At 68.4% G+C, this 108,346-nt stretch carries 110 protein-coding genes and 1 tRNA gene (2 of these 111 cut by a window edge); 72 read left to right on the plus strand and 39 right to left on the minus strand.

The genetic code is table 11. The features are described 5' to 3' along the window. Window positions 1-917: the 3' portion of a LysR family transcriptional regulator gene (locus ACZYRS_RS00320; RefSeq protein ID WP_093435373.1), read on the plus strand. It extends 64 nt beyond the left edge of the window; 917 of the gene's 981 nt are visible here — the last part of the coding sequence; its start codon lies off the left edge, out of view; its stop codon occupies window positions 915-917. Between the two features lie 15 nt (window positions 918-932). Here ACZYRS_RS00320 and ACZYRS_RS00325 read toward each other — a convergent pair whose 3' ends face one another. Continuing rightward, a complete protein-coding gene (locus tag ACZYRS_RS00325; RefSeq protein WP_463417687.1) occupies window positions 933-1,106 on the minus strand; it encodes a hypothetical protein in 174 nt (57 codons plus the stop codon). A gap of 126 nt (window positions 1,107-1,232) precedes the next feature. On the opposite strand from ACZYRS_RS00325, the gene ACZYRS_RS00330 reads away from it, so the two are divergent. Both ACZYRS_RS00330 and ACZYRS_RS00335 read left to right on the plus strand, forming a co-directional pair. Then, window positions 1,233-2,039 (plus strand): metallophosphoesterase, encoded by an 807-nt coding sequence (locus tag ACZYRS_RS00330; RefSeq protein WP_463417688.1) that lies wholly within the window; start codon window positions 1,233-1,235, stop codon window positions 2,037-2,039. Between the two features lie 103 nt (window positions 2,040-2,142). Further along, window positions 2,143-3,636 carry an amidase gene (locus tag ACZYRS_RS00335; protein WP_463417689.1) on the plus strand — a complete coding sequence of 498 codons (1,494 nt, stop codon included), beginning with the start codon at window positions 2,143-2,145 and terminating at the stop codon, window positions 3,634-3,636. A gap of 25 nt (window positions 3,637-3,661) precedes the next feature. On the opposite strand, the gene ACZYRS_RS00340 is transcribed toward ACZYRS_RS00335, so the two are convergent. Then, window positions 3,662-4,282: a TetR/AcrR family transcriptional regulator gene (locus ACZYRS_RS00340; protein ID WP_463417690.1), complete on the minus strand. Its 621-nt coding sequence runs from the start codon at window positions 4,280-4,282 to the stop codon at window positions 3,662-3,664. Window positions 4,283-4,370: 88 nt separating this feature from the next. Next, on the minus strand, window positions 4,371-5,105 hold the full coding sequence (locus ACZYRS_RS00345) for a GntR family transcriptional regulator (RefSeq protein WP_198785613.1): 735 nt from the start codon (window positions 5,103-5,105) through the stop codon (window positions 4,371-4,373). 283 nt (window positions 5,106-5,388) lie between these two features. Between ACZYRS_RS00345 and ACZYRS_RS00350 the strand changes: the two genes are divergently transcribed. From ACZYRS_RS00350 to ACZYRS_RS00385, 8 genes are read left to right on the plus strand one after another with little or no spacing between them, the layout of a single operon-like run. After that, window positions 5,389-6,720 (plus strand): aromatic ring-hydroxylating dioxygenase subunit alpha, encoded by a 1,332-nt coding sequence (locus ACZYRS_RS00350; RefSeq protein ID WP_463417691.1) that lies wholly within the window; start codon window positions 5,389-5,391, stop codon window positions 6,718-6,720. Window positions 6,721-6,731: 11 nt separating this feature from the next. Then, window positions 6,732-8,177: a glutamine synthetase family protein gene (locus ACZYRS_RS00355; RefSeq protein ID WP_463417692.1), complete on the plus strand. Its 1,446-nt coding sequence runs from the start codon at window positions 6,732-6,734 to the stop codon at window positions 8,175-8,177. A 14-nt stretch (window positions 8,178-8,191) separates the two neighbouring features. Then, the gene (locus ACZYRS_RS00360; protein ID WP_463417693.1) at window positions 8,192-8,515 is read left to right on the plus strand and encodes a 2Fe-2S iron-sulfur cluster-binding protein; all 324 of its coding nucleotides are present in this window, start codon (window positions 8,192-8,194) and stop codon (window positions 8,513-8,515) included. A gap of 48 nt (window positions 8,516-8,563) precedes the next feature. After that, window positions 8,564-9,763 carry an ABC transporter substrate-binding protein gene (locus tag ACZYRS_RS00365; RefSeq protein WP_198785609.1) on the plus strand — a complete coding sequence of 400 codons (1,200 nt, stop codon included), beginning with the start codon at window positions 8,564-8,566 and terminating at the stop codon, window positions 9,761-9,763. Window positions 9,764-9,803: 40 nt separating this feature from the next. Next, the gene (locus tag ACZYRS_RS00370) at window positions 9,804-10,664 is read left to right on the plus strand and encodes a branched-chain amino acid ABC transporter permease (RefSeq protein ID WP_198785608.1); all 861 of its coding nucleotides are present in this window, start codon (window positions 9,804-9,806) and stop codon (window positions 10,662-10,664) included. Continuing rightward, window positions 10,661-11,623, plus strand: coding sequence for a branched-chain amino acid ABC transporter permease (locus ACZYRS_RS00375; RefSeq protein ID WP_463417694.1), 963 nt, complete (start codon window positions 10,661-10,663; stop codon window positions 11,621-11,623). The genes ACZYRS_RS00370 and ACZYRS_RS00375 overlap by 4 nt, the downstream gene beginning before the upstream one ends. Next, window positions 11,620-12,381, plus strand: coding sequence for an ABC transporter ATP-binding protein (locus tag ACZYRS_RS00380; protein WP_463417695.1), 762 nt, complete (start codon window positions 11,620-11,622; stop codon window positions 12,379-12,381). Before ACZYRS_RS00375 ends, ACZYRS_RS00380 begins: the two co-directional genes overlap by 4 nt. Then, window positions 12,374-13,096, plus strand: coding sequence for an ABC transporter ATP-binding protein (locus ACZYRS_RS00385; RefSeq protein ID WP_463417696.1), 723 nt, complete (start codon window positions 12,374-12,376; stop codon window positions 13,094-13,096). Before ACZYRS_RS00380 ends, ACZYRS_RS00385 begins: the two co-directional genes overlap by 8 nt. Before the next feature lie 15 nt (window positions 13,097-13,111). Here ACZYRS_RS00385 and ACZYRS_RS00390 read toward each other — a convergent pair whose 3' ends face one another. The 3 genes from ACZYRS_RS00390 to ACZYRS_RS00400 all read right to left on the minus strand — a co-directional run bounded on the left by ACZYRS_RS00390 (window position 13,112) and on the right by ACZYRS_RS00400 (window position 16,407). After that, complete coding sequence (locus ACZYRS_RS00390) at window positions 13,112-13,477, minus strand: hypothetical protein (protein WP_463417697.1); 366 nt, start codon at window positions 13,475-13,477, stop codon at window positions 13,112-13,114. Between the two features lie 98 nt (window positions 13,478-13,575). Further along, the gene (locus ACZYRS_RS00395; protein ID WP_463417698.1) at window positions 13,576-14,733 is read right to left on the minus strand and encodes an ABC transporter substrate-binding protein; all 1,158 of its coding nucleotides are present in this window, start codon (window positions 14,731-14,733) and stop codon (window positions 13,576-13,578) included. Window positions 14,734-14,829: 96 nt separating this feature from the next. Then, window positions 14,830-16,407 (minus strand): phospholipase D family protein, encoded by a 1,578-nt coding sequence (locus ACZYRS_RS00400; RefSeq protein WP_463417699.1) that lies wholly within the window; start codon window positions 16,405-16,407, stop codon window positions 14,830-14,832. Window positions 16,408-16,487: 80 nt separating this feature from the next. Between ACZYRS_RS00400 and ACZYRS_RS00405 the strand changes: the two genes are divergently transcribed. Beyond that, window positions 16,488-17,717, plus strand: coding sequence for a nucleoside recognition domain-containing protein (locus tag ACZYRS_RS00405; protein WP_463417700.1), 1,230 nt, complete (start codon window positions 16,488-16,490; stop codon window positions 17,715-17,717). Between the two features lie 7 nt (window positions 17,718-17,724). Here the strand turns inward: ACZYRS_RS00405 and ACZYRS_RS00410 are convergent, their stop codons facing one another. Beyond that, window positions 17,725-19,707, minus strand: a complete 1,983-nt coding sequence (locus tag ACZYRS_RS00410) for an alkyl/aryl-sulfatase (RefSeq protein ID WP_463417701.1) — start codon at window positions 19,705-19,707, stop codon at window positions 17,725-17,727. Window positions 19,708-19,819: 112 nt separating this feature from the next. Between ACZYRS_RS00410 and ACZYRS_RS00415 the strand changes: the two genes are divergently transcribed. The 5 genes from ACZYRS_RS00415 to ACZYRS_RS00435 are packed head-to-tail and all read left to right on the plus strand — an operon-like array spanning window position 19,820 to window position 23,678. Further along, window positions 19,820-20,731, plus strand: a complete 912-nt coding sequence (locus tag ACZYRS_RS00415; RefSeq protein WP_463417702.1) for a LysR family transcriptional regulator — start codon at window positions 19,820-19,822, stop codon at window positions 20,729-20,731. A gap of 41 nt (window positions 20,732-20,772) precedes the next feature. Further along, the gene (locus ACZYRS_RS00420) at window positions 20,773-21,282 is read left to right on the plus strand and encodes a flavin reductase family protein (protein WP_198785600.1); all 510 of its coding nucleotides are present in this window, start codon (window positions 20,773-20,775) and stop codon (window positions 21,280-21,282) included. Continuing rightward, window positions 21,282-21,788 carry a BON domain-containing protein gene (locus tag ACZYRS_RS00425; RefSeq protein ID WP_198785599.1) on the plus strand — a complete coding sequence of 169 codons (507 nt, stop codon included), beginning with the start codon at window positions 21,282-21,284 and terminating at the stop codon, window positions 21,786-21,788. The genes ACZYRS_RS00420 and ACZYRS_RS00425 overlap by 1 nt, the downstream gene beginning before the upstream one ends. A gap of 35 nt (window positions 21,789-21,823) precedes the next feature. Continuing rightward, complete coding sequence (locus tag ACZYRS_RS00430; protein WP_463417703.1) at window positions 21,824-22,732, plus strand: DMT family transporter; 909 nt, start codon at window positions 21,824-21,826, stop codon at window positions 22,730-22,732. Between the two features lies 1 nt (window position 22,733). Then, window positions 22,734-23,678, plus strand: coding sequence for a glutaminase (locus ACZYRS_RS00435; protein WP_463417704.1), 945 nt, complete (start codon window positions 22,734-22,736; stop codon window positions 23,676-23,678). 3 nt (window positions 23,679-23,681) lie between these two features. On the opposite strand, the gene ACZYRS_RS00440 is transcribed toward ACZYRS_RS00435, so the two are convergent. Then, a complete protein-coding gene (locus ACZYRS_RS00440) occupies window positions 23,682-24,680 on the minus strand; it encodes an NAD-dependent epimerase/dehydratase family protein (RefSeq protein ID WP_463417705.1) in 999 nt (332 codons plus the stop codon). Window positions 24,681-24,775: 95 nt separating this feature from the next. On the opposite strand from ACZYRS_RS00440, the gene ACZYRS_RS00445 reads away from it, so the two are divergent. From ACZYRS_RS00445 to ACZYRS_RS00500, 12 genes are all read left to right on the plus strand, one after another. Continuing rightward, window positions 24,776-25,720, plus strand: coding sequence for a LysR family transcriptional regulator (locus tag ACZYRS_RS00445; RefSeq protein ID WP_463417706.1), 945 nt, complete (start codon window positions 24,776-24,778; stop codon window positions 25,718-25,720). Continuing rightward, window positions 25,717-26,208, plus strand: coding sequence for a hypothetical protein (locus ACZYRS_RS00450; protein WP_463417707.1), 492 nt, complete (start codon window positions 25,717-25,719; stop codon window positions 26,206-26,208). Before ACZYRS_RS00445 ends, ACZYRS_RS00450 begins: the two co-directional genes overlap by 4 nt. Before the next feature lie 411 nt (window positions 26,209-26,619). After that, window positions 26,620-27,816 (plus strand): urea ABC transporter substrate-binding protein, encoded by a 1,197-nt coding sequence (urtA, locus tag ACZYRS_RS00455; protein ID WP_463417708.1) that lies wholly within the window; start codon window positions 26,620-26,622, stop codon window positions 27,814-27,816. Window positions 27,817-27,820: 4 nt separating this feature from the next. Then, complete coding sequence (gene urtB, locus ACZYRS_RS00460) at window positions 27,821-28,723, plus strand: urea ABC transporter permease subunit UrtB (RefSeq protein ID WP_463417709.1); 903 nt, start codon at window positions 27,821-27,823, stop codon at window positions 28,721-28,723. A 4-nt stretch (window positions 28,724-28,727) separates the two neighbouring features. Continuing rightward, window positions 28,728-29,780: an urea ABC transporter permease subunit UrtC gene (gene urtC / locus ACZYRS_RS00465; protein ID WP_463417710.1), complete on the plus strand. Its 1,053-nt coding sequence runs from the start codon at window positions 28,728-28,730 to the stop codon at window positions 29,778-29,780. 14 nt (window positions 29,781-29,794) lie between these two features. After that, complete coding sequence (gene urtD / locus ACZYRS_RS00470; protein WP_463422432.1) at window positions 29,795-30,577, plus strand: urea ABC transporter ATP-binding protein UrtD; 783 nt, start codon at window positions 29,795-29,797, stop codon at window positions 30,575-30,577. A 17-nt stretch (window positions 30,578-30,594) separates the two neighbouring features. After that, entirely contained in the window at window positions 30,595-31,284 is a 690-nt protein-coding gene (gene urtE / locus ACZYRS_RS00475) for an urea ABC transporter ATP-binding subunit UrtE (protein ID WP_463417711.1), read from the plus strand. A gap of 44 nt (window positions 31,285-31,328) precedes the next feature. Beyond that, entirely contained in the window at window positions 31,329-32,366 is a 1,038-nt protein-coding gene (locus ACZYRS_RS00480; protein WP_463417712.1) for an aliphatic amidase, read from the plus strand. A 20-nt stretch (window positions 32,367-32,386) separates the two neighbouring features. Next, the gene (locus tag ACZYRS_RS00485; RefSeq protein WP_463417713.1) at window positions 32,387-33,205 is read left to right on the plus strand and encodes an AAA family ATPase; all 819 of its coding nucleotides are present in this window, start codon (window positions 32,387-32,389) and stop codon (window positions 33,203-33,205) included. Then, a complete protein-coding gene (locus tag ACZYRS_RS00490) occupies window positions 33,202-34,824 on the plus strand; it encodes a nitric oxide reductase activation protein NorD (RefSeq protein WP_463417714.1) in 1,623 nt (540 codons plus the stop codon). Before ACZYRS_RS00485 ends, ACZYRS_RS00490 begins: the two co-directional genes overlap by 4 nt. 36 nt (window positions 34,825-34,860) lie before the next feature. Further along, window positions 34,861-36,015 carry a transporter substrate-binding domain-containing protein gene (locus ACZYRS_RS00495; protein ID WP_463417715.1) on the plus strand — a complete coding sequence of 385 codons (1,155 nt, stop codon included), beginning with the start codon at window positions 34,861-34,863 and terminating at the stop codon, window positions 36,013-36,015. 1 nt (window position 36,016) lies between these two features. Continuing rightward, window positions 36,017-36,664, plus strand: coding sequence for an ANTAR domain-containing response regulator (locus ACZYRS_RS00500; RefSeq protein ID WP_463417716.1), 648 nt, complete (start codon window positions 36,017-36,019; stop codon window positions 36,662-36,664). A gap of 68 nt (window positions 36,665-36,732) precedes the next feature. On the opposite strand, the gene ACZYRS_RS00505 is transcribed toward ACZYRS_RS00500, so the two are convergent. Continuing rightward, entirely contained in the window at window positions 36,733-37,623 is an 891-nt protein-coding gene (locus ACZYRS_RS00505) for a LysR family transcriptional regulator (RefSeq protein ID WP_198785585.1), read from the minus strand. A gap of 62 nt (window positions 37,624-37,685) precedes the next feature. Here ACZYRS_RS00505 and ACZYRS_RS00510 point away from each other — a divergent pair, with 62 nt between their 5' ends. Both ACZYRS_RS00510 and ACZYRS_RS00515 read left to right on the plus strand, forming a co-directional pair. After that, window positions 37,686-37,907: a YjiS-like domain-containing protein gene (locus tag ACZYRS_RS00510; RefSeq protein ID WP_233101676.1), complete on the plus strand. Its 222-nt coding sequence runs from the start codon at window positions 37,686-37,688 to the stop codon at window positions 37,905-37,907. 64 nt (window positions 37,908-37,971) lie between these two features. Further along, on the plus strand, window positions 37,972-39,669 hold the full coding sequence (locus tag ACZYRS_RS00515; RefSeq protein WP_463417717.1) for a hypothetical protein: 1,698 nt from the start codon (window positions 37,972-37,974) through the stop codon (window positions 39,667-39,669). On the opposite strand, the gene ACZYRS_RS00520 is transcribed toward ACZYRS_RS00515, so the two are convergent. From ACZYRS_RS00520 to ACZYRS_RS00530, 3 genes are all read right to left on the minus strand, one after another. Continuing rightward, complete coding sequence (locus ACZYRS_RS00520) at window positions 39,670-40,062, minus strand: RidA family protein (RefSeq protein ID WP_463417718.1); 393 nt, start codon at window positions 40,060-40,062, stop codon at window positions 39,670-39,672. It lies immediately after the preceding gene. Window positions 40,063-40,124: 62 nt separating this feature from the next. Next, a complete protein-coding gene (locus ACZYRS_RS00525) occupies window positions 40,125-40,712 on the minus strand; it encodes a uracil-DNA glycosylase family protein (RefSeq protein WP_463417719.1) in 588 nt (195 codons plus the stop codon). 16 nt (window positions 40,713-40,728) lie between these two features. Then, complete coding sequence (locus tag ACZYRS_RS00530) at window positions 40,729-41,559, minus strand: isocitrate lyase/PEP mutase family protein (RefSeq protein WP_463417720.1); 831 nt, start codon at window positions 41,557-41,559, stop codon at window positions 40,729-40,731. A 97-nt stretch (window positions 41,560-41,656) separates the two neighbouring features. Between ACZYRS_RS00530 and ACZYRS_RS00535 the strand changes: the two genes are divergently transcribed. Further along, window positions 41,657-42,115: a CopD family protein gene (locus ACZYRS_RS00535; RefSeq protein WP_463417721.1), complete on the plus strand. Its 459-nt coding sequence runs from the start codon at window positions 41,657-41,659 to the stop codon at window positions 42,113-42,115. A gap of 6 nt (window positions 42,116-42,121) precedes the next feature. Here ACZYRS_RS00535 and ACZYRS_RS00540 read toward each other — a convergent pair whose 3' ends face one another. The 5 genes from ACZYRS_RS00540 to ACZYRS_RS00560 form a co-directional block, all read right to left on the minus strand. Beyond that, on the minus strand, window positions 42,122-42,763 hold the full coding sequence (locus ACZYRS_RS00540; RefSeq protein WP_463417722.1) for a hypothetical protein: 642 nt from the start codon (window positions 42,761-42,763) through the stop codon (window positions 42,122-42,124). Window positions 42,764-42,840: 77 nt separating this feature from the next. Next, window positions 42,841-43,230, minus strand: coding sequence for a helicase SNF2 (locus tag ACZYRS_RS00545; RefSeq protein ID WP_198785578.1), 390 nt, complete (start codon window positions 43,228-43,230; stop codon window positions 42,841-42,843). A gap of 252 nt (window positions 43,231-43,482) precedes the next feature. Then, entirely contained in the window at window positions 43,483-43,917 is a 435-nt protein-coding gene (locus tag ACZYRS_RS00550; protein ID WP_463417723.1) for a VOC family protein, read from the minus strand. Window positions 43,918-43,942: 25 nt separating this feature from the next. Beyond that, complete coding sequence (locus ACZYRS_RS00555) at window positions 43,943-45,187, minus strand: CaiB/BaiF CoA transferase family protein (protein ID WP_198785576.1); 1,245 nt, start codon at window positions 45,185-45,187, stop codon at window positions 43,943-43,945. 115 nt (window positions 45,188-45,302) lie between these two features. Beyond that, the gene (locus ACZYRS_RS00560) at window positions 45,303-46,502 is read right to left on the minus strand and encodes an acyl-CoA dehydrogenase (RefSeq protein WP_463417724.1); all 1,200 of its coding nucleotides are present in this window, start codon (window positions 46,500-46,502) and stop codon (window positions 45,303-45,305) included. A 186-nt stretch (window positions 46,503-46,688) separates the two neighbouring features. Between ACZYRS_RS00560 and ACZYRS_RS00565 the strand changes: the two genes are divergently transcribed. Together ACZYRS_RS00565 and ACZYRS_RS00570 are read left to right on the plus strand one after the other, a co-directional pair. Next, complete coding sequence (locus tag ACZYRS_RS00565; RefSeq protein ID WP_463417725.1) at window positions 46,689-47,591, plus strand: LysR substrate-binding domain-containing protein; 903 nt, start codon at window positions 46,689-46,691, stop codon at window positions 47,589-47,591. 11 nt (window positions 47,592-47,602) lie between these two features. Beyond that, window positions 47,603-48,535 (plus strand): AraC family transcriptional regulator, encoded by a 933-nt coding sequence (locus ACZYRS_RS00570; RefSeq protein ID WP_463417726.1) that lies wholly within the window; start codon window positions 47,603-47,605, stop codon window positions 48,533-48,535. A 16-nt stretch (window positions 48,536-48,551) separates the two neighbouring features. On the opposite strand, the gene ACZYRS_RS00575 is transcribed toward ACZYRS_RS00570, so the two are convergent. From ACZYRS_RS00575 to ACZYRS_RS00585, 3 genes are read right to left on the minus strand one after another with little or no spacing between them, the layout of a single operon-like run. Continuing rightward, a complete protein-coding gene (locus ACZYRS_RS00575; protein WP_463417727.1) occupies window positions 48,552-49,055 on the minus strand; it encodes a GFA family protein in 504 nt (167 codons plus the stop codon). 4 nt (window positions 49,056-49,059) lie between these two features. After that, entirely contained in the window at window positions 49,060-49,893 is an 834-nt protein-coding gene (locus ACZYRS_RS00580) for a zeta toxin family protein (RefSeq protein WP_463417728.1), read from the minus strand. After that, the gene (locus ACZYRS_RS00585; RefSeq protein ID WP_233101674.1) at window positions 49,890-50,237 is read right to left on the minus strand and encodes a hypothetical protein; all 348 of its coding nucleotides are present in this window, start codon (window positions 50,235-50,237) and stop codon (window positions 49,890-49,892) included. Before ACZYRS_RS00585 ends, ACZYRS_RS00580 begins: the two co-directional genes overlap by 4 nt. A 126-nt stretch (window positions 50,238-50,363) precedes the next feature. Between ACZYRS_RS00585 and ACZYRS_RS00590 the strand changes: the two genes are divergently transcribed. Next, window positions 50,364-51,077: a 2OG-Fe(II) oxygenase gene (locus tag ACZYRS_RS00590; RefSeq protein WP_463417729.1), complete on the plus strand. Its 714-nt coding sequence runs from the start codon at window positions 50,364-50,366 to the stop codon at window positions 51,075-51,077. A 28-nt stretch (window positions 51,078-51,105) separates the two neighbouring features. Here ACZYRS_RS00590 and ACZYRS_RS00595 read toward each other — a convergent pair whose 3' ends face one another. Then, the gene (locus tag ACZYRS_RS00595; RefSeq protein WP_463417730.1) at window positions 51,106-51,402 is read right to left on the minus strand and encodes a hypothetical protein; all 297 of its coding nucleotides are present in this window, start codon (window positions 51,400-51,402) and stop codon (window positions 51,106-51,108) included. Between ACZYRS_RS00595 and ACZYRS_RS00600 the strand changes: the two genes are divergently transcribed. Further along, on the plus strand, window positions 51,392-53,218 hold the full coding sequence (locus ACZYRS_RS00600) for an adenylate/guanylate cyclase domain-containing protein (RefSeq protein WP_463417731.1): 1,827 nt from the start codon (window positions 51,392-51,394) through the stop codon (window positions 53,216-53,218). The genes ACZYRS_RS00595 and ACZYRS_RS00600 overlap by 11 nt on opposite strands. A 13-nt stretch (window positions 53,219-53,231) precedes the next feature. On the opposite strand, the gene ACZYRS_RS00605 is transcribed toward ACZYRS_RS00600, so the two are convergent. Together ACZYRS_RS00605 and ACZYRS_RS00610 are read right to left on the minus strand one after the other, a co-directional pair. Then, window positions 53,232-53,702, minus strand: a complete 471-nt coding sequence (locus ACZYRS_RS00605; RefSeq protein ID WP_463417732.1) for a YbaY family lipoprotein — start codon at window positions 53,700-53,702, stop codon at window positions 53,232-53,234. Window positions 53,703-53,709: 7 nt separating this feature from the next. After that, a complete protein-coding gene (locus tag ACZYRS_RS00610) occupies window positions 53,710-55,713 on the minus strand; it encodes an acetoacetate--CoA ligase (protein WP_463417733.1) in 2,004 nt (667 codons plus the stop codon). Window positions 55,714-55,813: 100 nt separating this feature from the next. Here ACZYRS_RS00610 and ACZYRS_RS00615 point away from each other — a divergent pair, with 100 nt between their 5' ends. From ACZYRS_RS00615 to fahA, 7 genes are read left to right on the plus strand one after another with little or no spacing between them, the layout of a single operon-like run. Continuing rightward, the gene (locus ACZYRS_RS00615) at window positions 55,814-56,569 is read left to right on the plus strand and encodes a TetR family transcriptional regulator (RefSeq protein ID WP_463417734.1); all 756 of its coding nucleotides are present in this window, start codon (window positions 55,814-55,816) and stop codon (window positions 56,567-56,569) included. Beyond that, window positions 56,566-57,513: an ABC transporter substrate-binding protein gene (locus ACZYRS_RS00620; protein ID WP_463417735.1), complete on the plus strand. Its 948-nt coding sequence runs from the start codon at window positions 56,566-56,568 to the stop codon at window positions 57,511-57,513. Before ACZYRS_RS00615 ends, ACZYRS_RS00620 begins: the two co-directional genes overlap by 4 nt. Beyond that, a complete protein-coding gene (locus ACZYRS_RS00625; protein ID WP_463417736.1) occupies window positions 57,510-58,367 on the plus strand; it encodes an ABC transporter ATP-binding protein in 858 nt (285 codons plus the stop codon). The genes ACZYRS_RS00620 and ACZYRS_RS00625 overlap by 4 nt, the downstream gene beginning before the upstream one ends. Further along, window positions 58,360-59,130, plus strand: coding sequence for an ABC transporter permease (locus tag ACZYRS_RS00630; protein WP_463417737.1), 771 nt, complete (start codon window positions 58,360-58,362; stop codon window positions 59,128-59,130). The genes ACZYRS_RS00625 and ACZYRS_RS00630 overlap by 8 nt, the downstream gene beginning before the upstream one ends. Next, window positions 59,127-59,927: an ABC transporter permease gene (locus tag ACZYRS_RS00635; protein WP_463417738.1), complete on the plus strand. Its 801-nt coding sequence runs from the start codon at window positions 59,127-59,129 to the stop codon at window positions 59,925-59,927. Before ACZYRS_RS00630 ends, ACZYRS_RS00635 begins: the two co-directional genes overlap by 4 nt. Before the next feature lie 53 nt (window positions 59,928-59,980). Then, complete coding sequence (locus ACZYRS_RS00640) at window positions 59,981-60,787, plus strand: cyclase family protein (protein WP_463417739.1); 807 nt, start codon at window positions 59,981-59,983, stop codon at window positions 60,785-60,787. A 19-nt stretch (window positions 60,788-60,806) separates the two neighbouring features. Continuing rightward, on the plus strand, window positions 60,807-62,129 hold the full coding sequence (gene fahA / locus ACZYRS_RS00645; protein ID WP_463417740.1) for a fumarylacetoacetase: 1,323 nt from the start codon (window positions 60,807-60,809) through the stop codon (window positions 62,127-62,129). Between the two features lie 54 nt (window positions 62,130-62,183). Here the strand turns inward: fahA and ACZYRS_RS00650 are convergent. From ACZYRS_RS00650 to ACZYRS_RS00660, 3 genes are all read right to left on the minus strand, one after another. Further along, a tRNA-Gly gene (locus ACZYRS_RS00650) sits at window positions 62,184-62,259 on the minus strand. 65 nt (window positions 62,260-62,324) lie between these two features. Next, window positions 62,325-63,230 (minus strand): NAD(P)/FAD-dependent oxidoreductase, encoded by a 906-nt coding sequence (locus ACZYRS_RS00655; protein WP_463417741.1) that lies wholly within the window; start codon window positions 63,228-63,230, stop codon window positions 62,325-62,327. Next, complete coding sequence (locus ACZYRS_RS00660; protein WP_463417742.1) at window positions 63,220-63,681, minus strand: Rrf2 family transcriptional regulator; 462 nt, start codon at window positions 63,679-63,681, stop codon at window positions 63,220-63,222. The genes ACZYRS_RS00655 and ACZYRS_RS00660 overlap by 11 nt, the downstream gene beginning before the upstream one ends. 259 nt (window positions 63,682-63,940) lie before the next feature. Here ACZYRS_RS00660 and ACZYRS_RS00665 point away from each other — a divergent pair, with 259 nt between their 5' ends. Then, window positions 63,941-64,393, plus strand: a complete 453-nt coding sequence (locus ACZYRS_RS00665) for an adhesin (RefSeq protein ID WP_463417743.1) — start codon at window positions 63,941-63,943, stop codon at window positions 64,391-64,393. Between the two features lie 71 nt (window positions 64,394-64,464). Here ACZYRS_RS00665 and ACZYRS_RS00670 read toward each other — a convergent pair whose 3' ends face one another. The 5 genes from ACZYRS_RS00670 to ACZYRS_RS00690 all read right to left on the minus strand — a co-directional run bounded on the left by ACZYRS_RS00670 (window position 64,465) and on the right by ACZYRS_RS00690 (window position 70,466). Beyond that, window positions 64,465-64,908 carry a MaoC family dehydratase gene (locus tag ACZYRS_RS00670; protein WP_463417744.1) on the minus strand — a complete coding sequence of 148 codons (444 nt, stop codon included), beginning with the start codon at window positions 64,906-64,908 and terminating at the stop codon, window positions 64,465-64,467. A 10-nt stretch (window positions 64,909-64,918) separates the two neighbouring features. Continuing rightward, the gene (gene boxA / locus ACZYRS_RS00675) at window positions 64,919-66,205 is read right to left on the minus strand and encodes a benzoyl-CoA 2,3-epoxidase subunit BoxA (RefSeq protein ID WP_463417745.1); all 1,287 of its coding nucleotides are present in this window, start codon (window positions 66,203-66,205) and stop codon (window positions 64,919-64,921) included. Between the two features lie 50 nt (window positions 66,206-66,255). After that, a complete protein-coding gene (gene boxB, locus ACZYRS_RS00680) occupies window positions 66,256-67,683 on the minus strand; it encodes a benzoyl-CoA 2,3-epoxidase subunit BoxB (protein ID WP_198785557.1) in 1,428 nt (475 codons plus the stop codon). A gap of 32 nt (window positions 67,684-67,715) precedes the next feature. Further along, complete coding sequence (gene boxC / locus ACZYRS_RS00685) at window positions 67,716-69,401, minus strand: 2,3-epoxybenzoyl-CoA dihydrolase (protein WP_463417746.1); 1,686 nt, start codon at window positions 69,399-69,401, stop codon at window positions 67,716-67,718. 126 nt (window positions 69,402-69,527) lie between these two features. Continuing rightward, complete coding sequence (locus ACZYRS_RS00690; protein WP_463417747.1) at window positions 69,528-70,466, minus strand: helix-turn-helix transcriptional regulator; 939 nt, start codon at window positions 70,464-70,466, stop codon at window positions 69,528-69,530. 163 nt (window positions 70,467-70,629) lie between these two features. Here ACZYRS_RS00690 and ACZYRS_RS00695 point away from each other — a divergent pair, with 163 nt between their 5' ends. The 9 genes from ACZYRS_RS00695 (at window position 70,630) to ACZYRS_RS00735 (ending at window position 79,730) form a co-directional block, all read left to right on the plus strand. Next, on the plus strand, window positions 70,630-71,124 hold the full coding sequence (locus tag ACZYRS_RS00695; protein ID WP_463417748.1) for a DUF4863 family protein: 495 nt from the start codon (window positions 70,630-70,632) through the stop codon (window positions 71,122-71,124). Continuing rightward, window positions 71,121-72,671 carry a 3,4-dehydroadipyl-CoA semialdehyde dehydrogenase gene (locus ACZYRS_RS00700; RefSeq protein WP_463417749.1) on the plus strand — a complete coding sequence of 517 codons (1,551 nt, stop codon included), beginning with the start codon at window positions 71,121-71,123 and terminating at the stop codon, window positions 72,669-72,671. Before ACZYRS_RS00695 ends, ACZYRS_RS00700 begins: the two co-directional genes overlap by 4 nt. A gap of 34 nt (window positions 72,672-72,705) precedes the next feature. After that, on the plus strand, window positions 72,706-74,253 hold the full coding sequence (locus tag ACZYRS_RS00705) for a benzoate-CoA ligase family protein (RefSeq protein ID WP_463417750.1): 1,548 nt from the start codon (window positions 72,706-72,708) through the stop codon (window positions 74,251-74,253). A gap of 8 nt (window positions 74,254-74,261) precedes the next feature. Continuing rightward, complete coding sequence (locus ACZYRS_RS00710; RefSeq protein WP_463422433.1) at window positions 74,262-75,071, plus strand: alpha/beta fold hydrolase; 810 nt, start codon at window positions 74,262-74,264, stop codon at window positions 75,069-75,071. Next, the gene (locus tag ACZYRS_RS00715) at window positions 75,068-76,252 is read left to right on the plus strand and encodes an ABC transporter substrate-binding protein (protein WP_463417751.1); all 1,185 of its coding nucleotides are present in this window, start codon (window positions 75,068-75,070) and stop codon (window positions 76,250-76,252) included. The genes ACZYRS_RS00710 and ACZYRS_RS00715 overlap by 4 nt, the downstream gene beginning before the upstream one ends. Before the next feature lie 182 nt (window positions 76,253-76,434). Beyond that, window positions 76,435-77,307, plus strand: a complete 873-nt coding sequence (locus ACZYRS_RS00720; RefSeq protein ID WP_198785550.1) for a branched-chain amino acid ABC transporter permease — start codon at window positions 76,435-76,437, stop codon at window positions 77,305-77,307. Further along, window positions 77,304-78,263 (plus strand): branched-chain amino acid ABC transporter permease, encoded by a 960-nt coding sequence (locus ACZYRS_RS00725; RefSeq protein ID WP_463417752.1) that lies wholly within the window; start codon window positions 77,304-77,306, stop codon window positions 78,261-78,263. Before ACZYRS_RS00720 ends, ACZYRS_RS00725 begins: the two co-directional genes overlap by 4 nt. Then, window positions 78,260-79,027: an ABC transporter ATP-binding protein gene (locus tag ACZYRS_RS00730; protein WP_463417753.1), complete on the plus strand. Its 768-nt coding sequence runs from the start codon at window positions 78,260-78,262 to the stop codon at window positions 79,025-79,027. Before ACZYRS_RS00725 ends, ACZYRS_RS00730 begins: the two co-directional genes overlap by 4 nt. Window position 79,028: 1 nt before the next feature. Next, window positions 79,029-79,730, plus strand: a complete 702-nt coding sequence (locus tag ACZYRS_RS00735) for an ABC transporter ATP-binding protein (protein WP_013538565.1) — start codon at window positions 79,029-79,031, stop codon at window positions 79,728-79,730. Between the two features lie 104 nt (window positions 79,731-79,834). Here the strand turns inward: ACZYRS_RS00735 and ACZYRS_RS00740 are convergent, their stop codons facing one another. Then, on the minus strand, window positions 79,835-80,746 hold the full coding sequence (locus tag ACZYRS_RS00740) for a LysR family transcriptional regulator (RefSeq protein WP_463417754.1): 912 nt from the start codon (window positions 80,744-80,746) through the stop codon (window positions 79,835-79,837). A 107-nt stretch (window positions 80,747-80,853) separates the two neighbouring features. On the opposite strand from ACZYRS_RS00740, the gene ACZYRS_RS00745 reads away from it, so the two are divergent. Continuing rightward, window positions 80,854-81,597: an SDR family NAD(P)-dependent oxidoreductase gene (locus ACZYRS_RS00745; RefSeq protein WP_463417755.1), complete on the plus strand. Its 744-nt coding sequence runs from the start codon at window positions 80,854-80,856 to the stop codon at window positions 81,595-81,597. A gap of 37 nt (window positions 81,598-81,634) precedes the next feature. Next, window positions 81,635-81,859 carry a tautomerase family protein gene (locus ACZYRS_RS00750; RefSeq protein ID WP_463417756.1) on the plus strand — a complete coding sequence of 75 codons (225 nt, stop codon included), beginning with the start codon at window positions 81,635-81,637 and terminating at the stop codon, window positions 81,857-81,859. 21 nt (window positions 81,860-81,880) lie between these two features. Here ACZYRS_RS00750 and ACZYRS_RS00755 read toward each other — a convergent pair whose 3' ends face one another. Beyond that, a complete protein-coding gene (locus ACZYRS_RS00755) occupies window positions 81,881-82,594 on the minus strand; it encodes a Crp/Fnr family transcriptional regulator (RefSeq protein ID WP_198785544.1) in 714 nt (237 codons plus the stop codon). 124 nt (window positions 82,595-82,718) lie between these two features. Here ACZYRS_RS00755 and ACZYRS_RS00760 point away from each other — a divergent pair, with 124 nt between their 5' ends. From ACZYRS_RS00760 to ACZYRS_RS00775, 4 genes are all read left to right on the plus strand, one after another. Beyond that, entirely contained in the window at window positions 82,719-83,642 is a 924-nt protein-coding gene (locus ACZYRS_RS00760; RefSeq protein ID WP_463417757.1) for a beta-keto acid cleavage family enzyme, read from the plus strand. 47 nt (window positions 83,643-83,689) lie between these two features. Then, a complete protein-coding gene (locus ACZYRS_RS00765) occupies window positions 83,690-84,904 on the plus strand; it encodes an ABC transporter substrate-binding protein (protein WP_463417758.1) in 1,215 nt (404 codons plus the stop codon). Then, the gene (locus tag ACZYRS_RS00770) at window positions 84,901-85,845 is read left to right on the plus strand and encodes a 3-hydroxyacyl-CoA dehydrogenase NAD-binding domain-containing protein (protein ID WP_463417759.1); all 945 of its coding nucleotides are present in this window, start codon (window positions 84,901-84,903) and stop codon (window positions 85,843-85,845) included. Before ACZYRS_RS00765 ends, ACZYRS_RS00770 begins: the two co-directional genes overlap by 4 nt. A 309-nt stretch (window positions 85,846-86,154) precedes the next feature. After that, window positions 86,155-87,963, plus strand: a complete 1,809-nt coding sequence (locus tag ACZYRS_RS00775) for a feruloyl-CoA synthase (protein WP_463417760.1) — start codon at window positions 86,155-86,157, stop codon at window positions 87,961-87,963. Here ACZYRS_RS00775 and ACZYRS_RS00780 read toward each other — a convergent pair whose 3' ends face one another. Then, the gene (locus ACZYRS_RS00780; protein ID WP_463417761.1) at window positions 87,964-88,881 is read right to left on the minus strand and encodes a LysR family transcriptional regulator; all 918 of its coding nucleotides are present in this window, start codon (window positions 88,879-88,881) and stop codon (window positions 87,964-87,966) included. 122 nt (window positions 88,882-89,003) lie between these two features. On the opposite strand from ACZYRS_RS00780, the gene ACZYRS_RS00785 reads away from it, so the two are divergent. Genes ACZYRS_RS00785 through ACZYRS_RS00795 form a run of 3 tightly spaced genes read left to right on the plus strand, consistent with a single transcriptional unit; the run spans window position 89,004 to window position 92,149 of the window. Next, window positions 89,004-90,371 (plus strand): MFS transporter, encoded by a 1,368-nt coding sequence (locus ACZYRS_RS00785; protein ID WP_463417762.1) that lies wholly within the window; start codon window positions 89,004-89,006, stop codon window positions 90,369-90,371. Window positions 90,372-90,386: 15 nt separating this feature from the next. After that, window positions 90,387-90,899: a GAF domain-containing protein gene (locus ACZYRS_RS00790; protein ID WP_198785537.1), complete on the plus strand. Its 513-nt coding sequence runs from the start codon at window positions 90,387-90,389 to the stop codon at window positions 90,897-90,899. Beyond that, window positions 90,896-92,149: a metal-dependent hydrolase family protein gene (locus ACZYRS_RS00795; RefSeq protein WP_463417763.1), complete on the plus strand. Its 1,254-nt coding sequence runs from the start codon at window positions 90,896-90,898 to the stop codon at window positions 92,147-92,149. Before ACZYRS_RS00790 ends, ACZYRS_RS00795 begins: the two co-directional genes overlap by 4 nt. Before the next feature lie 24 nt (window positions 92,150-92,173). Here the strand turns inward: ACZYRS_RS00795 and ACZYRS_RS00800 are convergent, their stop codons facing one another. Continuing rightward, entirely contained in the window at window positions 92,174-92,980 is an 807-nt protein-coding gene (locus ACZYRS_RS00800; RefSeq protein ID WP_463417764.1) for a PaaX family transcriptional regulator, read from the minus strand. Between the two features lie 79 nt (window positions 92,981-93,059). Between ACZYRS_RS00800 and ACZYRS_RS00805 the strand changes: the two genes are divergently transcribed. Beyond that, window positions 93,060-93,842: a crotonase/enoyl-CoA hydratase family protein gene (locus tag ACZYRS_RS00805; protein ID WP_463417765.1), complete on the plus strand. Its 783-nt coding sequence runs from the start codon at window positions 93,060-93,062 to the stop codon at window positions 93,840-93,842. Window position 93,843: 1 nt separating this feature from the next. Here the strand turns inward: ACZYRS_RS00805 and ACZYRS_RS00810 are convergent, their stop codons facing one another. Beyond that, window positions 93,844-95,226, minus strand: coding sequence for an aminotransferase-like domain-containing protein (locus ACZYRS_RS00810; protein WP_198785534.1), 1,383 nt, complete (start codon window positions 95,224-95,226; stop codon window positions 93,844-93,846). A gap of 137 nt (window positions 95,227-95,363) precedes the next feature. Here ACZYRS_RS00810 and ACZYRS_RS00815 point away from each other — a divergent pair, with 137 nt between their 5' ends. The 4 genes from ACZYRS_RS00815 to ACZYRS_RS00830 all read left to right on the plus strand — a co-directional run bounded on the left by ACZYRS_RS00815 (window position 95,364) and on the right by ACZYRS_RS00830 (window position 100,589). Beyond that, entirely contained in the window at window positions 95,364-96,650 is a 1,287-nt protein-coding gene (locus tag ACZYRS_RS00815; RefSeq protein ID WP_463417766.1) for a hydroxymethylglutaryl-CoA reductase, degradative, read from the plus strand. 101 nt (window positions 96,651-96,751) lie between these two features. Next, window positions 96,752-97,204, plus strand: coding sequence for a hypothetical protein (locus ACZYRS_RS00820; protein WP_198785532.1), 453 nt, complete (start codon window positions 96,752-96,754; stop codon window positions 97,202-97,204). Further along, window positions 97,204-98,589 carry a tripartite tricarboxylate transporter permease gene (locus tag ACZYRS_RS00825; RefSeq protein WP_463422434.1) on the plus strand — a complete coding sequence of 462 codons (1,386 nt, stop codon included), beginning with the start codon at window positions 97,204-97,206 and terminating at the stop codon, window positions 98,587-98,589. The genes ACZYRS_RS00820 and ACZYRS_RS00825 overlap by 1 nt, the downstream gene beginning before the upstream one ends. Window positions 98,590-98,780: 191 nt before the next feature. Next, window positions 98,781-100,589: an ABC transporter ATP-binding protein gene (locus ACZYRS_RS00830; RefSeq protein WP_463417767.1), complete on the plus strand. Its 1,809-nt coding sequence runs from the start codon at window positions 98,781-98,783 to the stop codon at window positions 100,587-100,589. 9 nt (window positions 100,590-100,598) lie between these two features. Here the strand turns inward: ACZYRS_RS00830 and ACZYRS_RS00835 are convergent, their stop codons facing one another. Continuing rightward, window positions 100,599-101,939 carry an AsmA family protein gene (locus ACZYRS_RS00835; protein WP_463417768.1) on the minus strand — a complete coding sequence of 447 codons (1,341 nt, stop codon included), beginning with the start codon at window positions 101,937-101,939 and terminating at the stop codon, window positions 100,599-100,601. Window positions 101,940-102,024: 85 nt separating this feature from the next. Here ACZYRS_RS00835 and ACZYRS_RS00840 point away from each other — a divergent pair, with 85 nt between their 5' ends. The 5 genes from ACZYRS_RS00840 (at window position 102,025) to minE (ending at window position 105,899) form a co-directional block, all read left to right on the plus strand. Then, on the plus strand, window positions 102,025-102,447 hold the full coding sequence (locus ACZYRS_RS00840; RefSeq protein WP_463417769.1) for a hotdog fold thioesterase: 423 nt from the start codon (window positions 102,025-102,027) through the stop codon (window positions 102,445-102,447). Window positions 102,448-102,579: 132 nt separating this feature from the next. Further along, the gene (locus tag ACZYRS_RS00845) at window positions 102,580-103,866 is read left to right on the plus strand and encodes a solute carrier family 23 protein (protein ID WP_463417770.1); all 1,287 of its coding nucleotides are present in this window, start codon (window positions 102,580-102,582) and stop codon (window positions 103,864-103,866) included. Window positions 103,867-103,988: 122 nt separating this feature from the next. Further along, complete coding sequence (gene minC, locus ACZYRS_RS00850) at window positions 103,989-104,756, plus strand: septum site-determining protein MinC (protein WP_463417771.1); 768 nt, start codon at window positions 103,989-103,991, stop codon at window positions 104,754-104,756. 52 nt (window positions 104,757-104,808) lie between these two features. Then, the gene (minD, locus tag ACZYRS_RS00855) at window positions 104,809-105,624 is read left to right on the plus strand and encodes a septum site-determining protein MinD (protein WP_198785525.1); all 816 of its coding nucleotides are present in this window, start codon (window positions 104,809-104,811) and stop codon (window positions 105,622-105,624) included. A 2-nt stretch (window positions 105,625-105,626) separates the two neighbouring features. Further along, window positions 105,627-105,899: a cell division topological specificity factor MinE gene (gene minE, locus ACZYRS_RS00860; protein ID WP_013538543.1), complete on the plus strand. Its 273-nt coding sequence runs from the start codon at window positions 105,627-105,629 to the stop codon at window positions 105,897-105,899. Here minE and ACZYRS_RS00865 read toward each other — a convergent pair. Continuing rightward, window positions 105,862-107,535: a rhodanese-like domain-containing protein gene (locus ACZYRS_RS00865; RefSeq protein WP_463417772.1), complete on the minus strand. Its 1,674-nt coding sequence runs from the start codon at window positions 107,533-107,535 to the stop codon at window positions 105,862-105,864. The genes minE and ACZYRS_RS00865 overlap by 38 nt on opposite strands. Window positions 107,536-107,542: 7 nt before the next feature. Beyond that, window positions 107,543-108,346, minus strand: the 3' portion of a protein-coding gene (locus ACZYRS_RS00870; protein WP_463417773.1) for a Bug family tripartite tricarboxylate transporter substrate binding protein. It continues 189 nt past the right edge of the window; 804 of the gene's 993 nt are visible here — the last part of the coding sequence; its start codon lies off the right edge, out of view; it ends in the stop codon at window positions 107,543-107,545.

A 108,346-nucleotide genomic window follows, 5' to 3' on the forward strand; every position in this document is an offset into this window, starting at 1 on the left:
AGCGCAACCTCACGCGCGCGGCCCGCAACCTCTCTATTACCCAGCCCGCCGTGAGCAACGCGCTGCGGCGCCTGCGTGAGGTGCTGGGTGACGAGCTGGTCCGCCGCGCCGGTGCCGGCGTCGAACCGACGCCGCGGGCCTTGGCGCTCTGGCCGACCGTACGCGACGCACTGCGCCAGCTGCAGCACACATTGGCGCCCGGCGAGTTCGATGCGGCGACCGCCGACACCACCTTCCTGCTGGCCATGGCCGACGCCACCGCGGCGGAACTGATCCCCGGCCTGGTGCAGATCGCCGAAAAGGAAGCTCCCGCCATTTCCCTGCGCGTGCTCCCGTTGACCACCCGTGACCCGCGCCGGATGCTGGAGAACGAGGAGGTCGACATGGCGATCGGCTATTTCCCGGCGGTGATCGCCAGCCTGGCGGCGCGCGGGCAATCGGGGGTGGGGGTGCCGTTCGAGACGCAGCGGCTCTACCTGGGCCAGTACGTGTGCGTGATGCGCCGCGGCCATCCGCTTGCGAATGCGCCGCTCACGCTGGACGACTACTGCGCCGCGCGGCACCTGCTGGTGAGTTTTTCGGGGCGGCCCTACGGCTTCATCGACCAGACGCTGGGCGCCATGGGGCGCGAGCGGCGCATTGTGGTGACGGTGAACCAGTTCTTCACGGCAGGCCGGGTGGTCGCGAATTCAGACCTTTTGACCGTGCTGCCACGTCACTTCGTGACCGTGACGGGCATCGACGACCAGTTGGTGCTGCGCGACCTGCCCTTCGACCAGCCGCCGGTGCACGTGGATGCCATCTGGCACCGGCGCGCCCAGCACGGGCATGCGCATGAGTGGCTGCGGACCGCGCTGTTGCGGTCGGCCGCGGCAGCCTTCGCGGGCTCGATCCTCGGACAGAAAGTGCCCGACTGACCAAGCGGGCGTTGCTCAGCGAACGACGCTGAGCCAGGCGGATGCGGCTGCGCGCAGTTCCTGCGCGTGGTGCGCACCGCGGCCGGCGCGAACGTCGGCGCTTTCCATCAGCGCGGCGGCGTGGCTGGCCGGGGCGCTGTTGCTGGAGGAACGGAAGAAACGGGCCACTTGGGCGAGGAGGCTGAACATGGTGTTGCGCGGCTTATGGCCGTGCTCTGAGTGGTTGATGTTCCAAGATTAAGGGTTATCCCTAAGAAAACAAGCTTGACCTTATGCGCTTCATGCATGGGGCGATTCACCTAGACTGGCCCGACGATGAAGTTGCAACTGCTCTCCGACCTGCACCTGGAGTCCCACCCCCGCTTCCATGCCGAGCCGATCCCGGGCGCCGACCTGCTGATCCTGGCGGGCGACATCGGCTCCTACCAGGAAGGCTCCCGCCTCGAGGACACCGATTTCGGCCTCGGCCGTTTCTCGCCCCGCAACGGCTGGCCGGTGCCGGTGGTCTACGTGCCGGGCAACCACGAATACGACAGCGCCGACTTCGACGAGACGCACGAGCGGTTGCGCGCCCAGTGCGCCGAGCTCGACATCCAGTGGCTGGAGCGCGAAACCCTCGTCATCGACGGCATCCGCTTCATCGGCACCACCCTCTGGGCCGATTTCGACGCGCTGGTCGAACCCACCGACGGCCTGGCCGAGGCGCTCAAGAAGCGCGGCAAGGCAATGCGCGCCGCCGATTTCTACCTGGAGAAGATGGCCACCCGGCGCCACGGCGAGCTCTTCCTGTCCGGTTCGCTGCGCGAGCAGGCGCTGGTGTGCCAGGCGTGGCTGCGTGAGGCGCTGGCCGTGCCGTTCGACGGCACGACGGTCGCCATCACGCATTTCGCGCCGACACTGGCGAGCGCCGATCCGCGCTACGGCCTGACGCCGGGCACCGCCGGCTTCTGCAATTCCCTCGACGAACTGCTGCCATCTGCCCAGCTCTGGCTGCACGGCCACCTGCACTGCGCCTTCGACTATGTGAAGGACGGCTGCCGCGTGGTGGCCAACCCGTTGGGCTACAAGCGCAACGGCGAGCAGGAGGGCTACCGCCCCGACCTGCTGATCGACGTGCGCTGACCCCCATCCTCACCCCATCCTCCGCTTCCCCCGCCGTAACGGCCGGCTACGCGCGTGCCGCGGGCGCTGTGTAGACTGGCTCGAGTCCACCCCGGAGAGAGCCATGGCACAGCAACAACAACGTCGCACCTTTCTTCAACACTCGGCCGGTGCCGCGGCGGCGGTCGGCATGCTGTCGGTGCTGCCGAAAGCGCTGGCACAAGCGCCCGAGGCTCCGGGCAAGGCCATGGGCCAGTTCTCGATGGCCGAGATGTCGCGCCGCCTCGCGGCCGGATCGCTCAGCAGCAGCCAGCTGGTCGAAGAAGCGCTGGCCGCCATCCAGAACCCCGCGGGCGAGGGCGCGCGCACCTTCATCCAGGTGCACGCCGCGTCCGCGCGCAGCACCGCGGCGCGCCTGGACGCCGAACGCAAGAGCGGCCGCGAGTCCGCCTCGCCGATTTCCGGCATCCCGATCTCGCTCAAGGACCTGTTCGACGAAACCGGCGTCACCACGCTCGGCGGTTCGGTGGTGCTGCTCGGCCAGCCGCCCGCGCAGCGCGATGCGATCGTGGTCGAGCGGCTGCGGCGCGCCGGCGCGATCGTCATCGGGCGCACCAACACGGTCGAGTTCGCCTACACGGGCCTGGGCATCAACCCGAACTACGGCACGCCGAAGAACGTCTTCGACCGCGCGACCGGCCGCATCCCCGGCGGCTCGACCTCGGGCGGCGCCATCTCGGTGACCGACGGCATGGCGGCCGCCGCCATCGGCACCGACACCGGCGGGTCGCTGCGCATCCCGGCTGCGCTCAACGGGCTGGTGGGCTTCAAGCCCACGCAGCGCCGCATTCCGCTGGATGGCGTGATGCCGCTGTCGACCTCCTTCGACTCGGCCGGGCCGATGGCGTGGACGGTGGAAGACTGCGCCCTGCTCGACGCCGTGCTCGCCGGCGAACTGCCGCGCACGCCCAAGGTGGTCTCGCTGCGCGGCCTGCGCTTCGCGGTGCCCAAGACTTTCTTCCAGGACGACCTCTCGCCGCCCGTCGCCGCGGCCTTTGCGTCGGCGTTGTCCAGGCTCTCGGCCGCGGGCGCCACGGTGACCGAACTGCCCATGACCGAGTTCGCCAAGGCGCCGACCATCAACCCGCGCGGCATGATCACCGCCTCGGAGGCCTACGCCTGGCACCGCGAATTCATCAAGACGGGCGCCGCCAAATACGACCCGCGCGTGCTCGCGCGCATCAAGACCGGCGAGACGATCACCGCGCCCGACTACCTGCAACTGCAGGCGCTGCGCCGCCAGTTCATCCGCTCGATCAACACCGCGGCCGCCGGCTACGACGCGATGCTGATGCCCACCACGCCCGACATCGCCCCGCCGATTGCCGAGGTGCTCAAGGACGACGACACCTACTACCGTATCAACGGCCGCATGCTGCGCAACCCCTCGGTGGTGAACCTGTTCGACGGCTGTGCGCTCTCGGTGCCCTGCCACGACGCGGGCGCCGCGCCAGTCGGGCTGATGGTGGCCGGCATCGGCAACACCGACCACCGGCTGCTGGCGGTCGGCGCGGCAGTGGAAGCGGTGGTGACGCCGCGGCGCAGCCTGAACAGCTGAAGCGCGCCCGGCGCTTTCAGGGCGCTCAGCGCGAAGCCAGGCCGTCGAAACAGGTGCCGAGCACGAGCTCCACGATCTGCGCGTCGCTCTGCAGGCCGCCCGCCTTGAGGAACCCGAGCACCGGATCGCAGGCGCGTGCGAACAGCGTGTAGAGCACGGCAATCGCCGGCAGCTTCGGGTTCAGCGTGCCATCGGCCTGCGCGGCCTGGATCCAGCCGCCGAGCTTGTCGCTGATCGCAACCAACCGGTCGAGATAACCGCGGTTGTTCATCAGCGCGGCGCGCAACGTGGAGTTCTGGTGCGGCAGCGAGGGCATCTCGCCGGCCAACTGCGCCTCCATCGCCCAGCGCACCACCATGCGCAGCTTGTCGATGGGCTTCTCGTCGCCGGGCACCGACATCAGGAAGTCCTGCGTGCGCTGCATCAGGCGCACCATCGCGGCGGCGGCGAGGTCTTCCTTGCTGGGAAAGTGCTTGTAGAGGCTGGCCTTGGCGATGCCGACGGAGGCGGCCACCTCGTCGACCGTCATCGATTCGAAGCCCTTTTCGGCCAGCAGGCGGTTCGCCGTTTGCACGATGGCCTCTTCGCGGGCCTGCAGCATCTGTTCCTTGAACGAGGGCTTGGCGGGGGCGGCGGCGGTGGTCATGCGGAAATTCTAGTCTTGGCCGTCGCCAGCCAGACGGTGCGAGTGCCGAAATACCGGTCAGTCTTCTTTGCAGACCGGCCAGTTCCGCTCAGGCGTTGCGCCCCTTGGAAACCAGCTTGATGCCCGGCATCAATTCGGCCGCGAGTTCGGGCCGCTCCAGCGCGTAGTCCAGGTTCATGCGCGCGATCTCCACATGCTCCTCGCCCAGCGCTTGCGCGCGGGAGCCCTGCCCGCGCTCGATGGCCTGCACCATCGCGTGGTGCGTGCGGTGCGCCTGGCGCATCCACTGCTGGCCCTCTTCCATCGACGACTGCATCGGCAGCATCGCGCTCGGCGCGGCGAAGGGCTGGCCGCCGAGCATGTCCATCACCCGCTTGAGCGCGAGGTTGCCGCAGCCCTCGACGATCAGCTTGTGGAAGCGGTCGTTCATCTCGACGTAGGCCGCGTAGTCGTCGATTTCCATGGTGGGCTTGTTGACCGCCCGGTCGCCGGCGTCCAGGCAGTCCTTCAGGTCGCGCAGCAGCTGGCGCGGGGCTCCGTCTTCGGCCAGCAGGCGCGCGGCAAAGCCTTCGATCACGCCGCGCACGCGGATGGCGTCGGCCACCTCCTGCGAGGTGAAGCGGCGCATCTGGTAGCCGCCGCTGGGCGATTGCTCGATGAGGCCTTCGTGCTCGAGGCTCGCGAGCGCCAGGCGCACCGGGGTGCGCGAGGCTTCGAGCTTTTCGGCGAGCGGGATCTCGGCCAGCCGCTCTCCGGGCACGAATTCGCCCTTGAGGATCATGTCGCGCAGTTGCACGAGCACGCGGGATTGTTGAGAGTCCATCGGGAGGCCGGGAGCGGGAATGAGCGGATTCTAGGAGACGGGGCCGCCATTGCACGCAGCATATTTGCCTTGGCTCGGTTGTTGCATGCACTTCTGCACAACATGTGTCAAAAACACACGCCACGCTCAGAGTTAACCCTGATATTGAGCGCTTCAAGCCCCGAAACAGGGCGAAATCGCAGATGAAAGTTTGACCCGGATCGAGGATCACCAAGACAATGCATACAGTTGCATGCAATGAATTGCAGCCTCTTTCCGAAGCACCCACGATGGAGCCCGCACGATGATCAGCGCCGAGCAAAATGATTTCATCACCCGCGTCGGACGCGACGCCCCCGCCGGCAAGCTGCTGCGCCGCTACTGGCAGCCGGTGGCCCTGGCCGACGAACTGGCGGGCCCGCGCCCGGTCAAGCCCGTGAAGCTCATGGGCCAGGACTTCGTCCTGTTCCGCGACGAGAGCGGCCAGCTGGGCATGCTCGACCGCGACTGCCCGCACCGCGGCGCCGACCTCGCCTTCGGCCGGCTGGAGAACGGCGGTATCCGCTGCGCCTTCCACGGCTGGCTGTTCGACGCCAAGGGCAATTGCCTGGAGACCCCCGCCGAGCCCGCCACCAGCAAGCTGTGCAGCCGCATCAAGCAGTCGGCCTATCCGGTGGTCGAGAAGGCGGGCGTGGTCTTCGCGTACATCGGCGAGGGCGAGCCGCCCGCGTTCCCCGATTTCGACTGCTTCGTCGCGCCCGACACCCACACCTTCGCGTTCAAGGGCCTGTTCGAATGCAACTGGCTGCAGGCGTTGGAGGTGGGTATCGACCCCGCGCACGCCTCGTACCTGCACCGCTTCTTCGAGGACGCGGACACCTCCGAGAGCTACGGCAAGCAGTTCCGCGGCGCCTCCGCCGACTCCGACATGCCGATCACCAAGGTGCTGCGCGAGTACGACCGGCCCGAGATCAGCGTGGAGCCCACCGACTACGGCTTTCGCCTGAAAGCGCTGCGCAAGCTTTCCGAAGAAACGACCCATGTGCGCGTGACCAACGTGGTGTTCCCGCAGGCCTTCGTGATCCCGATGAGCGCGGAGATGACCATCTCGCAGTGGCACGTGCCGGTGGACGACACCCACTGCTACTGGTACGCCATCTTCACCAGCTTCACCGGCCCGGTCGACAAGCAGCAGATGCGCGAGCAGCGCCTGAAGCTCTACGAGCTGCCCGACTACACCTCGCGCAAGAACAAGCGCAACAACTACGGCTACAGCATCGACGAGCAGCTCACCGAAACCTACACCGGCATGGGCGACGACATCAACGTGCACGACCAGTGGGCGGTGGAATCGCAGGGCGCCATCCAGGACCGCACGCGCGAGCACCTGGGCAGCACCGACAAGGGAATCATTGCCTACCGCCGCGTGCTGGTGAAAGCCATCGAGGCCACGCTGGCCGGCGAGACCGCGCCCATGCTGATCGACGCTGCGCAAGCGCGCACGATGACCGGCCCGCCCTCCATCGACGGCATCGGCCACGTCGTCGATGAAGCCGCCACCGAGACCTACTGGCAGGAGGCCGACCGCGCGCGGCGCCTGAAGTCCGACTGGGCCTCCGCACGCCTGGCCGCCTGAGCGCATACGCGATGAACACCAACACATTCGTCGACCGCTTCGGTCTCTGGTCCGACGACCAGCATGCACAGGCGCGCGAACTCGTGCGCCGCATCGACAGCGGCGAGGTCGATCTCGTGCGCTTCGCCTGGCCCGACCAGCACGGCATCCTGCGCGGCAAGACGCTGGTGGCCACCGAGGCGCGCTCGGCGCTGTGGGAGGGCGTGAACCTCACCTCCACGCTGCTGGCCAAGGACACCTCGCACAAGACGGTGTTCCCGGTCTTCACCACCAACGGCGGCTTCGCCATCGAAGGCCTGCAGGGCGGCGCGGACTTCACCATCGTGGCCGACCCGGCCACCTTCAAGGTGCTGCCCTGGGCGCCGCGCACCGGCTGGATCCTGTGCGACGCCTACATGGCCGACGGCAAGCCCTGCCCCTTCGCGACGCGGCAGATCCTGCAGCGCGCGGTGCGGCAGCTGGACGAGCTGGGGCTGGACTTCATCGCGGGCCTCGAGGTGGAGTTCCACGTCTTCAAGCTGGACGACGCGCGCATGGGCCTGGCCGATTCGGGCCAGCCCGGCGAGCCGCCGCGCGTGTCGCTGCTCTCGCACGGCCACCAGTACCTCACCGAGCTGCGCTACGACCGCGTCGACGGGCTGATGGAGTTGCTGCGCTCGAACCTCATCGCGCTGGGCCTGCCGCTGCGTTCGCTGGAAATCGAATTCGGCCCGAGCCAGTTCGAGCTGACCTTCGGCCCCACGGCCGGCACGATGCCCGCCGACACCATGGTGCTGCTGCGCAGCGCCATCAAGCAGATCTGCCAGCGCAACGGGCTGCACGCCACCTTCATGTGCCGGCCGAAGATTCCGAACGTGATGTCCAGCGGCTGGCACCTGCACCAGTCGCTGCGCCGCAAGAGCGACGGCGTGAACGCCTTCATGCCCGAGGCCGAAGGCCAGGACCTGAGCGAGATCGGCATGCACTACCTCGGCGGCCTGAAGGCGCACGCCTCTGGCGCGGCGGCGCTCGCGAGCCCCACGATCAACGGCTACCGGCGCTACCGCCCCTTCTCGCTCGCGCCCGACCGCGCGATCTGGGCGCGCGACAACCGCGGCGCGATGCTGCGCGTGCTCGGCGGCGTGGGCCAGAGCGCCTCGCGCATCGAGAACCGCGTGGGCGAGCCGACGGCCAATCCGTACCTGTACCTCGCGTCGCAGCTGTTCTCGGGGCTCGACGGCATCCGCAATCGCATCGACCCCGGTCCCTCGGCCGATGCGCCTTACGAAACGCCGGCAGAGCACCTCCCGCGCTCGTTGAGCGACGCCCTCGCCTGCCTTCGCAAGGACGAAATGCTCAACACCCAGATGGGCAAGGTCTTCATCGACTACCTCTGCCACATCAAGGAAGCGGAAATCGCCCGCTTCAACCTCGAAGTCTCGGAGTGGGAACACCGCGAGTACTTCGACATGTTCTGAACTGTTCCCCCGACATGCCCACGATCCACTACATCCTCAAGGACGGCACCACGCGCGCGGTCGACGCCAAGGTCGGCGCCAGCGTCATGGAGACCGCCATCCGCGGCAACGTGCGCGGCATCGATGCCGAGTGCGGCGGCTGCTGCTCCTGCGCCACCTGCCACGTCTACGTGGACGACGCCTTCGCCGCCCTGCTGCCGCCGCCCGACGACATGGAGAGCGCGTTGCTCGAAGTCGTCGCGTCCGAGCGCCAGCCCACCTCGCGCCTGAGCTGCCAGCTCAACGTGACAGCAGCCCTCGATGGCCTGAGGGTGCGCATTCCAGAGACACAGGTCTGACGCACACTCGCCCGCTTTGCTTCCATTCCACCTGAAAGGCGTTTTTCCATGACGACGATGACGAAGAGAACCGTTCTCTCGACCCTCCTGCTCGCCGGCTTCGGCATGCTGGGCACCGTGGCCGCGCACGCTGCCGACGAGCCGCTGCGCATCGGCCTCATTGCCACCTACTCCGGCCCCTACGCCGACTACGGCCGCCAGTTCGACGCGGGCATCGCGCTGTACCTGAAGGAGCACGGCGGCAAGGTGGGCGGGCGCACCGTCGAGATCGTCAAGAAAGACACCGCCGGCCCCGCGCCCGATGCCGCCAAGCGCATCGCGCAGGAGCTCATCGTGCGCGACAAGGTGAGCATCCTCACCGGCCTGGACTTCAGCCCCAACGCCTACGCCGTGGGCGCCATCGCCACGCAGGCCAAGATCCCGACCATCGTGATGAACGCGGCCTCCTCGGCCATCACCAACAGCTCGCCCTACGTGGCGCGCCTGTCGTTCACCGTGCAGCAGGTCACCGACCCGATGGCGCGCTTCATGCTGAAAGAAGGCGTGAAGGACGCCTACACCGTGGTCGCCGACTACGCCTCGGGCGTCGATGCCGAAACCGCCTTCAAGAAGACCTTCACCGCCGGCGGCGGCAAGGTCTCGGGCGAGGTTCGCACGCCGATGAACAACCCCGACTTCTCGGCCTACGTGCAGCGCATCAAGGACGCCAAGCCCCAGGCCGTGTTCTTCTTCTTCCCCTCGGGCGTGATGCCGCCGGCGTTCCTGAAGGTGTGGAAGGAGCGCGGCATGGAGCAGGCCGGCATCAAGCTCTACGCCACGGGTGAAGCCACCGACGACAGCTACCTGGACGCCACCGGCGACGTGGCGCTGGGCCTCGTGACCAGCCACCACTACTCGTTCGCGCACAACTCGCCGAAGAACCAGAAGTTCGTGAAAGACTTCGCGGCCGACAACGGCACCAAGCTGCGCCCCAGCTACTTCGCCGTGACCGCCTACGACGCCATGGCCGCCATCGACCTCACGCTGCAAAAGACCAAGGGCGACGCGAGCGGCGACAAGTTCATGGACGCGCTGCGCGGCCTGCGCTTCGAGAGCCCGCGCGGCCCGATCGAGGTCGATCCGCTCACCCGCGACATCGTGCAGACCGTCTACATCCGCAAGACCGAGCGCGTGAACGGCCAGCTGGTGAACGTGGAGTTCGACAAGTTCGACCGCGTGAAGGACCCGGCCAAGGAAAGCTCGAACTAAACCGGCTCGACGCGGCGCAGGCAGCAGCTATAGGAGGCCCATGGGCATCGTGATCTTCGACGGGGTGGCCTACGGCATGCTCCTGTTCCTCATCGGCGTGGGCCTGTCCATCACGATGGGGTTGATGAATTTCGTCAACCTCGCGCACGGCAGTTTCGCGATGGTGGGCGGCTATGCGGCGAGCCTGCTGATGAACCACTGGGGGCTGGGCTTCGGGCTCTCGCTCGCGGCCGCCTTCGTGTCCGCGGCGCTGGTGGGCGCGGTGCTGGAGTTCGTGTTCTACCGGCGGCTGTACCGCGCGCATCCGCTGGACCAGGTGCTGCTGTCGATCGGCGTAGTGTTCGTGTCGATCGCCGCGTTCACCTATTTCTTCGGACCGACGATGCAGCCGTTCACGCTGCCTCCGGCGCTCGATGGGCAGGTCGCCATCGGCGGACTCGAAGTGGGCCGCTACCGGCTCTTCCTGATCGTCTGCGGCGTGGCCGTGCTGGCCGCGCTGCTGCTGGTGCTGGGCAAGACGCGCTACGGGGCGATGGTGCGCGCCGCGGTGGACAACCAGCGCGTCGCGAGCGGCACGGGCATCCATGTGCAGCGCCTTTTCTTTCTCACCTTCTCGCTGGGCTGCGGGCTCGCGGGCCTCGGCGGCGCATTGAGCCTGGGCATGCTGGGGCTGGAGCCATCGTTCCCGCTCAAGTACCTCGTCTACTTCCTGATGGTGGTGTGCGTGGGCGGTGCGGGCACCGTCACCGGGCCTTTCATCGCGGCGCTGCTGGTGGGCATCGTCGACGTGGCGGGCAAGTATTACTGGCCCGAGGCGGGCGCCTTTCTCATCTACGTCTTCATGATCGTCATGCTGCTCGCGCGGCCGAACGGCATCGTCGCGAAGAAGGGGCTCGCATGAAGGCTCTCACGGTTTCTCCGGCGCAGTTGCGCATCGCGGAAGTCGCGTTCTGGCTCGCACTCGCGTCCAGCTTCTTCCTCTTGCCCGACAAGCTCACGCTGATGAGCCAGATCATGATCTTCGGGCTGTTCGCGGTGTCGCTGGACATGGCACTCGGCTACGCGGGCATCCTCACCGTGGGCCATGCCGCCTTCTTCGGCGCGGGCGCGTATGCGGCCGGGCTGCTCGCGAAATACGGCTGGAGCGAGCCCTTCACCGGCCTCGTGTTCGCGCTGGTCGTGAGCGGCCTGCTCGGCTATGTGCTCAGCTACCTCGTGGTGCGCGGCGCCGACCTCACGCGGCTCATGATCACCATCGGCGTGTGCGTGCTGCTGTACGAACTGGCCAACCGGCTCTCGGGCATCACGGGCGGCACCGACGGGCTGCAGGGCGTGGTGATCGCGCCGGTGCTCGGCCTCTTCGACTTCGACCTCTACGGCAAGACCGCGTTCGGCTACGCCTTCGTCGTGGTGCTCGCGATGTTCCTCCTGGTGCGGCTGGTGCTGCGCTCGCCGTTCGGCCTGGCGCTGCGCGGCATCCACGACAGCCGCAAGCGCATGACGGCCATCGGCTCGCCGGTGGAGGCGCGCCTTCGCATGGCCTACGCCTTCTCGGCCGCGGTGGCCGGCTTGGCGGGCGCGCTGCTCGCGCAGACCACGCAGTTCGTGGGCATCGAATCGATCGGCTTCAACCGCTCGGCCGAGGTGCTGATCATCCTGGTGCTCGGCGGCACCGGGCGCCTGTACGGCGGGATGATCGGCGCCATCGTCTACATGCTGGTGCACGACTGGTTCGCGGACATGAACCCGCAGTACTGGATGTTCTGGCTCGGCATCTTTTTGATCGCCGCGGTGATGCTCGGGCGCGGCGGAATCATGGGCGCGCTCTCGCGCTTCGTGCGGACGGGGAAGGCGCGATGACGTCCAGCCACACCCTCCGCACGCAAAACCTCGGCATCCGCTTCGGCGCCTTCCAGGCGGTGAGCGAGGTGAATCTTTCGCTCGAGCCCGGCGCGCGTCAGGCGCTGATCGGCCCCAACGGCGCGGGCAAGACCACGCTCATCAACCTGCTCACCGGCGTGTTCAAGCCCACGAGCGGATCGATCCACATGGGCGGGCGCGACATCACGCGCCTGGCGGGCGACAAGCGCGCCCGCATGGGCCTCGCGCGCACCTTCCAGATCAACACGCTGTTCCCGAGCCTCACGCCGCTCTTGTCGGTGGTGCTCGCGATCAGCGAGCGCGAGGGGCTGGGCGCCACCTGGTGGCGGCCGCTCAAGGGCTGCACGGCAGTGTTCGACGAAGCACATGCGCTGCTCGGCACGCTGAAGCTCGACAGCCTCGCGGACGTGCCTGTCTCGGAGCTCGCCTACGGCAAGCAGCGGCTGCTGGAGATCGCGCTCGCGCTCGCGGCCAAGCCCCGCATCCTCCTGCTCGACGAGCCCGCGGCCGGCGTGCCCGAGGACGAAAGCGGCGAGCTCTTCGCGGCGATCGCGGCGCTGCCCGACGACATCAGCGTGCTCTTCATCGAGCACGACATGAAGCTCGTGTTCCGGTTCTCGCGCCGCATCTCGGTGCTGGTGGGCGGGCGCATCCTCACCGAGGGCACGCCTGCGGAAATCAGCGCCGACCCGCGTGTGCGCGAGGTCTATCTGGGGAGTTCGCATCACCATGCCTGAAATGCTCGCTTTCGACCACGTCACCGCCGGCTACGGCAATGCCGTGGTGCTCGACCGCCTCGGCTTCTCGCTGCAGCAGGGCGAGAGCCTCGCGATCCTCGGGCGCAACGGCGTGGGCAAGACCACGCTGCTCGAAACACTGATGGGCAACACCCGCGTGATGCAGGGCGCGATCCGCTGGCAGGGCGTGAACATCACACGCTGGCCCTCGCACCAGCGCGTGCGCGCGGGCCTGGGCTGGGTGCCGCAGGAACGCGAAGTGTTCCCCTCGCTCACCGTCGAAGAAAACCTCACGGTGATCGCGCGGCTCGGCGGCTGGAACCTCCAGCGCGTCTACGACTTCTTTCCGCGCCTGCGCGAGCGCCGAGGCAACTACGGCAACCAGCTCTCGGGCGGCGAGCAGCAGATGCTGGCCATCGGCCGCGCACTGATGACCAACCCCAAGCTGCTGCTGCTCGACGAGCCGATGGAGGGGCTCGCACCGATCATCGTGGAGGAGCTGTCCGCGGCGATCCGTCGGCTCTGCGAATCGGAAGGGCTGGCATCGATCGTGGTCGAGCAGCACCCGGTGCTCGCGCTGGAGATGACGCACCAGGCCATCGTGCTGGAGCGCGGCACCGTGGTGCACGCCGGCCCAAGCGCGGGGCTCGCGGCCGACAAGGGGCTGCTCGAAGGGCTGCTGGGCGTGGGGATTGCCGAGGACGTTGCGGGCTGACCGGCGGGCCCGGCGTCAGGCCAGGGCTTCCTGCTTCAACCGCTTCGCGCAGACGGTGAACCGCCATGTGGCCAGGCAGGCCGCCACAAAGCTCAAGGCCCACGAGACGCACAGGTACGCGTACATGAGGAAGGCCAGCCCGATCTGCAACACGGACTTCCAGAACGAGGTGCCCTCGCCCACGATGTAGAACTCCGCGAGCGCGTGGACGCCCCACCATACGGCCAGCGGCAGCGCTGCCACGCACAGACCGTAGGCGAGGCTCGCCGCCAGCGGACCTACGCGCCCCTGCGCGACGGCGCGGTGGCCCACCTGATAGAGAACGACGCTCAGCACCACGGGGGCGGCCAGGCCGAAGGAAATGCAGAAGTCGAGGACCATACCGGCACTGTAAGTGCGCGCCTCCCGAAGACGATCCGGCGTCTGCCTGAGTACCGATGGACGCTACCGCGAGCCACGGCTCGCGGTACGAACCCAGGTCAGCTCAGCATCTGCCCGCGGCTGCCGATCACGGCCACGTCCACGAAATGCCCGCCTTCGCGGTTCGTGCGGCCGTAGTTGATCTTCAGCCCGCCCAGGTCGAAGTTCTCGATGCTGGCCAGGCCCGCCATCACCGAGGCGCGCGTGGGCGAGCCGCCCGCGCGGCGCAGGCCCTCGGCGAGCACGGCGGCGTTGATGTAGCCCTCCAGGCTCGTGAGCGAGAAATCCTTGGTGCCGTTGGCCACCATGTCGGCCTGGTAGCGGCGCACGATCTCGAACTTGGTCGAGTACGGCGAAGGCACCACGATCACGAAGCCGAGGCCGCGTGCGAGATCGCCCATGGCGGCCAGCGCGCTGGCCGTGATCGACAGGCCGTAGGCCGAGCTGTTGCCGCCCGCGTCGCGCAGCGCCTTCATGAAGACCGGCGCTGTGCCCGCCAGGCCGATGATCACGACCTGCGGCTTGGCCTTGGCGATGGCTTCGGCCGCGGGGCCCACTTCCATGCTGGTGGTGTTGGGCGTGGTTGCGATGACGGCCGGCTCCAGCTTCGCCTTCGCGAGCGAGGCCTTGAACGCCGCCAGCACCGACTGGCCCAGCGGATCGTTCGAATGCACGAGGCCGATGCGACTCTGGCCCAGCACGGCGGCCGTACTCACGAGCTTGTCGACTTCCTGGTCGTAGTTCACGCGCACCCAAAAGGTGTTGGGCGAGGTCTTCTTGCGCAGCGAGATGGTGCCGGTGATGGGGCCGACCACGGCCATGCCGGGCACCGCGTCCATCACTTCGGAGGTCTGGCGCGTGCCCAGCGGGTGCAGCAGCGCGAGCACCGAGCTGTCCTTCTCGAAGGCCAGCGCGTTGGCCTTGGCCACCTCGGGCTTGAAGGTGTCGTCGGCCATGACCAGCTCGACCTTGGTGCCATTGAGGCCGCCCGCCTTGTTCAGCGCGTTGAAGAACGCGCTAGAGCCCTGGAAGAGCCCCTGCCCGTTGGCCTTCTCGACGCTGCTGTTGTCGAAGGTGGTCCCGATGCGGATCGGCTTGCCCTGCGCGAAGGCCGGCATGCCCAGACCCGCGGCGGCGGTGGCGGCCAGACCGGTCAGCACACGGCGACGGCTGGTGGAGGGCTGCGCGAGGGGCACGCGCGGCTCGGGAACGGTCATGGTCGGGGTCTCCAGAATTCGGTGACAAAAGTACACATTTCAATAAGAAATGTAACGCACGTCACCGTGCCGGAGATGACAGCCGCTGCGGCGCCTCTAGAGCAGTTCCTCGCCCACGATGGGCAGCAGCAGCCAGTTCTTGAAGCGCAGCCAGAGGAATTCGCCGGGCTCGTCTTCGTGGACGATGTCGCCACCCGCGTCGTCGTATTCGAGCCACTGCACGCGCCGGCCGTCGGGGCCCAGGCGCAGCCGATAGCCCAGGTTGATGCGCTGGCCGTTCATGAGCTTGTTGTAGTCGCCCACGAGTTCGGGGCTGTCGATCACCAGGCCCATCTCGGTGTTGACCGCGGCCGAGCGGTGGTCCAGGTTCATCGAGCCGACGAAGAAGCGCTCGTCGTCGACCACCGCCAGCTTGGCGTGCAGCCGGCTGATCGACTTGCCGAAATCCCCGAACTGGCCCGAGCGCCCGGTGAGCATGGGCGCGATCTCGTAGATGGTGACGCCGATCTTGAGCATGTCGGCGCGGTAGCGCTCGTAGCCCGCGTAGGCCAGCGGCTCGTCGGTCGCGCCCAGCGAATTGGTGATCACGGTGATGCGGCCGCCGCTCTCGATGGCCTTCTTCATCATCGCCATGCCGCGCGTGCCCGGAATGAAATACGGCGAGCCGATCTTGACCTCGCGGCGGGCCGAATTGATGACGCTCAGCGCGCCCTCGGTCACGCTGCCCACGTAGGCCTCCTCGGCCGTGCGCGTGATCTTCTCGGGGTCGTCCACGAACAGCGTGCCCGGCGCCCAGTAGCGGTCGATCTTGCCGGTGATCAGCTGCTCGCCGACGGGCGACTTGTTCAGCACGTCGCGCGGGCGGATCGGCACGTCGGGCACGGCCGTGCGCACGATCTCGTCGAAGCGCCGCTGCCCGGCCTCGGGCGTCGTGCGCAGCGGCGCGATGCGCTCGATGGGCCAGGCGTGCGAGCTGTTCCAGTAGCGGTCGAACCCCTCGGACATCTGCCGCACGATCGGCCCGCAGGAGATCACGTCCATGTCGATGAAGTTCGCGGCCGTGCTGCGCATGAAGTACTCGTTGCCGATGTTGCGTCCGCCCGAGACCGCGAAGCTGTTGTCCGCGATCAGCAGCTTGTTGTGCATCCGGTGGTTGATGCGGCCGAAATCGGTCAGGGAAAACAGGAGCCGCGTGGCCAGCGAGTCGGCCCGCGACGGCAGCGGATTGAAGAGCCGCACCTCCACGTTCGGGAAGGCCGAGAACGAACTGAACACCTCGTCCTCGCCGGCCGTGTAGAGGTCGTCCACCAGGAGGCGCACCCGCACGCCGCGCGCGGCAGCTTCCCGCAGCTCCTTCAGGAACAGGAGGCCCACGTCGTCCTTCTGGATCAGGTAGTACTGCACGTCGAGCGATTTCTCGGCGTGGCGCGCGAGCGAAATGCGCGCATCGAAGGCGAAGGCCGCCTCCGGCAGCAGCCGGAAACCCGAGAGCGCGCTGGAATCGCCCGGCACGCCCTTGGCGGCGAGCTGCGCGAGTTCGGTCTGCGCCACGTCGGTGAAGGCCATGACCGGCGCACGCGGCTGCGGTGGCGGCAGGCTGACGCAACCGGTCAGCCAGGCGGCCGCAAGCGCCCCCAGGAGGGCCGTGAAACCGCGGACGATGAAAGCGCGCATGGGCCGAACTGTAGCGCGCGGCGCGCATGCGCGGCGCCCTATGATCGCGCCGACAAAAGGAAAGACAAAGGAAAAAAAGCGTGCTCAACGGCTTGTGGCTGGGTTTCTTCGGGATGGCGGCGGTCGCGGCGCTCGTGCGGTGGCTCGTCGGCGGCGATCCGACGGTGTTCGCGGCGCTGGTCGAAAGCCTGTTCGCGATGGCGCGGCTCGCGGTCGAGGTGATGGTGCTGCTGTTCGGCACGCTCACGCTGTGGCTCGGGTTCCTGCGCATCGCCGAGGCGGCGGGGCTGGTCGGCGGGCTCGCGCGGCTCCTCGGGCCGCTGTTCAGCCGGCTCATGCCCGGCGTGCCCGCGGGGCATCCGGCGCTCGGGCTCATCACGATGAATTTCGCGGCCAACGCGCTGGGCCTGGACAACGCCGCCACGCCCATCGGCCTCAAGGCCATGCGCGAACTGCAGCGCCTGAATCCTGACCCGGTCACCGCCACCAACGCGCAGATTCTTTTCCTTGTACTCAATGCCTCGTCGCTGACGCTGCTGCCCGTCACCATCTTCATGTACCGCGCGCAACAGGGCGCGCCCGATCCGACGATGGTGTTCCTGCCGATCCTCCTGGCCACCAGCGCCTCGACGCTGGTCGGGCTGCTCACGGTGGCCGTCGCGCAGCGCCTGCGGTTGTGGGACCCGGTGGTGCTGGCCTACCTGATCCCGGGCGCGCTGGTGCTGGGCGGCTTCATGGCGCTGCTGGGCACGCTGTCGGCGGCGGCGATCGCCTCGCTCTCGTCGCTGATGGGCAACCTCGCGCTCTTCAGCGTGATCATCGTGTTCCTGGCGGCCGGCGCGATACGGCGGGTGAAGGTCTACGAGTGCTTCATCGAAGGCGCCAAGGAAGGCTTCGACATTGCGAAGAACCTGCTGCCCTACCTGGTTGCCATGCTCTGCGCGGTCGGCGTGCTGCGGGCCTCGGGCGCGCTCGACCTCATCCTGGGCGGCCTGCGCTGGCTGGTGACCGCGGGCGGCTGGGATTCGCGCTTCGTCGACGCCATGCCCACCGCGCTGGTCAAGCCCTTCTCGGGCAGCGCGGCGCGCGCGATGCTGATCGAGACCATGAAGAGCCAGGGCGTGGACAGCTTCCCCGCATTGGTGGCCGCCACCATCCAGGGCAGCACCGAAACCACCTTCTATGTGCTGGCCGTGTACTTCGGCGCGGTCGGCATCCAGCGCGCGCGGCACGCGGTGTCGTGCGCGCTGCTGGCCGAGCTGGCGGGCGTGATCGCGGCGGTCGCGGTCTGCTACTGGTTCTTCGGCTGACTCGGGCTCACTTGCGCGGCTCGACCACCGGGAACATCGGCTCGAAGGTATCGAGCATCGACATCAGCTCCGCCAGCTTGGCGCGATTGCCTTCGATCTTCACCTGGCCCGCGAGCACCGCCGCGGGAAAGCTCGTTGCCTTCAGCGTGACCGCGTCGAGCGTGGCGCGGCTCAGCGTCACCGTGGCGTCGGCGCGGGGGTCCTGGCCGGCGATGTGCGTGAGCGCCGAGTTCTCCAGCGTCAGCGCGAACTGCTGGTTCGAATCGGTGAAGTTCCAGTTGATGACCATGGTCTTGCCTTCAGCCTTCGCCGCGTCCAGCCGCACACCGAGGAAGTCGAAGAAGAGGTCGTTGCTCACCGCCTTGAGCGTGTCGGCGTTCGCGCTGCTGCCGCCCGGGGTCTTCGGCACGCCATTGCGCAACTCCATCGCGCCCACCAGGTAGGCGCTGCGCCAGGTGCCGGCCTCCGACTGGTAGCCGAGCTGTTCGAGCGCATCGGCGCCGAGTTCGCGCGCCGCGCGGTTCGTCGGGTCGGCGTAGACGACCTGGCTCATCGCGCTCGCGACCCAGCGGTACTCGCCCTTCCGAAAATCTTCGCGCGCGCGTGCGACCACCGCATCCGCGCCGCCCATGTACTGCACCGTCTTCTTCGCGTAGTCCACCGGCGGCAACGGGTTCAGGTTGGCGGGGTTCGCGTCGTACCAGCCCAGGTACTTCTGGTAGACCGCCTTGGCGTTGTGCCGAAGCGTGCCGTAGTAGCCGCGCGCGGACCATTCCTGCTCCAGGCTCGCGGGCATGCGCAGCGTCTCGGCGATGTCGGCCGCGGTGTAGCCCTGGTTGAGGAGGCGCAGCGACTGGTCGTTGATGAACTTGTACATGTCGCGCTGCTTCTTGAGCAGGTCGGCGATGCGCCCCTGTCCGGTGGTGGGCCAGTGGTGCTGGGCGATCAGCACGTCGGTCCTGTCGCCGAAAGCCACGCGCGCCTGATCGATGTACTTCGCCCACAGGTTGCCGTCGCGCACCTCGGCGCCGCGGATCGTGTAGAGGTTGTGCATGGTGTGCGTCACGTCCTCGGCCATGTCGAGCACGCGGAACTGCGGCAGGTACATGAGCATTTCCGACGGCGCCTCCGAGCCCGGCACCAGCTGGAACACGAACTGCACGCCGTCGATGGTGCGCTCCTCGGTCGCCTTGTCGATGGCCGAGGTCGGCGCGATCAGCGTGATGGTGCCTCGCGCGAGCGCCTTGCCCAGACCCGTGTCGACCTGCCCGCGCGCGCCCGGCGGCAAGAGCGTGCCGAACTGGTACTGCGAGCGCCGGCTCATCGCGTTGCCCGCCAGGATGTTCTCGGCCACCGCGGTTTCCATGAAGCCCGACGGCGCGATCACCTGGACCTTGCCCGCGGCCACGTCGGCCTCGCTGGCCACGCCCTTCACGCCGCCGAAATGGTCGGCGTGGCCGTGCGTGTAGATCACCGTGCCCACCGGCTTCTTCGGGCGGTGCTGGTAGTAGAGATCGAGCGCCGCGCGCGCGGTCTCGGCGGTGAGCAGCGGATCGATGACGATCAGCGAGGTGTCGCCTTCGACGATGGTCATGTTCGCGATGTCGAAGCCGCGCACCTGGTAGACGCGCTCGGTCACCTGGAAGAGGCCGTGGATCGCATTGAGCTGCGCCTGCCGCCACAGGCTCGGGTTGACGGTGTCGGCCGGCTCGCTCGCCTTCAGGAAGTCGTAGGGCTTCATGTTCCAGGCCGGTCGCTGGCCGGGGGCGGCGCCGGGCACCAGCGCATCGGGCACCGTGCCGATGAAGCCGCGCATCGCGTCCTCGAAGTCCTGCCGGTTGGCGAAGGGCAGCGTCCTGGCCATGTCGGCGTTGGCTTTCAGCGTCGCGGCCTCGGGCGGCTTGGGCGCGATCTGCGCCGGGGCTTGTGCGCTGCCGAACGCGCAGGCCAGCGCGACCAGGGCGGCGGAGAAGGAGGGAGAAGAGGTCATCGGTGTCTCTTTGTCTTCGGTGGAGCAGGAACAGGACAGGGCGCGATTTTCCGAACCACCCGAAGCGTTGGCAAATGCAAAATGTGCCGATCCTTTTTACGGAAAACGCAAAATGCAGCTGCGCCAGCTCCAGCACCTCCTCGCGCTCGCCGAGCAAGGCAGCTTCGGCCGCGCCGCGCAGGCCGTTCACCTGTCGCAGCCCGCGCTCTCGCGCAGCATCGACACGCTCGAAGACAAGCTGCAGGCGCGCCTGGTCGACCGCGCCTACGGCACCGTGCGCTTCACGCAGGCGGGCGAACTGGTGCTCGCGCGCGCCCGCGAGCTCATCGCCGATGCGCAGCAGATCCAGCGCGACGTGCTGCAGCTCCAGGGCCTGGCCATCGGCAGCCTCGCCGTGGGGCTGGGCCCCTTCGCGGCCAGCACGCTCGGGCGCATGGCGCTGTCGCTGATGGCGCAGCGTCACCCGCAACTCCTCATGCGCATGGAGGTGGCCGACACCGTCACGCTCAGCGAGCGGCTGCACCGGCGGCAGCTGGACCTGTTCATTGCCGACACCCGCGACCTGAAGAAGCAGCCCGGCCTGAAGCTCGCGCGCCTGCCCGACCTGCCGGTGTCGTTCTTCGTGCAGCCGAAGCACCCGTTGCGCCGGCTCAAGCAGGTGACGCTGGAAAAAGCCATGGCCCATCCCCTGGCCGGCCCGAACCTGCCGGCCGAGGTGGCCGCGCATTTCGAGCGCCAGCTCCAGCGCGACGACCGCGGCGTGTTCAACGTCACCTGCGACGACGCGGGCACGCTGCGCCACCTGGCCCTGACCGCCAACGCGGTCATCCTCGCGCCGCACGCGCCCACCCTGAACACCGACACCGACGCCCTCGTTCCCCTCCCGATCGCCGGCTTCGCGCGCATGCAGACGCACTACAGCCTGGTGACGCTCGCGGGCCGCACGCCCTCGGCCGCCGCTACCGTCTATACCCGCCTCGTGACAGAGTTGATGGGGCCGATCAAGCGGTCGGCCGAGCGCTGAGCCAAAATGGTCTTCCTGCCGACCACCGCCCAGCCTCCTTCGTGACCACTCCCCGCCGGGCCAAGCCGCCCACCTTTTCGCCCGACGAGTTCCGGGAAGCGCTCGGCATGTTCGCCACGGGCGTGACCATCGTCACCGCGTGCGCGGCCGACGGCACGCTGGTCGGCCTCACGGCCAATTCCTTCAATTCGGTGTCGCTCACGCCGCCGCTGGTGCTCTGGAGCCTGGCCCGCGCAGCGGGCTCGATGCCCGCGCTCAGCACCGGCTCGCACTACGCGGTCAACATCCTGGCCGCGAGCCAGAAGCCGCTGGCCGAGCGCTTCGCCACCAAGAACATCGACCGCTGGGCCGACGTGGAATTCACCCGGGGCATCGGCGGCGCGCCGGTGCTGGTCGGCGCGGCGGCGAGCTTCGAGTGCTTCAACCGCAGCCGCTACGACGAAGGCGACCATGTGATCTTCGTCGGCGAGGTCGAGCGCTGCACCCACAACGCGGGCGCCTCGCCGCTCCTGTTCCACGGCGGGCGTTTCTACACGGAACACCCCTTGTGATGCGCGCCGCCGCGCTCGTGCCCGTGCTGCTGATGGCCGCGCAGACCGCGATGGCGCAGCAGACACATGACGCAGCGGGCGCGCCCAAGCAGAACTGGTTCGACGACCCGTTCTTCCAGGTGTCCTCGGGTCTTCCGGCCTGCGCCGCACCCGAGGGCCCTTTCTACACCGCCGAGGAGCGGCGCACCCAGACCCACTCGCGCCTGGAGCGCGGCACCAGCTGCTGGCTCGCCGGCAAGTGCACCGACAGCAACGCCTACCGCTACGACAAGCCCCTCGCGCCGAAGGTGCGCGCCGCGCTGCTGGCGGTGCCCGGCGTGCGCAGCGGCAGCGTGTGGGTGATGATCCAGCGCCGCTGGGTCTACCTGCAGGGCTGCGTGCCGACGCCCGCATTGGCCCGGCGGCTCGAGCGCGCCGCGCGCGCGGTGCCCGATGTGGAGACCGTGGTGCCCGACCTGATGACCGGCACCCGCGGCAAGCCGCCCTATCCGGTGGCCGGCCGCTGAACAAGACGACAACGACCACGACGACAACAACTCGAATGATCCAGCGCAAGACCCACCTCGACGCCCTCGCCATCGGCCTTCTCATCGCGTGCTGCGCGTTCTGGGGCCTGCAGCAGATCCTCATCAAGACCACCGTGACCGAAGTGCCGCCGATGTGGCAGGCCTCGATCCGCATGGTGGGCGCCACCGTGCTCTTGTGGCTGTGGTGCGCCTCGCGCGGCGTGCCGCTGTTCAACCGCGACGGCACGCTGTGGCCCGGCCTGCTGGCCGGGGCGCTCTTCGCGGGCGAGTTCGCCGGCATCTACCTCGGCCTGCAGCACACCAGCGCCTCGCGGCTCACCGTGTTCCTGTACACCGCGCCGTTCTGGGTCTCGCTGCTGCTGCCGCGATGGGTACCGGCCGAGCGGCTGCGCGGCTTTCAGTGGCTCGGGCTCTTCATCGCGTTCTCGGGCGTGGTGCTCGCGTTCAGCGAAGGCTTCGGCCACATGAGTTCGTCGCAACTCATCGGCGATGCGATGGGCCTGGGGGCCGGCATGCTCTGGGGCCTGACCACGCTGACGCTGCGCACCACCAAGCTCGCCACCGCGAGTGCGGAGAAGACGCTGTTCTATCAAGTGGCAGTGACCGCGGCCGTGTGCCCGGTGCTGTCGCTCGCGCTCGGCGAGAGCTGGCGCTTTTCGTACTCCAGCTGGGCGTGGACCTCGATCGGCCTGCAGACGGTGATCGGCGCCTTCGCCAGCTATCTCACCTGGATGTGGCTGCTGCGGCACTACCCGGCGACGCAGATGTCGTCCTTCACCTTTCTCACGCCGCTCTTCGCGCTGGTGTTCGGCGTGGTGTTGCTGAACGAGCCGCTGACGCTGCAGCTGATGGTGGCGCTCGCAGGCGTCGCGCTGGGCATCGTGCTGGTGAACCGCCGCCCCGCGGTGCAACGCACGGCATGAGATGAGCGCAGCCTCGATGAATTTCCAGCCCGTCCTCGACGACATCGTCGCCACCCTGCGCCCCGAGCTCGGCCAGGCGGGCACCGTGGCCAGCTACATTCCAGCGCTCGCGCGGGTCGATGCGCGGCAGTTCGGCATCGCGCTGCGCACCTGCGATGGCGAAGAAGCCTTCGCGGGCGACGGCGAGGTGCCGTTCTCGATCCAGAGCGTCTCCAAGCTCTTCACGCTGACGCTCGCGATGCAGCGCATGGGCGATGCGCTGTGGGAGCGCATCGGGCGCGAGCCCTCGGGCAATCCGTTCAACTCGCTCGTGCAGCTGGAGAACGAACAGGGCAAGCCGCGCAATCCCTTCATCAATGCGGGCGCCATCGCGGTGGCCGACCGGCTGGTGAGCCAGGCGGCAGTCGACGGCGGCAGCGCGAAGGCGGACATCCTCGCGCTGATGAGCGGTTTGTGCGGGGAGCCGATTGCGTTCGACGAAGAGGTGGCCAAGTCCGAGGCCGACACGGGCTTTCGGAACGTCGCGCTCGCGAACTTCATGAAGAGCTTCGGCAAGATCGACAACGACGTCGGCACGGTGCTCGACACCTACTTTCACCAGTGTTCGCTGCGCATGAGCTGCCGCCAGCTCGCACGCGCCGCGGCGTTCCTGTGCCGCGACGGCGCGCACCCGATCGATGGCGAACCCGCGATCACCGGCGAGCGGCAGACCCGGCGCATCAACGCGCTGATGCTGACCTGCGGCACCTACGACGCCGCGGGCGACGTGGCGTTCTCCATCGGGCTGCCCTGCAAGAGCGGCGTGGGCGGCGGCATCGTGGCGGTCGTGCCCGACAAGCTCACGCTCTGCGTCTGGTCGCCGGCGCTGGATGCGACGGGCAACTCGCTGCTCGGCATGAAGGCGCTGGAGCTGTTCGTCGCGCGCACGGGGCTCTCGGTCTTCTGACCGTCAGGCCGCCACGGCCGTCGGCGCTGAATCCAGGCAGCCCATGCCTTCCAGCGAGGCCTCGACCGCCTCTTCCAGCGGCGTGTGCGGCTCGTGCCCGAGGAAGGCCACCAGCTTCGCGTTGTCCATCAGCACCGGCGTGCGCCACAGGTAGCGCATCTCGCGCATCTCACGCAGGGTCGTGACGAAGGGCGAGGCCAGCGTCATCAGCCACCATGGAAAAGCCGTCACGCGCGGCGCGGTGCCCGTGCGGCGCGCCACCACGTCGCGGATCGCGCCGCTCATCTGCGTGCCGTCGGTGTCGCGATGGCCGGCCATGTGGAAGCGCGCGAAGGGTTCCAGCCCGTCACGCCGCGCCAGCAACGCGACCATCGTGCGCGCCACGTCCGGCAGGTACGACCATTGGTGCGCCGTGTTCGCGCGGCCGGGATAGCTCACGGCCTTGACCGGCTGCCCCGCCTTCACCAGCCCCTGCGAGAACCAGTTGTTGCCGGCCTTCGGACCGAAGAAGTCACCGGCGCGCACGATCAGCACGCGGGCGCCGTTGCGGCTCGCGTCTTCGAGGCGCCGCTCGAGCTCGACGCGGATGGCGCCCTTGCGGGTGACGGGGTGCTGCGGCGCGTTTTCGCCGATGGTCCCGGAAAACGCATCGGGCCCGAAGTTGTAGACCGTGCCGGGCAGCACGATGGTCGCGCCTTCGGCCTTCGCGGCGGCGATGGTGTTGTCCAGCATCGGCAGCACCAGCTGCGCCCAGTTGCGGTAGCCGGGCGGGTTGACCGCATGCACGATGACCGCGCAGCCCTTCGCGGCGTCCATGACGGCCTGCCGGTCCATTGCATCGCCGCGCAGCCAGGTGATGCCGTCCTTTTGCGCCACGGGCTGCGCCATGCCGCGCTTGAGCGCCCGCACCGTCCACCCCGCCTGGCGAAGCTGTTGCGCTACCTCGCCGCCGATGCCACCCGTCGCGCCGAGAACCAGGACCGTGTTGTTGTCGTGTGCCATGAAATGCTCCAGAAGCGTTGTCGATGGCTGAATTCTGGGTCGATGACCGTTCTATTGGAATTGCCGAACATGGGCCAGCGGCTATACATTTGTGTATGACTTCGAACATCGGCTGGGAGCTGTACCGCTCGTTCCTCGGCGTCCTGCGGGAAGGATCTCTCTCCGGCGCGGCGCGCGCGCTGGGCATCACGCAGCCGACGGCCGGGCGCCATGTGGCAGCGCTCGAAGCAGCACTCGGCGTGGTGCTGTTCACGCGCTCGCAGGTGGGGTTGATGCCCACCGAGGTGGCGCTGGCGTTGCAGAGCCATGCCGAGGCCATGGAAAGCACCGCGGCCTCGCTGGAGCGCGCCGCGACCAGCCAGGGCGAGGGCGTGCGCGGCGTCGTGCGCATCTCCGCCAGCGAAGTGATCGGCGTCGAGGTGCTGCCGGCCATCGTCGCGCGGCTGCGCGAGGCGCACCCGGCGTTGAAGGTCGAGCTGGTGCTGACCAACCGCGTGCAGGACCTGCTGCGGCGCGAAGCCGACATCGCGGTGCGCATGGTGCGGCCGAAGCAAGAGCAGTTGATCGCGCGCCGCGTCGGGCAGATCGAGTTGGGCTTTCACGCGCGCAAGGACTACCTGGCCCGCCACGGCACGCCGCGCAAGATGCAGGACCTCGCGGACCATGCCGTCGTCGGCTACGACCAGCCCTCGGCGTTCGTGCGCAACGCGGGCAAGGCGCTACCGGGCTATGGCCGCGACGCGTTCTCGCTGCGCACCGACAGCGACCTTGCGCAACTGGCGCTGATCCGAGCGGGCGCGGGCATCGGCATCTGCCAGGCCGGCCTGGCGCGGCGCGACCCCGCGCTGGTGCGCCTCATGCCGCGCGCCTTCTCGATGAAGCTGGAGACCTGGATCACGATGCACGAGGACCTGCGCGCAAGCCCGCGCTGCCGCGCCACGTTCGACGCACTGGTCGCCGGACTGCAGCAATACATCGGGGCACCCACGCAAGGGACTCGGGGGAAAATAGCCCGCGCACGAACACAAGCCTCCGAATGACCGAACCCACCGACACAGAAAACCTCCCCTTGCAGGAACCCCGCCTCTGGCGCGACGACCTCTGGACCGCCCGCGTGATCAAGAACGAGGAAGACGACGGCTGGGCCGTCGAGATGACCCGCCACGGCGATCCCGAGCCCGCTCTCGTCGGCCCCTGGACCATGGGCCGCGACAAGAAGAACCCCAAGCCGCTCGACGGCCCCGCGTTTTCCACGCTGGTAAAGACGGCCGCCGAAGTGATCCGCCGCCACGAGCAGCAGCTGCACGCCACGCTCAACAAGAGCGTGACGGTGACGGCACGCGACGGACGGCGCATTCGCGTCTCGCTCGCGATCGTGCCCGACGAGGACAACCCCTCGGCCACGCTGAGCGCGCACGACGACGAAGACGACAGCGAGCTGGCGAGCGTGAATGTCTCGCCGGCCTTCAAGCTCACGTCGGGCAGCGCCACCAGCTGGATCGAAGCGGACTTCGCCCGCCCCCGTTAGCCGCCGCACCGGTGTGCGCGCGAATACCACAGGCGATGCGCATCCGCCAATCAGCGAAAGAACGTATGTTCACGCCGGGGTGAGTTGAGAAGAATCCGCCCCAACGAGCAATCGTTACCAGTCCTTCATTCATACGACGCCCGCTGCCAGTGCTGCCAGCGAGGGGTCGGGCAACAAAGCCCGAATCGGTTTCACCACCGGTTCGGGCTTTTTTGTTTTCTCGGTCGCAACGAAGCCTTTTCAAAACGGATGCGCGTCATCCGGTGGCGCAGCTTTGCCCCGAGAAAAAGCACTGGTGAACGAGCGCTCGTTTGCAGGGGCCGCGCCGCGGGAGGAGACACCCAACGCGCGGCCTCGAAGGTCGGATGTTCCTCTGATGACTCGCACAAAACCAAGGCAAAGGAATTTGACATGACGAACGTTTCCCTCAACCGCCGCCAGCTCGTGAAGACCGGCGGCTCGATGATCGTGCTGGGCGCCGCGGGTGGCGTGGCCGGCCTTGCCGCCGCGCAGGAAGGCACGACGGTGAAGCTGGGCCTCCTGCACTCGCTCTCGGGCACCATCGCCATCGCCGAGGCCTCGCTGGTCGATGCCGAGAAGCTCGCCATCGAGGAGATCAACGCCGCCGGCGGCGTGCTCGGCAAGAAGATCGAGGCCGTGGTGGAAGACGGCGCGAGCGAGAACCCGGTCTTTGCCGAGAAAGCGCGCAAGCTGCTCGAACGCGACAAGGTCGCGGCCATCATCGGCTGCTACACCTCGGCCTCGCGCAAGGCGCTGCTGCCGGTGCTCAACCAAGCCAAGGGCCTCTTGTTCTACCCGACCTACTACGAAGGCCAGGAACAGGACAAGCGCGTCTTCTACCCCTCGCAGGAAGCCACGCAATCGGTCATCGCGGCGGTGGAGTGGATGGCGCGCGAGAAGGGCAAGAGCTTCTTCCTGGTGGGCTCGGACTACATCTACCCGCGCACCTGCAACAAGATCGCCAAGCCGGCCATCGCCAAGGCCGGCGGCAAGGTGGTGGGCGAGGAATACGCGCCGCTCGGCCACACCGAGTTCTCCTCGATCATCAACAAGATCAAGGCCGCCAAGCCCGATTGCATCTACAGCACCGTGGTGGGCGGCTCCAACGTGGCGCTCTACAAGCAATTGCGCGCGGCGGGCCTGGACGGCGCCAGGCAGGTGCTGCTCTCCACCGTGGTGTCGGAGAACGAGATCGAGGGCATCGGCAAGGACAACGCCGCGGGCTACTACGCCTGCATGGGCTACTTCCAGAGCATCAAGTCGCCGGCCAACGAGAAGTTCGTGAAGGCCTTCAAGGCCAAGTACGGGCAGGAGCGCGTGATCGGCGACCCGATGGAGGTGGCCTACAACTGCGTCTACCTCTGGAAGCTGGCGGTCGAGAAGGCCAAGTCCTTCGACGTGGACAAGGTCACGGCCGCCGCCGCGGGCGTGGAGCTCGATGCGCCCGAGGGCACGGTGCGCGTGCACGCCACCAACCACCACGTGTGGAAGAAGGTGCGCGTGGGCCGCGCGCGCCCCGACGGGCAGTTCGACATCGTGTGGGAGTCGCCGCAGCCCGTCGAGCCCAACCCCTTCCCGAAGGTCTGACGCGATGAACCTCGACATCGCGGCGATGCAGGTGTTCAACGGCGTGAGCCTGTTCACCATCCTGCTTCTGATGGCCATCGGGCTGGCCATCGTGTTCGGCCTGATGGGCGTCATCAACATGGCGCACGGCGAGCTGATGGCGCTGGGCGCCTACATGACCTACCTGGCGGCGCGCTTCTTCGAGCACTTCGCGCCGGGCTGGATGGACCTGTACCTGTTCGCCGCGATTCCGTTCGCGTTCGCCGTGACCTTCGCGTTCGGCTACCTGCTGGAGCGGGGCTTCATCCGCTTCTTCTACGACCGGCCGCTGGACACGCTGCTGGCCACCTGGGGCCTGAGCCTCATCCTGCAGCAGGCCTACCGCTCGATCTTCGGCGCGCAGGAGGTGAGCGTGCCGCTGGCCTCCTGGCTCGCGGGGGCGTGGGAGCCGACGGCGGGCATCCAGCTGCCGCTCACGCGCATCTTCATCGTGGGGTTGACGGCCATCGTGGCGGTGGGCGTGTACCTGCTGCTCTACCGCACGCCATGGGGGCTGAAGGTGCGCGCGGTGACGCAGAACCGCGCCATCGCCGGCGCGGTGGGCATCGACACGCACCGCGTCGACGCGATGACCTTCGCGCTCGGCTCGGGTCTCGCGGGCATCGCGGGCGCGGTGTTCACGATGATCGGCTCGACCAACCCGGGCACCGGCCAGCTCTACATCGTCGACTCGTTCATCGTGGTGGTGTTCGGCGGCGTGCAGAGCCTCGTAGGCACGGCGCTCTCGGGCTTCGCCATCGCGCAGTCGCAGACCTGGCTGGAGTACCTCATGAGCGGCTCGATGGCCAAGGCCACGATCCTCCTGCTGGTGATCGCGGTGCTGTACTTCCGGCCCAACGGGTTGTTCGCCACGCGTTCGAGGAGCTGAAGGCATGTTCAAGCTCTCTCCCCAACGCAAGAGCGACCTCGCGGGCATGGCGGCCGTGCTGCTGCTCCTGGCCGTGGTGCTGCCGCTCACGCTCGATCCGTTTCGCCTGAACCTCATCAGCAAGTACCTGGCCTTCGCATTCGTCGCGGTGGGCGTGGTGCTCACCTGGGGCTACGGCGGCGTGCTGAGCCTGGGCCAGGGCATGTTCTTCGGCCTGGGCGGCTACATGATGGCGATGTTCCTGAAGCTCGAAGCCTCGGCGCCCGAGCTGCCCGACTTCATGGTGTGGAGCAGCGTCGAGCAGCTGCCCGCGTGGTGGCAGCCGTTCCACTCGCTGGGCTGGACGATTGCGGGCATCCTCGTGATTCCCGCCGTGCTGGCGTACGTGTTCTCGTACGCGATCTTCAAGCGACGCGTGAGCGGCGTGTACTTCGCGATCGTCACGCTCTCGCTGGCGCTCACGCTCACCGTGGTGGTGGTCGGCCAGCAGGGCGACACGGGCGGTGCCAACGGCATCACCGATTTCCGCACGCTGCTGGGCTGGGACATCGCGGGCGACGAGGCCAAGCGCGTCATGTACTTCGTCGAGGTGCTGGCCATCGCGCTGGTGATGGCGGTGTCGCTCGCGATCGTGCGCAGCCGCTTCGGCAAGATCCTCATCGCCATCCGCGACCGCGAGGACCGCGTGCGCTTCAGCGGCTACAACACGGCGCACATGAAGGCCTTCGTCTTCGCGGTGGCCGCGATGCTGTCGGCCATCGGCGGGGCGTTCTACAGCCTGCAGGTCGGGCTGATCGCGCCGGGCGTGATCGGCGTCGTGGCTTCGGTGGAGATGGTGATCTATGCGGCAGTCGGCGGGCGGCTGTCGATTCCGGGCGCGGTGATCGGCGCGCTCCTGATCGGCTTTCTCAAGTCGTACCTGTCGGAGACTTTCCCCGAGGGCTGGCTGTACTTCCTGGGCGCGGTGTTCATCCTCGTGGTGTGGGCCATGCCCAACGGCCTCGCGGGCCTGGGCGAGAAGTTGCTGCGCCGCCGCGGCGCGGAGGCGGCGCCATGAACGCCACGATGACGATGCCCAACGGTGGCCTGCCGCAAGCGGCCGCGGCGTTCTCGCACGCGAACGAGCAGATCCTGCGCGTGGAGGACCTGACCGTGTCCTTCGACGGCTTCAAGGCGGTGGACGGCCTGAGCCTCTCGGTGGAGCGCAACGAACTGCGCGTGATCATCGGACCGAACGGCGCGGGCAAGACCACGCTGCTGGACATGATCTGCGGCAAGACCAAGCCCAGCGCGGGCCGCGTGCTCTTCAACGGCCAGGACCTCGGCCGGCTGAACGAATACGAGATCGTGCGCGCCGGCGTGGGCCGCAAGTTCCAGACGCCCTCGGTCTACGAAGACCTCACGGTGCTGGAGAACTTCGAGATCTCGCTGCCGCGCATGCACGGCCTGCTGCAGTCGCTCACCTTTCGCCGCACGCCCGCGCTGCGCGAGCGCATCGATGCGATGGCCGAGCAGGTCTTTCTCATCGAGCGGCTCGGCCACCGCGCCGGGCAGCTGAGCCACGGGCAAAAGCAATGGCTGGAAATCGGGATGCTGCTGATGCAGGAGCCCGAGCTGCTGCTGCTGGACGAACCCGTGGCCGGCATGAGCCCGCGCGAGCGCGAGCAGACGGGCGACCTCCTGCGGCGCATCTCGGCGGGCAAGTCGGTGGTCGTGATCGAGCACGACATGGATTTCGTCAAGCGCATCGCGCACCGCGTCACGGTGCTGCACCAGGGCAAGTTGCTCAGCGAAGGAACGGCCGCGCAGGTGCAGGCCGACCCGCGCGTGATCGACGTGTACCTGGGCCATTGAGAGAAGGAGAAATGCAGATGCTCGAAGTCTCCGCACTCGATGTCGCCTATGGCGAGTCGCATGTCATCCACCAGGTGTCACTGCGCGTCGCGCCCGATGAGGCAGTTGCCATCATGGGGCGCAACGGCATGGGCAAGACCACGCTGCTGAAGTCGCTGATCGGGCTCCTGCCCGCGCGTGGCGGCAGCATCCGCCTGGGCGGCGCCGACCTCACGAAGCTGCCCAGCTACCAGCGCGTGGCGCAGGGCCTGGCCTTCGTGCCGCAGGGGCGCATGGTGTTCCCGTTCCTCACGGTGGAGCAGAACATCCTCTCGGGCGCCGCGAAGTCGGGCCACCGCACGGTGCCCGAGTACCTCTACACCTTCTTTCCCGTGCTCAAGGACATGAGGCAGCGCCGCGCGGGCAACCTCTCGGGCGGCCAGCAGCAGATGCTGGCGATCGCGCGGGCGCTCATCTCCGAGCCCCGGGTGCTGATCCTGGATGAGCCCACCGAGGGCATCCAGCCTTCGATCATCAAGGAGATCGCGCACACGCTGAACGTGCTGCGCGCCGAGCGCGGCTTCGCCGTCGTGGTGTCGGAGCAGGTGCTGAGCTTCGCGCTCGAGCTGGCCGACCGCTTTCTCGTCATCGACCGCGGCCGCATCGTGCACGACGAAGCGCGCGCCACGCTCGACCAGGACAAGGTCAGGTCCTTCCTGACCGTGTGAGCCCCTTTTCGTTTTTCTTCCCTCAACCCTTCAGGAGCAGCGTCATGAGACATGGTGATATTTCGAGCAGCAACGATTGCGTCGGCGTCGCGGTCGTCAACTACAAGATGCCCCGCCTTCACACCAAGGCCGAGGTGCTGGACAACGCCCGCAAGATCGGCGAGATGCTGGTCGGCATGAAAAAGGGACTGCCGGGCATGGACCTTGTGATCTTTCCCGAGTACTCCACGCACGGGATCATGTACGACTCGAAAGAGATGTACGACACCGCCGCCACGGTGCCCGGCGAGGAGACCGCGATCTTCGCGGACGCCTGCCGCCGCGCCAACGTGTGGGGGGTGTTCTCGCTCACCGGCGAGCGCCACGAGGAGCACCCGAACAAGGCGCCCTACAACACGCTGATCCTCATGAACAACCAGGGCGAGATCGTCCAGAAGTACCGCAAGATCATGCCGTGGGTGCCCATCGAGGGCTGGTACCCGGGCGACTGCACCTACGTGAGCGACGGCCCCAAGGGCATGAAGATGAGCCTGATCATCTGCGACGACGGCAACTACCCCGAGATCTGGCGCGACTGCGCGATGCGCGGCGCCGAGCTCATCATCCGCTGCCAGGGCTACATGTACCCGGCCAAGGAGCAGCAGATCCTGGTGTCCAAGGCCATGGCCTTCATGAACAACACCTACGTGGCGGTCGCCAATGCGGCGGGCTTCGACGGCGTGTACTCGTACTTCGGCCACTCCGCGCTCATCGGCTTCGACGGCCGCACGCTCGGCGAATGCGGCGAGGAGGAGATGGGCATCAACTACGCCGAGCTCTCGATGAGCCTCATCCGCGACGCGCGCAAGAACGGCCAGTCGCAGAACCACCTCTTCAAGCTCGTGCACCGCGGCTACACCGGCACCATCAACTCGGGCGACGGCGACAAGGGCGTCGCAGCCTGCCCCTACAACTTCTACACGAAGTGGATCACCGACCCCGAGGGCACGCGCGAGATGGTGGAGTCGTTCACGCGCAGCACCGTCGGCACGCCCGAATGCCCGATCGAGGGCATTCCGAACGAGCCCGCGAAGCACCGCTGAGGAAAGGGCAACGACGCGCCATGAATGCCTCCGTCCCCGATCCGCTCGCGAGCTACCGCATCGAGACCGAGCCCTTCTACCGGCCCGCGGGCAACGAGGTGGCGCTGTACCGGCAGGCGTACCGCCACCGCATGCCGCTGATCCTCAAGGGGCCCACCGGCTGCGGCAAGACGCGCTTCGTGGAGCACATGGCGTGGTCGCTCGGGCGGCCGCTGGTCACGCTCGCCTGCAACGAGGACATGACGGCCTCCGACCTCGTGGGGCGCTACCTCCTGGATGCGAACGGCACCGCGTGGCACGACGGGCCGCTCACGCTCGCGGTGCGCCACGGCGGCATCTGCTACCTGGACGAGGTGGTAGAGGCGCGGCAGGACACCACCGTGGTCATCCACCCACTGACGGACGCGCGCCGCATCCTGCCGCTGGACAAGAAGGGCGAGCTGGTGCGCGCGCATCCGGACTTCCAGCTCGTGGTGTCGTACAACCCCGGCTACCAGAGCAGCGCGAAGGACATGAAGCCCTCGACGCGCCAGCGCTTCGCGGCGCTGGAGTTCGACTACCCCGACAGCACACTTGAAGCAGAGATCGTCGCGCACGAGGCCGACGTCGCCATCGAACTGGCGGCCAAGCTGGTGGCGATTGCGCATTGCTCGCGGGAACTGAAGCACCGCGGGCTCGACGAAGGGATTTCGACGCGCATGCTCATCTACGCGGGCGTGCTGATCCGCGACGGCGTGTCGCCGCGCGACAGCTGCGACATGACGATGACACGCGCACTCACCGACGATCCCGACATGGCGAGCGCGCTGCAGGGCTTCGTGCAGGCGCAGTTCGGATGAAAGACAGCCACGCGTCGCTGGCCCTGCTTGCCCGTGGGCTGGCGGGCGTGGATGTGGAGGTGCAGCCGCTCGAAGTCGGTGCACGCGCGGTGCTCGTGGGCAAACGGCTGCTGCTGCCCGCGAGCGCGAGCGCGAGCGAACGGATGCACCGCGCCATGGTGGCGCACGCGGTCGCGCACCTGCGCCACTCGGTGCCCGCCCGGCCCGCGCGCACGCTCAAGCCGATCGGCATCGCGGTCGTCTCGGCCATCGAGGATGCGCGCGTGGAGCGGCTGCTGTGCCGCGATTTTCCTGGTCTGCATGGCTGGTTCGCCGGATCGCTCGCACCGCCGCCCGATCCGCTGGACCTGGGCTTCGCGGCGCTTCTCTCGCGCATGGACCGCATGCTGATGCTGCCCGCCTGGCAGGACGACAACCACTGGGTCAACAAGGCGCGCCGCCTGTTCGAGGAGACGGTGACTCGCGCGGGACTCGAAGACTACGACGCCTTCCGCGCGATCGCATCGATCCTGGCCAACGACCTCGGCCAGATGCGCGTGCGCTTCGATCCGCAGCACTACGTGGTGCCCGCGCCTTATCGCGACGACAACAGCTACCTCTGGGATTTCGGCGAGACCGAGACGTCGCCCGACGAAGCGATCGCGCTACAGCAGTCCGGCGCGCGGCCACCGCCAGCCGACGGCGGCGCCTCATCGCTCGATGCCGGCATCGAACTGGAACTGGGCCGCTACAGCTACCCCGAATGGGACCGCAAGCTCGAGCGCCTGCGGCCCGACTGGTGCACCGTGATCGAGAAGCTGCCCGCATGGCAAGGCCTCGCTGCGATGCGCGAGCAGGCATCGGCAAGCAGCGAGCGCTTCGCCCCGCTCGCCCTGCCCCGCGCGCGCCACCTCGACCGCACGCACCGCCTGCGCCGCCAATGGGAGGGCGACGACGTCGACCTGAACGCCGCGATCGAGGTGCTGGTCGACCGGCGCCTGCGCCTGCGCCCCGACCCGCGCCTGTTCATGCGCTCCGGCAAGGCGCCGCGCCCGAGCAGCGTGCTGGTGTTGCTGGACCTCTCGGAATCGGCGAACGACCCCGGCCATGGGGGTGCGCGCTCGCTGCTCGACATCGAGAAGCAAGCGGCCCTGATGCTGGCCGACGCGAACGCGCGCGGCATCGACCGGCTCGCGATCCACGGCTTTTCGTCGAACACGCGCGCCGAGGTGTATTACTACCGCCTGCTTGAATTCGGCACGCTGCTCCAGGCACCGTCACGCGCCATGATCGGTGCGGTGCGCGGGCGCTACTCCACGCGCATGGGCGCCGCATTGCGCCACGCCGTATCGCACCTGCGCACCGAGCCCTCGGGCCAGCGCGCGATATTGCTCGTGACCGACGGCGCGCCGGCCGACATCGACGTGCACGACCCCCAGTACCTCATCGAAGACGCCCGCAGGGCCGTCGCCGAAGCGCGCGAGGCCGGCGTGCGCACCGCTTGCATCGCGGTCGATGGCGCGGCCGATGCGTACGTGCGCCGCATCTTCGGCTGGCGCAACTATTGCATCGTGGGCGACGCACGCAGCCTGCCCGCGCGGCTTGCGCGCATGAGCGCACGACTGGCCGCCGCAAACTGAGGAGAATGATGGTTCACACACCCAGGAGACACCCCCGTGGCTGACAAGGACCCCATTCGCGTCGGCATCCTCTACTCGGAAACCGGCGTCACCTCGACGATCGGGCTGTCGCAGCTGCAGGGCGCGCTGCTGGCCATCGAGGAGATCAACGAGGCCGGCGGCGTGGACGGCCGCGAGATCGTGGCGGTGCGCTACGACCCCCAATCCAACCCCACGCGCTACGCCCAGCTGGCCGAGAAGCTGATCGTGCAGGACCGCGTCAACGTGATCTTCGGCTGCTACATGTCCAGCAGCCGCAAGGCCGTGATCCCGGTGATCGAGAAGTGGAACAAGCTGCTCTTCTACCCGACGCTCTACGAGGGCTTCGAGTACTCGGGCAACGTGATCTACACGGGCGCCGCGCCCAACCAGAACAGCGTGCAGCTGGCCGAGTTCATGACCACGAATTTCGGTTCGCGCGTGTACCTGATCGGCTCGGACTACATCTACCCCTACGAGTCGAACCGCATCATGGGCGAGCTGGTGATGCAGCGCCCGGGCAGCGAGAAATTGGGCGAGCGCTACGTGGCGCTCGATGCCACCGAAAAAGACTACCGCGCGATCATGGACGACATCCGCGACAAGCAGCCCGACTTCATCTTCTCGACCGTCGTCGGCGACTCCACCGCGAGCCTGTACCGCGCGTATGCCGAGGCGGGGTTCGATCCGAAGCGCATGCCGATTTCCAGCCTCACGACGTCGGAGGCCGAGATCTCGCAGATGGGCCGCGGCGTGGCCACGGGGCACTTCACCGCGGCGCCGTACTTCCAGTCGATCGACTCGGCCGCCAACCGCCGGTGCCTGGCGCGCCTGCGCGAGCGCTTCGGCGACGGCTGCGTGCCCAACCTGTGCTGGGAGGCTTCGTACTTCCAGATGCACATCTTCGCCAACGCGTTCCGGCAGTCGGGCAGCGACGGCATCGCGGAGATCCTGCCGCACATCCTGGGCAGCGAGTTCGATGCGCCGCAGGGCCGGGTGAAGATCGACCCGGCGAACCACCACACCTGCCTCTACCCGCGCATCGGCCGGGTCGATGCGCAGGGGCAGTTCACCATCGTGCGGCAGGCCACGCGGGCGGTGGTTCCGGACCCCTACCTGGTCACCCACTCGCTGGGCGACTGGACGGCCAGGCTCGACACGCTGGAGCTCTAGCATGGACGGCGCCGCCCCCAAGCGACACACCCTGCGGGTGACGCCGCCGCAGCTGAAAGAGCTGCGCTTGCTGAAGATCGCGGTGATCCACCCCGACGACGCGGACGGCCGCCAGCTCACGCAGCAGCTGCAGCGCATCGGCTGCCAGGTGCAGGCCTTCTGGCCACCGGTGCAGGTGCTGCCCGAGGGCATCGATGTGGCGTTCATGGCGGTGCAGCCCGACCTCATCCACCTGCGCTTCGAGTGGACGCAGGGCGAAGACGCGCCCGCCATCATCGCGGTGGTGACCTACGAGAACCCGACCATCGTGGAGGCGGTGCTGGAGATCGGCGCCAAGGCCGTGCTGCCTTCGCCCGTGCGCTCCTTCGGGCTGCTCTCGGCGCTGGTGGTGGCGCGCGAGGCGCACAAGGAAAGCCGCTCGCTCGCGCGGCGCCTGCGCAAGGTGGAGGCCAAGCTGCTCGGCGTGCGGCAACTGGCCGAGGCCAAGACCATCCTCATGAAGACGCACTGCGTGTCCGAAGGACAGGCGCACGACCTCATCCGCGAGCAGGCAATGAGCAAGCGCACGACCATGGAAGAGATCGCCGCGGCCATCGTCAACGCCAACGAGATCCTCTCGCTGGGCACGCGCAAGCCCGGCCAGGGCTGAAGCTCCGAGCTGGCAAGCCCGGCCGGGGCTGACGCTCGACGCTGGCAAGCCCGGCCAGGGCTGACGCATCAAAGCTGGCGGAACGTCGTCAGCACCTTCAACACGCTCCGCGTCGCGCCATCGATCACGCCGGGCAGGCGGTGCGCAATGCCCAGGCGGCGCGTGAGCTTTGGGGTGATCGGCAGCACCTGCATGCGCTTGTCGAGTGCATCGTCGGCCGTGTGCTGCAGCGGCAGCAGCGCCGCGCCATAGCCGGCGGCCACGAGGCTCTGGATCGCCGCGTCGTAGTTGAGCTCGATGCGCGCGCGCGGTGCGAAGCCGGCCTCGGCGAACCACGCCATCGTGAGGCGGTACATGTGGGTGGTGGCGTCGTTGAAGATCAACGGCTGCGCCGCGAGCCACGCGGGCGTCACGCGCCGGGGCGCCTTCGTGCGCTGGGGCACGAAAGCCATCATGGCCTGGTCGCGCCACGGCGTGACGACCAGCTCGCGCAGCGGCGGCTGCGGCATCGCGACCAGGCCGATGTCCAGCGTGCCCGCGGCCAGCCGCGCCATCGCTTCGGACGAGCCGAGGATGCTCACCTCCACGTCGATGCCCGCGTGCACCGTGCCCAGCGCTTCGAGCACCTGCGGCAGCAGGTCGACCACCACGCCGGTCGACGTGCCCAGCCGCACGCGGCCCGTGCGGCCTTCGGTCTGGCGCTTGACGGCATCGATGGCCTCGTCGGTGTCGCGCAGCAGCCGGCGCCCACGCTCCACCAGCGCCGCGCCCGCGGCCGTCGGCGTGACGGTGCGGCTGCCGCGCACCACCAGCTGCGCGCCCAGGCGCGATTCGAGTTCGCTGATGTGCAGGCTCACCGTGGGTTGCGCCAGGTGCAGCGCCTTGGCGGCCGCCGAGAAGGTGCCCAGGTCGGCGATGGCGACGAGGGTTCGCAGCTGGTCGAGGTTCAGTTGTCGCATCAGGAATGCTGATTGAAGGGTTCAGGAATCTCAACTTCCACAATAGCATGCAGCGCCGGAAGATGAGCGCTCCCACCAAGGAGCCCACCGTGACAGCGCCCAAGCCCTCGACCTTTCATCAACGCCTGATGCATGCCCTGCACGACTGGCGCCGCCGCGCCGCACAGCGCCGCCGCGGCCGCGCCGACTCGCAGCACCTGGCCGGCATGAGCGACCACGATCTGCGCGACCTGGGCATCGGGCGCAGCGAAGTGCCGCAACTGATCGACCGCGACAGGTACTGAAAGAATCGAAGAAGCGGCATTGGCCTTCAGCCTTCGCCCCGGAATTTGAGGTTCAATCCGGGGCGTGCCCCAACCCAAGACGCCCGCCCCGCTCTCCATCGAACTCACCTCGCCGCAGTCGGTCAACGGCAAGCGCGCGGCCTTCCAGTCGCTCTGGCTGCTGGTGCGCATGCAGCATGCGCACGATGCCGAAGGCGGCCTGGTGCGGCTGGCCGACTTGCGCGGCGAAGTCTCCGATGCGAGCACGCTGCGCATGGTCGTGAGCCGCGCGTTCCGCGATTTCAAGGCCTGGAACATCGAGGTCGGCTGGGGCGAAGACACGCAACGCGAGCCCCGTTTCCTGAACGCCGAGCGGCGCAGCCAGGGCCCGTTCTGGCTGCCGGCCGCCGAGGCGAAGCGCGTGCGCATGCTGGTGGGCGGGCGCGCGGCCACGGCCGCCGAAGTGGCCTCCTTTCTCGGCCTGCGCGCGCGCAAGCGCCGCGCGGCGGAACCCGGCGCGCCGCCGCCCGATGCGGTGCACCTGCAGGACGCTGCTTTCTGGAAGCAGCTGGTCGCCTCGCAACAGGCGGCGCGGCAGGGCCGGCTCATGACACCCGTGGCGTCCGTGGCGTCCGTGACTGGGGGCCACGCGACCGGGCTGCCGACCAGCGCGCTGGAGTCGATCCGCCTGGCCGGCACGCTGGCCGCCACCGATTTCCAGCGCGCGCTGGTCACGCTCAACGAGGCGATGCTGTGGCGCCGCCTCGGCGACAACGAGCAGGCGCGCCGGCGGCTGCAGGCGCTCAAGAAGCAGCGCCTGGCCCACCACGTGGCGGGCAACGACTACCTGGGCGCGATGGAGTGCATCGTCTCGGCGTGGTGCGCCTACACCGCGCGCGACTTGCCGCTCGCGCAGTCGCTCTTGAGCGGCATGGCCGAGGACGCGGCGCGCGGCCTCGTGCTGCGGCATCACCCCGACGTGCGTTTCGAGTGGTGCAACCTCTGGGCGCTGGTGTGCCGCTCGCGCGCGCTCGGCCTTTCGGCGGACGACAAGCCGGCCGCCGCGGCACTCGCCGAAGAGTCGCTGCAGCGCTTCGGCGAGGCGCTGGCGGCGGCCTTCGAATCGCATTCGTTCGACGCCGCGCAGCACGTGGCCGCGAACATGGGCATGGCCGCGTGGCTGTTCGACCGCGTCGGCCTCTCGGACCTGCCGGCGCTCGCGCACGACGGCCACGCCGACACCGCGCGCCGCGCGGTGCAGTGGATCGCCTTCAGCGAATGGCTCTGCGGCCACACCGACGGGCAAGGGCGCTCGGCGTGGAACGCGATCTACCTGATGCGCATCGCGCGCGGCCACTGCCGGCCCGAGACACAACCCACGCTCGCGCAGTTCCGCGCGCAAAAGCCGCTGGACCCGGCCGCGATCTCGAAGCTCGCCGGCCCGTTGGCGGATGCCTTCGACGCCACGCACTGGCCGGTGCGCTGGGTCGACGTGGCGCAGGCGCGCTTGGCCGATCACCAGGCCGGGCGCCGCCGCTACCCCGGCCTTCAGCACTGCAGCCTGCTGTTCGAGCACGCCTGGTATGCCGCGCATGCGGGCGATCTGCAGGCGGCCGAGCAGTCGCTGGGCGTGCTGCGCGAGGCGCTGCCGCAGCTGGTGCCGAGCGACCGCGCGTACTTCACCGAATCGTGGAACGACACGCTGCCCGCCGAACTGGTGCTGGAAGCCAAGCCGCCACGGCGGCCCAGCACACGCAAGAAGACCGCGCGCCCTGCCCGCTGATCAGCAGGCGGCGATGCAATCGATCTCGATGTCGAACGGCCCGAACCACGCCGGCACGCAGACGAAGATGCGCGCGGGCGGGTCTTTCGGAAAGTACCGCGCGTAGATCGCATTGACGGCCGCGAACTGCTCGACCGACGTGCAGTACACGTTGCACTTGAGCACGTTGTCGAGCGACGAGCCGGCGGTTTCCAGACAGAGCTTCAGCTGGTCGAGCACGATTTCCGCCTGCCGCTCGATCGGCGCCTCGGCCACCCGGCCGGTGGCGGGGTCGAACGGCGGCAGGCCCGACACGTAGACCGTGTCGCCATGCCGCGTGACGACCGAGGTCGGCGCCTTCAGTTGCTCCAGATAGGTCGACAGCGGCTCGACACGGATGACTTCTTTCTTCATGAACGCGGCTTTCTGCAACGGGATGCGTTCGATGATGCCGGCCGCGGCACCGGCTCGCTTCGCTATGGAACGAAGGATGGCGCGAGCGCCTGCCGCACGCGCTCGCGCAGCACCGGGAGCACATCGCTTTCGAACCACGGATGGTGCTTGAACCAGCCCGTGTTGCGCGGCGACGGATGCGGCAGCGGAATGAAACGCGGCGCGTATTCCGCGAAGGCCTCGACGGTTTCGGTGACGCCGGCCTTGCGCGCCGCGCCGAGAAAGTGGCGCTGCGCGTACTGGCCGATCAGCAGCGTGAGCTCGACCTCTTTCATCTGCGCGAGCAGGCGCGCCTGCCAGAGTTCGGCGCACTCCCTGCGCGGCGGCAGGTCGCCGCTCGCGCCGCGGCCGGGGTAGCAGAAACCCATCGGCATGAGCGCGACGCGCGTCGCGTCATAGAACACCTCGCGATCGATGCCGAGCCAGCGACGCAGCTGCTCGCCGCTCTTGTCGTTCCATGGCACGCCGGTGGTGTGCACAGTCATGCTCGGCGCCTGGCCGACAAGCAGCAGGCGGGCCGTGGCGCTGGCCTGCAGGACGGGTCGCGGCCCGAGCGGCAGGTGAGCGGCGCAGGCTTGGCAAGCGCGGATTTCCGCGAGGAGCGCGTCCATCAACGGGTCTCGCGCGCTACTCGGCAAACGGGCGGAAGAACCCATTGAGTTCATTGCCCGCCGCGGCGTTGGCGAACCCATCGAAACGCCCCTGCTCCGCCAGCGTGCGCGCCGCGTGGATGAACCCGCCCCATGCCGCGCGCGCGAGTCCGCCGCCCACGCTGACGCGCCGCACGCCCAGCGCGGCGATGTCCTTCATCGTGAGTTCGCTCGCGCCGCCGACCAGCAGGTTGACGGGCTTGGGCGCCACGGCCGCGACCACCGCGGCGATCTGTTCACGCGTCTTGATGCCCGGCGCGTAGAGGCAGTCGGCGCCGGCCGCTGCGTAGGCCTTGAGCCGCGCGATGGTGTCGTCCAGGTCGGGCCGGCCCGCGAAGAAGTTCTCGGCGCGGCCCACGAGCAGGGTGTCGCCGCCCGCCGCATCGATGGCCTTGCGCGCGGCGCGCAGGCGCTCGACCGCAACGTCGATGGGAAAGAGCGGATCGGCCGCGTTGCCCGTCGAGTCCTCGATCGACAGGCCCGCCACGCCGGTCTCGACCGCGAGCCGCACGCTCTCGGCCACGCCCTGCGCATCGGCGGCGAAGCCGTTCTCGAAGTCCGCGTTCACCGGCAGGTCGGTGGCCGCCACGATGTCGCGCAGGTGCGCGAGCACGGTGTCGCGCGACTGCGCACCGTCGGCCAGGCCCTGCGACCACGCGTGGCCCGAACTCGTGGTGGCCAGCGCCTTGAAGCCCAGGCCCTGCAGGTAGCGCGCGCTGCCCGTGTCCCAGGGGTTGGGGATGACGAAGCAGCCTTGTTCGTGGAGCGCGCGGAAGTCGGCGCGTTTCTGGGCGACGGTGCGGGTCATGAAGGCCTCATCTTTCTTGCTTTGTGCGGAGGATGGGTTTTAACGCAACCGCGCGAACGTTGCGCGAGCGCACCGTTCGGTGTTCTGATCGGCACCCATGCCCTACGCCATCCTGCTTTTCATTCATCTCGTCGCCGCCGCCTTCTGGGTCGGCGGCATGGCCACGATGCATTTCGCGGTGCGCCCCGCTGCCGTCGCCACGCTGGAGCCGCCGCTGCGCCTGCGCACCATGACCGCGGCGCTGCGGCGCTTCTTCGTCGGCGTGGACGCGGCCATCACGCTGCTGTTCGTGAGCGGCGTGTCGATGATTCTCTTGACCGGCGGCTTTCGCGGCCTGCACTGGCGCATCGAGGCGATGATGAGCATCGCCATCGTGATGGCCGGCATCTATGTCTACATCCGCGCCTCGGTGTTCAAGGCGCTGCGCCGTGCGGTCGAAGAGAGCGCGTGGCCGGTGGCGGCCGCGCGGCTGAACACGGTGCGCAAGCTCGTGAGCCTGAACCTCGCGCTCGGCGTGGTGGTGTTCGCCGTCGCGACCGTCGGGCGCGCGGGCTAGCGGCTCTCAGCGCTTGCTGGAAGCGCTCGCCAGTTCGCCGAGCACGGCGCCGTCGACCGGCTTTTGCAGCCACTTGGCGATGTCTTCGCCCAGCGCATAGGTCACCACGCCGACCATGCTGCAGGTGCTGCGCGGCATGCCGAAGTAGATGAACATCTGGCGCTGTGCGGTGAAGCGCGCGGGTGCCTCGCCCTTGCGCTCGAGCGTGCCGCGCAACTGCACGATCTTCGGGCCGCCGTAGAGACCGCCCGCGTTCGCGAGCAGGTCGATGATCTCGATCTGAAGGACGGGTGCGCCCTCGGCGTTGAGGGGTGCCGGCGGCGCGAGAAGGTATTCGTAAGGGGTAAGCAACTGGTCCTGCACGGCCTGCTTGAGCGAGGCGGGAACGTCGCACGCATCGTCGGCCTTCTTCAGCTGGACGCCCTTGGCGGTGGTGCCATAGGTGACCGCGGGGACGACCACGCTGTTGCGCGCGGTGGCTTCAGGCGGTGGGGGCTCGGGAGGTGCCGGCTGGCGCGTGCCGCAGGCGGCGAGCAGTGCGGCGGTGCCCACTACAACGGACACAAGGGACACACGGGACGCGCGGGACACGCGGGACGCAAAGGAAAGCCGCGCGGCAATGCGCGCGGCAAGCGGATGGTTTGTCATTGGAGATCTCCCTGAAGAATCGGACACGCGTTCGTCGACGCGCGCCCGATTTTGCATGGAGATGCCGCAACGCCAACTTACAGCCCGAGCGTGTCGATGCCGTGCGCAACCGCCACGGCCTGGGCGCGCACCGTGGCGCGGTCGAGCGTGCTGGACAGGCGCGGCGCGGTGCCGGCCGAAGCGGCTTCGGCGTACAGGTCGCCGGCGCGGGCGGCGGCCACGGCTTGCGTGCGCACCGTGGCGCGGTCGGTGGCGCTCGCGATGGCGACGGGCACGCCGCTCGATGCGCCTTCGGCGTACTGGTCCGCGCTGTGGGCTGCAACGACCGCATCGGCGCGCACGGCGGCGCGGCTGGCGGTCGACTGGAACTGCAGCACGCCCTGGTATTCCTCGGCGCTGGCGCCAACGGCGAAAGCGGAGAGGGCGGCAGCAGCGGCGGCGGCGAGGAGGAGCTTGGTGGTCTTCATGGCAGTGTCTTTCAAAAGAAGTGAGTGAGTCGGTTGGTGATCTGTCGGGACATTCATCGCTACGTCGGGATGCCGTGTGGCGATGAATGAATTACATCGGCAGGCTGTATCTGCGATGTGTCGAGATCCGGGGCGTTTTGCATGCGCGTGTGTGCGCTTCGCCGGCTGGACACACTGGCGTACAAATCGGCCCGCGCGGGCCGCACTGCACTTCGAAAAGAGAGATTGAAGGGGTGGGCGAAGGGCCGGCGCTCAGCCGGCCGCGCCCTTGAGCTCGACGCCGTTGCCGTCGGGGTCGGTGAGATAGATCGAAGGCCCGTTGCCCTCGGCACCGAAGTTGTTCTGCACCTCGCCGTTCACCGGCACGCCGTGGCGCGCCATCAGCGCGCGAATGGCCGCTTCATCGAAAGGCTCGATGCGCAGGCACAGGTGGTCGACATTGCGCCCCTCCTTGCCGGCGAGCGCGCCGCCCTGCCGGCCGAGCGGACCGTCGTGCGTGACGAGGTCGATGAGGCTCGTGCCGGCACGCAGGTGGATGAGCCCCAGGTCGTCGCGGCGCTTCTCGATCGCGCAGCCGAGCACGTCGCGGTAGAACGCGATCGCGCGTTCGGCATCTTTCACGCGCAGCACGACATGGTCGACGCGCAGGACCGTGAACGGAGGGCTGTGCGTCGTGCTGTCGGTCATCGCGTGGGTCCTTTCTACATGGCGTTCAGACCACGCCCGCCGAGCGCAGCGCGTCGAAGCGCGCGGCGTCGATGCCGAACTCGGCGAGCACCTCGCGCGTGTGCTGCCCGAGCGCCGGCGGCGCGTGGCGCAGCACGGGCGGCGTGGCCGACAGGCGCAGCGGGCTCGCCACGCCGGTGATGCTCGCGATGCCGTCGCCCGCATCGCGCGGCAGCGTGACCGCCAGGCCCCGCGCCTTGACCTGCGCATCGTCGAAGGCTTGCGCGATGTCGTTGATCGGGCCGCAGGGCACGGCCTTGTCTTCGAGCAGCGTGACCCAGTCGGCGGTGGTGCGGGTGCGGGTGAGTTCTTCCATCATCGGGATCAGCACGCCGCGATGCTTCACGCGCAGCGTGTTGGTCGCAAAGCGCGCATCGGCTGCCCATTCCGCGTGGCCGGCCGCTTCGCAGAAACGCGCGAACTGGCCGTTGTTGCCGATGGCCAGCAGCATCGAACCGTCGAGCGTCGGAAAGTCCTGGTAGGGCGCCAGGCTCGGGTGCGTGTTGCCCTGCCGCTGCGGCGCCTTGCCGGTGTTGAGAAACGCGCTCGCCTGGTTCGCGAGGATGGCCATGCCCACGTCGAGCAGCGCCATGTCGATGTGCTGGCCTTCGCCGGTGCGGTCGCGCACCTGCAGCGCCGCGAGGATCGCGGTGCTCGCGTAGACGCCGGTGAAAAGATCGGTGAGCGCCACGCCGACCCGCAACGGGCCGCCGCCGGGCACGTCGTCGGGGCGGCCGGTGATGCTCATCATGCCGGTCATGGCCTGGATCATCAGGTCGTAGCCCGCGCGCTCGGCGTACGGGCCGTCGTGGCCGAAGCCGGTCACGCTGCAATAGATGAGGCGCGGATTGGCCGCGCGCAGGCTCTCCTGGTCGAGGCCGTATTGCTTCAGCCCGCCGGTCTTGAAGTTCTCCACCACGATGTCGGCCTGCGCGGCCATCTGCTGCAGCAGCGCCTGACCGTCGGCCGTGGCCATGTCCACCGTGACCGAGCGCTTGTTGCGGTTGCAGGCAGTGAAGTAGCTGGCCTGGTCGGTGTCGTTGCCGTCCGCGTCCTTGATGAAGGGCGGGCCCCAGGTGCGCGTGTCGTCGCCCACGCCCGGGCGCTCGATCTTGATGACATCGGCACCCAGGTCCGCGAGGATCTGCGTGCACCACGGGCCCGCGAGCACGCGGGACAGATCCAGGACCTTGATGCCGTCGAGAGCTGCGGCCGGTTTGTTCATCGTCATCTACGTTGGTGTTGTCCTGCAATTCGAGGATGCCGCGGAACCGGCTTTGCCGGGCCGCTGGCGTCGCCCCCTGGAAGGGGGTTGGCGTCTACACGAAGTGAGTAAGACTGGGGGGTTAGTTCGAAAACGCGGCGATGCCGGTGATGGCGCGGCCCAGGATCAGCGCGTGGATGTCGTGCGTGCCTTCGTAGGTGTTGACCACTTCCAGGTTCACCAGGTGGCGGGCCACGCCGAACTCGTCGCTGATGCCGTTGCCGCCCATCATGTCGCGTGCGAGGCGAGCGATGTCCAGGGCCTTGCCGCAGTTGTTGCGCTTCATGATCGAGGTGATCTCGACCGAGGCCGTGCCCTCGTCCTTCATGCGGCCCAAACGCAGGCTGCCTTGCAGGCCCAGCGTGATCTCGGTCTGCATGTCGGCCAGCTTCTTCTGGATGAGCTGGTTGGCCGCGAGCGGGCGGCCGAACTGCTTGCGATCCAGCGTGTACTGGCGGGCGCGGTGCCAGCAGTCTTCGGCGGCACCGAGCGCGCCCCACGAAATGCCGTAGCGGGCGCTGTTCAGGCAAGTGAACGGGCCCTTCAGGCCCTGCACTTCGGGGAAGGCGTTCTCTTCGGGGCAGAACACGCCGTCCATCACGATCTCGCCGGTGATGCTGGCGCGCAGGCCCACCTTGCCGTGGATCGCGGGGGCCGACAGGCCCTTCATGCCCTTCTCGAGCACGAAGCCGCGGATCGGGCCGACCGTGCCGCTTTCGCTCACTTCCTTGGCCCACACGACGAACACGTCGGCGATGGGCGAATTGCTGATCCACATCTTCGCGCCGCTGAGCGAATAGCCGCCCGGCACCTTCTTGGCGCGGGTGACCATGCTGCCGGGGTCGGAGCCGTGGTCGGGTTCGGTCAGGCCGAAGCAGCCGATCCATTCGCCGGTGGCCAGCTTGGGCAGGAACTTCTGCTTCTGCGCCTCGGTGCCGAATTCGAAGATCGGCACCATCACCAGCGAGCTCTGCACGCTGGCCATCGAGCGGTAGCCCGAATCGACGCGCTCGACCTCGCGGGCGATCAGGCCGTAGGCCACGTAGTTGAGGCCCGGGCCGCCGTACTGCTCGGGGATCGTGGGGCCCAGGAGACCGAGCGCGCCCATTTCGCGAAAGATGGCCGGGTCGGTCTCGCCGCTGCGGAAGCCCTCGATGACGCGGGGCGCCAGGCGCTCCTGGCAGTAGGCATTGGCCGCGTCGCGGATCATGCGTTCTTCGTCGGTCAGTTGCTGGTCGAGAAGAAGGGGATCGTCCCAGTGGAATTGCGCTTTGGCGGCCATGTGCTGTCTCCGGAAAGAGGGGAAAAAGAGAAAAAGAGGGGGATGGGGGCGATCCTAGCCACGCGGGGGGCCGGGCGCAAACGATGAATCCTCACCCAGATATGCGTTTGTAGAATGTCTTGCAAGATGTTCGAGCGGGCCCGCCATTGGCAAGGCCACGTCTCCATACATACACCCGAGGCATACATGCGCCGCAAGATCCCACCCCTGCAAACCCTCGTGTGCTTCGACGCCGCCGCGCGCCACGAGAGCTACACCCGCGCCGCGCAGGAACTCGCGCTCACCCAGAGCGCGGTGTCGCGGCAGATCGGCACGCTCGAGGCGTTCCTCGGCGTCGCGCTCTTTCGCCGAACGCGTCACGGCGTGGCGCTCACCGCGAGCGGCGCGGCCTATGCGCGGCAGATCACCAAGCGGCTCGAGGCGATGGAGCGCGACACGCTCGACGCCATGGCGCACCAGGGCGAAGGCGGCTCGCTCTCGCTGGCGGCCGTGCCCACCTTCGCCACGCGCTGGCTGATGCCGCGCCTGAAGGGCTTCGCCGCGCTGCAGCCCGACGTGGTGGTGCACATCGAGACGCGCACCCGCCCCTTTCTCTTCGCCGATGCGGAGTTCGACGCGGCGCTCTACGCCGGCACGCCCGCGCAGGTCGAGAACTGGGCCGGCACGCGCGCGCTGCTGCTGATGCACGAGGACGTGGTGCCGGTGTGCAGCCCGTCGCTGCTGCCGCGCGGAAAAGCCGTGGCGCCCGCGGTCATCGCGAAGATGCCGCTGCTGCAGCAGAGCACGCGGCCCGACGGCTGGCGCCAGTGGTTCGATGCGCAGCAGATCGACGCGCCCAACGCGCGCGGCGGTCCGCGCTACGAGCTGTTCTCCATCCTCGCCGCGGCCGCATCGCACGGTTTGGGCGTCGCGCTGATGCCCACGATGCTGGTGGCCGACGAGCTCGCGCGCGGCGAACTGGTGGTGGCGTGTGCGCGGCCGCTCTCGGGCGAGCGCAACTACTACCTCGTGACGCCGGAGCGGGCCGACCAGCGGCCGCTGCTCAAGTTCTTCAGCGACTGGCTGCTCGAACAGGCGCGCCAACGCTGAGAATGCGCGCCATGACGACGCGCGACAGCCGCTCCGAATACGAATGGCGCATGCACAAGGTGCTCACGCACATCGACGACCACCTGGACGAGGCGCTCGAGCTCGCGGCGCTGGCCGACGTGGCGCATTTCTCGGCGTACCACTTCCACCGCCTCTTCGCGGCCTGGGCCGGCGAGACGCTGGGCGACTACATCCGGCGCCGCCGCGTGGAGGTCGGCGCGCTGCGGCTCGCGACGCAGCCGCGCCTCTCGGTGCTCGAGGCTGCGCTGTCGGTGGGCTTCGGTTCGGGCGAGGCATTCACCCGTGCATTCCGCGCGCGCTTCGGCAACTCGCCCAGCGCATGGCGCGTGTCGCACGACTGGGTACTGCCTTGCGACGACCCTGCGCACAAGAGCAATCCTGATCAGATCGCCCTGCACGGCTTCACGAAGAATGACTCTGCATTGCGCAATCCCGCGCACGAGGAGCCACCCGTGAATGTCCAGCTGATCACCCGTCCCCCCGTCACCATTGCCTACCTGCGCTACACCGGCCCGTTCGGCGCGCCGGTGGGCGCGTTCTGGGCCGAGAAGGCCGCGCCCTGGATCTGCGCGCACAACCTGTGGTCGCATGCGCGCTACGGCATCAGCCACGACGACCCGAGCATCACCGCGCCCGAGCACTCGCGCTACGACGCCTGCGTGGAAGTGCCCGAAGACTTCGTGCCCGACGGCGGCTTCCAGAAGACGGTGCTGCCGGGCGGGCGCTATGCCTCGCTGCGGTTCCAGGGCCTGCCCGGCGAGATCAACGATGCATGGACGCGCCTCATGCGCGACTGGCTGCCCGCGAGCGGCTTCCAGTTCGACAGCCGGCCCGCGTTCGAGTACTACGGGCCCGGCATGGCCTTCGACGAGAAGACCGGCGCCTTCGAATGCGATATATGCATTCCGATCGCGCCGCTCTGAGCAACAAAGCCGCGCGTCAGGCCTTCGCGGGCCGCGCGCCCTCTTGCGCATAGGCCTGGATCAGCGCCGGGAACGCCGCGAAATCGGGCAGCTTGCCGAAGCTGTGCACCGCGGGCGTCGTGGCCCAGGGCAGCTTCTCGTCGGTCCAGGTTTCCATGAAGGGCACGAACCATTCGTGGCGGTCGAGCATCGTGGGCCGGATGTTGACGAACTCGTCCATGCCCTCGGTGCGCGTGAACATCCAGCTCTTGCAGTGCGGGCAGCAGTAGTGGTGCGAATCGCCATGCAGGCCACCGATGACGGGCTCGCCAGCAACGACTTCGAAGCCCGGCGTCGGGATGGCGAGCGACAGCGAGAAGGCGCTCGCGCTCATGCGCTGGCAGCCCGTGCAGTGGCAGGCCATCGACAGCAGCGGCGGCGCCGTGATGCGCAGGCGCACCTGGCCGCAGCGGCAGCCGCCGTCCCAGGGGAGTTGCCAGTCGTCTGTGCCTTGATCGGCGGGGGATGTGGGAGTGCTCATGGGATTACTTCCTGGTGCTTGATGGTGCCGGCGGCGCCGTCTTCTTCGCCGGTGGTTTTGCCAGAGTTTTCGCTGCGGGCTTTCGGCGCGCCTTGAAAGGCCCGGTGACTTTCCCGAGCCACGGATCGCAGACGGCCCGCAGCGCCGGATCGACGTCGAACTGCGGGTCCCGCGCATCGAACAGGATCTTCTTGCGGGCCTGCGCGCGCACCAGCGCAAAGGCATTCTTCTCGGAGCGGCTGTTGTCGAACATGAGCGTCATGTTCGCGATCTGCGTCGCGTGCCCGACCGCGGCCTGCGTGCGGGGAAAGCGCTCGACGAGCTTCTTGCGGTCCACGTCGTGGCCGCCCTGCTGCTTGCGGGTGCTCACGCGAAAGACCGACATGTCCACCGACACGAGCCCTACGAACAGCAGCACCACGAAATAGCCCGCCTGCTGCATCGCGCGGATGTCGTCGGCCTTGGACGCATGGCCGCCGCCGGGCAGCGGCTGCCAGTGCGAGAAGACCGTCTCGAACGCGAAGGGCATGCGCTGGTCCATCACCAGGCTCTTGAAGGCGCGCACGCCCTCTTGCGACAGCACCTGCCATTTCTCGTCGTCGTCGCGCAGCTGCTGGGCCCACGCGGGGATGTGGCCGGTCCTGGGGTCGGCGTCGGGCAGGATGGACATCATCATCCGGTCGGCGTTGACCAGCGGCATGCGCAGCGAGGCGGCCAGGCGCGAGTACCAGAGGGTGGATTTGCCGGCGCCGTTGTGGCCGGCCAGGACGAAGGCCACCGGACGTGGGCCCCGCGTCTGGTCGAGGAGCTTTTCCAGCGTCGGAGGACGGCGGCTCACGCCTTGCTCGCGCGAAACTTTCCGTCGACCAGGCTGCCGGTGACCTTGGTGCCGTCGGCCGCTTCGCGAACGACACGGGTCGGGTCCTGCGGGTCGGCGTAGTAGGCGAAGATCCGCGCCGCGTTGGGGCCGTGGAATACGACCGAGCGGTCGATGCCGGGCTTGTTGAGCGCGCGCGCCGCCTTCTTCAGCAGCGCCGTCGTGTTGTCCTCAGGGCGCACCACGGGACGCGGTGTCTTGCCGGTCTTGATCAAGGTCATGCCGCGCCCCAGCGTGGCCACTGGCCGGCCCTGGACCAGCTGCGCGGCGGTGCTTTCGCGTGCGACGGATTTTTCTCTTGCCATCGCCGGATGATCGCTCAAAACCCCCGGCGCCCACCAGCCCGCGCGCGAAGGGTCGAAGGGCCGCGATGGCATACCGGTGTCCGAAAACGGCGAGCCCCGCGCGCGCGCCGGCGAGACACTGCGAGCATGACAACAACCCACGTTTCCCGCATCGACGCGCTCGACTGGCCCCGCATCGAGACCGATCTGGCCACCCGCGGCTGCGCCGCCACCGGCCAGTTGTTCACCCCCGAGGAATGCGCCCGGCTCGCGGCGATGTACGACGAGGGCGGCCACTTCCGCAGCCGCGTGGTCATGCAGCGCCACGGCTTCGGCCAGGGCGAGTACCAGTACTTCGCGAACCCGCTGCCGCCGCTCGTCGCCGCATGGCGCAGCGCGCTGTACGAGCGCCTCGCGCCCCTGGCCAATGCCTGGGCGAGCGCGATGGGCCAGCCGGCCGACTACCCGCCCGATCACGCCGCCTACCTCGCGCGCTGCCATGCGGCGGGCCAGCTGCGCCCCACCCCGCTGCTGCTGCGCTACGGCGAGGGCGACTACAACTGCCTGCACCAGGACCTGTACGGCGACCTGCAGTTTCCGCTGCAGCTCACCGTGCTCCTGAGCCGGCCGGGCGCGGACTTCACCGGCGGTGAGTTCGTGCTGACCGAGCAACGCCCGCGCATGCAGTCGCGCGCCGAGGTGGTGTCGCTCGCGCAGGGCGAGGCCGTGATCTTCGCGGTCAACCAGCGCCCCGTGGCGGGCACGCGCGGCACCTACCGCGTGACGATGCGCCACGGCGTGAGCCGCCTGCGCTCGGGGCGCCGGCACACGGTGGGCCTCATCTTCCACGACGCGCACTAGCCGCCGCGGGCTCCCGCACGAGCGGGCACTAACGCACGCAAAAGCCGAACTCGCGCAAAATCCCTCCCGCATCCGGCGCTCTCGCCAGAATTTCCGACACCCAACGATCGGGACGGCGAGCCAACCCGATGCCGATCCGCGGCCGATCCGCAGCGGATGCGTTCGAGTCGTCGACAGGGAGCTGTATGAACATGAACTCGTCCGGGTCTCCGGATGTGGCGGGAAAGCCGCCGTTTGAATCCACCAGTCCGCGCCCGCCGCCGGCAACCGCGGCCGAAGCCCCACCCCGGCGCTCGCGCCGCTTCAGGGTCGACGTGGGCACCATCGTCAGCGCCGTTGCGCTGGCCCAGTCGCTGCTGCTGGTCTCGCTCGGCTACTGGGGCTCGCAGCGGCTGGTGTCGGACATCGGCACCTCCGCGCACCGGGCGAACCACGACCGCATCGAGGACAAGGTGCTCGCCTTCCTCGCGAAGGCCGAGTCGGCGGTCGGCGCCATCGGGAGCGCCCCGAGCCTGAGCCCCGCGGGCGAGCATTCCGAGCGCACCGCCGAATTGCTCTGGACCCTGCTGCAGCAGTCGCCCGAGTTGGACAGCGTGTACGTCGCCAACGAGAGCGGCCAGATGCTGATGGCGCTGCGCTACCCGGTGCCTGCGATCCGGCACATCGCTGCGGCCAAGGAATTCACCACCGAGACCTGGCAGTACAAGCGGCCCTTCGGCGCGGAGCTGGACGTGCAGCAGCGCTTTGCCACGCAGCGCATCGAATCGTTTCGCAGCAGCTACGACCCGACGCGGCGCGGCTGGTTCGAGCAGGCCAGCAAGCGGGGCGGGCCGATATGGACGCAGCCCTACGTGTTCGCCGCGGCGCAGGAACTGGGCGTGACCTACGCGCTGCCGGGCGAGCGCCGCTACGCCGAGGGCGGCACCAAGGCGCTGGTGGCGGCGGGCGACGTGTCGCTCGGGCGTCTGTCGGAATTCGTGCGCCTGTTCAGCAGCAACGGCTACGGCAACAGCGCGCTGCTGAGCGCCGACAGCAAGGTGCTCGCGCGCAGCGACCAGCCGGGCGTGCTGCACCAGCTCGCGCCGCCCACCGGCGTGCTGGGCGCGCTGCACGAACACATGGTGGCCGACGGCACCGCGGGCGGCGGCAACGACTCGACCTTCTCGTTCGACTTCGACGGCCAGCGCTACCTCGTGCAGACCTCGCTCATCCCCTCCACCGGCTGGGAGCTGGTGAGCTGGGTGCCCGAGGACATGGTGCTGGGCGACCTGCGCCGCGCGGTGCTCTGGGGGCTCTTGCTGGCGCTGGTGTTCCTGGCGCTGGCGCTGTTCATGTCGCTCAAGCTCTCCAAGCTGGTGACCTCGCCGGTGGAGAACCTCTCGCGCATCGCGCGGCGCATCGGCCTCCTGGAGCTGGACAACCTGCCGCGCGAACCCAGCCGCGTGCTGGAGATCCAGCACCTGGACCAGGCGCTGGACGACTCGGCGCGCAGCCTGAAGGCCTTCAGCAAGTTCGTGCCGGTGGACGTGATCAACCAGCTCGTGGCCGAAGGGCATTCGCTTGCGCCCAACGGCGCGGCGCGGCGCGTGACGGTGATGTTCACCGACGTGGAGGGCTTCACCTCGATCTCGGAGTCGCTGCCCATCGACGTGCTGGTGGGCATGCTGACCGAGTACTTCAACCTCGCCACCGGCGTGTTCGCGCGCTACGGCGGCGTGGTCGACAAGTTCATCGGCGACGGCATCATGGTGCTGTGGGGCGCGCCCGCGGACATGAAGGACGCGGAGTACCGCGCCTGCCTGGCCGCGCTGCAGCTGCATGCGCAGATGAACGAGCTCAACCGGCAATGGCGCGCCCAGGGCCGGCCCGAATTCCGCACCCGCATCGGCATCCACACCGGCGTGGTGATCGCGGGCGTGCTGGGCTCGAACGACCGGCTCTCGTACACGGCGTTCGGCGACGTCATCAATGTGGCAAGCCGCATCGAGGGCATCAACAAGCAGCTGGGCACGCAGACGCTGGTGTCGGAAGACACCTTCGCGGGCCTGAAGGGGCGCCTCAGTACGCGCCGCATCGAGGAGCTGGTGGAACTGCGCGGCCGGCAGACGCGGATGGTGCTCTACGAGCTGATGACGCCTTGAGCGCCGGCGCCGTTCAGCGCGGCGACGGCGTGACGCGCACCAGCACGAGGTCGGCGGTGGCGCCGCTGCCCTGCGTGAGCACCGGGTACTGCGTGTCGTTGATGAACAGCAGCTGCTCGCCGCGCAGGATGCGCGCCGACACCGCGTAGCGCATGCGCGCCGACACCGCGTAGCGCATGCGCGGATCGATGCGCCCGGCGTCGACCTGCAGTTCGTAGGCGAACGGCGGCTGCCTGCCGTTGGCCTTGATGCGCTGCTCGGCGAGCGTGACCGAAGGCGCGTCCATGCGCGACACATCGAGCAGCTGCACCACGACCTCGGCCGCGGGGTCGAGCGCGATGCGTTCGCGGTAGGCGACCGTGCCGCTCACGCGCAGCGATGCGCCGGCGGCGGGCTTCGATGCCGGCGCGGAAGAGGCACAGGCGCCCAGCACGGAGGCGCCGACAACAGCGGAAAGCATCAGGAGGCTGGTACGTCTTTTCATCGGGACATCATGCGGAGGCACGCTCGGCGGCGAAGGTCACGTACCAGTCGAGACTGCCGGGGTTGGCCATCGCCTCGCGGTTCACCACCTTCTCGATCGGCTGGCCCAGCAGCAGCTTCTTGATCGGCAGCTCCTGCTTCTTGCCCGAGAGCGTGCGCGGAATCTCGGCCACCTGGAAGATGTCGTTGGGCACGAAGCGGGGCGAGAGCGAGGTCTTGATCGCGTTGTTCAGGCGCGCGCGCATCGCCTCGTCCAGCGCCACGCCCGGGCGCAGCACCACGAAGAGCGGCATGTAGCTGTCGCGGCCCAGGTACTCGAGGTCGACCACCATCGAGTCGAGCACCTCGGGCAGCCCTTCGACCGCGCTGTAGATCTCGCTGGTGCCCATGCGCAGGCCCTGGCGGTTGATGGTGGCGTCGCTGCGGCCGTAGATGATGCAGCCGCCGTCTTCGCCGATCCTGATCCAGTCGCCATGGCGCCACACGCCGGGGTAGGTGTCGAAGTAGCTCGATACGTAGCGCGCATTGCCCTCGTCGCCCCAGAAATAAAGCGGCATCGACGGAATGGCCTTCGTGCAGACCAGCTCGCCCACCTCGCCGATGACCGGCTGGCCCTGCTCGTTCCACGCCTCGACCGCGTGACCGAGTTCGCGGCACTGCATCTGGCCCGGCACCTCGGGCAGTTCGCGGTTGCCGCCGACGAAGGCGCCGCAGAAGTCGGTGCCGCCGGAAATGTTGCACCACCAGACTTCCTTCGAGCCCGCATCGAGTATCTGCTGCGAGCCCCAGCGCTGCACCTCGTCGGGCAGCGGCGAGCCGGTGCTGCCGAGCGCGCGCACGCGCGAGAGATCGCCGCATTCCCTGGCGACGACGCCGGCCTTCATGCAGTTGGTGAAGTAGGCCGCGCCCGCGCCGAAGAAGGTGACCTTGTGCCGCGCGACGAAGCGCCACAGCACGCCCCAGTCCGGCGCCTCCTTGCTGCCCGCCGGATTGCCGTCGTAGATGCAGATGGTCGCGCCGAAGGCCATGCCCGAGAGCTGCGAGTTCCACATCACCCAGCCGGTGGAGCTGTACCAGTGGTAGCGCTCGCCGAAGTTGTTGGCGCCGTAGCTCGCGCCCACGTCGTTGTGCAGGCCGCAGGCGTGCATGGTGAGAAGGATGCCGCCCTGCCCGTGCACGATGGGCTTGGGCAGGCCCGTGGTGCCGCTCGAATAAACGATCCAGATCGGGTGGTCGAAGGGCAGCCATTCGGGCTCGAACGCGGCGACCTCGGCATCGTTGCGCACGGTGGCCTCGGTCCAGTCGATGTCGTGTTCGACGGGGCTCGCGGCGAAAGGTGTCTTCACGAGCAGCAGCTTCTTCACGCTCGGCAACTGGCCGCGCAGTTCCTGCAGCACGGCGCTGCGGTCGAGCGGCTTGCCGCCGTAGTGCACGCCGTCGACGGCGACGAGCACCTTGGGCTCGATCTGGCGGAAGCGGTCGGCCACGGCGGCCGTGCCCATGTCGGGCGCGCACACGCTCCAGATCGCGCCGATGCTGGAGCACGCGAGAAACGCGACCATGGTCTCGGGCACATTGGGCATGTAGGCCGCCACGCGGTCGCCGCGCTGCACGCCGAGCGACTTGAGCGTGAGCGCGACCGCGGCGACCTGGCGGCGCATCTCGGGCCACGACAGCTCGCGGACTTGGCCCAGTTCGTTGTCGCTCACGATGGCGGGCATGCCCGCCGCATGCGCCGCATCGGCGTGGCGCAGCACCTCGCGCGTGTAGTTGACCTGTGCGCCCGGGAACCAGCGCGCGCCCGGCATGCGCGCCTCCGCGAGCACCGCGGTATGCGGCGTGGGCGACGCGAGGCCGGCGTAGTCCCAGATGCTCTGCCAGAACGCATCGAGGTCTGTGACGGACCAGCGCCACAGCGCGTCGTAGGTGTCGAACGAGAGGCCGCGCTGCTCGCGCAGCCAGTCTTGATAGAGGCGGATCTGGGGGATGTTGGGAACATTGGAAACAGGCATGGCCCGAGCGTAGCGCTGCGAACGGGCGCGCTCAATCGGGGTTGACCTCAGGGTTTGTACGTGTGTTCAACATTTTTGTACAGGCGTTCAATACGCCCCCATGAGCACCCGCACCCCGACCGCCCGGCGCAGCCCTCCCCGGGCCGCGGCCATCACCACCATCACCGCCGAAGCCGCCCGGCCCGACCGCCGCCAGGCCATCCTGCTGGCCGCCGAGAAGCTCTTCGCGCAGCACGGCTACCACGCGGTGACGATCCGGCAGATCGCCGAGGAGGCCGGCGTGCCGCTCGCGCTGGTGGGCTATTACTTCGGGCCGAAGCACGAGCTCTTCCACGCCATCTTCGAGCACTGGAGCCACACCATCGAGGAGCGGCTCGCGGGCCTGGCGCAAGTGAACAACGACCCCGACGACGCGCACACGCTGCCGCGCATCATCGACGCCTTCACCGCGCCCGTGCTCGCCTTGCGCGCGAGCGCCGAGGGCGAGTACTACGCGCTGCTGGTGGCGCGCGAGCTCTACCACGCGACCGAGGAAGCCGACCGCGTGCTGCGCGGCTACTTCGATCCGCTGGCCACCGCCTACATCGACGCACTGCACCTCGCGCTGCCGCATGCCACGCGCGCCCAGGTCGCATGGGGCTACCAGTTCGCGCTCGGCGCACTGTTGCACCACCTGAATGACAGCCGCATCGAACGGCTCTCGCGCGGCGAGAACAAGCGCGCCGACCCGGCCGTGGCGCCGATGCTGGTGAACTTCATCGTCGGCGGCCTGCGCGCCGCGCTGCCCAAGACCAAATCCAAGACCAAGCTCCCGCGCGCACAACAAAAAACCCCCACCCGGAGACAGAAGACATGATGAAACGACGCACCCTGCTGTCGGTGCTCGCGGCCGCATCGGCCGCCGCCGCGCTGCCTTCGCGCGCGCAGCAGCCCCATCCGAAGATCGTGTTCGGCTACACCGCCGTGACCGACTTCGCCTCCGTCTTCGTGGCGGCCGAAGAGGGCTATTTCAAGAAGCGCGGGCTCGATGTCGAGCTCAAGTTCATTCCGCTCAACTCTACGATTCCCGCCGCGCTGCAGTCCGATTCGCTGCAGATCGGCGGCCCCACGCCCTCGGTGTTCCTGCAGGCGGTGGATGGTGGGCTCGATCTCGTGCTGGTGGCCGGCGGCGGCCTCACCTCCAAGACCATCACCGGCTTCGGCCTGGTGGCGCGCGCGGGCTCGGGCATCAAGAGCGCGCAGGACTGCGTGGGCAAGAAGATCGGCGTGCCGGGCCTGGGCGCCTTCCTGCACGTGACCTTCCGAGCGTGGCTGAAAGACAGCGGCGTGGACTACCGCAAGGTCAACTTCGTGGAGGCCTCGTTCCCGCAGCATGCCGACCTGCTGCGCGGCGGCTCGGTGGATGCGGTGGTGTCGGCCGATCCGTTCATGAGCCGCATCACCGAGAGCGGCGCGGGCTACGTCGCCTCCTACTACTCGACCTTCCTGCCCGAGAACAACCAGACCATCGTGCATGCGGCCAAGCGCGAGTGGGTCGCGAAGAACCCCGCGACGGCACGCGCGTTCCGCGAGGCGCTGGTCGAGTCCGGCGGCTTCATGCAGCAGGCCAAGAACGACGCGAGGGTGCGCGCGGCCATCGGCAAGTACATCAAGCTGCCGCCCGAGGTGCTGGCCAAGGTGCAGGTCTCGCCGCCCGGGCCGGTGGTCACCGACAAGCAGCTCGGTTACTGGACCGGGCTCATGAAGGAGCAGGACATGCTCAAGACCAACATCGACGTTGCGAAGCTGATCGCCAAGTGATTTCCTCCCCTGCCCCGATCACCGCGCGCGCCGCGCTTTCCGTGAGCGCCGCGCGTTCGCCGGCCAGTTCCACGATGCCTGCCACGCCCTTCCTGCGCTTCGACGGCGTCACCATCTGCCTGGGCGGCCGCGAGATTCTTTCGCCCACTTCGTTCGACGTGGCGCGCGGCGAATTCGTCTGCATCGTCGGCCCGAGCGGCTGCGGCAAGACGACGCTGCTGCGCGCGGCCAGCGGCCTCGTCACCGCGAGCGCCGGCGAGGTGCGGCGCAACGGCGTGAAGATGACCGCGCCGTCGCGCGAAGTGGCCTTCGTGTTCCAGGACTACGGCCGCGCGCTGCTGCCCTGGCGCACCGTGGAAGGCAACGTGAGCCTCGCGCTCGAGGCGGCCGGCGTGCCCGCCGCCGAACGCGCGCCGCGCATCGCCGACGTGCTCGGCAAGGTCGGCCTCGCGAAGCACGCGCAGAAGTTTCCGGTGCAGCTTTCGGGCGGCATGCAGCAGCGCGCGCAGATTGCGCGCTGCCTCGCGCAGAAGCCCGAGCTGATGATGATGGACGAGCCCTTCGGCGCGCTCGATGCGCTCACGCGCCAGAGCCTGCAGGACGAGCTCGCGCGGCTGGTGCGCGACGACGGGCTCACGGTGCTGTTCGTGACGCACGACCTCGAAGAAGCCATCTACCTGGGCGACCGCGTGATCGCGCTGCAGGCCAACCCCGGGCCCGGCCGGCCGAGCCTCGCGCGGATGATCGACGTGAAGATCCCGCGGCCGCGCGACCAGCTCACGACCAAGGAGCATCCGGACTACCTGCAGTTGCGGCGTGAGCTGTTCGCTTTCATCGAGCAGGGCCATGACTGAAGGCCGCGTCTTTCGCTGGCTGCGGCCGTGGGTGTTTCCCGCGCTGCTGGTCGGCGCCTTCGAGTGGTACGCGCGGCGCGCGGCGGCACTGGGGAGCGATGCGCTCGCGCCGCCCAGCGCGGCGGCCAGGGCCTTCGTCGGCGCGGCGCTCGATGGCTCGCTCTGGCAGGCCACGGGCTTCACGCTCGGCACCGCGGCGCTCGGCTTGCTGATCGGCGCGGTGCTCGGCATCGTGCTGGGCCTGGTGCTCGGGCTCTCGCGCCGTGCGGCGCAGCTGGGCTCGCTCTCCATCGAAGTGCTGCGGCCTGTGCCTTCGGTCGCGCTGATTCCGCTCGCGATGCTGGCCTTTGGTTTCGGCGTGCGCATGGAACTGGCCATCGTCGCCTTCGCCACCTTCTGGCCGCTGCTGGTGCTGGTGCAGTCGGCGGTGCAGCAGATCGAGCCGCGCCTGCTCGAAGTGAGCCGCGTGCTCGGCCTTTCGGCGCGCGAGCGTGCGTTCAAGATCGTGCTGCCGGCCATCGTGCCGCGCCTGTTCGTCGCGCTGCGCCTGGGCGTGGCGGTGGCGCTGGTGGTGGCCGTGACGGTGGAGATCGCCGCCAACCCCAACGGCATGGGCTACGCGATGATGATCGCGCAGCAGAGCCTGGACCCCGCGCTGATGCTCGCGTGGCTCGGCTGGATCGGCGTCGTGGGCTTCGCGGTCAACGCGGGCATGGTGCTGCTGCAGCGCACGGTCGCGCGGCGCATGGGGGTCGCGCCATGAACGGCAACGACCGCGCGCCCTCGGGCCTGAAATGGCTCGGCTCGCTGGGCGTGCTGTGCGCGCTGGTCGCGCTCTGGTGGGTCGCGAGCAACGCGGGCTGGGTGAGCCGCGTGTTCCTGCCGACGCCGCAGGCCACCTTCGCGAGCCTGCTCGAAGGGCTGAATCTCTCCGGTGGTGCTGGAAACACGGGCAATGGCGAACTGCTCGCCTTCACGCAGGCGACGGTTGGCCGCATGGTCCAAGGCTGGCTGCTGGCCTCGCTCTTCGGCGTGGTGCTGGGCGCGGCCATCGGCGTGTCGCCCGCGGTGCGCGCGTGGGTGCAGCCGACGCTCGAATTCATCCGCCCGCTGCCCGCATCGGCGTTGCTGCCGCTCGCGATTTCGATCTTCGGGCTCAACCCCGGCATGGTGCTCTTCGTGGTCGCGTTCGGCGCGATGTGGCCGGTGCTGCTGGCCACGGTGCATGGCTTCGCGGCCGTGGAGCCGCGTCTGGCGGAAGTGGCGCGCTGCCTGCAGATGTCGCGCGCGGCGTATATCTGGAAGATGGGCCTGCCCAATGCGATGCCCGACATCCTGGCCGGCATGCGGCTCGCGCTGACCATCGCGCTCATCGTCGCGGTGGTGGGCGAAATGATCGCCTCGCAAAGCGGCCTGGGCCAGGCCATTCTGCTGGCCGCGCGTGCCTTCCGCGCGAGCGACCTCTTCGCCGGCATCGTGCTGCTCGGGCTCATCGGCTTCGCGAGCAATGCGCTGCTGGCCTTTGCCGAGAAGCGCCTGCTGCGCTGGCAGCAACCCTGACCGATCGATTCCTTCACGCCCAACACCAACACCCCCCACAAGGAGCCCCGCCCATGCCACGCAAATTCGTCGATCTCTCGATCTTCCTGGAGAACGATGTGCTCTCCGATCCGCCCGCCTTCGCGCCGAAGATCCAGTACTTCACGCACGAGCAGACCTACGAGCAGATCGAGCCCTTCTTTCCCGGTTTGAAGAAAGAGGACCTCCCCGACGGCGAGGGCTGGGCCGTGGAACTGGTGCAGCTGTCCACGCACAACGGCACGCACCTGGATGCGCCCTACCACTTCCACTCGACCATGGACAAGGCCCTCGGCGAGAAGAAGCCCGCCATCGCCATTCACGACGTGCCGCTGGAGTGGTGCTTCCAGCCGGGCGTGAAGCTGGACTTTCGCCACTTCGCCGACGGCTACGTGGTCACGGCCGCCGACGTGGAGGCCGAGCTCAAGCGCATCGGCCACACGCTGAGTCCGCTGGAGATCGTGGTGATCAACACGCGCGCGGGCAAGCGCTATGGCAACAACGACTACGTCTCGGCCGGTGCGGGCATGGGCTACGAAGCGACGATGTATCTGCTGGAACGCGGCGTGCGCCTCACGGGCACCGACGCGTGGAGCTGGGACGCGCCCTTCGTGCACACCGCGAAGAAGTACGGCGAGACGCACGACGCATCGCTGATCTGGGAAGGCCACAAGGCCGGCCGCGACATCGGCTACTGCCACATCGAGAAGCTGCACAACCTGGAGGTGCTGCCGCCGACGGGCTTCTTCATCAGCTGCTTTCCGCACAAGATCCGCGGCGCCTCGGCGGGCTGGACGCGCGCGGTCGCGATCTTCGACGATGCATTGATGGCGTCGGTCTGAACGAAAGAAAACCACGGCCATGACCGAACTCAACCACACGCACGATGTCGACGCCCGCAGCTGGGTCGAAAGCGCGAACGCCGCGGGCACCGACTTCCCGATACAGAACCTGCCGTTTGCGGAGTTCCGCCGCATCGGCAGCCCCGAGCCGTTTCGCGGCGGCGTGGCCATCGGCGACCAGGTGCTCGACCTCGCGGCGCTGGCAGCCGGCCAGCATGCCGACGGGCTCGCGCTCGATGCGGCGCGGGTGGCCGCGCTGCCCGCGCTGAACGACTTCTTCGCGATGGGTCCCAGCGCCTGGCGGGCGTTGCGCCATCTGGTCTTCTCGCTGTTGCGAAGCGATGCGCCGGCCTCGACCGTGGACGACGTGCGCAAGTGCCTCGTGCCGCAGTCCGAGATCGAGTACACCGTGCCCGCGCGCATCGGCGACTACACCGACTTCTACACATCGATCGACCATGCGCTGAACATCACGCGCCTGTTCAATCCCGAGGGCGACGTGACGCCGAACTTCCGCTGGATTCCGACGGCCTACCACGGGCGCGTCTCGACCATCGGCGTGAGCGGGCAGCGCTTCCACCGGCCGATGGGGCAGACGCTGGCGCCCGGCGCGAAGGCGCCCACATACCACGCGTGCGCGCGGCTGGACTACGAGCTCGAACTCGGTGTGTGGATCGGCGAAGGCAACGCGGCCGGCGAGCCGATTCCGCTCGAGCGCGCGGAAGAGCACATCTTCGGCATCTGCCTGCTCAACGACTGGTCGGCGCGCGACATCCAGTTCTGGGAGATGGCGCCGCTCGGCCCCTTCCTCGCGAAGAACTTCGCGACCACCATCTCGCCCTGGATCGTGACGATGGAGGCGCTCGCGCCCTACCGCCAGGCCTGGACGCGGCCTGCCGACGACCCGCAGCCGCTCGACTACCTGGAGAGCCGTGCGAACCGCGACAGCGGCGCGATCGACATCAGCCTGGAGGTGTGGCTCGAAAGCGATAAGGCGCGCGCGGACCAGAGCGGCCCGTCACGCCTGTCGCGCACGAGCTTCAAACACCAGTACTGGAGCGTGGCGCAGATGGTGGCGCACCACACGATGGGCGGCTGCCAGCTGAATGCGGGCGACCTGTTCGGCAGCGGCACGATCTCGGGCCCCGGGCCGGGCGAGGCCGGCGCGATCATCGAACTCACGCGCGCGGGGCAGAGCCCCGTGGCGCTGGCCAACGGCGAGCAGCGCGGGTTCCTGGAAGACGGCGACGCGGTGCTGCTGCGCGGCTGGTGCGAGAAGCCGGGGCATGCGCGCATCGGGTTCGGTGAGAGCCGTGGAACTGTGCTGCCGGCGAAGCGCTGAATACGCGACGCCCAAAGAAAAGGCCACCGGTGAGGTGGCCTTTTGCATGAAATGTGGAGCGGGAAAAGAGTCTCGAACTCTCGACCTCAACCTTGGCAAGGTTGCGCTCTACCAACTGAGCTATTCCCGCATTTCGAGGGTCGAATTATAGAGGGCTCGGAGCCCGTTTTTTCCGAGCCCGAGAAAAAAGTGGGGTCAAGCGTCCAACAGCATGGCGCGGTGCAGCGATACGCCGGCCATCACACCCTCGGCAGAGGCCAGCGTGGCGTTGTGCATCTGCATGGCCGCATCGCCTGCGGCGAACACGCCGGGCACGGTGGTCATCTTCATCGCATCGATTCGGATCACGGGGCCGGCGTGGCCCTCATCGAACGCGCACCCCAGTTGCTCCGCGAGGGGGCTGCCGGGGCGCGTGCGCGGGACCATGAACAACGCCTCCAACGGCACGATGCGGCCGTCCTCGAGGCGAACGCCCGACAGGTCCTTCGCCGGCCCCTCCAGCGCCGCGATGCGGCCCGGCTCGATCGCGACGCCGCGCGCCTGCAGCTTGCCCCGCACCTCGTCGTCCACCGTGTTGTTCCCGTTCAGGAAGAGCGTGGTCGGGCCCCATTCGGCGATCAGCATCGCGTGCTCCGGCGGGTGCGGCGCTTCGACCAGGACGCCGAGCCTGCGGCCGCTGAATTCATAGCCGTGGCAGTACGGGCAGTGCAGCACGCTCGTGCCCCAGCGCTCGCGCACGCCGGCGATGCCGTCCGGAAAACCGTCCTGCACGCCGAACGCCAGCAGGAGCTTGCCGGCCGAGAGCTGCCGGTCGCCATCGAGCGATGCGACGAATCCGCCCGCACCATCGGCCTCGGCGCTCGCCACGCGGCCTTCGATGAAGGTGACGCTCGGATAGGCCAGCAGCTTGGCGCGTGCATCGGCAATCATCTTCAGCGGCGGCACGCCGTCTTGTCCGAAGAAGCCGTGCGCGGCGGCGGCGAAGCGGTTGCGCGGCGCGCCCGCGTCGACCACGCACACGTTCTTGCGTGCGCGCGCGAGCTGCATGGCAGCGGAGAGGCCGGCAAAGCTGCCGCCCACGACGAGAGCGTCATAGCGCATGTTCAATGTCCTTCCTGGTGAAGCCGCCGCCTGTCATGCGGCGATGAAAATCTTTCGAGAGATCGGCCAGCGTGATGCTGTTGAAACGCTTGAGCAGCAGGGCCTCGGCCGCATCGAAGGCGTCGTCGAGCGCCGCGTTCACCGCCTGCTCGACGATGCAGCCGGGGCTCTCGGTGCGGTTGCCCATGGCCAGCAGCGCGGGCGCGCCGACGGCGTTGTGGATGTCGGCCAGCGTCACGCGCGAGAGCGAACACGACAGCACCCAGCCGCCGCCGTGGCCTTTGGCCGAACTCACGAAGCCGGCCTGCCTGAGGCCCGCCATGAGCCGGCGCACCACGACCGGGTTGGTGTGCATCGCCGCGGCGAGCGACTCGGAGGTGATGGGGCCGTCCATCTCGGCCATGTGCAGGAGCACGTGGAGAACGCCGGAAAGCTTGCTGTCTCGTTTCATGCAACATTATTAGTTGCATGAGATTTTTCATGTCGATGCCGACTCGCTTTGACCCTGCCCGGTGAAAGGTTTGCAAGCCTTTAGCAGCGGCGCGCCCTAACGCACGGCACCACTTTCCCGACGACGGACACGTCCCACAAGCGAGAGCGAACGCTCCGCACACGGCGACAGGGTGCGAGGTGGTCACGGTAGCGACCGAACTGGCCCCGAAGCCGGTTCTTGTCAGTCAGTGACCATTCAAACGAAAGGACAGTCACCCATGAAGCAACAACAAAACAAATCCATCTTCGTCGGCGCCTTGCTCGCAGGCCTTCTTGCCATGAGCGGTTTCGCCCAGGCACAGGGCGTGGGGGTCGGCGTGGGCGTGAATGCCGATGTGAATACGTCGGGCACGGTCAAGGCCGCACCGGCGCAAGGCAGCGCAGGCGCAAGCACGGGCACCGCTGCCGGCGCGAACACCTCCGCCAACGGCAATGCGGGCAACGCAACCGGCGGCCTGGGCAACACAGTCGGCGGTGTGGTCGGCGGCGCAACGGGCGCCGTGGGTGGTGCCACCGGCGCGGCGGGCGGCGTCACGAACACCGTGGGCGGCACGCTGAACAGCGCGACCGGTGCGGTCGGCTCGGCCGGCAGTGCGGTCAAGCCGTCGGGCGCCGGCGTGGGCGCGAAGGCGAGCGGCAAGGGCTCGGGTGCGGTCAACGTAACCAAGTAAGCCTGCGCACAACCGCTGAAACGAAAAAGCCCGCGGTGCTCATGCGCCGCGGGCTTTTTTTCCTTTGCGATTCAGTCCGCGGCTTCGAGCCTGAAGAGGCTCGTGACGTCCACGTCGAGCACCATCAGTTCACGCTGATTGAAGAGCCGCCAGCGCCAGCGCAGGATGCCGAGCGTCGGCCGCTTCTCGGAGCGCCGCACCTCGATCACATCGGCCACGAGCCGCAGGGCATCGCCGGGCCGCACGGGGTTGGGCCAGCGCACATGCTCGAGCCCCGGCGAGGCAAACGATTCGGAACCCTCGAGCGCCGCCTCGACCACGAGGCGCATCGCGATCGCGCAGGTGTGCCAGCCGCTCGCGATGAGGCCGCCGAAGGCGCTGTCCGCAGCCGCTTCGGCGTCGGTGTGGAACCACTGCGGGTCGTACGTCCTGGCGAACTGCACCAGCTCGGCTTCGGTGAGCACGTAGGGCCCGGCCTCGATGACCTGGCCCGCATGGAAGTCGGCGAACTTCATCCGCCGCAGCTCAGTAGGTTTCCAGGTGCAGGCGGCCTTCGCGCTTGAGCGACGCGCCGACCGTGTCCCAGTCGAGCCCCGCTTCCGTCGCCACGTCGCGCAGCGCGAGCACCACGCCCTCTTCCATGCTCTTGAGGCCGCACACGTAGAAGTGGCTGCTGCCGTCTTTCAGCAGCGCGGCCAGGTCCGCGGCGCGCTCGCGCATCAGGTCCTGCACGTAGCGCTTGGGGTTTCCGGGCGTGCGCGAGAACGCGAGGTTGATGTCGATGAAGTCCTTGGGAAGCGACTGTAGCGGGCCGAAGTACGGCAGCTCCTGCTGCGTGCGCGCGCCGAAGAACAGCATGAGCTTGCCGCCTTCGAACTTGCCGCTCTTGCGCAGGCGCCGGCGCCATTCGGTCATCGCGCGCATCGGTGCGCTGCCGGTGCCGGTGCAGATCATCACGATGTGCGACTTGGGGTGGTTCGGCATCAGGAACGAGGCGCCGAAGGGCCCCACCACCTGCACCGTGTCGCCCACCTTCAGGTCGCACACGTAGTTGGAGCACACGCCCAGCACCGGGTCGCCCTGGTGGTCCTCCGTCACGCGCTTGACGGTGAGCGAGACGTTGTTGTAGCCGGGCCGCTCGCCGTTGCGCGGGCTCGCCACCGAGTACTGGCGCGCATGGTGGCGCTTGCCGATGGCATCCACGCCCGGCGGCACGATGCCGATCGACTGGCCTTCGAGCACCGGGAACGGCACCACGCCGAAGTCGAGCACGATGTGGTGGGTCTCGCTGTCGAAGCCGGCCTCTGTGCAGTTGAAGTTGCCGACCACCGTGGCGGTCGTCGGCGTCTTCGGCGGGAAGAGGTTGGTGTACGCATGCGCGGCCGACCACGGGGGCACGGTGGCGCCGTACTGCGCGGAATTGAAGACGGCCTCCACGGACTCGACAGCGGCGACCTGCGTCGGCGCCGTTGCAGCGGGTGCTGCGGTTTCATCGCCCGCATCGGCGGAAACGCTCGCGGCTTCGAGCTCTTCGGGCGTCAGCTCCGCGGGCAGTTCTTCCCAGGTGAGCTGTTCTTCGATGGTGTACGCGCGCACCAGCGGCATCGTGCGCCAGTTGTCGATGGAGCCCGTCGGGCACGGCGAGATGCAGGCCATGCAGCCGTTGCAGATGTCGGCCCGCACGACGTAGTTGTTGTCGTCGTGCGTGATCGCGTTGACGGGGCAGGTGGCCTCGCAGGTGTTGCAGCGGATGCAGATCTCGGGGTCGATCAGGTGCTGCTTGATGACCCCGGCTTCAACGGCCATGTCCATGTTGTTCTCCATCCCCTCGCCGTGGGGGCGAGGGATTCATATCCAGGCGCTCAGCCGAAGCGCACGTACTCGAAATCGACGGGCTGGCGATTGATGCCCATCACCGGCGGCGAAATCCAGCCTGCGAACTTGCCCGGCTCCACCACGCGGCCCATCAACGATGCCACGAAAGCGAAGTCTTCGGAACTGGGCAGCCATTCGTCGCGCTTGGCGGCCCATTCGATCTCGTTCACCACGCGGCCCTCGGGCGACATCTTGATGCCGGCGAGCGCGCCGATCTGGCGGTTGAAGGCCTTGTGCGGCACGACCAGGCGGGTGGCGATGCCGGCCTTCTCGAGCACCTTGTTCCAGCGGCCGACGCCGGCCACCGAGTCCTTGATGAAGTCGTCGCGCAGCACTTCATTGAGCGCGTTGAGCATCGGCACGTCCTTCTCCACCAGCTGGCCGTCCTTCACCTCGAGCACCTTGTAGGTCTGGCCCTTCAGGATGTGGTCGTCGGTGCGCTTGCCTTCCTCGTAGCGGCCCTTCAGGCCCGAGCTGTAGAAGATGGCCGCGTTGCTCGACTGGTCGGCGCCGAACAGGTCGATGGTCACGCTGTAGTGGAAGTTCAGGTAGCGCTGGATCGTGCCCAGGTCGATGCAGCCCGCGGCGCGGATCTTCTGCGCGTCGTCGGTCTTCAATTCGTTCATCACCTGCGCGGTGCGCGCGATGACGCGCGAGACGCCGCTCTCGCCCACGAACATGTGGTGCGCCTCTTCGGTCAGCATGAACTTGGTGGTGCGCGCGAGCGGATCGAACGCGCTCTCGGCCAGCGCCGACAGCTGGAACTTGCCGTCGCGGTCGGTGAAGTAGGTGAACATGAAGAACGCGAGCCAATCGGGCGTGCGTTCGTTGAAGGCGCCCAGGATGCGCGGGTTGTTCTCGTCGCCCGAGGTGCGCTGCAAGAGCGCGTCGGCTTCTTCGCGGCCGTCGCGGCCGAAGTGCTTCTGCAGCAGGTAGACCATCGCCCACAGGTGGCGGCCTTCTTCCACGTTGATCTGGAAGAGGTTGCGCAGGTCGTACATCGACGGGGCCGTCAGGCCCAGGTGGCGCTGCTGCTCGACCGACGCGGGCTCGGTGTCGCCCTGCGTCACGATGATGCGGCGCAGGTTGGCGCGGTGCTCGCCGGGCACGTCCTGCCAGGCCTTCTCGCCCTTGTGATCGCCGAAGTGGATCTCGCGGTTCGCGTCGCCCGGGTTCAGGAAGATGCCCCAGCGGTAGTCGCGCATCTTCACGTGGCCGAACTGCGCCCAGCCCTGCGGATCGACGCTCACCGCCGTGCGCAGGTACACGTCGTGGTTGGTCGAGCCTTCGGGGCCCACGTCGTCCCACCAGTTGATGAAGTTGGGCTGCCAGCCTTCGAGCGCGCGCTGCAGCGTGCGGTCTTCGCCGAGGTTGACGTTGTTGGGGATCTTCTCGCTGTAGTTGATCGTGCTCATCGTTGTTCCTTGGGTTGTACGGGGCTGCCGGTTCAAACGCGGTTCATGTCGAAGCCGGCCTTTTCGCCGGTGCCGTAGACCTTCAGCGCGCCCTTTTCGCCGACGGCGTTGGGGCGGTTGAAGATCCAGTTCTGCCAGGCGGTGAGCCGGCCGAAGATGCGGGTGGCCATGTTCTCCTTGCTCGCGAAGCGCAGGTTGGCTTCCAGGCCGGTGAGCGCATCGGGCGACATGGCGGCGCGCTCCTCGATGGCGATGCGGATCTCGTCGTCCCAGTCGATGTCGTCGGGCGCGGCGGTGACCAGGCCGAGCTTGAGGGCCTCGTCGGCTTCCAGCGGCTTGCCCGCTGCTGCGCGCGCGGCTTCGAGCGGCGCGGCTTCTTCGTAGAAGCGGCGTTGCAGGCGGCTTTGGTCGTTCACCATCGGGAAGAAGCCGAAGTTGAATTCGTCAAGCGTGAGCTTCGGTGCGCGCTCGGCGTCGTCGGGCAGCGCGAGCATGTAGGTGCGGTCGGCCGCGAAGGCCAGCTCGGCCAGCGTGCCGGCGAAGCACGAGCCGGCCTCGACCAGCGCGAACAGGCTGCGCGACGACACGTCCAGGCGCGCCAGCGTGCGGCGCAGCGCGCCAATGGTTTCGCGCACGAGCCAGTGGTCCTTGTTGGCGAGCATCACGGCGTCCGACGCGAGCACGGCCTGGGCATCGCCTTCGGTCTTGAGCAGCCAGGTGCCCACGTCGAGTTCGTTGGTGCGCAGGTTGAGGATCGCGTCGTCGAGTTCGCGGCACATCGCGAGCGGCCACCAGGCGGCGCCCGCGGCTCCGATGGCGGCGATGTCGGCCGGCTGCGCGCCGGTGGGCGCCTTCACGGTGATCGTCGCGGTGCGCTTGCTGCGGTCGATCTGGATGTCCACATGCGAGTAGCTGATGCCATCGGCGCTGTCGGTGCGTTCCAGGCGCGTGAGCGCCACGCCCTTGCCGTTCGCGGGGCGATCGCTGCCGGCGGCCAGCTGCGAGGCGCGCTCCTGCACGGCCGCGGCGAACTGCGCGGGCTTGGCCACCGCATCGACCAGCCGCCAGTCGACCGCGCGCTGGCCGCGCACACCTTCGACGCTGGTGCAGAAGATGTCGGCCAGGTCATGGCGCACATGGCGCTTGTCTGTCACGCGCGTCAAGCCACCGGTGCCGGGCAGCACGCCGAGCAGCGGCACTTCGGGCAGCGAGACGGCCGAGGAGCGGTCGTCCACCAGCAGGATCTCGTCGCAGGCCAGTGCGAGTTCGTAGCCGCCGCCGGCGCAGGCGCCGTTCACGGCGGCGAGGAATTTCAGGCCCGAGTACCTGGACGTGTCTTCGATGCCATTGCGGGTTTCATTGGTGAACTTGCAGAAATTCACCTTCCAGGCGTGGCCCGAGACGCCCAGCATGAAGATGTTGGCGCCCGAGCAGAAGATGCGGTCCTTGCCGCTGGTGACGATCACGCTGCGCACTTCGGGGTGCTCGAAGCGCACGCGGTTGAGCGCGTCGTTCAGCTCGATGTCCACGCCCAGGTCGTAGCTGTTGAGCTTCAGCTTGTAGCCGGGGCGGATGCCGCCGTCTTCCGCGATGTCGAGCACCAGGCGGGCGATGGCGCCGTCGAAGCTCAGGGACCAATGGCGGTACTGGTCGGGTGCCGTGCGGTAGTCCACGCGGGTGGGCGCCTGGAGCGAAGTGGGGGTCGCGGTGTCGGTCATACGGAAGTCTCCTGTGGGGCAGATGCAAACCGGAAGAATAATGCATCTTCTGGTTCCGATGACATGCATCATGCTGCATGCAAACAGGCAAGTCAATGCCTGTTGTGCTTTTTTTCAAACTTCAGGTCAGGCGCCCAGGCCCATCGACTGGCGCGTGGCGGCGCGCAGGGACTGGAAGCTCTGCGCCAGGCTCTTGCCGCTGGTGTCCACCGAGAGATCGGCTTTCGAATAGAAGGCGGCGCGGCCATTCAGGATGCGGCGCAGGTCCTCCATCGCTTCCTTGCTGGCGGCCATCGGGCGGGTGTCGCCCTGCGCGGCCACGCGGCCCATGTGCTCCTCGGGCGCGGCCTGCAGCCACACGGTGGTGCAGTGCGCGAGCAGCTCGTTGAAGGTGGCGGGGTCGGAGACGATGCCGCCCGGCGTGGCGATCACCACTTCGCTGTAGATCTGCACGGCCTCCTCGAGCGCGCGGCGCTCGTAGCGGCGGTAGGCGTTGGTGCCGTAGAGGTCGTGGATCTCGCGCACGCTGCAGCCCGCGAGCTTCTCGATCTCGCGGCTCAGTTCGACGAAGGGCACGTCCAGGTCGTCGGCGAGCATTTGCCCGAGCGTCGACTTGCCCGCGCCGCGCAGCCCCACGAGCGCGATGCGGCGATGCCGCGCCGGATCGACAGAGGCTGTGCCGAGCAGTTCACCGAGCGCCACGCGCACGCGGCGCAGGTCGGTTTCGCTGCGGTTCTCCAGGAGTTCGCGGATCAGCAGCCACTCGGGCGAGCTGGTGGTCACGTCGCCGACCAGCTCGGCCAGCGAGCAGTGCAGCGCGCCGGCCACCTGCTGCAGCACCAGGATCGATGCGTTGCCGATGCCGTATTCGAGATTGGCCAGGTGCCGCTCCGACACGTCGGCCGAAATGGCCACCGCCTTGCGCGTGAGGCCGCGCTGCGCGCGCAGGTTGCGCACGCGATCGCCCAGTGCGGCCAGCAGCGGGTTCTTGGCCTCCCCGGCCGGTGCGGCGTGGTTGCCGCTTTCTGGCGCGGTGGCCAGCACCGCGTCTACATGCTCGTTCATGCCATTCCTCGTTCTTGGCCGGGATTGTGCGCGCTCAGGGTAAACACCATACATGCACTATATTGCTTGACACCCATTGTCTCGATGCTTATTGTTCGGCCACAAGCAAGATACTGCACACACGGTATTCCTGCAAGGTAGTTCCAAAGTTCGAGGCCCCACGATGTCCGACAGCAGCAACCCCGCCACCGGCAAAGAAGCATTTCACCAGTTGATCGCCGGCCTGACCGCCGAGATCGCCGGCAAGCCGCTCGACGCCCAGCTCGACCAGTGGCTCAACGCGACCCACGGCGCGGGCAGCGCGCGCTTCGAGCAGTTGCGCCAGGCCTGCATCGGCGGTGTCGCCGAAGGGTGGCTCTGCGAGCGCGAAGGCGGCGGCATCAAGTACGGCCGCGTGTTCAAGGCCGAAGACGCGCTGCACCGCTTCTCGGTCGACGTGGTCGACATGCAGGACATCGCGGGCCCGCACCACACGCACCCCAACGGCGAGATCGACCTGATCATGCCGCTCGACGAAAGCGCCAGTGCCACCTTCGACGGCCGCCCCGCCGGCTGGTGCGTCTACGGACCCGGCACCGCGCACCGCCCGACCGTCGCGCAAGGCCGCGCGCTCGTTCTCTATCTCCTGCCCGAAGGGCAGATCAAGTTCACGCAATGACCGAACTCCTATCCAACCACGTCGCCGGCCGCTGGCAGCGCGGCTCGGGCGCCGGCACGCCGCTGGTCGATCCGGTGCTGGGCACCGAGCTCACACGCGTCGATGCCACGGGGCTCGACCTGCCCGAAGCCTTTTCCTTTGCGCGCGAACAGGGCGGCAACGCGCTGCGCGCCCTCACCTACCGCCAGCGCGCCGGCCTGCTCGGCGCGATCGTGAAGGTGCTGCAGGCGAACCGCGATGCCTATTACGAGATCGCCACCGCGAATTCGGGCACGGTGAAGAACGACTCGGCCGTCGACATCGACGGCGCGATCTTCACGCTCGGCCAGTACGCCAAATGGGGCGATGCGCTCGGCGACGTGCGTGCGCTGCGCGATGGCGACGCGGTCAAGCTCGGCAAGGAGCCGGTGTTCCAGTCGCAGCACCTGCAGGTGCCGACGCACGGCGTGGCGCTGTTCATCAACGCCTTCAACTTCCCGTCGTGGGGCCTGTGGGAAAAGGCCGCGCCGGCCTTGCTCTCGGGCGTGCCCGTGATCGTGAAGCCCGCGACGGCCACCGCCTGGCTCACGCAGCGCATGGTGCGCGACGTGGTCGATGCGGGCGGGCTGCCGGCCGGCGCGCTCTCGGTCATCTGCGGCAGCTCGGCCGGCCTCATGGACCAGCTGCAGCCGTTCGACGTAGTCTCCTTCACCGGCTCGGCCGAGACGGCGGCCGTGATCCGCTCGCACCCCGCCGTGGCCGCGCGCTCGGTGCGCGCGAACATCGAGGCCGACAGTCTCAACAGCGCCCTGCTGCTGCCCGGCGCTGTGCCCGGCAGCGATGCGTTCAACCTGCTCGTGCGCGAAGTGGTGCGCGAGATGACGGTCAAGTCGGGCCAGAAGTGCACCGCCATCCGCCGCATCCTCGTGCCGGCCGAGGTGTACGACGCTGCCGCCGAAGCCATCGGCGCAAAGCTCGCGGGTGTCACGGTCGGCAATCCGCGCAACGAGAGCGTGCGCATGGGTTCGCTCGTGAGCCGCGCGCAATTGAATGCGGTGCGCGACGGGCTCGACGCCCTCGCCGCGCAGACCACCGTGCTGCACGACAGCCGCAGCAAGCCGCTGATCGACGCGGACCCTGCCATTGCCGCCTGCATCGGCCCGGTGCTGCTGGGCGCGCGCGATGCCGATGCGGCGCAGCGCGTGCATGACGTGGAAGTGTTCGGACCGGTCGCCACGCTGCTGCCCTACCGCGATCTGGCGCACGGCATCGCGCTCGCGCACCGCGGCCAGGGCTCGCTCGTCACTTCGCTCTATGGCAGCGACGACGCCGCGCTCGCGCAGGCGGCGCTCGCCGTCGCGCCGAGCCACGGCCGCGTCCACGTGATCACCCCCGAGGTGGCGCAAGCCCACACCGGCCACGGCAACGTGATGCCGATGTCGATGCACGGCGGCCCCGGCCGCGCGGGCGGCGGCGCCGAGCTGGGCGGCCTGCGCGCGCTCGATTTCTATCACCGCAGGAGCGCGGTGCAGGCGAGCCCCGGCGTGCTCGCCGCCCTCGGCCTCTAGCAGCAACCGAGTGAGGCCCCAAGGAGACAACACGATGAGCCTGCCCGCACGATTCAATTTCGCCGAACACCTGTTCGCCCTCAACCGCGGCCGCGCCGGTCGCACCGCCTACATCGACGACCGCGGCACGCTGAGCTATGGCCAGCTCGAAGACCGCGCGCGCCGCCTGGCCGCCGCGCTGAAGGCCGCCGGCGTGCGCCGCGAAGAGCGCGTGCTGCTCCTGATGCTCGACAACAACGACTGGCCCGTGAGCTTTCTCGGCTGCCTCTACGCCGGCGTCGTTCCCGTGGCCGTCAACACGCTGCTCACGCCCGAGGACTACGCCTACATGCTCGATCACAGCCGCGCACAGGCCGCGCTGGTGTCGGGCGCACTGCTGCCGACGCTGCAGGACGCGATGGCGCGCGGCGCGCACGAGCTGCAGGCGCTGATCGTCTCGCAGCCCACCGGCGCGCTGCCCGCCAACGCACAGGCCTTCGACGACGCCATCGCCAACGCCGAGCCGCTGGCCGCGCCGGCGAACACCGCCTCCGACGACCCGGGCTTCTGGCTCTATTCCTCCGGCTCCACCGGCAAGCCCAAGGGCACGGTCCACACGCACGCCAACCTCTGGTGGACCGCCGAGCTCTACGGCAAGCCGGTGCTCGCGCTGACCGAGGACGACGTGTGCTTCTCGGCCGCCAAGATGTACTTCGCCTACGGCCTGGGCAACGCGCTGACCTTTCCGCTCACGGTCGGCGCCACCGTCGTGCTGATGGCCGAGCGCCCCACGCCCGACGCCACCTTCCGCCGCTGGACGGAGCACAAGCCGACCGTGTTCTTCGGCGCGCCCACCGGCTTCGCGGGCATGCTGGCTTCGCCGAAGCTGCCGGCACGCGACACCGTCGCACTGCGCATGTGCTCGTCCGCCGGCGAGGCCCTGCCCGGCGAGATCGCGCAGCGCTTCAAGGCGCACTACGGCTGCGAGATCATCGACGGCATCGGCTCGACCGAGATGCTGCACATCTTCATCTCCAACCGCCCCGGCGACGTGCGCTACGGCACCACGGGCAAGCCGGTCGAAGGCTACGACGTCGAGCTGCGCGGCGAAGACGGCCGCCCCGTGCCCGACGGCGAAGTGGGCGACCTCTACATCCGCGGCCCGAGCTCGGCGCTCATGTACTGGACCAACCGCGAGAAGTCGCGCGACACCTTCCAGGGCGGCTGGACCAAGAGCGGCGACAAGTACACGCGCGATGCCGACGGCTACTTCACCTACGCGGGCCGCAGCGACGACATGCTGAAGGTCAGCGGCATCTACGTCTCGCCCTTCGAGGTCGAGGCCACGCTGATGCAGCACCCCGCCGTGCTCGAGGCCGCGGTGATCGGCAAGGAAGACGCCGAAGGGCTCACCAAGACCAAGGCCTTCGTCGTGCTGAAGGACGGCGCCGCCGCGACCGAGGACGAGCTCAAGGCCTTCGTGAAGGAGCGCCTCGCGCCCTACAAGTACCCGCGCTTCCTCGAATTCGTGAGCGAACTGCCGAAGACGGCTACCGGCAAGATCCAGCGCTTTCGCTTGCGCGAGCGCGAGAAGCAGGCGTGACCACAGCGATGCACACGCCCGACTTCGCCACCATCGACTGGCGCGGCCGCGCCGTGCAGGTCGAGTGCGCATGGATCGCCCCCGAGCGCACCGGCGCGCCGCTCATCGTCTTCCTCCACGAAGGCCTCGGCTCGGTCGCGATGTGGAAGGATTTCCCCGCGCAGGTCTGCGAAGCCGCCAACGCCCGCGGCCTCGTGTTCTCGCGCCCGGGCTACGGCCGCTCCACGCCGCGCGGCGACGACGAGATCTGGGACGTCGACTTCATGCACCGCCAGGCGCACGAAGTGCTGCCCGCCCTCTTCGCCGCGCTGAAGCTCGGCGATGAAAAACCCTGGCTCTTCGGCCACAGCGACGGCGGCTCGATCTCGCTGCTCTACGCCTCGCGCTTCCCCGACCGCGTGGCGGGCCTCGTGGTGCTCGCGCCGCACATCTTCGTGGAAGACGTGACCGTCGCGAACATCGAGCTCGCGCGCACAGCCTACCTCTCGACCGACCTGCCGAAGAAGCTCGGCCGCTACCACGCGAGCGCCGATTCCGCCTTCTGGGGCTGGAACCGCATCTGGCTGCACCCGCCCTTTCGCGACTGGAACATCGAACAGGAACTCGACACGATCCGCTGCCCCGTGCTCGCCATCCAGGGCATCGATGACGAGTACGGCACGCTCGCGCAGGTCCGCGGCATCGCAGCGCGCGTCGACGGCGATTGCGAACTCGTGGAAATCCCTGAATGCGGGCATTCCCCGCATCGGGATCAGCCGGATCGTGTCATCGTCGCGACCGCCGCTTTCATCACCAAGAACAGGAGACAGACACCATGACCGCCATCCCCAACGCACGCCTCGCGCGCCTCGCGCTCACCGCCATCGCCTTCGCCGCCCTCGCATCGGCGGCCGGCGCCCAGGGCACCGGCAAGCTCAAGGTCGGCCTGATGCTGCCCTACAGCGGCACCTACACCGCGCTGGGCGTGGCCATCGAGAACGGCTTCAAGCTCTACGTGGACGAACAGGGCGGCAAGCTCTCGGGCCGCGAGATCGAATACTTCAAGGTGGACGACGAGTCCGACCCCGCCAAGGCGACCGACAACGTCAACAAGCTCATCAAGCGCGACAACGTCGACGTGATCGTGGGCACCGTGCACTCGGGCGTCGCGATGGCCATGGCCAAGGCCGCCAAGGAAAGCGGCACCGTGCTGATCGTGCCCAACGCCGGCGCCGACGCGGTGACCGGCCCGATGTGCGCGCCCAACATCTTCCGCAGCTCGTTCAGCAACTGGCAGCCGGCCTACGCGATGGGCGAGGTCGCGGCCAAGCAGCAGGGCAAGAAGAAGGCGATGACCATCACCTGGAAGTACGCGGCCGGCGACGAGTCGGTCAACGGCTTCAAGGAAGGCTTCGAGAAGAACGGTGGCAAGGTCGACAAGCAGCTCACGCTGCCCTTCCCCAACGTCGAGTTCCAGGCGCTCCTGACCGAGATCGCCGCGGCCAAGCCCGATGCGGTGTACGCCTTCTTCGCGGGCGGCGGTGCGGTGAAGTTCGTCAAGGACTACCAGGCCGCGGGCCTGAACAAGACCATTCCGCTCTACGGCCCGGGCTTCCTGACCGACGGCACGCTCGATGCGCAAGGCGAATCGGCGCAAGGCATGCTGACCACGCTGCACTATGCGGACGGCCTGAACACCGCGCGCGACAACGCATTCCGCGTGGCATACGCCAAGTCATTCAAGCTGCAGCCCGACGTGTATGCGGTGCAGGGCTACGACGCGGCGCAGATGCTGGGCGTGGGCCTTGCCGCCGCCAAGGGCGACATCGGCAAGAAGGCCGAGTTCACCGCCGCCATCGAGAAGGCCAGGATCGACAGCCCGCGCGGCACCTTCACGATGAGCAAGTCGCACAACCCGGTGCAGGACATCTATCTGCGCAAGGTGGATGGCAAAGAGAACAAGCTGGTCAGCACCGCGATCAAGAGCCTCGCAGATCCGGCGCGCGGCTGCAGGATGTAAACCGCGCACGCACGCGCTCCACGCCCCAACCGTTCGTTCCACACCACCTCACCACCGCCGTTCGGGCTGAGCCTGTCGAAGCCAGGGCACAAGCCGCGAAAGCCTTCGACAAGCTCAGGCCGAACGGACAGTCGAACGGATGGTGAGGGGTCTTCGTCTTTGCTTCCAACCGGTATCAACCAGTGGATTTCGGAACCTTCCTCGTCCAGTGCCTGAACTCCGTTCAGTACGGACTGCTGCTCTTCCTCGTGGCATCGGGCCTCACGCTGATCTTCGGGATCATGGGCGTGATCAACCTCGCGCACGGCAGCTTCTACATGATCGGCGCGTACCTGGCGTTCTCGCTCGCGCCGCTGTTCGGCGACCAGTTCCTCCTGATGCTGGTGGCCGGCGTGGTGCTCGCGGCCATCTTCGGCTACCTGCTCGAATGGGCCTTCTTCAGCTACCTCTACCAGCGCGACCACCTGCAGCAGGTGCTCATGACCTACGGGCTCATCCTGGTGTTCGAGGAGCTGCGCTCCATCCTCGTGGGCAACGACGTGCACGGCGTGAAGGTGCCCGCATGGCTGGACGGCAGCTTCGCGCTGGGCAACGTCATGAGCTACCCGTGGTACCGGCTCTTCGCCTCGGCCGCGTGCATCGTGCTCGCGGTCGGCTTGTACTGGGTGGTGAACCGCACGCGACTGGGCATGATGATCCGCGCCGGCGCGAGCAATCGCGACATGGTGCGCGGGCTGGGCATCGACGTGAAGCGCCTTTACCGCATCGTGTTCGCAGCGGGCGTGGCGCTCGCGGCGCTGGCCGGGATGATCGCCGCGCCGATGTCCTCGGTGTATCCGAACATGGGCGCGAGCGTGCTCATCATCTGCTTCGTGCTGGTGGTGATCGGCGGCATCGGCTCGATCACCGGCGCGCTGCTGGCCTCGCTGCTGGTGGGCTTCGTCGACACCTTCGGCAAGGTGTTCTTCGCCGACCTGAGCGGCATCGGCATCTACCTCCTGATGGCGATCGTGCTGATCTGGAAGCCCGAAGGGCTGATGGGGAAGCGGTCATGAAGAAGGGCGCATTCCTCGTGCCCGTGGCCTGTGCGCTGCTCATCGGCATCGCCGGCCCGTTGATGGGCAACTACGCCTCGGACTTCGTCGTGAAGGTGATGATCCTCTCGATCTTCGCGCTGAGCCTGGAGCTCCTGGTCGGCATGACCGGCCTCGTGAGCCTGGGCCATGCGGCGTTCTACGGCATCGGCGCGTACGTGACGGTGCTCGCATCGGGCAGCGAAGGCGGCAACTTCGCGCTGCTGCTGCCGATGGCCATGGGGGCGGCGGCGCTCTACGCGCTGTTCGTCGGCGCACTGAGCCTGCGCACGCGCGGCGTGTACTTCATCATGGTGACGCTGGCTTTCGCGCAGATGGCCTTCTTCGTGTTCCACGACACCAAGGTCGGCGGCGGCAGCGACGGCATCTACATGTACGTGCGCCCGGCCCTCGGCGCGCTCGACCTGGAGAACCGCATGGTGCTGTTCTACGTGGTGCTCGCGTCGCTCGCGTTCACCTACGGGCTCCTCGCGCTCATCCGCCGCTCGCGCTTCGGCGCGGCGCTCGCGGGCATCCGCGTGAACGAGCAGCGCATGCGCGCGGCGGGCTTTCCGGTGTACGGCTACAAGCTCGCGGCCTTCGTGCTGGCGGGCGCGCTCGCGGGGCTCGCGGGCTTTCTGCTCGCCTCGCGCGACGGCGTGGTCAACCCCGAGCTCATGGCCTGGCACAACTCGGGCGAAGTGCTGCTGATGGTGATCCTCGGCGGTCTCGGCCACCTGCGCGGCGCGGTGATCGGCGCGATCGCGTTCACGCTGCTGAAGGAAATCTTCTCGACGCATGCCGTGATGGGGCCGCTGGCGGACCACTGGCAGCTCACGCTGGGCCTCGCGATCATCGTGTTCGTGGCGTGGCTGCCCAAGGGCCTGATCGGGCTTGTCAAGCGCATCTCGCCCAAGGGCGAAGGAGCCGCATCGTGAGCACCGCCGCGAACACGACCACCGCCCTTCTTTCGGTCGAATGCCTCACGCGCCGCTTCGGCGGCCTCACCGCGGTGAACGCCGTCACGCTCGACCTGCATGTCGGCGAAGTGCATGCGGTGATCGGCACCAACGGGGCGGGCAAGTCCACGCTCATCAACATGCTCTCGGGCGAGATCGAGGCCTCCGAAGGCCGCATTGCGCTCGATGGCATCGACATCACGCAGCGCGCGCAATCCAGGCGCGCGCGCGACGGCGTGGGCCGCAGCTACCAGCGCACGACGATCTTTCCGGAGTTCAGCGTGCACGAGAACTGCCGGCTCGCCGCGCAGGCCGCGACTGCGCGGCCGTGGGCGATCTGGCAGGCCTCGCAGCGCTGCGCGGCGAGCAACGCGGCGGCCGATGCGGCGCTCGAAGCCGCGGGCCTCGCGAACGAAGCCCTGCGCATTGCCGGCACGATGAGCCACGGCGCGCAACGCCAGCTCGAAGTGGCGATGTGCCTGGCCACGCAGCCGCGCGTGCTGCTGCTCGACGAGCCGCTCGCCGGCATGGGCGCCGAGGAAACCGACCGCATGCTCACGCTGCTCGCGCGCTTGAAATCGACGCACGCGATCCTGCTGGTGGAACACGACATGGACGCGGTCTTCCGCATCGCCGACCGCATCACGGTGATGGTGAACGGCACGGTGATCGCGACCGGCGACCCGACCTCGATCCGCGAGAACCCCGAGGTGCGCACGGCGTATCTCGGAGAGGACCACTGACATGCTGATCGTGCGCGACCTCAACACCTACTACGGCAACAGCCACATCCTGCGCGGCGTGCATGCCGGCATCCCGACGGCCACCTCGGTGGGCCTGCTCGGACGCAACGGCATGGGCAAGACCACGCTCATCCGCAGCATGATGGGCTACGTGCGGCCCGCCTCGGGCGAAGTGCAGGTGGACGGCCGCACCGTCACCGGCTGGCCGCCCGAGAAGATGGCGCGCCTTGGCATCGGCTACGTGCCCGAGGGCCGCGGCATCTTCCCGAACCTCTCGGTGCGCGAGAACCTCGTGATGAGCGAGCGCGCGGGCATCGACGGGCGCCGCGCCTGGACCTTCGACCGCGTGATGGCCACCTTTCCGCGGCTGGCCGAGCGCCTCTCGCACGGGGGCCAGCAGCTCTCGGGCGGCGAGCAGCAGATGCTCTCGATCGGCCGGGCGCTGATGACAAACCCGCGCCTCTTGATCCTTGACGAAGCCACCGAAGGCCTCGCGCCGCTGATCGTGGCGGAGATCTGGCGCGTGATCGGCGAGATCCGCAGCACCGGCATCGCCACGCTGATCGTGGACCGCGACTACCGCAAGGTGCTCGCGCACACCGACCTCGCGGTGGTGATGGAGAAGGGGCAGATCGTGCGGCACGGAGCGTCGGCCGATCTGCTGGCGGAGCCGCAGGCGCTGGAAGAATTGCTGGGCGTCTGACTGCCGTTTGTGCTGAGGCTTCGCAGACAACAAACCGTTCACGCTGAGCCTGTCGAAGCGCCGCGCAAAGCTTCGACAAGCTCAGCCCGAACGGCTTTGTTCGATCACACAGCCCGCTGCGCCATCAGAAAATCGATGAACACCCGCATGCGCAGCGGCACATGCCGCCCGTCCGGGTACAGCAGCGTGTAGGGGCGCGAGCGGCCCGCGAAGGGTTTGAGCACTTCGACGAGCGTGCCGTCGGCGATCTCCTTCTCCACCACGAAGCGGTAGGTCTGGAACAGCCCGGCGCCGCTCCTGGCGAGCGTGACGCCACCGAGCACATCGTCCGAGCAACTGTAGGCGCTGTCCGCGAAGACCTCGCGGTCCTTGCCGTCTTCCTTGAAGAGCCACGAGATGCGCCGCCCGCTGCTGGGCAGTTCGAACTGGATGCACTCGTGCGCCGCAAGGTCGTCCGGCGTGCGAGGCGTGCCGGCTTTCTTCAGGTACTTGCGCGTCGCGACCACCACGAGCGCCGCGTCTTCCAGGTGCCGCGCGATCAGCGTGGAGTCGGGCTGCGCGCGCACGCGCACGGCCATGTCGTAGCCCTCTTCCACGAAGTCGATGTTGCGGTTGCTCAGGTGCACGTGCAGCCGGATGTCGGGAAAGCGTTCGCGGAACGCCGGCAGCATCGGCAGGATGCGGTGATGGCCGTAGGTGGTCGGCACGCTGATGCGCAGCGTGCCCGAGGGCTTGGCCTGCTGGCCCATCACTTCGCGCTCGGCCTCAGCCAGTTGCGCGAGCGCCTGGCGGCACTGCGCGAAGTACGAGCGCCCCGCGTCGGTGAGCCGCACGCTGCGCGTGGTGCGCACGAACAGGCGCAGGCCCAGCCGCTTTTCCAGGCGCGAGATCGAGCGGCTGACAGCCGCCGGCGTCACGCCTGCCGCAAGCGCCGCCGAGGTGAAGCCGCCCGTTTCCGCCGCGAGGCAGAAGAGTTCGATGCTGCCGAGAAGGATGTCGCCGAACTGCCGCTGCATGGGATTGATTACCTCGCGTATCAAGTGAAGTACGAGTCTAGTGATTTATCTATGTGCGTGTCATCAATACAGTTCACCTCACGTCATCAACTTCTGGAGAACCCGACATGCAAGACAGCACATCTACCCCCACCGTCGTCATCACCGGCGCCTCGAGCGGCATCGGCCTGGGGCTCGCGCAGGCGTACCTGGAACGCGGCTTCAGCGTGGTCGCGAATGCGCGCACCGAAGAGCGGCTCGCGGCCGCCGCCAAGCAACTGGGCAACCCCGCGCGCTTCCTCGGCGTCGCAGGCGACATCGGCCGGCGCGACACGGCGGAACAACTCATCGCTCGCGCGGTGGAGCGCTTCGGCCAGGTCGACGTGCTCATCAACAACGCGGGCATCTTCAATGCCAAGCCCTTCATCGACTACACCGAGGAAGAGTTGGACCAGCTGGTCGTCACCAACCTCAAGGGCTTCGTCTACGCCTCGCAGGCCGCGGCGAAGCACATGATCCCGCGCCGCAAGGGCCACATCGTGAACATCACCGCGGGCATCGCGCTGCAGCCGAACCTGAAGGTGCCGGCCCTGGTGCCCGTGCTGGTCAAGGGCGGCATCAACGCCGCGACGCGCGCACTGGCGCTGGAACTCTCGCCGCACAACATCCAGGTGAACGCGGTGGCGCCCGGAATCGTCGACACGCCGATGCACCCGTCCGAGAACCACGGTTTTCTGAGCGGCCTGGCGCCCGCCGGCCGCATCGCGACCGTGCGCGAGATCGCCGATGCGGTGCTGTACCTCACCGGCGCGGGCTTCACCTCGGGCGTGGTGCTGGCGGTGGATGGCGGCGCGAGCGCCGGCACCTGGTGATCGCCTCGTTCACGCACACATCGCCAAGGAGCACACCATGCCTTTCGTCAATCTGAAGATCACCCGCGACGGCGTCACGCGCGAGCAGAAGACCCAGGTCATCGCCGAGTTCACCGAAGTCCTCGAGCGCGTGCTGAAGAAGCCACCAGAGTGGACGCACATCGTGATCGAGGAGATCGATACGGACGACTGGGGGTTTGGAGGGGTGACGACGACCGAATACCGCAAGCGCCTTGCGGAGGGCGCCAAGAAAGCGCAATGAAAGCGAACGGGCGCTGACGGCCTACTCGATAAACCGCCGCAGCCCCTCCAGATCGATCACGGTGATCCCCCCGTACTCGATCCGCAGAAACCCCGCCTCCTTCAAGCGGTTCAACGCCGCATTGCACCGTTGCCGCGACACCCCCGAGAGATTCGCGATCTCCTCCTGCGAAGTCTGCAGGTACGGCTCGCTTCCCGGATGCAGCCACGGGTGGAAGAGCCCCGCGAGCGCGCGCGCCACCTGGCTGTCGGCGTCGAGCAGGCGGTGCGCCGCGTAGTTGCCCATGAACCAGTGCAGCCGCTCGTTGATCTGCTGCAGCAAAAAATGATCGAAGCCGCGCTGCGTGCGGTGCAGCCACTCGAAGGTCTCCAGCGGCAGTCGCGCCACGCGGCTCGCGCGCAGCGCGATGATGTCGGCCGAGCGCGGCACCGCGCGCAGCAGCGTGCCTTCGCCGAACCAGCTGCCGACGGAGAGCGCGCCGAGGGTCACCGAGCGGCCGTCGCTGGAGGTGATCGACCACTTGAGCAGCCCCTCCAGCGTGCCGTACCAGTGCAGCGGCGTGTCGCCGCGCCGGCACAGCGCGGCGCCGGCGGCCACCTCGACTTCGCGCATCTCGTCGCGCACGCGCTCGGCCGCGTCCGCATCGAGCAGCGGAAACCAGGCCGAGCCTTGCAGCAGTTGAGGAATGGTCAGCGATGCCGCCGCGATGGCCGGCTCCGCCTTCTTCGTGGGCATGGAATGAAGCTCCTGGAGGCTTGGGTGTGTAAACCCTGAGCCCAAATGTCGTCGCGATGACTGAGTGTGCATGCGCTCCCAAAAATAATAGCGCGCCCCTCATGCAAGACACCAGGAAAACGCCATGTCGTCCAAGCGCAAAGTGATCGTGACCATCGCCCCCACCGGCGGCATGGCGCACAAGTCGCAGAACCCGCACCTTCCCACCCAGCCCGCCGAGATCGCCGCCGACGTGCTGCGCTGCTGGAACGCCGGCGCGAGCGTGGTGGCGATCCATGCGCGGCGGCCCGACGATGGCGCGACCTGCAACGCCGATGTCTACCGCGACATCAACAGCCGCATCCGCGCGGGCGGCTGCGACATCGTCATCAACAACTCCACCGGCGGCGGCGTGCACGGCGACATGGTCAAGCCGCTCGCGGGCGACCGCTGGGAGATCGCGTGGGAAGAGCGCATCAAGGGCATGGACGCCGGCGCCGAGATGTGCACGCTGGACGCGACCACGCTGAACCTGAGCTTCGAGGGCAAGCAGATCCTGATGGACACGCCCATCACGCGCGGGCGCGAACTCGCCGCTGGCATGAAGGCGCGCGGCATCAAACCCGAGTGGGAGGTGTTCAGCCCCACGCACATCCTGCAGGACGCGACCACGCTGATCGGCGAGGGCCACGACGAGGAGCCCTACTTCATCAACCTGGTGATGAACGTGCACCGCAACTTCCAGAACGCGATGCCGTACTCGCCGCGCTTCCTGCAGATGATGGTGGACACGCTTCCCAAGGGCAGCATCTTCTGCGTGAGCGGCATCGGCCCCTCGCAGCTCGAAGCCAACGTGGCGGCGCTGCTGCTGGGCGGGCATGCGCGCGTGGGGCTCGAAGACAACCTCTACTTCCGCCACGGCGAGCTGGCCACCAACGTGCAGCTCACCGAGCGCATCGTGCGGGTGATCCGCGAGCTGGACATGGAAGTGGCCACGCCGGCCGAGGCGCGCCAGATGATGGGGCTGCCGCGCACCGGCACGCCGCGGCCCGAGTTCGCGCTGGGCTGAACGAACAAACGATCGAACGAACAACTACAACGACCGGAGACAAGACCATGAACACCCATCTCTCGCGCACTGCGCTGGCCATCGCACTCGGCGCCGCCTTCGCCACCACCGGCGCTTCGGCGCAGGTGTCGGACGACACCATCCGCATCGGCTTCATCAGCGACATGTCGGGCATCTACCGCGACTACGACGGCCCGGCCGGCGCCGAGGCCATCCGCATGGCGATCACCGACATGGGCGGCGCGATCGACGGCAGGAAGATCGAGCTGGTCACCGCCGACCACCAGAACAAGCCCGACATCGCCGCGGCCAAGGCGCGCGAGTGGTTCGACGTGCAGAAGGTCGACATGCTGATCGCGGGCGTCAACTCCGGCGCGGCCATCGCGATGGCGGGCGTGGCGGCCGACAAGAAGAAGCCGTACTTCGTGGTCGGCTCGGGCGCATCGAGCCTCACCAACGAATACTGCTCGCCCTACACGGTGCACTACGCCTACGACACGGTGGCGATGGCGCGCGGCACCGCGAGCGCGGTGGTCAAGGCGGGCGGCAAGAGCTGGTACTTCGTGACCGCCGACTACGCCTTTGGCGCGGCGCTGCAGACCGATGCGGCCAAGATCATCAACGCCAGCGGCGGCACGGTCGCGGGCTCTGTGAAGCACCCGCTGGGCGCGAGCGATTTCTCGTCGTTCATGCTGCAGGCGCAGGGCTCGAAGGCGCAGGTGCTGGCGCTCGCCAACGCGGGCGGCGACACGGTGAACGCGATCAAGTCGGCGGCCGAGTTCGGCATCAGCAAGAACATGAAGCTGGCCGGCATGATCATCACCATCAACGACGTGCACGCGCTCGGCCTGAAGACCTCGCAGGGCATGTACCTCACCGACAGCTGGTACTGGAACCAGAGCCCCGAAGCGCGCACCTGGGCGCGGCGCTTCTTCGACAAGCACAAGCGCATGCCCTCCTCCTTCCACGCCGGCGACTATTCGGCCGCGCTGCAGTACCTGCAGGCGGTGAAGGCCGCGGGCAGCGACGATGCCGACAAGGTGATGGCGCAACTTCGCAAGACCAGGTTCAACGACATGTTCGTCAAGGGCGGGTGGCTGCGCGACGACGGCCTCATGGTGCACGACATGCAGCTGATGCAGGTGAAGACGCCCGACGAATCGAAAGAGCCGTGGGACTACTACAAGGTGGTCGAGCCGATCCGCGGCGAGGCCGCATGGACGACGAAGGCAGAGAGCCGCTGCGCGCGGTGGAAATCATGACCCTCCTGAATGTGCACCGCGTCGCGGTCGTCGGCACCGGCGTGATCGGCGCGAGCTGGGCCGCGTACTTCCTCGCGCACGGCCTGGACGTGAACGCGACCGATCCGTCGCCCGGCGCCGAAGACCGGCTGCGCGCCGCGGTGGCGCAGCATTGGCCGACGCTCGCGCGCTTCGGCCTCGCCGAGGGTGCCTCGGTGGACCGGCTGCGCTTTCACGACAGCCTGGAAGACGCGGTGTCCGTCGCCGACTTCGTGCAGGAGAACGGCCCCGAGCGCATGGACTTCAAGATCGACCTGTTCCGTCGCATGGACGCGGCCGCGCCGCCGGAGACCATCCTCGCGTCGAGTTCGTCGGGGCATGCGATCAGCGGCGTGCAGTCGGGCTGCGCGCATCCGCAGCGCGTGGTGCTCGGGCATCCGTTCAATCCGCCGCACCTGATTCCGCTGGTGGAGGTGATCGGCGGCGAGCAGACCTCGGCCGAGGCCATCGACCGCACGATGGCGTTCTACGCGGCCATCGGCAAGCGGCCGATCCACGTGAAGCGCGAGGTCAAGGGGCACATCGCGAACCGGCTGCAGGCGGCGCTTTGGCGCGAGGCCTTCCATCTCGTCAACGAAGGCGTGGCGAGCGTGGCGGACATCGACACGGCGATCGCGCACGGCCCCGGCCTGCGCTGGGCGGTGATGGGACCGTTCATGAACCTGCATCTGTCGGGCGGTGCGGGCGGCATCGAACATGTGCTCGCGCACCTGGGCGGGCCGATCGAGGACTGGTGGAAGGACCTGGGCGCGCCGTCGATGACGGCCGAGCTCAAGCAGAAGGTCACCGAGGGTGTCGCGCATGAACTGGGCGCGCGCCGCACCAGCGACCTCGAAGCCGCACGCGACACCCTGCTGTTAGACCTGATTCGCGCGAAGGCCGATACCGGCAAGCTCGGCTAGATGAAACCTTGCTCTTCGGTGCGTTGCGCTGCGCGTTCAGGGTGCGATCCCGCCGACGGGGTACCTTGCTCCGCGAATGTCCCCCGCCTTCGGCTCCTCCTTGATTTCGCTGCGCAAGGCACCCCATCGGCGTGCTCGTTTTCAGAGCGGTCGTTGATCGCCGATCACCAGCAACGTGCCCGAGTGCGCAGGGCATCGGGTACTCCCCGCAGCGAAATCAAGGAGGAGGGCGAAGCCCGGGGGACATTCGCGGAGGGGAGTACCCGGTGGCCTGTGCACCCGCCCTGAACAAAACTTCGGAACACAAAAATGACCGACTTCCTCCAGGACGAAAACCTCATCGCCCCGCCCCGCACGGTGCGCATCGACTTCGACGACGGCTCCTTCGCGCTGCGCTCGCCGCAGGCGCTCAAGCCCTATGCGCGCTGCATCGGCGAATGGATCGAACGCTGGGCGCGCGAGACGCCCGACGCGCTGGCATTCGCCGAGCGCGACGCGACCGGCGAGGGCTGGCGCAAGCTCGACTACCGCGCGCTGCGCCATGCCGTGGGCGCGGTGGCGCAATCGCTGCTCGACCTCAAGCTGCCGGCAGGCCAGCCCCTCGTGATCCTCTCGGACAACGCGATCGACCACGCGGTGCTGATGCTCGCGGCGATGCACATCGGCCGCACCGCGTGCTCGCTCTCGAGCGCGTACTCGCGCATGGCCAAGGACCCGTCGCGGCTGCACGGCATGCTGAAGGCGCTCGGGCCTTCGCTGATCTACGCATCCGACGCCAAGGTGTACGGCGGCGCGCTGACGGGCTGCGGCATCGAGGCCGTCACGGTGTTCAGCCGCAACGCCGACGCGCACCCGGGCGCGATGGCTTTCGACCGATTGCTCGCGACGGAGGAAACACCGGCCGTGATGGAAGCCTTCGCAACCATCCTTCCCGACACCCACGCCAAGTACCTGCTGACCTCCGGCTCCACCGGCAAGCCCAAGGTAGTGATCAATACGCACCGCATGCTGTGCGCCAACCAGCAGATGATGGCGCAGACCTGGCGCTTCCTCGCACACGAGAAGCCGGTGCTGGTCGACTGGCTCCCGTGGAGCCACACCTTCGGCGCGAACTACAACCTGCACATGGTGCTGTGCCATGGCGGCGCGCTCTACATCGACGAGGGCCGGCCCGCGCCGGGCCTGATCGAGAAGACGGTGCGCAACCTGCGCGAGGTGAAGCCCACGCTGCTGTTCAACGTGCCGCGCGGCTTCGACATGCTGCTGCCCTTTCTCGAAGCCGACGAGGCGCTCGCGACGGAAGTGTTCTCGCGGCTGCGGCTCGCGTTCTACGCGGCGGCGGCGCTCGCGCCTTCGACATGGCAGCGGCTCGAAGCGGTCGCGCAACGCGTGCGGCCCACGCGCCCGCTGTGGCTCACCACCTCGTGGGGCGCGACCGAGACCTCGCCCGCCATCACCTCGGCGCACTGGAAGCTCGACGGCGCCGGCTGCATCGGCGCGCCGCTGCCGGGGCTCGAGCTCAAGTTCGTGCCCAACGGCCAGAAGCTGGAGATGCGGGTCAAGGGCGTCTCGGTGTTTCCCGGCTACCGCGATGCGCCGCGCGAAACCGCGGAGGCCTTCGACGAAGAGGGCTACTACCGCATCGGCGACGCCGGCTTTCTCGCGAGCGCCGCTGAGCCCGCGCACGGCGTGATCTTCAACGGCCGCGTGGCCGAAGACTTCAAGCTCTCGACCGGCACCTGGGTCTCGGTGGGCACGCTGCGCGTGAAGCTGGTGTCGCTGCTCGCGCCGCATGTGCAGGACGTGGTGCTCACCGGCCACGACCGCGACGAGATCGGCATGCTGGTGTTTGCCAGCCCGCAGGGTGCGTCGCTCGCATCCGGGGCGCTGGCCGAGCGCATTGCCGGCGTGCTGCGTTCGCTGCGCGACGAAGGCGCGGGGTCGTCGCAGTGCCCCGCGTGCGCGCTGGTGCTGGCCGAACCGCCGAGCCTGGACGCGGGCGAGATCACTGACAAGGGCTACATCAACCAGCGCGCGGTGCTCACGCGGCGCGCGGCCGATGTGGCACGCCTGCATGCGGTGGAAAGCGACCCGCAGGTGGTGCGGCTGCGCGGCTGATCACGAGGGCTGCTCGAACAGCGACAGCAGCGTGTTCTGCAGCCACTGGTGCAGCGCCGAGGTCTCGTGCCGCTGGTGCCAGAACAGCTCGATGATGCGCGGCGGCGCCTCCAGCGGCACCGGCATCTTGCGCAGGCCCGCCAGGCGCGAGGGCTCGAACTTCTCCGACCACGGCAGCACCGCGATCAGGTCGGATCGGCGCACCACTTCGTAGGCCGCTCCGTAGTGGTTCACCGTCGCCACCAGGTTGCGCTGCAGCCCGCGGCTGCGCAGAAAGAGGTCGTAGGTCGGCGTGGTCTTGCCGACAAGGCTCACATCCACATGCCGGGCCGCCAGGAATTTCTTGAGCGGAATCCTGCCCGTGCGCGCCAGCGGATGCCCCGCGCGCATGAAGCAGAGGAAATCGGGTGACCACAACGCCCTCGACTTGAGGAACGCAGGCCGCCGCACCTCCTCGTTGTAGACGCTGATCGCGAAGTCGGCCTTGTTGTCGGCCAGCACCGGGCCGAAATCCACCAGCGTGTTCGGAATGGCATGGACCTGCATCGCCGGCGCGACCTTGCCCAGCCGCGCCGCCAGCCGCGGCACCACGATCGAAGCGACGTAGTCGGACATCGCGATGCTCACGCTCGCGGTGCTGCGCAGCGCGTCGAAGCGCTCCACGTCCATGGTCGCGCGGATCGCATGCAGCGACTGCGACAGCGGCTCCCAGAGATCGATGGCGCGCCGGGTCGGGTTGACGCCCGCGCCGCTGCGCACGAAGAGCGGGTCGTCGAAGGTGTCGCGCAGCCGGCGCAGCGCGTTGCTCACCGCCGGCTGCGTCAGCGACAGCTTGCTGGCCGCGCGCGTGACGTTACCTTCGGTCATCAGCGCCTCGAAGACCTTCAGCAGGTTCAGGTCGGCATTGCGGTAGTTCATCGTGCGTCCCCGTTCATTCACCGGCTCAATAAACACAATCACGCATATAAATTTGCGGTGATATCCCCCCGATCCTACGATCTGCCGCTTCACCCCACCCAACCCGAAGCCGAGGGATTCCCATGACCATGCTGTCGGCGCGCATCGAGCGCCTGCCTTTCTCTGGTTTCCATCGACGCCTGCTCCTCATGGGAGGCCTGGGCTACACCTTCGATGCGATGGACGCCGCGGTCATCGCCTTCGTGCTGCCGGTGCTGCGCACCGAGTGGGGGCTCAGCAGCGTGCAGATCGGCGTGCTGGCCAGCGCGAACTTCATCGGCTTCTTCTTCGGCGCGCTGGCGGCCGGCTCCTGTGGCGACCTGATCGGGCGGCGCAAGGTGATGATGTCGGCGCTCGCGATCTACTGCGTGGCCTCGCTCTTCAGCGGCATGGTCAACGACTGGACGCTCTTTCTCGCGCTGCGCATCGTGGCCGGCTTCGGCGCCGGCGCGGAGAGCGCGATCATCGCGCCCTATCTCTCGGAGTTCGTGGCGCGGCGCTACCGCGGCACCTTCACGGGGGCGCTGGCGGGCTTCTTCTCGTTCGGCTTCGTTGCAGCGGCGCTGCTGGGCTACTTCATCGTGCCGGCGCATCCGCAGGGCTGGCGCATCGTCATCTTCATCACCGCGCTGCCCGTGGTGCTGCTGCTGTGGTGGCGCCGCGCGCTGCCCGAGTCGCCGCGCTGGCTCGAGAGCCAGGGGCGCGAGAACGAGGCGCTCGCGATCATGGACGCGATGGAGGACAACCACGTGCGCCACGGCCACGCGCTGCCCGCGCTCAACGCCGAAGACGTCGCCGCCCCGCCGCCCAGCACGAGCCGCGGCAGCCTCGTGAAGAACTACGCGACGCTCGTCTCCAGCAAGCTCATCCGCATCAGCACCATGACCTGGCTGATGTGGCTGTCGATCACGTTCAGCTACTACTCGTTCTTCACCTGGATTCCGAGCCTTTTGATCCAGAACGGCATGACGATCACCAAGAGCTTCGGCTATTCGCTGGTGATGTACATCGCGCAGATTCCCGGCTATTTTTCGGCCGCGTGGTTCAACGAGCGCATCGGCCGCCAGGCCACCATCGTGAGCTACATGCTGCTGGGCGGGCTCTGCGCGCTGGGCCTGGCATTCACGCACAGCGACGCGCAGATCATGGTGGCGGGCGTGCTGCTGTCCTTTTTCATGAACGGCACCTACGCGGGCGTCTACGCCTACACGCCCGAGGTGTTTCCGACGCAGGTGCGCGCGACGGGCTCGGGCCTGGCCTCGGCCATCGGGCGCATCGGCGGCATCACCGCGCCGATCCTGGTGGGCTTCATCTATCCGACGGCCGGCTTCGCGGGCGTGTTCGGCATGACGACGGCGGTGCTGCTGCTGGGCGCGGCGGCCGTCACGTTCATGGGCATTCCCACGCGCGGCCGCTCGCTCGAAGACATCGCGGCCGGCGAACTTTCCTGACGACTTCCGACAACCATGCAGACCAACCCTCTCGAAGACTCCCTTTCGGCCGTAGCGCTCGCGCACGCCGACACCGCGCAGCCGCACGCCACGTTCGACGCGATCGACAAGGCCGTCGCATCGACCATCGGCCACCGGCTCTTCACCATCCTGGTCCACCACCGCGAGGCGCGCGAGTCGGAGCGCGTGTACACCAACATGCGCGAGGCCTACCCCGTGGGCGGGCGCAAGCCCATCACCGATTCGCCGTGGATGCAGCAGGTGATGCAGCGCGGCCTGCCCTACATCGGCCGCAACGCCGAGGACCTGCGCGACGTGTTCTACGACCACGAACTCATCGTGTCGCTCGGCTGCCGCAGCGTGCTGAACATTCCGCTGCGCTGGCAGGGCGAGACGCTCGGCACGCTCAACATGCTGCACGAGGAGAACTGGTACGGCGACAGCCACGTGGAGCTTGCGCGCGTGTTCGCGCAGCTGGCGGTGCCGGCCGTGATGGCGCAACAACAGGCGAAGGAGCCCCAGGCATGACGACGGCGCACACCTTTCTTTTCAGGAACGCGAACCTGCTCGACCCGCTGAAAAAGGACCTGCTCGAAGGCCACGACATCCTGGTCGAAGGCGGCGTGGTCCGCGAGGTCTCCGACAAGCCGCTGCAGAGCAAGGCGGCGCGCGTCATCGACGTCAAGGGCAAGACGGTGATGCCCGGCCTCATCGACCTGCACGTGCATGTGATCGCGGTGGAGCTCAATCTCTCGCGCCAGGTCCACATGCCCAACGTGCTCATCACGCTGCGCAGCGTGCCGATGCTGCGTGGCATGCTGCGGCGCGGCTTCACCACGGTGCGCGACGCGGGCGGCGCGGGCTTCGCGTTCAAGCAGGCGGTGGACTCGGGCCTTGCGCAGGGGCCGCGCCTGTTCGTCTCGGGCCGCGCGCTGAGCCAGACCGGCGGGCATGGCGACATGCGCGGGCGCTCCGACTTCCTCGATCCGGCCGCGACCTGCTCGACCTGCGTGCGGGTCGGTGCGCTGGCGCGCGTGGTCGACGGCGTCGATGCGGTGCGCCGCGCCGTGCGCGAAGAGCTGCAGATGGGCGCGGACCAGATCAAGATCATGGCCTCCGGCGGCGTGGCCTCGCCGACCGACCCGGTCGGCGCCTTCGGCTACAGCGAGGACGAGATCCGCGCCATCGTGGAAGAAGCCGCGGGGCGCGGCACCTACGTGATGGCGCACGCGTATACCGCCGCGGCCATCGCGCGCGCCGTGCGCTGCGGCGTGCGCACCATCGAGCACGGCAACCTCGTGGACGCGCCCACGGCCGCGCTGATGGCCGAGCTGGGCGCCTATGCGGTGCCGACGCTGGTCACCTACGACGCGCTGGCCAACGAGGGCGAGAGTTTCGGCCTGCCCAAGGAGAGCGTGGCCAAGGTGGCCGACGTGCGCGAGGCGGGCCTGCGCTCGCTGGAAATCTACAAGACGGCCGGCGTGAAGATGGGCTTCGGCTCCGACCTGCTGGGCGAGTCGCAGCGCCTGCAGAGCGACGAGTTTCGCCTCCGCGCCGAGGTGCTCTCGCCGGCCGAGGCGATCGCGAGCGCCACCGTGGTCGGCGCGGAGGTGCTGGGCATGCCGGAGCGCCTGGGCCGCCTCGTGCCGGGTGCGCTGGCCGACCTCCTCGTGGTCGATGGCAATCCGCTGCGCGATGTCGAATGCCTGCTCGGACAGGGCGAGCGCATTCCGCTGGTCATGAAGGAAGGCGTGGTCCAGTTCGACGAACTGGGCTGAAGTTGCTGCTCGCGGTCGCGGCGGTCAGGCCTCGGCAAACCACGCGCGCCACAGCTTGCGCGCCTTGTCCTGGTAGCGGCGAGTGACGGCCTGCAGTGCGATGCGCGGCGCGGGCGACATGAGTTCGGCCGGCAGCAGCGGATCGCGGATGAGGTGCGCGATGACCGCGCGCCCGAGCAGCAGCGACTCGCGCACCGCCGCTTCGAGCGGCAGCCTGTCCAGCCGCTTCTCGCCGCGCTCGATGCCGGTCTGCAGGCGCTGGTAGCCAGCCGCCAGCGCACGCACGTTCCACAGCTTGCGCGCGGCCTCCTCCGTACCTCTGTCCATGTCGGCAAGGCGGAACACCAGCGCCTTCGACGACAGGCCGAGGCCCTGCAGCTGTTCGCGCTCGGCCGCCAGCCCGCCCCGGAGGTTGTCGGGCCGGATGTGCAGGCCGGCCTGCAACGGGGCGAAGCCGCGCAGCGACAGCGCCAGGCCATGGTGCCGCCAGGCCGTCTTGTCCGAACGCGGCACGCCCGCGTCATGCACCGCGAGCCAGTCGCCGCGCCACGCGACGGCCTGCGCGCCGCGCTGCCGCCAGCCATCGACCGCGCGCGACAGCGCCGGCCCCGCGCGGTTGAGCGCATAGCTGCCACGCTCACTGCGTTCGATCTTGCCGTCGCTCGCGAGCCGCGTCAGGGCCACGCGCAGCGTCGATTCACCGATGCCCATCAGCGCGCCGGCGCGGCACAGCGACTGCGCGCCCAGCATGCCGCTGTGCGCGACGAGCAGGTCGAGGATCAGCGCCGGCGCACTCGGAATGGCGACCGGCACATTGCATATTTTTTCCACGTTTGCACATCGAGGAAATATTTCCTACGATGAACCAGAGCTATTGAGTAAGTAATTTTGCCTCGAAGGGAACGCATCCATGGCTATGGAATACGTGAGCTATGACACGGATCAGGCAGTCTGCACCGTCACACTGAACCGTCCCGACAAGCGCAATGCCGTCAACGGCATCGTGGCCGCCGAGCTGCGCGAGGCCTTCGAGCGCTTCGAGGCCGACGATGCGCTGCGCGTGGCGATCCTCACGGGCGCGGGCGGTCACTTCTGCGCCGGCGCCGACCTGGGCGCCGTCGGCAACCCTGACGAGCGCAACGCACTCGACCCCGAAGGCGGCGGCAGCGGGCCGATGGGGCCGACGCGCATGGCGCTGTCCAAGCCGTTGATCGCCGCGGTGAACGGCTATGCGGTGGCAGGCGGCCTCGAACTGGCGCTGCTCGCCGACCTGCGCGTGGCCGACGACGATGCGGTCTTCGGCGTGTTCTGCCGCCGCTGGGGCGTGCCGCTGATCGACGGCGGCACGGTGCGGCTGCCGCGCATCGTGGGCATGGGGCGCGCGCTGGACATGATCCTCACCGGCCGGCCCGTCTCCGCGACCGAGGCGCTGGCGATGGGCCTGGTCAACCGCGTCACGCCACCGGGCGGCGCGCTCGCCGCGGCGCGGGAACTCGCATTGCAGATCGCCGCGTTCCCGCAGCAATGCATGCTCACCGACCGCCGCTCCGCCTACGAACAGTGGGACATGCCGCTGGCCGAGGCACTTCGCCATGAAGGCGCGCAGGGCGTGCCGATCGTCTTTGCCGAAGGAGAAGCCGGCGCCGCGCGCTTCGCCCGTGGCGCGGGGCGGCACGGCACCTTCAAGGGCTGATTCAGGAGCGCCTGCGCAACGCGGTGCGCAGCGCCTTCGCGAAACGCGGATCGGCCATCGCGCCGACGTTGAAGCGCGACCAGCGTGAGACCTGCGTCGAATCGACGCTGAAGATGCGCCCCGGCGCCATCACGATCTTGCGCGGCAGCAACTCTTTGGCAAACGCCAGCGAATCGGCCACGCCGGGCAGCGCCGCCCAGATGTAGAGCGACTGCGGGGTGCGGGCGAAGACCTCCGCGTCGACCGAATCGAACAGCTGCAACGCCTTGCGCGTGGCCTCGCCCAGGCGCGTCTGCAGGCGGTTGAGGTGCCGCTGGTAGTGGCCCTCGCTCAGGATCACATCGACCGTGCGCTCGCTGTACTCCGAGCTGCTCACATGGATCAGCGCCTTCAGGTCCGCGAGGTCGCTCGCGAGATCGGCCCCGCAGGCGATGAAGCCCACGCGCAGCGCCGCCGAGAACGACTTGGAGAAGCTGCCGATGTAGATCGTGCGCTCCAGCTGGTCGAGCGCCGAGAGCCGCGGCAACGCGGTCGGCTTGAAGTCGGCCAGCGGATCGTTCTCCACGATCAGCAGGTTGTATTTCTGCGCGAGCTGCAGCACGCGAAAGGCCTTGGCCGGCGAGATGTCGGAGCCCGTGGGGTTGTGCGCGAGCGACTGCGTGAAGAAAAGGCGCGGCCGCTCGGCGATGAGCAACTGCTCCAGCACGTCGAGGTCGGGCCCGTCCGCCAGGCGCGGCACGGCCAGCATTTGCGCGCCCGCGAGCTTGAGCTTGCCGAAGAGCGGGTAGTAGCCCGGGTCGTCCACCAGCACCTTGCCGCCGGGCGGCACGAAGTAGCGGATGACGATGTCCATCGCCTCGTTGGCGCCGTGCGTGAGCACGATCTGCCGCGGCTCCGCGCCGATGCCGAAGTCCGCGAGCTTGCGCACGAGGTGGTCGCGCAGCGGCGCGTAGCCGAAGCGGCTGCCGTAGCGGAACAGCGCGCCGAGCCCCGTGCGGACGACCTTGGGGTGGTACTTGTCCAGCCGCACATCGGCGAGCCATTCGACGGGCGGAAAGCCGTCGCCCACGGCCACCGCATCGGGCTGCGTCTTGAGTTGCTCCCGCATGAGCCACACGATGTCCATCGCGCGGCCGAGGCTGCCCGCGTCTTCCTCGGGCGGCTTGGGCCTGGACTGCGCGAGCACGAAGTAGCCCGAACCGCGCCGCGGCTCGACGAGGCCTCGCGACACCAGCAGCTCGAACGCGGCCACCACGGTGTTCTTGGCATAGCCATGCAGCTGCGCCAGTTCGCGCAGCGACGGCAGCTTGTCGCCGGCCTTGTAGGCGCCGCTCGCGATCTGGCGCGCGAGGGTGTCGGCGAGCGAATCGGCGATCGTGGTCATGGGCCGAGACTGTGACACAGCGGGCCGCTTTCACGGACCACTGTCCGCACTGTCCCGCCAAACTGTGCCTTCCGCCGGCGGTACAGCCGACCTAAATTGCCTGCTCCCGAATTCATCTTCCCAAGAGACACGCAACGATGGTCGCCGACTCCCGCATCCCCAATTTCCGAGCCCTTGCGCCCGCGCAGCGCCTGGCCCACATCGCCGAGGCCGCATCGCTCACCGACGACGAGGTGGCGCAGCTCGCGCAGCCCGGCGCGCTGAGCGTGGACCGCGCCAACGGCATGGTCGAGAACGTGATCGGCACCTTCGAGCTGCCGCTGGGCATCGCCGGCAACTTCACCGTGAACGGGCGCGACTACCTCGTGCCGATGGCGGTGGAAGAGCCGTCGGTGGTGGCCGCGGCATCGTTCATGGCCAAGCTGGCGCGCGAAGGCGGCGGCTTCGAGGCCTCGAGCACCGGACCGCTGATGCGCGCGCAGGTGCAGGTGATCGGCATCAGCGACCCCTACGGCGCGCGGCTCGCGCTGCTGCGTGCGCGCGAAGAAATCCTGGCCGTGGCGAACAGCCGCGACAAGGTGCTGATCGACCTGGGCGGCGGCTGCCGCGACATCGAGGTGCATGTGTTCGGCGACACGCCGCGCGGCGCAATGGTGGTGATGCACCTCATCGTCGACGTGCGCGACGCGATGGGCGCGAACACCGTCAACACCATGGCCGAGGCGGTGTCGCCGCTGGTCGAGAAGCTCACGGGCGGCACGGTGCGCCTTCGCATCCTGTCGAACCTGGCGGACCTTCGGCTGGCGCGTGCGCGCGTGCGGCTCGCCCCGGCGGTGCTGGCCACGCGCGAGCGCAGCGGCGAGGAAGTGGTCGAGGGCGTGATCGATGCGTACACCTTCGCGGCCATCGACCCCTACCGCGCGGCGACGCACAACAAGGGCATCATGAATGGCGTCGATCCGGTGATCGTCGCGACCGGCAACGACTGGCGCGCGGTGGAAGCCGGCGCGCATGCCTATGCGTGCCGCAGCGGCCGCTACACATCGCTGACCACGTGGGAGAAAGACACGACAGGCGCGCTCGTCGGCACCATCGAGATGCCGATGCCCGTGGGCCTCGTGGGCGGCGCCACCAAGACCCACCCGCTCGCGCGGCTTGCACTGAAGATTCTCGATGTGAAGTCGGCGCAGGAGCTCGGCGAAGTCGCCGTGGCCGTGGGCCTCGCGCAGAACCTGGGCGCCCTGCGCGCGCTGGCCACCGAAGGCATCCAGCGCGGCCACATGGCGCTGCATGCCCGCAACATCGCGCTGGTCGCGGGCGCCACGGGCGACGAGATCGACAGCCTCGCCAAACAGATGGCCGCCGAGCACGACGTGCGCACCGACCGCGCCGTGGCGCTGCTCGAAGCGCTGCGCAAGAAATAGGCAAGCAAGCAAATGCGGGAGAGCCCCGCACCACGGACCGCGGCCGAAACCGCGGCGGCTGCGAGAGCGGCCGTCACATAACCAAGACGGAGACATCGCAAATGAACGCAGACAGTGCAACGCCCACACGCTGGCGGCTGGTGGAGATATGGGGCGACACGGCCGACCTCGGCCACCTCGCGTGGTCGATCGTCATCGGCGTCGCCGTGAGCCTCACGGGCTACCTCGTGGCGAGCCGCGTGCTCGCGAGCGCCGTGAGCACGCCCGAACTGGCGCGCGCCTACGCGATGCTCGCGGGGCTCGGCGGCTGCGTCATCTCCGGGCTGATCTGCGCGAAGCTCTTCGCACCCAAGCGCGAGGTGGTCGAAGGCACGGACCCCGACCCGCGCTGGCGCGAGGAAGTGCTGGCCGAACTGGCCGGCGAGCACGGCGACCTGGGCTCGGTCAACGACCTGCCGCCCTCGGTGGTGCGCGAGATGAAGGAGCTGGAGATCTACGACCTGTTCGCGTCGTACAAGCCCCGCGCTCGCGGCACCGAAGGAGCCGCACCGTGATCGAAGCCGCGCTCCTCAACCAGATCCTCGTCGCCACGGGCATGGGCCTCGTGGGCGCCGTCGTGTTCGCGGCCATCGGCCTCGTCTCAGGCACCGACGAAACCACCACGCTCGCGCCGCTCACCCTGCTGGTGGTGCTGCTGGGCGTGCCGCCCGAAGGCGTGTTCACCTTCTTCCTGGCGGCCGCCGTGGCCAAGCACATGACGCACGCGGTGCCCACGGCGCTCCTGGGCATTCCGGGCGACACCATGGCCACGCCGCTGCTGCAGGACGCGAACGTGCTGCGCAACCTGGGCGTGCCGCACATCGCGCTGCGCAAGATGGTGTCGGGCGCGATCATCGCGGCCTTCATCGCGGTGCCGCTGGCCGTGCTGTTCGCGGTGCTGCTCGCGCCCTACGGCGCGGCCATCACCAAGGCGGCGCCGTGGATCTTCGTGGTGGCGGCCGTGGCCATCGCGTACTTCTCGAGCGGGCGCTGGGCCTCGGTGGCCACGCTGGTGCCGTTCGTGATGGTGATCGTGGCGCTGCAGGCGCTCACCGGAAAGTACGGCGTGAAGCTCAGCATCAGCTACTTCCTGGGCATCGCGATCGGGCCGCTGGTGGCGGACCTGTTCTCGGTGATCTCGCCCGCGGCGCGGGCGCGCATGAAGCGCGACAAGGTGCGCACCTTCTCGCTCGCACCGGACGTGAAAGGCTGGACGGGCTATTTCCCGAATCCGTTCAAGGTGCTCGACCGCACGCAGGTGAAGTGGACCTTCGCGACCGCCGCGATCTCCAGCGCCACCTTCGTGTTCAGCCCTGTCGCGATGACGGTGGTGCTGGGCGAACTGGTCGGCTCGCGCATCAAGCACGCGTACCACCGCCTCACCACCACGCTGGCCGCGCGCAACGGCGTGACCGAGGCGACCTACATCGCCGAGGCGCTGATCCCGCTGATCGCCATTGGCCTGCCGCTGAGCCCGGTGGCTGCCGGCCCGGCCGCGCCGCTCTTCAATGCGCCGCCGGTGTTCACCATCGATTCGGCCACGGGCCAGACGCACAACCTGCACAACCTCCTGAACCACTGGGAGTTTCTCGGCTACGGAATGCTGGCCGTGGTGCTCGCGGCGCTGGTGGCCTACCCGTTCACGATGAATTTCGCGCGCCGCGCGGCGCTCTTCGTCTCGCGCAAGGTGAGCCACGAGGCGATCATCGCGACCTTCGTCGGGCTGATCGTGGTGATCAGCGTGTGGGAAGGCCAGTTGCTCGGGTTGCTGGTGATCCTCACGATGGGCCTGCTCGGCGGGCTCTTGTCGCGCGCCATCGGGTTCAACACCGGGGTGCAATTCATGGGTTACTACACGGCGGTGCTGACGGTGCCGGCGGTGATCAAGGCGTTTTCGTAGCTCTGCACTGTTCAGGGTGACGAGCACTGGTTGATCGGCTGCGCACCAGCAGCGCGTCCAGGTGCGCAGGGCATCGGGTGCTCCCCGCAGCGAAATCAAGGAGGAGGCCGCAGGCCGGGGGACATTCGCTGCGGGGAGCACCCGGTGGCCTGTGCACACGCCCTGAGGATTGCCGTGGGCATACTGGCACGATGCACATCCTCTGGACCTACCTGAGGCCGCACGCGCGCCTCGCACTGCTCGCCCTCTTGCTGGCGGGCATCAGCCAGGTGCTGGCGCTGGTCGACCCGATCATCTTCGGCAAGATCATCGACCGGTACGCCATTCACCGCGACGGCAAGACAGAGCAGGAACTGGTCTCCGGCGTGCTGCGCCTGCTGGCGCTCGCGGTGGGCGTGGCGATCGCGTCGCGGCTGGCGAAGGCGCTGCAGGAATACATCACGCGGCTGGTGGTGCAGAAGTTCGGCACGCAGATCTTCAACGACGGGCTGCGCCAGGTGCTGCGCCTGAAGTTTCCCGAGTTCGAGGACCTGCGCAGCGGCGAGACGCTTTCGATGCTGCAGAAGGTGCGCGCGGACAGCGAGCGCTTCATCAACGCCTTCATCAACACCGCGTTCGCGGCCATCGTGGGCATCGGGTTTCTCATCTGGTACGCGGTGACCAAGCACTGGCTGCTGGTGCCGGTGTTCCTGATCGGCGTGCTGGTGCTGGGCGGGCTTACCGGCCTTCTGAGCCGCGAGATCAAGAGCCAGCAGCGCTCGATCACGCGGGAGACGAACCGCAACTCGGGCTTCATCACCGAGTCGCTGCGCAACATCGAGCTCATCAAGAGCCTGGGGCTGACCTTTTCGGAGATCCGTCGGCTGCAGGCGCAGACCACGCGCATCTTCGCGCTCGAGATGCAGAAGGTGAAACGCATCCGGCTCCTGTCTTTTTTGCAGGGCACGACGCTGAGCCTCTTGAAGCTGGCGGTGTTGTTCGCGCTGCTGTGGCTGATCTTTCGCGACGTGCTGAGCACGGGCGAGCTGATCGCGATGCAGTTCATCTCGGTCGCGATCTTCGCGCCGCTGCAGGAGCTGGGCAACATCATCCTGGCGTACCGCGAGGCCGAGGCATCGCTCCTGAATTTCGAGGCGCTGATGCAAAAGCCCATCGAGCGGCGGCCCGAGTCGCCGATCAGCATCGGGCCGGTCACGCACCTGCGTTTTGCGGACGTGAGTTTTCGCCACAAGGGCGCGACGGACAACGCGCTGGACGACGTGTCGTTCGAAGCCGGGCTGGGCGACACCATCGCCTTCGTCGGCCCCTCGGGCTCGGGCAAGTCGACGCTGGTGAAACTGCTGGTGGGCCTGTACACGCCCGCGAGCGGCGAGGTGTTCTACAACGACATTTCCACGCGCGACCTGCGCTACAACCAGGCGCGCCGGCAGATCGGTTTCGTGACGCAGGAGACGCACCTCTTCGCGGGCACGATCCGCGAGAACCTGCAACTGGTGAAGCCCGACGCGACCGACGAAGAAATCCTCGAAGCCATGCGGCAGGCCTCGTGCGCGTACCTGGCCGAGAAGTCGCCCGAGGGGCTGGACACGCCCATCGGCGAGCGCGGCATGAAGCTCTCGGGTGGCGAGAAGCAGCGGCTGTCGATCGCGCGGGCGCTGGTGCGGGAGCCGCGCCTCCTGATCTTCGACGAGGCCACCTCGGCGCTCGACTCGCTGACCGAAGAGCAGATCACCGCCACCGTGCGCGAGATCTCGGCGCGCAGCACGCAGATCACCATCCTCATCGCGCACCGGCTCTCCACGATCATGCATGCGGGCACGATCCACGTGCTGGAAAAAGGGCGCATCGTGGAGAGCGGCACGCATGCGGCACTGCTCGAAGGCAAGGGGCTGTATTACGCGATGTGGCGCCAACAGATCGGCGAACGCCCGGTGCCGCGCATTCAGGACATCGAGCCTGTTGCTGTTGCTGAACCGCCCGGCGAGCCCGAGCCCGCCTGACGCACGGCGTCAGCGCTGCGACGCCGGGGGCTTGCGCGGCTTGGGCACCGTCTTCTTCTCGGGCTCGCCGCCGAACAGCTTCTCGACCTGCTGCCCCACGCGCGCGCCGATGGCCGTGCCCACGCCCGGCAGCACCGCGCTGCCGACCGCGGCGCCCGCGAGCGCGCCGCCGGTCAGCGACACCTCGGGATCGCTCACGCTGCCGCCGATCTTCAGCGGCACGCCGACCACGCCGTCGACCAGGTCCACCGCGATGTCGCCCTCCATCTTGCGATTGAAGAGCCGCAGGTTCCCGCTCGCGGTGAGCACGCCCGAGCGCGCCTTGAGGTTGGTGTAGCGCATCACGATGCCGTCCTCGGTGCCCTGGGTGTCGAGCGTGCCGGTGAGCTCGTCCAGCGGCGTGGTGCCGCCGCGGCTGATGCCGGCGGTGCTCACGGCCTTGGCGATGTCCAGCTTGGTGAGCGTGGCCGGCCGCACCGAGAAGGTGGTGCGGGTGTGCATGCTGCGCATCAGCGCACCCAGCTCGTTGGCCTCGTCCGCCTCGGCCACGAGCGTGGAGTGGCCGTTGACCTTGCCCGCCACCGAGGTGCGCCGCCCGAAGGCCTGCACCAGCCCTTCGATGTCGACCTGGCGCGGATCGAGCTCGGCCGACAGGCGCAGCTTGCCGCCGGCCGGCGTCTCGAACAGCGTCACGCCGTTCCACGTGCCGCCGCCCACGTCGATGCGGGTGCGCCAGCGGTCCTGCCCGGCTTCGCGGTCCAGGCGCAGGCGCGCGGGCGGCGTCGCTCCCGCGCGTTCCACGCGGGCCTGGCGCGGGCGCCAATGGGCATCGAAGGCGATCTCGCCGTCGTAGGCGAGCGCGATGTCGCGCCGGTCGATCCAGACCACATCGCGCCAGCGCACCTGTTCCAGCGGAATGGGGGCGAGCGTCCAGGGCGCGGGCAGCGCGATGACGTTGCCGCCTTCGTGGGGCTTGGGCCCCTTGCCGCGGAAGGCGCGCACCGATTCGCGCGGCAGCACGAGGCTTTCGATTTCCAGCGCGTCCACGGCGATGACGCGGTGCAGCAGCTCCGAGAGCTTGAGCCGCGCCGAGGCGCGGCGCAAGGTGATCGGGCGCGGCTGCTCGGTGGCGATGTCCGAGAGCACGAGCACCGGCGTCGGCAGCAGCGCCCAGTGGGCGCCGCCGACCTTCAGGCCCACGCCGAAGCGCTGCTCGAAGCCCTCCGAAATGCGGGCCGCCACCTCCTCGTCGCTCGGCAGCCGCGAACTCACGAACCACACCAGCGCACCGATGCCGAGCAGGAGGACTGCGGCGATGCCGAGGAGCCAGCGGCGGAGGGGGTGCTTCATCGGCCCAACTTAGCACGCAAAGGCGACTGCGGTTGTCAGCCGCCGTCGCTATAGTTTCTGCAAACCCTGTCCCCGAAAGAACCCAATGCGTATCTGGAAAAAAGAGATCTCCGTCGAAGAACTGACCCGCAACCACATCGGCACGGCCGTGTCCACGCTGGGCATGGAGTTCCTGGAGGTGGGCGACGACTTCATCCGCGCCCGCGTGCCGGTCGACGAACGCACCCGCCAGCCCTACGGCATCCTGCACGGCGGCGTGTCGGTGGTGCTGGCCGAGACGCTGGGCTCCTGCGGCGCGCACTACTCGGCCCCCGAAGGCGACCGCGCCGTGGGCCTGGACATCAACGCGAACCACATCCGCTCGGTCACCAGCGGCTGGGTCATCGGCACGGCGCGGCCGGTGCACCGCGGGCGCAGCACGCAGGTCTGGCAGATCGAGCTCACGAACGAAGCGGGCGAGCTGACCTGCGTGTCGCGGATCACGATGGCGGTGCTGCAGCCGCGCTGAGCCGGGTGCGGCGGGCCAGTCCCTTCTGGCTCCTTCTTGTCTTGCGGGTGTGTTCAGCGCGGGATTCATCGACCACAATCACGCCCCGGAGCGCGCGGGGCGCCCGCCACAACCAACAAGAGGAGACAAGCAATGTTCAACTGGACTGAAAAGCCGGTGTCCACACTGGCCGACGGCGCGGTCATCGCGCCCGACGAGCGGCTGCCCTGGCTGCAGACGGGCGCGATGGGCATCCAGCACGTGATCGCGATGTTCGGCGCCACGGTGCTGGCGCCGATCCTCATGGGCTTCAGCCCCAACATCGCGATCCTGATGAGCGGCATCGGCACGCTGATCTTCTATTTCGTCACCGGCGGCAAGGTGCCCAGCTACCTGGGCTCGAGCTTCGCGTTCATCGGCGTGGTGATCGCGGCCAGCGGCTACGCGGGCAAGGGGCCGAACGCCAACATCGCCGTGGCGCTGGGCGGCATCATGGCCTGCGGGGTGGTCTACATCCTCATCGGGGCGCTGGTGCAGGCCATCGGCACGGGCTGGATCGAGCGCTTCATGCCGCCCGTGGTCACCGGCGCGGTGGTGGCGGTGATCGGGCTGAACCTGGCGGCCGTGCCGATCAAGAACATGGCGGCCAGCAACTTCGATTCGTGGATGCAGGCCGTGACCTTCCTGTGCGTCGGGCTGGTGGCGGTGTTCGCGCGGGGCATGCTGCAGCGCCTGTTGATCCTGGTCGGGCTGATCCTGGCCACTGTCGTCTACGCGGTGCTGACGAACGTGCTGGGCATGGGCAAGCCGGTGGACCTGAGCGGCATCGCCAACGCGGCCTGGTTCGGCCTGCCGACCTTCACCACGCCGGTGTTCACGGCCAACGCGATGCTCCTGATCGCGCCCGTGGCGATCATCCTGGTGGCGGAAAACCTCGGCCACCTGAAGGCGGTGACGGCCATGACCGGCCGGAACCTGGACCCCTACATGGGCCGCGCCTTCATCGGCGACGGCATCGCCACGGTGGTGAGCGGTGCCGCGGGCGGCACGGGCGTGACCACCTATGCCGAGAACATCGGCGTGATGGCGGCCACGCGCATCTACTCGACGGCGGTGTTCGTGGTGGCGGCGTTCGTCGCGCTGGTGCTGGGCTTCAGCCCCAAGTTCGGCGCGCTGATCCAGGCGATTCCGTTGCCGGTGATGGGCGGCGTGAGCATCGTGGTGTTCGGCCTGATCGCCATCGCGGGCGCCAAGATCTGGGTGGACAACAAGGTCGACTTCTCGCAGAACAAGAACCTGATCGTGGCCGCGATCACGCTGATCATCGGCACGGGCGACTTCACGCTGAAGTTCGGCGACTTCGCGCTGGGCGGCATCGGCACCGCGACTTTCGGCGCCATCATCCTCTACGCATTGCTGGGCAGATCGCGCAACGCCTGAGCCTCGGAAAAATGAAACGTCGTGCAAGAAGTGTTGTCCCGGGCGGTTGAACGCGGGGCCGGTCACCGCCCGGAAGCCCGCGCCCGTTAGACTCCAACGCTTTTCGCACCGACGTTTTCCCAATGGCCGATGTCTCCGCCGCGCGCACCAAGGCGGTTTTCGAATTCAAGAGCGCCACGCTGCCGCTGATTGCAGTGATCCTCAAGACGTCCGACCTGGACGTGCTGGCCGAGGCGCTCGACGCCCAGTTGGCCGACTCGCCCGATTTCTTCGAGCAGGAGCCGGTGGTCATCGACCTCTCGCAGCTCCCCGAGCACGACGAAGAGGGCGAGGCCACCGCCCAGATCGACTTTGCGGCCCTGCGCAGCCTTCTCGCGCGTCACCAGACCCAGCCGATCGCGGTGCGCGGCGGCAACGACGCCCACAATGCCGCGGCCCGCGCCGCCGGCCTCTCGCTGGCGGCCATGCCCTCGGCCCCCGCGCCCCGGCCGCCGGCTCCGCCCGCCGAGGCGCCGGCCGAAGCCCCGCAGATCGTGCGCGAAGTGCCGGTGCCGGCCAACGGCACCCTGCTGATCGACAAGCCGCTGCGCTCGGGCCAGCAGGTCTACGCCCGGGGCGGCGACGTGGTGGTGACGGCCGTGGTGAGCTTCGGCGCCGAGGTCATCGCCGACGGCAACGTGCATGTGTACGCGCCGCTGCGCGGCAAGGCGATTGCGGGGGCGCGCGGCAACACCGAGGCGCGCATCTTCTCGACCTGCATGGAAGCGCAGCTGGTGGCCATCGCCGGCATCTATCGCACCAATGAAGTGCCGCTGCCGGACCCGGTGCTCGGCAAGTCCGCGCAGGTGCGGCTCGATGGCAAAAAGCTAGTGATCGACGCGATTGCCTGACGCACGCGGCGCTCTGAAACCAACAACAGAATCGAAACAAGAAGGAATGGCCATGGCCAAAATTGTGGTGGTGACCTCGGGCAAGGGTGGCGTCGGCAAGACGACCACGAGCGCCAGCTTCGCATCCGGCCTCGCGCTCGCGGGCAAGAAGACGGCCGTGATCGACTTCGACGTGGGCCTGCGTAATCTCGACCTGATCATGGGCTGCGAACGCCGCGTGGTGTACGACCTGATCAACGTCATTCAAGGCGAGGCCAACCTGAGCCAGGCGCTCATCAAGGACAAGCAGTGCGAGAACCTCTTCGTGCTGGCCGCCTCGCAGACGCGCGACAAGGAAGCCCTCACGCAAGAGGGCGTCGAGAAGATCCTGAACGACCTGGCCGCGATGGACTTCGAATACATCGTGTGCGACTCGCCCGCGGGCATCGAGACCGGCGCGATGATGGCCATGCACTTCGCCGACGAGGCGCTGGTGGTGACCAACCCCGAGGTCTCCTCGGTGCGCGACTCGGACCGCATCCTGGGCATGCTCAGCAGCAAGACCAAGCGCGCCAAGGACGGCGGCGAGCCGATCAAGGAGCACCTCTTGATCACCCGCTACAACCCCAACCGGGTGGCGGGCGGCCAGATGCTCTCGCTGGAAGACATCCAGGACATCCTGCGCATCAAGCTCATCGGTGTGATCCCCGAGTCGGAAAGCGTGCTGCATGCCTCCAACCAGGGCGTGCCCGCGATCCACGACAAGGACACCGACGTGGCGCAGGCCTACAGCGACGTGGTGGCGCGCTTTCTCGGCGAGGAGAAGCCCATGCGCTTCGTCGACGCCGAGAAGCCGGGCTTCTTCAAGCGGATTTTCGGGAGCAAGTAGGCATGTCGTTTCTCTCGTTCCTGCTTGGCGAGAAGAAGAAGACTGCAAGCGTCGCGAAAGAGCGCCTGCAGATCATCCTCGCGCACGAGCGCTCCAGCCTCAGCGGCAAGAAGCGCCCCGACTACCTGCCCGAACTCCAGCGCGAGCTGGTGGCGGTGATTTCCAAGTATGTGTCGATCAATCCCGACGACATCAAGGTGCACCTGGAGACCCAGGACAACCTCGAAGTGCTCGACATCAAGATCGAGCTGCCCGATCCGGCCCCTGCCCGCTAGCTAGCCGGGCAGGAAAGAAGCGAAAGCGCACCGACGGGTCCTGCAGGACCCGCTCGGCCAGCGCCCGCTCCCAGGCGAGGTACTCGGCCCAGGCCGCATCGCGGCGCGGGCCGAACACCCGCATGACCGAGCCCCAGTCGTCGTCGAAGGGGGTGAGCAGCTGGGCCGGCACGAACGCGGTCGACAGGGCCCGCCCCGACGCCTTCCAGGCCTGCGTTCCGCCCTGGAGCCAGGTGAACACCGCCCCCGATCCCGGCCAGCGCTGCTGCGCATCGCGCGCGACACGGCGTGCGGCCGCGCCGTCGGGCGAGGCGAAGACCAGCGTGCGGCCGGCCACGGCATGCGAGGCCAGCGGGCCCAGCGTGGCCGGCAGCATGTAGAGCGCGCCGGGCAGGTGGCCGCGTTCGTAGTCGAGGCTCGCGCCCACGTCGATCACCGTCACCGCGCCGTTCCTGCGCAGCTGGGCGAGCGCTTCGGGGCCGAGCGGCGGGGGCGCATCCGTCGCGGCCACCGCCGTCGCGGGAGGCGCCTGTTCGGGTGACAGCGCACCGTCGTAGACGTACACCTCGGCCTGGTTCAGCTGCGTGAGCCAGAAGCTGGTGACGGCAGCGCGCAGGCGGTGCTTGGGATCGTCTATCAGCACGATGCGCGCGCCACGCGTGGCCACGAGGTTCTCGAAATGCATGAAGAGCTGGCCACCGGGCACCTGCTGCACCACCGTGTCCACGAAGGCCGGGTCGGCGACGGGGCGCACGTCGAAGATGTAGAGCGTGCGCGCGTCGTCGGCGCGCCAGCCGGCGAGCTGCGCAGCATCGGCCAAGGGGAGAGAGAAGCGCGCGATCAGTTCGTCGGCGATGCGGCGCAGGACCTCGGGCGATTCGGGCGGCAGCTCGTCGTCGGGCGCCGCGTTCTGCACCGTCGGCGCGCCTTGCAGGCCCCAGGCCATCACGCCGTCTTCGACGAACACGGCATCGGGCGCGCGGCCGAGCACCCGCAGCGTGGTGGCGCCGAGGATGCCGCGCGTGCGGCTGAAGCAGTTGATCGCCCAGACGTGCGCCGCATCGCCCGCCTCGAAGCGGCGCAGCGCGAGCTCGGTGCCGGCATGGTTGCGCGCGCCGGGCAGCGAGAGGAATTCGAACTCCGTGCGCGGCCGCGCATCGACGAGCGTGGTCGGCAAGCCTTCGCGCTGGCGTGCGCGCAGGGCGTCGACGGGCAGCGCCGGCGTGCCGTAGTGCAGCCGCGCGCGGTCGCCGAAGGCCTTGACCAGCGTACCGTAGCCGTCGATGGCGGGCAGGCCCTCGGTCACCCAGCGCTGCAGGCCGCCGTCGAGCGTGCGCACATCGGCGTAGCCCAGGCGTTCAAGAAGCGCCGATGCGGCCTGCGCGGCGCCGTCGGGCGCGTTGTAGTCGTCGTAGAGCACCACGGACGTGGAACGCCGCGGCACGAGCGCGCCGATCTGCAGTTCGAGCCCGCTGAGCGGCGCGTTGCGCGCGAGGTTGGGATGGCGCTGCACGAACCAGCGGGTTTCGCGCACGTCGAGCAGCGCCAGTTCGACAACGGGGGCCGCCATGGGCTCGGCCAGCAGCAGGGCTTGCAGTTCCGCGGGGGCGATGGGTTTCTTCGGGGTCCAGCTCATGTCGATGTCAGTCCGGCAGGATGCCCGCCTGTTTCACGACGGCCGTCCACCTGACGGTTTCGCTCTGGATGAAGCGGCCGAACTCCTCGGGCGTGTTGCCCACGGTGAAGGCGCCGAGGTCGTCGTAGCGCTTCCTGAAGTCGGGCGACTGCACGATGGCCCGCAGTTCGCGCGAGAGGCGCTGCACCAGCGGCGCCGGCGTGCCGCTGCGCACGACCACGCCGTACCACGACGTGACTTCGAAGTCGGGCAGGCCCGCTTCCGCGGTCGTGGGCACGTCGGGCAGCCACGGCGCGCGCGTGCGGTAGGCCACGGCCAGCGGCTTCAGCGTGCCGGCCTTGATGAAGGGAATGGCCGTGATCACCTCGTTGAAGATGAACTGCGTCTGCCCCGCGAGCAGGTCCTTGATGGCCGGCGCGCTGCCCTGGTAGGGAATGGCGGTGAAGTCGGCGCCGGTCCGCGCCTTGAGCAGCTCGCCCGCCAGGTGCGAGTACGCACCCACGCTGATGCCGTAGTTGACCTTGCCGGGGTGCTTCTTCGAATAGTCGACCAGCTCCCGCGGCGTGCCGACGGGCAGCCGGGGGTTCACCAGCAGCACCTGCGGCGTCTGGACCAGCAGCGAGACCGGCGTGAAGTCGCGCGCGAGGTCGTAGCTCAGCTGCTTGAAGAGCGCGGGCTGCACCGTGAGGTTGGACGCGGGCGCGAGCAGCAGCGTGTAGCCGTCGGCCGGCTGGCGCGCCACGAAATCGAAGCCGATGTTGCCGGCCGCGCCGCTGCGGTTCTCGACCACCACGGCCTGCCTGAGCCGCTG

It is taken from the genome of Variovorax sp. AC194, from assembly GCF_979257995.1.

Bases quoted from the DNA above. Each gene is read 5' to 3' on its own strand.
- ACZYRS_RS00360 (WP_463417693.1), top strand. From the start codon at position 8,192: ATGCCCACGATCCACTACATCCTCAAGGACGGCACCACGCGCGCGGTC.
- ACZYRS_RS00555 (WP_198785576.1), bottom strand. From the start codon at position 45,187: ATGACGATGAACAAACCGGCCGCAGCTCTCGACGGCATCAAGGTCCTG.
- ACZYRS_RS00630 (WP_463417737.1), top strand. From the start codon at position 58,360: ATGACTGAAGGCCGCGTCTTTCGCTGGCTGCGGCCGTGGGTGTTTCCC.
- ACZYRS_RS00715 (WP_463417751.1), top strand. From the start codon at position 75,068: ATGACCGCCATCCCCAACGCACGCCTCGCGCGCCTCGCGCTCACCGCC.
- ACZYRS_RS00540 (WP_463417722.1), bottom strand. From the start codon at position 42,763: ATGACAAACCATCCGCTTGCCGCGCGCATTGCCGCGCGGCTTTCCTTT.
- ACZYRS_RS00835 (WP_463417768.1), bottom strand. From the start codon at position 101,939: ATGAAGCACCCCCTCCGCCGCTGGCTCCTCGGCATCGCCGCAGTCCTC.
- ACZYRS_RS00325 (WP_463417687.1), bottom strand. From the start codon at position 1,106: ATGTTCAGCCTCCTCGCCCAAGTGGCCCGTTTCTTCCGTTCCTCCAGC.
- ACZYRS_RS00830 (WP_463417767.1), top strand. From the start codon at position 98,781: ATGCACATCCTCTGGACCTACCTGAGGCCGCACGCGCGCCTCGCACTG.
- ACZYRS_RS00560 (WP_463417724.1), bottom strand. From the start codon at position 46,502: ATGGCCGCCAAAGCGCAATTCCACTGGGACGATCCCCTTCTTCTCGAC.
- ACZYRS_RS00620 (WP_463417735.1), top strand. From the start codon at position 56,566: ATGATGAAACGACGCACCCTGCTGTCGGTGCTCGCGGCCGCATCGGCC.
- ACZYRS_RS00795 (WP_463417763.1), top strand. From the start codon at position 90,896: ATGACGACGGCGCACACCTTTCTTTTCAGGAACGCGAACCTGCTCGAC.
- ACZYRS_RS00415 (WP_463417702.1), top strand. From the start codon at position 19,820: ATGCAGCTGCGCCAGCTCCAGCACCTCCTCGCGCTCGCCGAGCAAGGC.
- boxA (WP_463417745.1), bottom strand. From the start codon at position 66,205: ATGGACATGGCCGTTGAAGCCGGGGTCATCAAGCAGCACCTGATCGAC.
- ACZYRS_RS00500 (WP_463417716.1), top strand. From the start codon at position 36,017: ATGGACGGCGCCGCCCCCAAGCGACACACCCTGCGGGTGACGCCGCCG.
- minD (WP_198785525.1), top strand. From the start codon at position 104,809: ATGGCCAAAATTGTGGTGGTGACCTCGGGCAAGGGTGGCGTCGGCAAG.
- urtD (WP_463422432.1), top strand. From the start codon at position 29,795: ATGCCCAACGGTGGCCTGCCGCAAGCGGCCGCGGCGTTCTCGCACGCG.
- urtB (WP_463417709.1), top strand. From the start codon at position 27,821: ATGAACCTCGACATCGCGGCGATGCAGGTGTTCAACGGCGTGAGCCTG.
- ACZYRS_RS00395 (WP_463417698.1), bottom strand. From the start codon at position 14,733: ATGACCGTTCCCGAGCCGCGCGTGCCCCTCGCGCAGCCCTCCACCAGC.
- ACZYRS_RS00845 (WP_463417770.1), top strand. From the start codon at position 102,580: ATGTTCAACTGGACTGAAAAGCCGGTGTCCACACTGGCCGACGGCGCG.
- ACZYRS_RS00490 (WP_463417714.1), top strand. From the start codon at position 33,202: ATGAAAGACAGCCACGCGTCGCTGGCCCTGCTTGCCCGTGGGCTGGCG.
- ACZYRS_RS00450 (WP_463417707.1), top strand. From the start codon at position 25,717: ATGACCGAACCCACCGACACAGAAAACCTCCCCTTGCAGGAACCCCGC.
- ACZYRS_RS00735 (WP_013538565.1), top strand. From the start codon at position 79,029: ATGCTGATCGTGCGCGACCTCAACACCTACTACGGCAACAGCCACATC.
- ACZYRS_RS00425 (WP_198785599.1), top strand. From the start codon at position 21,282: ATGCGCGCCGCCGCGCTCGTGCCCGTGCTGCTGATGGCCGCGCAGACC.
- ACZYRS_RS00375 (WP_463417694.1), top strand. From the start codon at position 10,661: ATGAAGGCTCTCACGGTTTCTCCGGCGCAGTTGCGCATCGCGGAAGTC.
- ACZYRS_RS00380 (WP_463417695.1), top strand. From the start codon at position 11,620: ATGACGTCCAGCCACACCCTCCGCACGCAAAACCTCGGCATCCGCTTC.
- ACZYRS_RS00670 (WP_463417744.1), bottom strand. From the start codon at position 64,908: ATGAAGTTCGCCGACTTCCATGCGGGCCAGGTCATCGAGGCCGGGCCC.
- ACZYRS_RS00840 (WP_463417769.1), top strand. From the start codon at position 102,025: ATGCGTATCTGGAAAAAAGAGATCTCCGTCGAAGAACTGACCCGCAAC.
- ACZYRS_RS00430 (WP_463417703.1), top strand. From the start codon at position 21,824: ATGATCCAGCGCAAGACCCACCTCGACGCCCTCGCCATCGGCCTTCTC.
- ACZYRS_RS00725 (WP_463417752.1), top strand. From the start codon at position 77,304: ATGAAGAAGGGCGCATTCCTCGTGCCCGTGGCCTGTGCGCTGCTCATC.
- ACZYRS_RS00805 (WP_463417765.1), top strand. From the start codon at position 93,060: ATGGCTATGGAATACGTGAGCTATGACACGGATCAGGCAGTCTGCACC.
- minC (WP_463417771.1), top strand. From the start codon at position 103,989: ATGGCCGATGTCTCCGCCGCGCGCACCAAGGCGGTTTTCGAATTCAAG.
- ACZYRS_RS00355 (WP_463417692.1), top strand. From the start codon at position 6,732: ATGAACACCAACACATTCGTCGACCGCTTCGGTCTCTGGTCCGACGAC.
- minE (WP_013538543.1), top strand. From the start codon at position 105,627: ATGTCGTTTCTCTCGTTCCTGCTTGGCGAGAAGAAGAAGACTGCAAGC.
- ACZYRS_RS00660 (WP_463417742.1), bottom strand. From the start codon at position 63,681: ATGAAACGAGACAGCAAGCTTTCCGGCGTTCTCCACGTGCTCCTGCAC.
- ACZYRS_RS00595 (WP_463417730.1), bottom strand. From the start codon at position 51,402: ATGGTGCCCACGTCGACCCTGAAGCGGCGCGAGCGCCGGGGTGGGGCT.
- ACZYRS_RS00710 (WP_463422433.1), top strand. From the start codon at position 74,262: ATGCACACGCCCGACTTCGCCACCATCGACTGGCGCGGCCGCGCCGTG.
- ACZYRS_RS00530 (WP_463417720.1), bottom strand. From the start codon at position 41,559: ATGACCCGCACCGTCGCCCAGAAACGCGCCGACTTCCGCGCGCTCCAC.
- ACZYRS_RS00365 (WP_198785609.1), top strand. From the start codon at position 8,564: ATGACGACGATGACGAAGAGAACCGTTCTCTCGACCCTCCTGCTCGCC.
- ACZYRS_RS00705 (WP_463417750.1), top strand. From the start codon at position 72,706: ATGAGCCTGCCCGCACGATTCAATTTCGCCGAACACCTGTTCGCCCTC.
- ACZYRS_RS00750 (WP_463417756.1), top strand. From the start codon at position 81,635: ATGCCTTTCGTCAATCTGAAGATCACCCGCGACGGCGTCACGCGCGAG.
- ACZYRS_RS00485 (WP_463417713.1), top strand. From the start codon at position 32,387: ATGAATGCCTCCGTCCCCGATCCGCTCGCGAGCTACCGCATCGAGACC.
- ACZYRS_RS00440 (WP_463417705.1), bottom strand. From the start codon at position 24,680: ATGGCACACGACAACAACACGGTCCTGGTTCTCGGCGCGACGGGTGGC.
- ACZYRS_RS00605 (WP_463417732.1), bottom strand. From the start codon at position 53,702: ATGAAAAGACGTACCAGCCTCCTGATGCTTTCCGCTGTTGTCGGCGCC.
- ACZYRS_RS00760 (WP_463417757.1), top strand. From the start codon at position 82,719: ATGTCGTCCAAGCGCAAAGTGATCGTGACCATCGCCCCCACCGGCGGC.
- urtE (WP_463417711.1), top strand. From the start codon at position 30,595: ATGCTCGAAGTCTCCGCACTCGATGTCGCCTATGGCGAGTCGCATGTC.
- ACZYRS_RS00345 (WP_198785613.1), bottom strand. From the start codon at position 5,105: ATGGACTCTCAACAATCCCGCGTGCTCGTGCAACTGCGCGACATGATC.
- ACZYRS_RS00525 (WP_463417719.1), bottom strand. From the start codon at position 40,712: ATGGACGCGCTCCTCGCGGAAATCCGCGCTTGCCAAGCCTGCGCCGCT.
- ACZYRS_RS00410 (WP_463417701.1), bottom strand. From the start codon at position 19,707: ATGACCTCTTCTCCCTCCTTCTCCGCCGCCCTGGTCGCGCTGGCCTGC.
- ACZYRS_RS00635 (WP_463417738.1), top strand. From the start codon at position 59,127: ATGAACGGCAACGACCGCGCGCCCTCGGGCCTGAAATGGCTCGGCTCG.
- ACZYRS_RS00535 (WP_463417721.1), top strand. From the start codon at position 41,657: ATGCCCTACGCCATCCTGCTTTTCATTCATCTCGTCGCCGCCGCCTTC.
- ACZYRS_RS00480 (WP_463417712.1), top strand. From the start codon at position 31,329: ATGAGACATGGTGATATTTCGAGCAGCAACGATTGCGTCGGCGTCGCG.
- ACZYRS_RS00370 (WP_198785608.1), top strand. From the start codon at position 9,804: ATGGGCATCGTGATCTTCGACGGGGTGGCCTACGGCATGCTCCTGTTC.
- ACZYRS_RS00765 (WP_463417758.1), top strand. From the start codon at position 83,690: ATGAACACCCATCTCTCGCGCACTGCGCTGGCCATCGCACTCGGCGCC.
- ACZYRS_RS00790 (WP_198785537.1), top strand. From the start codon at position 90,387: ATGCAGACCAACCCTCTCGAAGACTCCCTTTCGGCCGTAGCGCTCGCG.
- ACZYRS_RS00590 (WP_463417729.1), top strand. From the start codon at position 50,364: ATGACAACAACCCACGTTTCCCGCATCGACGCGCTCGACTGGCCCCGC.
- ACZYRS_RS00545 (WP_198785578.1), bottom strand. From the start codon at position 43,230: ATGAAGACCACCAAGCTCCTCCTCGCCGCCGCCGCTGCTGCCGCCCTC.
- ACZYRS_RS00585 (WP_233101674.1), bottom strand. From the start codon at position 50,237: ATGGCAAGAGAAAAATCCGTCGCACGCGAAAGCACCGCCGCGCAGCTG.
- ACZYRS_RS00690 (WP_463417747.1), bottom strand. From the start codon at position 70,466: ATGAACGAGCATGTAGACGCGGTGCTGGCCACCGCGCCAGAAAGCGGC.
- ACZYRS_RS00775 (WP_463417760.1), top strand. From the start codon at position 86,155: ATGACCGACTTCCTCCAGGACGAAAACCTCATCGCCCCGCCCCGCACG.
- ACZYRS_RS00505 (WP_198785585.1), bottom strand. From the start codon at position 37,623: ATGCGACAACTGAACCTCGACCAGCTGCGAACCCTCGTCGCCATCGCC.
- ACZYRS_RS00550 (WP_463417723.1), bottom strand. From the start codon at position 43,917: ATGACCGACAGCACGACGCACAGCCCTCCGTTCACGGTCCTGCGCGTC.
- ACZYRS_RS00820 (WP_198785532.1), top strand. From the start codon at position 96,752: ATGAACGCAGACAGTGCAACGCCCACACGCTGGCGGCTGGTGGAGATA.
- ACZYRS_RS00400 (WP_463417699.1), bottom strand. From the start codon at position 16,407: ATGCGCGCTTTCATCGTCCGCGGTTTCACGGCCCTCCTGGGGGCGCTT.
- boxB (WP_198785557.1), bottom strand. From the start codon at position 67,683: ATGAGCACGATCAACTACAGCGAGAAGATCCCCAACAACGTCAACCTC.
- ACZYRS_RS00770 (WP_463417759.1), top strand. From the start codon at position 84,901: ATGACCCTCCTGAATGTGCACCGCGTCGCGGTCGTCGGCACCGGCGTG.
- ACZYRS_RS00640 (WP_463417739.1), top strand. From the start codon at position 59,981: ATGCCACGCAAATTCGTCGATCTCTCGATCTTCCTGGAGAACGATGTG.
- ACZYRS_RS00435 (WP_463417704.1), top strand. From the start codon at position 22,734: ATGAGCGCAGCCTCGATGAATTTCCAGCCCGTCCTCGACGACATCGTC.
- ACZYRS_RS00780 (WP_463417761.1), bottom strand. From the start codon at position 88,881: ATGAACTACCGCAATGCCGACCTGAACCTGCTGAAGGTCTTCGAGGCG.
- ACZYRS_RS00520 (WP_463417718.1), bottom strand. From the start codon at position 40,062: ATGAAGAAAGAAGTCATCCGTGTCGAGCCGCTGTCGACCTATCTGGAG.
- ACZYRS_RS00695 (WP_463417748.1), top strand. From the start codon at position 70,630: ATGTCCGACAGCAGCAACCCCGCCACCGGCAAAGAAGCATTTCACCAG.
- ACZYRS_RS00745 (WP_463417755.1), top strand. From the start codon at position 80,854: ATGCAAGACAGCACATCTACCCCCACCGTCGTCATCACCGGCGCCTCG.
- ACZYRS_RS00700 (WP_463417749.1), top strand. From the start codon at position 71,121: ATGACCGAACTCCTATCCAACCACGTCGCCGGCCGCTGGCAGCGCGGC.
- ACZYRS_RS00865 (WP_463417772.1), bottom strand. From the start codon at position 107,535: ATGAGCTGGACCCCGAAGAAACCCATCGCCCCCGCGGAACTGCAAGCC.
- ACZYRS_RS00815 (WP_463417766.1), top strand. From the start codon at position 95,364: ATGGTCGCCGACTCCCGCATCCCCAATTTCCGAGCCCTTGCGCCCGCG.
- boxC (WP_463417746.1), bottom strand. From the start codon at position 69,401: ATGACCGACACCGCGACCCCCACTTCGCTCCAGGCGCCCACCCGCGTG.
- ACZYRS_RS00445 (WP_463417706.1), top strand. From the start codon at position 24,776: ATGACTTCGAACATCGGCTGGGAGCTGTACCGCTCGTTCCTCGGCGTC.
- ACZYRS_RS00665 (WP_463417743.1), top strand. From the start codon at position 63,941: ATGAAGCAACAACAAAACAAATCCATCTTCGTCGGCGCCTTGCTCGCA.
- ACZYRS_RS00335 (WP_463417689.1), top strand. From the start codon at position 2,143: ATGGCACAGCAACAACAACGTCGCACCTTTCTTCAACACTCGGCCGGT.
- urtA (WP_463417708.1), top strand. From the start codon at position 26,620: ATGACGAACGTTTCCCTCAACCGCCGCCAGCTCGTGAAGACCGGCGGC.
- ACZYRS_RS00385 (WP_463417696.1), top strand. From the start codon at position 12,374: ATGCCTGAAATGCTCGCTTTCGACCACGTCACCGCCGGCTACGGCAAT.
- ACZYRS_RS00390 (WP_463417697.1), bottom strand. From the start codon at position 13,477: ATGGTCCTCGACTTCTGCATTTCCTTCGGCCTGGCCGCCCCCGTGGTG.
- ACZYRS_RS00615 (WP_463417734.1), top strand. From the start codon at position 55,814: ATGAGCACCCGCACCCCGACCGCCCGGCGCAGCCCTCCCCGGGCCGCG.
- ACZYRS_RS00610 (WP_463417733.1), bottom strand. From the start codon at position 55,713: ATGCCTGTTTCCAATGTTCCCAACATCCCCCAGATCCGCCTCTATCAA.
- ACZYRS_RS00785 (WP_463417762.1), top strand. From the start codon at position 89,004: ATGACCATGCTGTCGGCGCGCATCGAGCGCCTGCCTTTCTCTGGTTTC.
- ACZYRS_RS00510 (WP_233101676.1), top strand. From the start codon at position 37,686: ATGAGCGCTCCCACCAAGGAGCCCACCGTGACAGCGCCCAAGCCCTCG.
- ACZYRS_RS00740 (WP_463417754.1), bottom strand. From the start codon at position 80,746: ATGCAGCGGCAGTTCGGCGACATCCTTCTCGGCAGCATCGAACTCTTC.
- fahA (WP_463417740.1), top strand. From the start codon at position 60,807: ATGACCGAACTCAACCACACGCACGATGTCGACGCCCGCAGCTGGGTC.
- urtC (WP_463417710.1), top strand. From the start codon at position 28,728: ATGTTCAAGCTCTCTCCCCAACGCAAGAGCGACCTCGCGGGCATGGCG.
- ACZYRS_RS00340 (WP_463417690.1), bottom strand. From the start codon at position 4,282: ATGACCACCGCCGCCGCCCCCGCCAAGCCCTCGTTCAAGGAACAGATG.
- ACZYRS_RS00330 (WP_463417688.1), top strand. From the start codon at position 1,233: ATGAAGTTGCAACTGCTCTCCGACCTGCACCTGGAGTCCCACCCCCGC.
- ACZYRS_RS00755 (WP_198785544.1), bottom strand. From the start codon at position 82,594: ATGCCCACGAAGAAGGCGGAGCCGGCCATCGCGGCGGCATCGCTGACC.
- ACZYRS_RS00570 (WP_463417726.1), top strand. From the start codon at position 47,603: ATGACGACGCGCGACAGCCGCTCCGAATACGAATGGCGCATGCACAAG.
- ACZYRS_RS00565 (WP_463417725.1), top strand. From the start codon at position 46,689: ATGCGCCGCAAGATCCCACCCCTGCAAACCCTCGTGTGCTTCGACGCC.
- ACZYRS_RS00350 (WP_463417691.1), top strand. From the start codon at position 5,389: ATGATCAGCGCCGAGCAAAATGATTTCATCACCCGCGTCGGACGCGAC.
- ACZYRS_RS00575 (WP_463417727.1), bottom strand. From the start codon at position 49,055: ATGAGCACTCCCACATCCCCCGCCGATCAAGGCACAGACGACTGGCAA.
- ACZYRS_RS00810 (WP_198785534.1), bottom strand. From the start codon at position 95,226: ATGACCACGATCGCCGATTCGCTCGCCGACACCCTCGCGCGCCAGATC.
- ACZYRS_RS00655 (WP_463417741.1), bottom strand. From the start codon at position 63,230: ATGCGCTATGACGCTCTCGTCGTGGGCGGCAGCTTTGCCGGCCTCTCC.